General features: G+C 75.6%; 96 protein-coding genes (2 of these 96 cut by a window edge). 33 read left to right on the top strand and 63 right to left on the bottom strand.

Translation table 11 applies throughout. The annotated features are described in order from the left end of the window. On the top strand, positions 1-863 hold the 3' portion of the coding sequence (locus IE329_RS05940; protein ID WP_190209731.1) for an 8-oxoguanine deaminase. 520 nt of this gene lie to the left of the window's left edge; the window shows 863 of its 1,383 coding nt (coding positions 521-1,383); its start codon lies beyond the left edge, outside the window; the stop codon is at positions 861-863. Between the two features lie 216 nt (positions 864-1,079). Here IE329_RS05940 and IE329_RS05935 read toward each other — a convergent pair whose 3' ends face one another. The 3 genes from IE329_RS05935 to aceB all read right to left on the bottom strand — a co-directional run bounded on the left by IE329_RS05935 (position 1,080) and on the right by aceB (position 4,058). After that, a complete protein-coding gene (locus tag IE329_RS05935) occupies positions 1,080-1,583 on the bottom strand; it encodes a DUF4240 domain-containing protein (RefSeq protein WP_190209730.1) in 504 nt (167 codons plus the stop codon). 191 nt (positions 1,584-1,774) lie between these two features. Next, positions 1,775-2,161: an allophanate hydrolase-related protein gene (locus IE329_RS05930; protein WP_190209729.1), complete on the bottom strand. Its 387-nt coding sequence runs from the start codon at positions 2,159-2,161 to the stop codon at positions 1,775-1,777. Positions 2,162-2,405: 244 nt separating this feature from the next. Further along, positions 2,406-4,058 (bottom strand): malate synthase A, encoded by a 1,653-nt coding sequence (gene aceB / locus IE329_RS05925; protein ID WP_190209728.1) that lies wholly within the window; start codon positions 4,056-4,058, stop codon positions 2,406-2,408. 190 nt (positions 4,059-4,248) lie between these two features. Here aceB and IE329_RS05920 point away from each other — a divergent pair, with 190 nt between their 5' ends. Continuing rightward, positions 4,249-5,046 carry an IclR family transcriptional regulator gene (locus IE329_RS05920; protein ID WP_190209727.1) on the top strand — a complete coding sequence of 266 codons (798 nt, stop codon included), beginning with the start codon at positions 4,249-4,251 and terminating at the stop codon, positions 5,044-5,046. A 274-nt stretch (positions 5,047-5,320) separates the two neighbouring features. Then, positions 5,321-5,890 carry a hypothetical protein gene (locus IE329_RS05915; RefSeq protein ID WP_190209726.1) on the top strand — a complete coding sequence of 190 codons (570 nt, stop codon included), beginning with the start codon at positions 5,321-5,323 and terminating at the stop codon, positions 5,888-5,890. Between the two features lie 117 nt (positions 5,891-6,007). On the opposite strand, the gene IE329_RS05910 is transcribed toward IE329_RS05915, so the two are convergent. Together IE329_RS05910 and IE329_RS05905 are read right to left on the bottom strand one after the other, a co-directional pair. Next, the gene (locus IE329_RS05910) at positions 6,008-6,481 is read right to left on the bottom strand and encodes an NUDIX domain-containing protein (RefSeq protein WP_229927200.1); all 474 of its coding nucleotides are present in this window, start codon (positions 6,479-6,481) and stop codon (positions 6,008-6,010) included. Between the two features lie 46 nt (positions 6,482-6,527). Beyond that, on the bottom strand, positions 6,528-7,217 hold the full coding sequence (locus IE329_RS05905; RefSeq protein ID WP_190209725.1) for an HAD family hydrolase: 690 nt from the start codon (positions 7,215-7,217) through the stop codon (positions 6,528-6,530). A 286-nt stretch (positions 7,218-7,503) separates the two neighbouring features. Between IE329_RS05905 and IE329_RS05900 the strand changes: the two genes are divergently transcribed. The 3 genes from IE329_RS05900 to IE329_RS05890 all read left to right on the top strand — a co-directional run bounded on the left by IE329_RS05900 (position 7,504) and on the right by IE329_RS05890 (position 12,014). Continuing rightward, on the top strand, positions 7,504-7,899 hold the full coding sequence (locus IE329_RS05900; protein WP_190209724.1) for a guanyl-specific ribonuclease: 396 nt from the start codon (positions 7,504-7,506) through the stop codon (positions 7,897-7,899). A 434-nt stretch (positions 7,900-8,333) separates the two neighbouring features. Beyond that, positions 8,334-11,588, top strand: a complete 3,255-nt coding sequence (locus tag IE329_RS05895; protein WP_229927199.1) for a carbohydrate binding domain-containing protein — start codon at positions 8,334-8,336, stop codon at positions 11,586-11,588. A 93-nt stretch (positions 11,589-11,681) separates the two neighbouring features. Next, positions 11,682-12,014, top strand: a complete 333-nt coding sequence (locus IE329_RS05890) for a MoaF-related domain-containing protein (protein WP_190209723.1) — start codon at positions 11,682-11,684, stop codon at positions 12,012-12,014. 20 nt (positions 12,015-12,034) lie between these two features. Here the strand turns inward: IE329_RS05890 and IE329_RS05885 are convergent, their stop codons facing one another. Together IE329_RS05885 and IE329_RS05880 are read right to left on the bottom strand one after the other, a co-directional pair. After that, entirely contained in the window at positions 12,035-13,174 is a 1,140-nt protein-coding gene (locus tag IE329_RS05885; RefSeq protein ID WP_190209722.1) for an alpha/beta hydrolase, read from the bottom strand. A gap of 256 nt (positions 13,175-13,430) precedes the next feature. Next, complete coding sequence (locus IE329_RS05880; protein ID WP_190209721.1) at positions 13,431-14,018, bottom strand: NADPH-dependent FMN reductase; 588 nt, start codon at positions 14,016-14,018, stop codon at positions 13,431-13,433. A gap of 173 nt (positions 14,019-14,191) precedes the next feature. Between IE329_RS05880 and IE329_RS05875 the strand changes: the two genes are divergently transcribed. Together IE329_RS05875 and IE329_RS05870 are read left to right on the top strand one after the other, a co-directional pair. Then, positions 14,192-14,866, top strand: coding sequence for a TetR/AcrR family transcriptional regulator (locus IE329_RS05875; protein WP_190209720.1), 675 nt, complete (start codon positions 14,192-14,194; stop codon positions 14,864-14,866). A gap of 86 nt (positions 14,867-14,952) precedes the next feature. Beyond that, a complete protein-coding gene (locus IE329_RS05870) occupies positions 14,953-15,768 on the top strand; it encodes a nucleotidyltransferase domain-containing protein (RefSeq protein ID WP_190209719.1) in 816 nt (271 codons plus the stop codon). Between the two features lie 39 nt (positions 15,769-15,807). Here the strand turns inward: IE329_RS05870 and IE329_RS05865 are convergent, their stop codons facing one another. The 8 genes from IE329_RS05865 to IE329_RS05825 form a co-directional block, all read right to left on the bottom strand. After that, positions 15,808-16,728: a phosphotriesterase family protein gene (locus tag IE329_RS05865; protein WP_190209718.1), complete on the bottom strand. Its 921-nt coding sequence runs from the start codon at positions 16,726-16,728 to the stop codon at positions 15,808-15,810. Further along, the gene (locus tag IE329_RS05860) at positions 16,725-17,144 is read right to left on the bottom strand and encodes a carboxymuconolactone decarboxylase family protein (protein ID WP_190209717.1); all 420 of its coding nucleotides are present in this window, start codon (positions 17,142-17,144) and stop codon (positions 16,725-16,727) included. The genes IE329_RS05865 and IE329_RS05860 overlap by 4 nt, the downstream gene beginning before the upstream one ends. 14 nt (positions 17,145-17,158) lie before the next feature. Continuing rightward, positions 17,159-17,737, bottom strand: a complete 579-nt coding sequence (locus tag IE329_RS05855) for a DUF4865 family protein (protein ID WP_190209716.1) — start codon at positions 17,735-17,737, stop codon at positions 17,159-17,161. Between the two features lie 89 nt (positions 17,738-17,826). Further along, entirely contained in the window at positions 17,827-18,417 is a 591-nt protein-coding gene (locus IE329_RS05850; protein WP_190209715.1) for a TetR/AcrR family transcriptional regulator, read from the bottom strand. 227 nt (positions 18,418-18,644) lie between these two features. After that, positions 18,645-20,786 carry an MMPL family transporter gene (locus IE329_RS05845; protein WP_190209714.1) on the bottom strand — a complete coding sequence of 714 codons (2,142 nt, stop codon included), beginning with the start codon at positions 20,784-20,786 and terminating at the stop codon, positions 18,645-18,647. Between the two features lie 309 nt (positions 20,787-21,095). Continuing rightward, positions 21,096-25,049 carry a BTAD domain-containing putative transcriptional regulator gene (locus tag IE329_RS40340; RefSeq protein WP_268257257.1) on the bottom strand — a complete coding sequence of 1,318 codons (3,954 nt, stop codon included), beginning with the start codon at positions 25,047-25,049 and terminating at the stop codon, positions 21,096-21,098. 579 nt (positions 25,050-25,628) lie between these two features. Then, positions 25,629-26,666: an LLM class flavin-dependent oxidoreductase gene (locus IE329_RS05830; RefSeq protein WP_190209713.1), complete on the bottom strand. Its 1,038-nt coding sequence runs from the start codon at positions 26,664-26,666 to the stop codon at positions 25,629-25,631. Between the two features lie 540 nt (positions 26,667-27,206). Then, a complete protein-coding gene (locus IE329_RS05825; protein WP_229927198.1) occupies positions 27,207-27,737 on the bottom strand; it encodes a group III truncated hemoglobin in 531 nt (176 codons plus the stop codon). 147 nt (positions 27,738-27,884) lie between these two features. On the opposite strand from IE329_RS05825, the gene IE329_RS05820 reads away from it, so the two are divergent. Further along, complete coding sequence (locus tag IE329_RS05820; protein ID WP_190209712.1) at positions 27,885-28,874, top strand: aldo/keto reductase; 990 nt, start codon at positions 27,885-27,887, stop codon at positions 28,872-28,874. A gap of 16 nt (positions 28,875-28,890) precedes the next feature. Here IE329_RS05820 and IE329_RS05815 read toward each other — a convergent pair whose 3' ends face one another. The 7 genes from IE329_RS05815 to IE329_RS05785 all read right to left on the bottom strand — a co-directional run bounded on the left by IE329_RS05815 (position 28,891) and on the right by IE329_RS05785 (position 35,550). After that, positions 28,891-29,490 (bottom strand): hypothetical protein, encoded by a 600-nt coding sequence (locus IE329_RS05815; protein ID WP_190209711.1) that lies wholly within the window; start codon positions 29,488-29,490, stop codon positions 28,891-28,893. Positions 29,491-29,741: 251 nt separating this feature from the next. Next, positions 29,742-30,818 carry an LLM class flavin-dependent oxidoreductase gene (locus IE329_RS05810; RefSeq protein ID WP_190209710.1) on the bottom strand — a complete coding sequence of 359 codons (1,077 nt, stop codon included), beginning with the start codon at positions 30,816-30,818 and terminating at the stop codon, positions 29,742-29,744. 3 nt (positions 30,819-30,821) lie between these two features. Beyond that, a complete protein-coding gene (locus IE329_RS05805; RefSeq protein ID WP_190209709.1) occupies positions 30,822-31,727 on the bottom strand; it encodes an ABC transporter substrate-binding protein in 906 nt (301 codons plus the stop codon). A 111-nt stretch (positions 31,728-31,838) separates the two neighbouring features. Then, positions 31,839-32,597: an ABC transporter ATP-binding protein gene (locus IE329_RS05800; protein WP_190209708.1), complete on the bottom strand. Its 759-nt coding sequence runs from the start codon at positions 32,595-32,597 to the stop codon at positions 31,839-31,841. After that, a complete protein-coding gene (locus IE329_RS05795; RefSeq protein ID WP_190209867.1) occupies positions 32,594-33,451 on the bottom strand; it encodes an ABC transporter permease in 858 nt (285 codons plus the stop codon). The genes IE329_RS05800 and IE329_RS05795 overlap by 4 nt, the downstream gene beginning before the upstream one ends. 44 nt (positions 33,452-33,495) lie before the next feature. After that, positions 33,496-34,518, bottom strand: a complete 1,023-nt coding sequence (locus IE329_RS05790) for an NrtA/SsuA/CpmA family ABC transporter substrate-binding protein (RefSeq protein WP_190209707.1) — start codon at positions 34,516-34,518, stop codon at positions 33,496-33,498. Between the two features lie 24 nt (positions 34,519-34,542). Next, positions 34,543-35,550 carry an ABC transporter substrate-binding protein gene (locus IE329_RS05785; RefSeq protein WP_190209706.1) on the bottom strand — a complete coding sequence of 336 codons (1,008 nt, stop codon included), beginning with the start codon at positions 35,548-35,550 and terminating at the stop codon, positions 34,543-34,545. A 466-nt stretch (positions 35,551-36,016) separates the two neighbouring features. Between IE329_RS05785 and IE329_RS05780 the strand changes: the two genes are divergently transcribed. After that, the gene (locus tag IE329_RS05780) at positions 36,017-36,799 is read left to right on the top strand and encodes an IclR family transcriptional regulator (RefSeq protein WP_190209705.1); all 783 of its coding nucleotides are present in this window, start codon (positions 36,017-36,019) and stop codon (positions 36,797-36,799) included. Between the two features lie 47 nt (positions 36,800-36,846). Here IE329_RS05780 and IE329_RS05775 read toward each other — a convergent pair whose 3' ends face one another. The 7 genes from IE329_RS05775 to IE329_RS05750 form a co-directional block, all read right to left on the bottom strand. Continuing rightward, positions 36,847-37,542 carry a winged helix-turn-helix domain-containing protein gene (locus tag IE329_RS05775; RefSeq protein ID WP_190209704.1) on the bottom strand — a complete coding sequence of 232 codons (696 nt, stop codon included), beginning with the start codon at positions 37,540-37,542 and terminating at the stop codon, positions 36,847-36,849. 81 nt (positions 37,543-37,623) lie between these two features. Next, the gene (locus IE329_RS41415) at positions 37,624-37,752 is read right to left on the bottom strand and encodes a hypothetical protein (RefSeq protein ID WP_268257254.1); all 129 of its coding nucleotides are present in this window, start codon (positions 37,750-37,752) and stop codon (positions 37,624-37,626) included. Positions 37,753-37,853: 101 nt separating this feature from the next. After that, positions 37,854-38,867, bottom strand: a complete 1,014-nt coding sequence (locus IE329_RS05770) for an ABC transporter substrate-binding protein (protein ID WP_229927197.1) — start codon at positions 38,865-38,867, stop codon at positions 37,854-37,856. A gap of 503 nt (positions 38,868-39,370) precedes the next feature. Further along, positions 39,371-39,988: a GTP-binding protein gene (locus IE329_RS05765; RefSeq protein ID WP_190209703.1), complete on the bottom strand. Its 618-nt coding sequence runs from the start codon at positions 39,986-39,988 to the stop codon at positions 39,371-39,373. Beyond that, positions 39,969-40,409: a DUF742 domain-containing protein gene (locus IE329_RS05760; RefSeq protein WP_190209865.1), complete on the bottom strand. Its 441-nt coding sequence runs from the start codon at positions 40,407-40,409 to the stop codon at positions 39,969-39,971. The genes IE329_RS05765 and IE329_RS05760 overlap by 20 nt, the downstream gene beginning before the upstream one ends. A gap of 8 nt (positions 40,410-40,417) precedes the next feature. Beyond that, positions 40,418-40,831, bottom strand: coding sequence for a roadblock/LC7 domain-containing protein (locus IE329_RS05755; RefSeq protein ID WP_073922637.1), 414 nt, complete (start codon positions 40,829-40,831; stop codon positions 40,418-40,420). After that, entirely contained in the window at positions 40,828-43,668 is a 2,841-nt protein-coding gene (locus tag IE329_RS05750; RefSeq protein WP_190209702.1) for a sensor histidine kinase, read from the bottom strand. The genes IE329_RS05755 and IE329_RS05750 overlap by 4 nt, the downstream gene beginning before the upstream one ends. Before the next feature lie 368 nt (positions 43,669-44,036). Here IE329_RS05750 and IE329_RS05745 point away from each other — a divergent pair, with 368 nt between their 5' ends. Further along, positions 44,037-45,863 carry an AMP-dependent synthetase/ligase gene (locus IE329_RS05745; RefSeq protein WP_190209701.1) on the top strand — a complete coding sequence of 609 codons (1,827 nt, stop codon included), beginning with the start codon at positions 44,037-44,039 and terminating at the stop codon, positions 45,861-45,863. A gap of 265 nt (positions 45,864-46,128) precedes the next feature. Continuing rightward, positions 46,129-46,500 (top strand): hypothetical protein, encoded by a 372-nt coding sequence (locus tag IE329_RS05740; protein WP_190209700.1) that lies wholly within the window; start codon positions 46,129-46,131, stop codon positions 46,498-46,500. A gap of 90 nt (positions 46,501-46,590) precedes the next feature. Here the strand turns inward: IE329_RS05740 and IE329_RS05735 are convergent, their stop codons facing one another. Beyond that, positions 46,591-47,367: a hypothetical protein gene (locus IE329_RS05735; protein WP_190209699.1), complete on the bottom strand. Its 777-nt coding sequence runs from the start codon at positions 47,365-47,367 to the stop codon at positions 46,591-46,593. 310 nt (positions 47,368-47,677) lie between these two features. Between IE329_RS05735 and IE329_RS05730 the strand changes: the two genes are divergently transcribed. Continuing rightward, positions 47,678-48,799 (top strand): polysaccharide deacetylase family protein, encoded by a 1,122-nt coding sequence (locus IE329_RS05730; RefSeq protein WP_190209698.1) that lies wholly within the window; start codon positions 47,678-47,680, stop codon positions 48,797-48,799. 184 nt (positions 48,800-48,983) lie between these two features. Here IE329_RS05730 and IE329_RS05725 read toward each other — a convergent pair whose 3' ends face one another. The 3 genes from IE329_RS05725 to IE329_RS05715 form a co-directional block, all read right to left on the bottom strand. Further along, the gene (locus tag IE329_RS05725) at positions 48,984-49,781 is read right to left on the bottom strand and encodes an SGNH/GDSL hydrolase family protein (RefSeq protein WP_190209697.1); all 798 of its coding nucleotides are present in this window, start codon (positions 49,779-49,781) and stop codon (positions 48,984-48,986) included. A gap of 464 nt (positions 49,782-50,245) precedes the next feature. After that, a complete protein-coding gene (locus tag IE329_RS05720; RefSeq protein ID WP_190209696.1) occupies positions 50,246-50,854 on the bottom strand; it encodes an NUDIX domain-containing protein in 609 nt (202 codons plus the stop codon). A gap of 363 nt (positions 50,855-51,217) precedes the next feature. Continuing rightward, positions 51,218-52,126, bottom strand: a complete 909-nt coding sequence (locus IE329_RS05715; protein WP_190209695.1) for a hypothetical protein — start codon at positions 52,124-52,126, stop codon at positions 51,218-51,220. A gap of 669 nt (positions 52,127-52,795) precedes the next feature. On the opposite strand from IE329_RS05715, the gene IE329_RS05710 reads away from it, so the two are divergent. Both IE329_RS05710 and IE329_RS05705 read left to right on the top strand, forming a co-directional pair. Further along, a complete protein-coding gene (locus IE329_RS05710; protein WP_190209694.1) occupies positions 52,796-53,962 on the top strand; it encodes an exonuclease SbcCD subunit D in 1,167 nt (388 codons plus the stop codon). A 67-nt stretch (positions 53,963-54,029) separates the two neighbouring features. Continuing rightward, entirely contained in the window at positions 54,030-57,188 is a 3,159-nt protein-coding gene (locus IE329_RS05705) for an AAA family ATPase (RefSeq protein ID WP_190209693.1), read from the top strand. A 76-nt stretch (positions 57,189-57,264) separates the two neighbouring features. On the opposite strand, the gene IE329_RS05700 is transcribed toward IE329_RS05705, so the two are convergent. The 5 genes from IE329_RS05700 to IE329_RS05680 form a co-directional block, all read right to left on the bottom strand. Next, complete coding sequence (locus IE329_RS05700) at positions 57,265-57,912, bottom strand: response regulator (RefSeq protein ID WP_190209692.1); 648 nt, start codon at positions 57,910-57,912, stop codon at positions 57,265-57,267. After that, positions 57,905-59,227: a sensor histidine kinase gene (locus IE329_RS05695; protein WP_190209691.1), complete on the bottom strand. Its 1,323-nt coding sequence runs from the start codon at positions 59,225-59,227 to the stop codon at positions 57,905-57,907. The genes IE329_RS05700 and IE329_RS05695 overlap by 8 nt, the downstream gene beginning before the upstream one ends. Before the next feature lie 20 nt (positions 59,228-59,247). Further along, positions 59,248-60,063, bottom strand: coding sequence for an ABC transporter permease (locus tag IE329_RS05690; protein ID WP_190209690.1), 816 nt, complete (start codon positions 60,061-60,063; stop codon positions 59,248-59,250). Between the two features lies 1 nt (position 60,064). Next, positions 60,065-60,967: an ABC transporter ATP-binding protein gene (locus IE329_RS05685; protein WP_190209689.1), complete on the bottom strand. Its 903-nt coding sequence runs from the start codon at positions 60,965-60,967 to the stop codon at positions 60,065-60,067. A gap of 105 nt (positions 60,968-61,072) precedes the next feature. After that, positions 61,073-61,276, bottom strand: a complete 204-nt coding sequence (locus IE329_RS05680; protein ID WP_073922650.1) for a hypothetical protein — start codon at positions 61,274-61,276, stop codon at positions 61,073-61,075. 150 nt (positions 61,277-61,426) lie between these two features. Here IE329_RS05680 and IE329_RS05675 point away from each other — a divergent pair, with 150 nt between their 5' ends. Beyond that, positions 61,427-62,146, top strand: a complete 720-nt coding sequence (locus tag IE329_RS05675; RefSeq protein WP_190209688.1) for a DUF1990 family protein — start codon at positions 61,427-61,429, stop codon at positions 62,144-62,146. On the opposite strand, the gene IE329_RS05670 is transcribed toward IE329_RS05675, so the two are convergent. Beyond that, positions 62,134-62,556 (bottom strand): YjbQ family protein, encoded by a 423-nt coding sequence (locus tag IE329_RS05670; protein ID WP_190209687.1) that lies wholly within the window; start codon positions 62,554-62,556, stop codon positions 62,134-62,136. The two genes, IE329_RS05675 and IE329_RS05670, sit on opposite strands and share 13 nt — an antisense overlap. Positions 62,557-62,811: 255 nt before the next feature. Then, positions 62,812-63,078 carry a hypothetical protein gene (locus IE329_RS05665; protein WP_073922653.1) on the bottom strand — a complete coding sequence of 89 codons (267 nt, stop codon included), beginning with the start codon at positions 63,076-63,078 and terminating at the stop codon, positions 62,812-62,814. An 860-nt stretch (positions 63,079-63,938) separates the two neighbouring features. On the opposite strand from IE329_RS05665, the gene IE329_RS05660 reads away from it, so the two are divergent. Next, a complete protein-coding gene (locus tag IE329_RS05660) occupies positions 63,939-66,134 on the top strand; it encodes a bifunctional glycosyltransferase/CDP-glycerol:glycerophosphate glycerophosphotransferase (protein WP_190209686.1) in 2,196 nt (731 codons plus the stop codon). Between the two features lie 120 nt (positions 66,135-66,254). On the opposite strand, the gene IE329_RS05655 is transcribed toward IE329_RS05660, so the two are convergent. Beyond that, positions 66,255-66,467, bottom strand: a complete 213-nt coding sequence (locus IE329_RS05655; protein ID WP_190209685.1) for an EF-hand domain-containing protein — start codon at positions 66,465-66,467, stop codon at positions 66,255-66,257. Positions 66,468-66,809: 342 nt separating this feature from the next. On the opposite strand from IE329_RS05655, the gene IE329_RS05650 reads away from it, so the two are divergent. After that, on the top strand, positions 66,810-67,478 hold the full coding sequence (locus IE329_RS05650; RefSeq protein ID WP_073922656.1) for a lysophospholipid acyltransferase family protein: 669 nt from the start codon (positions 66,810-66,812) through the stop codon (positions 67,476-67,478). A gap of 42 nt (positions 67,479-67,520) precedes the next feature. On the opposite strand, the gene IE329_RS05645 is transcribed toward IE329_RS05650, so the two are convergent. From IE329_RS05645 to IE329_RS05625, 5 genes are all read right to left on the bottom strand, one after another. After that, positions 67,521-69,347 (bottom strand): ABC transporter ATP-binding protein, encoded by a 1,827-nt coding sequence (locus tag IE329_RS05645; protein ID WP_190209684.1) that lies wholly within the window; start codon positions 69,345-69,347, stop codon positions 67,521-67,523. Between the two features lie 242 nt (positions 69,348-69,589). Beyond that, the gene (locus IE329_RS05640; RefSeq protein ID WP_190209683.1) at positions 69,590-70,363 is read right to left on the bottom strand and encodes an SDR family NAD(P)-dependent oxidoreductase; all 774 of its coding nucleotides are present in this window, start codon (positions 70,361-70,363) and stop codon (positions 69,590-69,592) included. A 304-nt stretch (positions 70,364-70,667) separates the two neighbouring features. After that, on the bottom strand, positions 70,668-71,576 hold the full coding sequence (locus IE329_RS05635; protein WP_190209682.1) for an SDR family oxidoreductase: 909 nt from the start codon (positions 71,574-71,576) through the stop codon (positions 70,668-70,670). Beyond that, positions 71,573-72,508 carry an alpha/beta fold hydrolase gene (locus IE329_RS05630; RefSeq protein ID WP_190209681.1) on the bottom strand — a complete coding sequence of 312 codons (936 nt, stop codon included), beginning with the start codon at positions 72,506-72,508 and terminating at the stop codon, positions 71,573-71,575. Before IE329_RS05630 ends, IE329_RS05635 begins: the two co-directional genes overlap by 4 nt. Continuing rightward, a complete protein-coding gene (locus IE329_RS05625) occupies positions 72,505-74,046 on the bottom strand; it encodes a flavin-containing monooxygenase (RefSeq protein ID WP_190209680.1) in 1,542 nt (513 codons plus the stop codon). The genes IE329_RS05630 and IE329_RS05625 overlap by 4 nt, the downstream gene beginning before the upstream one ends. Positions 74,047-74,190: 144 nt before the next feature. Here IE329_RS05625 and IE329_RS05620 point away from each other — a divergent pair, with 144 nt between their 5' ends. The 3 genes from IE329_RS05620 to IE329_RS05610 all read left to right on the top strand — a co-directional run bounded on the left by IE329_RS05620 (position 74,191) and on the right by IE329_RS05610 (position 77,730). Next, positions 74,191-74,997, top strand: a complete 807-nt coding sequence (locus tag IE329_RS05620; protein WP_190209679.1) for a MerR family transcriptional regulator — start codon at positions 74,191-74,193, stop codon at positions 74,995-74,997. Positions 74,998-75,187: 190 nt separating this feature from the next. Next, a complete protein-coding gene (locus IE329_RS05615) occupies positions 75,188-76,171 on the top strand; it encodes an ABC transporter substrate-binding protein (protein ID WP_190209678.1) in 984 nt (327 codons plus the stop codon). A gap of 311 nt (positions 76,172-76,482) precedes the next feature. Then, complete coding sequence (locus tag IE329_RS05610) at positions 76,483-77,730, top strand: MFS transporter (protein ID WP_190209677.1); 1,248 nt, start codon at positions 76,483-76,485, stop codon at positions 77,728-77,730. A 31-nt stretch (positions 77,731-77,761) separates the two neighbouring features. Here the strand turns inward: IE329_RS05610 and IE329_RS05605 are convergent, their stop codons facing one another. After that, on the bottom strand, positions 77,762-78,607 hold the full coding sequence (locus tag IE329_RS05605; protein WP_190209676.1) for a (2Fe-2S)-binding protein: 846 nt from the start codon (positions 78,605-78,607) through the stop codon (positions 77,762-77,764). Positions 78,608-78,919: 312 nt separating this feature from the next. Between IE329_RS05605 and IE329_RS05600 the strand changes: the two genes are divergently transcribed. The 5 genes from IE329_RS05600 to IE329_RS05580 all read left to right on the top strand — a co-directional run bounded on the left by IE329_RS05600 (position 78,920) and on the right by IE329_RS05580 (position 86,226). Continuing rightward, positions 78,920-80,125: an ATP-grasp domain-containing protein gene (locus IE329_RS05600; RefSeq protein WP_190209675.1), complete on the top strand. Its 1,206-nt coding sequence runs from the start codon at positions 78,920-78,922 to the stop codon at positions 80,123-80,125. Further along, a complete protein-coding gene (locus tag IE329_RS05595) occupies positions 80,122-81,849 on the top strand; it encodes an IucA/IucC family protein (RefSeq protein ID WP_229927195.1) in 1,728 nt (575 codons plus the stop codon). The genes IE329_RS05600 and IE329_RS05595 overlap by 4 nt, the downstream gene beginning before the upstream one ends. Positions 81,850-82,030: 181 nt before the next feature. Continuing rightward, a complete protein-coding gene (locus IE329_RS05590) occupies positions 82,031-83,980 on the top strand; it encodes an IucA/IucC family protein (RefSeq protein ID WP_190209673.1) in 1,950 nt (649 codons plus the stop codon). Continuing rightward, positions 83,977-85,194 carry a type III PLP-dependent enzyme gene (locus IE329_RS05585; protein WP_190209672.1) on the top strand — a complete coding sequence of 406 codons (1,218 nt, stop codon included), beginning with the start codon at positions 83,977-83,979 and terminating at the stop codon, positions 85,192-85,194. Before IE329_RS05590 ends, IE329_RS05585 begins: the two co-directional genes overlap by 4 nt. Positions 85,195-85,422: 228 nt before the next feature. Then, a complete protein-coding gene (locus tag IE329_RS05580) occupies positions 85,423-86,226 on the top strand; it encodes an inositol monophosphatase family protein (protein ID WP_190209864.1) in 804 nt (267 codons plus the stop codon). Between the two features lie 208 nt (positions 86,227-86,434). Here IE329_RS05580 and IE329_RS05575 read toward each other — a convergent pair whose 3' ends face one another. From IE329_RS05575 to IE329_RS05560, 4 genes are all read right to left on the bottom strand, one after another. Next, positions 86,435-87,637: a cytochrome P450 gene (locus tag IE329_RS05575; RefSeq protein WP_190209671.1), complete on the bottom strand. Its 1,203-nt coding sequence runs from the start codon at positions 87,635-87,637 to the stop codon at positions 86,435-86,437. A 107-nt stretch (positions 87,638-87,744) separates the two neighbouring features. Continuing rightward, on the bottom strand, positions 87,745-88,473 hold the full coding sequence (locus IE329_RS05570; RefSeq protein WP_229927194.1) for a tRNA-dependent cyclodipeptide synthase: 729 nt from the start codon (positions 88,471-88,473) through the stop codon (positions 87,745-87,747). A gap of 687 nt (positions 88,474-89,160) precedes the next feature. Beyond that, a complete protein-coding gene (locus IE329_RS05565) occupies positions 89,161-90,792 on the bottom strand; it encodes a pyridoxal phosphate-dependent decarboxylase family protein (RefSeq protein WP_229927193.1) in 1,632 nt (543 codons plus the stop codon). Beyond that, positions 90,789-92,198 (bottom strand): diaminobutyrate--2-oxoglutarate transaminase family protein, encoded by a 1,410-nt coding sequence (locus IE329_RS05560; RefSeq protein WP_373311092.1) that lies wholly within the window; start codon positions 92,196-92,198, stop codon positions 90,789-90,791. The genes IE329_RS05565 and IE329_RS05560 overlap by 4 nt, the downstream gene beginning before the upstream one ends. A 229-nt stretch (positions 92,199-92,427) precedes the next feature. Here IE329_RS05560 and IE329_RS05555 point away from each other — a divergent pair, with 229 nt between their 5' ends. Continuing rightward, positions 92,428-93,105: a class I SAM-dependent methyltransferase gene (locus IE329_RS05555; protein ID WP_190209669.1), complete on the top strand. Its 678-nt coding sequence runs from the start codon at positions 92,428-92,430 to the stop codon at positions 93,103-93,105. Positions 93,106-93,193: 88 nt separating this feature from the next. Here IE329_RS05555 and IE329_RS05550 read toward each other — a convergent pair whose 3' ends face one another. After that, complete coding sequence (locus IE329_RS05550; protein WP_190209668.1) at positions 93,194-93,916, bottom strand: response regulator; 723 nt, start codon at positions 93,914-93,916, stop codon at positions 93,194-93,196. Further along, a complete protein-coding gene (locus IE329_RS05545; RefSeq protein WP_190209667.1) occupies positions 93,913-95,535 on the bottom strand; it encodes a sensor histidine kinase in 1,623 nt (540 codons plus the stop codon). Before IE329_RS05545 ends, IE329_RS05550 begins: the two co-directional genes overlap by 4 nt. Before the next feature lie 162 nt (positions 95,536-95,697). On the opposite strand from IE329_RS05545, the gene IE329_RS05540 reads away from it, so the two are divergent. Then, entirely contained in the window at positions 95,698-97,077 is a 1,380-nt protein-coding gene (locus IE329_RS05540) for a cation:dicarboxylate symporter family transporter (protein WP_190209666.1), read from the top strand. Positions 97,078-97,254: 177 nt separating this feature from the next. Here IE329_RS05540 and IE329_RS05535 read toward each other — a convergent pair whose 3' ends face one another. The 8 genes from IE329_RS05535 to IE329_RS05500 form a co-directional block, all read right to left on the bottom strand. Continuing rightward, the gene (locus IE329_RS05535; protein WP_190209665.1) at positions 97,255-98,211 is read right to left on the bottom strand and encodes a hypothetical protein; all 957 of its coding nucleotides are present in this window, start codon (positions 98,209-98,211) and stop codon (positions 97,255-97,257) included. Positions 98,212-98,322: 111 nt separating this feature from the next. Then, positions 98,323-98,946 (bottom strand): GTP-binding protein, encoded by a 624-nt coding sequence (locus IE329_RS05530; protein WP_190209664.1) that lies wholly within the window; start codon positions 98,944-98,946, stop codon positions 98,323-98,325. Continuing rightward, positions 98,927-99,271 (bottom strand): DUF742 domain-containing protein, encoded by a 345-nt coding sequence (locus IE329_RS05525; RefSeq protein WP_190209861.1) that lies wholly within the window; start codon positions 99,269-99,271, stop codon positions 98,927-98,929. The genes IE329_RS05530 and IE329_RS05525 overlap by 20 nt, the downstream gene beginning before the upstream one ends. A 122-nt stretch (positions 99,272-99,393) precedes the next feature. After that, a complete protein-coding gene (locus tag IE329_RS05520) occupies positions 99,394-99,804 on the bottom strand; it encodes a roadblock/LC7 domain-containing protein (protein ID WP_190209663.1) in 411 nt (136 codons plus the stop codon). Next, positions 99,801-102,668, bottom strand: a complete 2,868-nt coding sequence (locus IE329_RS05515; RefSeq protein ID WP_190209662.1) for a sensor histidine kinase — start codon at positions 102,666-102,668, stop codon at positions 99,801-99,803. The genes IE329_RS05520 and IE329_RS05515 overlap by 4 nt, the downstream gene beginning before the upstream one ends. Positions 102,669-102,797: 129 nt before the next feature. Then, entirely contained in the window at positions 102,798-103,601 is an 804-nt protein-coding gene (locus tag IE329_RS05510) for an MHYT domain-containing protein (RefSeq protein ID WP_190209661.1), read from the bottom strand. A gap of 361 nt (positions 103,602-103,962) precedes the next feature. Continuing rightward, the gene (locus tag IE329_RS05505; protein WP_190209660.1) at positions 103,963-104,901 is read right to left on the bottom strand and encodes an ABC transporter substrate-binding protein; all 939 of its coding nucleotides are present in this window, start codon (positions 104,899-104,901) and stop codon (positions 103,963-103,965) included. Positions 104,902-105,282: 381 nt separating this feature from the next. Beyond that, positions 105,283-106,350 (bottom strand): RNA ligase (ATP), encoded by a 1,068-nt coding sequence (locus tag IE329_RS05500; RefSeq protein ID WP_190209659.1) that lies wholly within the window; start codon positions 106,348-106,350, stop codon positions 105,283-105,285. Between the two features lie 406 nt (positions 106,351-106,756). On the opposite strand from IE329_RS05500, the gene modA reads away from it, so the two are divergent. The 3 genes from modA to IE329_RS05485 all read left to right on the top strand — a co-directional run bounded on the left by modA (position 106,757) and on the right by IE329_RS05485 (position 109,816). Next, positions 106,757-107,584: a molybdate ABC transporter substrate-binding protein gene (gene modA / locus IE329_RS05495; RefSeq protein WP_190209658.1), complete on the top strand. Its 828-nt coding sequence runs from the start codon at positions 106,757-106,759 to the stop codon at positions 107,582-107,584. Further along, complete coding sequence (locus IE329_RS05490) at positions 107,581-108,441, top strand: ABC transporter permease (RefSeq protein WP_190209657.1); 861 nt, start codon at positions 107,581-107,583, stop codon at positions 108,439-108,441. Before modA ends, IE329_RS05490 begins: the two co-directional genes overlap by 4 nt. A gap of 169 nt (positions 108,442-108,610) precedes the next feature. Beyond that, positions 108,611-109,816: an ABC transporter ATP-binding protein gene (locus tag IE329_RS05485; protein ID WP_190209656.1), complete on the top strand. Its 1,206-nt coding sequence runs from the start codon at positions 108,611-108,613 to the stop codon at positions 109,814-109,816. A gap of 46 nt (positions 109,817-109,862) precedes the next feature. Here IE329_RS05485 and IE329_RS05480 read toward each other — a convergent pair whose 3' ends face one another. Together IE329_RS05480 and IE329_RS05475 are read right to left on the bottom strand one after the other, a co-directional pair. Further along, on the bottom strand, positions 109,863-110,516 hold the full coding sequence (locus IE329_RS05480; protein WP_373311091.1) for a response regulator transcription factor: 654 nt from the start codon (positions 110,514-110,516) through the stop codon (positions 109,863-109,865). Continuing rightward, a complete protein-coding gene (locus IE329_RS05475; RefSeq protein ID WP_229927192.1) occupies positions 110,516-111,721 on the bottom strand; it encodes a sensor histidine kinase in 1,206 nt (401 codons plus the stop codon). The genes IE329_RS05480 and IE329_RS05475 overlap by 1 nt, the downstream gene beginning before the upstream one ends. Positions 111,722-111,857: 136 nt before the next feature. Here IE329_RS05475 and IE329_RS05470 point away from each other — a divergent pair, with 136 nt between their 5' ends. Both IE329_RS05470 and IE329_RS05465 read left to right on the top strand, forming a co-directional pair. Beyond that, positions 111,858-112,772 carry an ABC transporter ATP-binding protein gene (locus IE329_RS05470; protein ID WP_190209654.1) on the top strand — a complete coding sequence of 305 codons (915 nt, stop codon included), beginning with the start codon at positions 111,858-111,860 and terminating at the stop codon, positions 112,770-112,772. Beyond that, on the top strand, positions 112,769-113,433 hold the 5' portion of the coding sequence (locus IE329_RS05465; RefSeq protein WP_190209653.1) for an ABC transporter permease. The gene runs 118 nt beyond the window's last position; the window shows 665 of its 783 coding nt (coding positions 1-665); the start codon lies at positions 112,769-112,771; the stop codon falls past the right edge of the window. Before IE329_RS05470 ends, IE329_RS05465 begins: the two co-directional genes overlap by 4 nt.

Raw genomic sequence — 113,433 nt, 5'->3', positions numbered from 1 at the left:
GCCTGCCGCCGGACCACGCGGTCGAGAAGACCGAGGACATCCTGATCGCCTCCGAAGCCGCCGTGGACCGCTACCACGACGCCTCCTTCGACTCGATGCTGCAGATCGCCATCGCGCCCTGTTCGCCGTTCTCGGTCTCCACCGAGCTGATGCGCGAGGCCGCGGTGCTGGCCCGCCGCAAGGGCGTCCGCCTGCACACCCACGGCTCGGAGACCGCCGAGGAGGAGCAGTTCTGCAAGGAGCTGTTCGGCATGGGCCCGACCGACTACTTCGAGTCGACGGGCTGGCTGGGCGAGGACGTCTGGATGGCGCACTGCGTCCACATGAACGACTCGGACATCGCCAAGTTCGCCGAGACCGGCACCGGCGTGGCGCACTGCCCGTCCTCCAACGCCCGCCTCGCGGCCGGCATCGCCCGCGTCCCGGACATGCTGAAGGCCGGCGTTCCGGTCGGCCTCGGCGTCGACGGCACCGCCTCCAACGAGTCCGGCGAGCTCGGCACCGAGCTGCGCAACGCCCTGCTGATCAACCGTCTGCACGGCCGCCCGGACGCGCTGACCGCCCGCAGCTCGCTGCGCCTGGGCACCATGGGCGGCGCCCGGGTGCTCGGCCGGCACAACGAGATCGGCTCGATCGAGGTCGGCAAGCTCGCCGACCTGGCGCTCTGGAAGATCGACGGCATCATGCACTCCTCGATCGCCGACCCGGTCGCCGCCCTCGCCCTGGGCGCCCTGCCGCCGCTGGCGCTGCTGCTGGTCAACGGCAACCCGGTGGTCGAGAAGGGCATCCTGACCACCGTCAACGAGGACCGGATCGCCCAGGCCTGCGCCCGCGCGGCCAAGGACCTCGCCGCCCGCGGCTGAACCTCCCTCCCCTCGCGGCCGCCGCCCGGCGGCGCCCGCGACCCCGCAACTCCGGGTCCGCCCAGGGACGGTGCGTGACCCGGACTCCGTGAGCCCCCCGGGGCGAACGGAACGCAGCCCCGGACCCACGGCGAGGGTCCGGGGCTGCGGCGTGCCCGGGAGCGGGCGGGTGCCGCCGGACCGGGTGGCCGGGCAGCAGCTCGGCCCGGCGGCCGGTCAGCCGAAGCGGGCCGAGAGCTTCGGCAGCAGGTCCGCGAGATCCTCCTCCTCCCACGGCTCACCGGCCGGAGCGGTGCGCGCGGCGCCGGCGGCGACCTCCGGGTAGGGCAGTTCGGCGCCGGTGACCCGCTCGTACGCGTGGTACGCCGCGTACCCGACCGACTCGGCCTCGGCGAGTTCGCCATCGGCCCAGAACATGTCCGCCAGCCCGTCCGGGTCCGCCAGCGCCTGCTCGTAGCAGGCCCGGCCGCGGGCGATCAGCCAGTCGCGGAAGTAGTCGAACCCGTCGTCGCTGCAGCCGCCGTTGATGACGTACCCGGCCGCCCAGAGCCTCCAGGTGTACGCGCGGTCGTGGTGCCCGGAGTAGAGCCGCTCGAAGGCGATGATCTCCTCGGGCGCAAGCGCGGCCAGGAGGCCGGTGAGGTTCTCGGCCTGCTGCTCCTCGTCGTACGCCTGGGCCCGGGCATCGGCGAGGAGCCGCCAGAAGGTGTCGGTGTCCATGCCCGGCATCCTGCCCGGGGGGACCGACAACGGGCGTGGCCGATCGACGGGCGTGGCCGACCAACGGGCGTGGCCGACCAACGGGCGTGGCCGCGGCGGCCGGGGGCCGGTCAGGCCCTGGCGGTGGCCACATCGCCACGCCGCTCCCGGCCGCCCGCGGCCGCCGCCCGGACGCCCCCACGGGCGGGGTCTCAGGCGGTGCGGCCCAGCGTGGCCAGGTAGGCGCGCCACCCGCCGTACTCGGTGATCTCCTTGTGGACGCCCTTCTCCTGCTCGCCGCGGGCCAGCAGCATCGACAGGCAGGCGCTGCCGTCGGCCAGCTCGATGACGCCCAGCTCCAGCTCGCGCGGCTCGCCGGGCAGGATCACGTCCCGCAGGTGCTCCAGGGTGATGTCGTACAGCTCGCCCTCGATCGCGGTGCCGGTGCCCGGGGCCGGGAGCAGGCCGGGGCAGACGTCGCCGATCGAGAAGAACCGGTAGCCGGGCGCGGTGCGGACCGGGCCGATCAGGCCGTCCGCCACCGAGGCGTGGAACGGGCCGCCGGCCATCGCCTGGCCGTTGAAGAAGATACGGGCCATCAGGGCCTCCTCCTGGCACCGCCGCGGTGGCGGGGCCGGACATGCCGGACGGCCCGGCCGGGGGTCGGACCACGGAGGTCCCCCCGGCCGGGCCGCCGGCAACGGACGCGCCGGCACCCCCTCGGGGGAGGTGCCGGACGCGGTGGCGCGAAGGATCCGCGCGCCGTACGGAACGGAGCAATGTCCGTGACCAGTGCTACAGCTTGGAAGGCGGCAGTCCGGTCACGGCTGGATAGATTGGGGCTCAGCCCAGCAGGGGCAGCGCGGGCAGGGTGAGGAAGTCCGCGAAGTCCTCCGCGAGGGAGACCTGCTCGAAGAGCCTGGCGGCCTCGTTCCAGCGCCCACCGGCGTAGGCCTCGTCGCCCAGCTCGGCACGGAGCTCCGCGAGCTCCGTGGCCACCAGCCGGCGGACCAGCTCGGCGGTGGCCTTCTCGCCGGTGTCCGCGAGCACCACGCCGTTGTGGATCCACTGCCAGATCTGCGAGCGCGAGATCTCGGCGGTGGCGGCGTCCTCCATCATGTTGAAGATCGCGACCGCGCCGAGGCCGCGCAGCCAGGCCTCGATGTAGCGCACCCCGACCTGGACGGCGTTGTGCAGGCCGGCCTGGGTGCAGGTGCCGCCGGCGCCGGCGATGTCGAGCAGCTCGGCGGGGGTGACGGCCTCGGGGGACCCGGGGTTCTCCTTCTGGTTGGGGCGCTCGCCGAGCACCGCGTCGAAGGAGGCGCGGGCGACCGGGACGAGGTCCGGGTGGGCCACCCAGGAGCCGTCGAAGCCGTTGCCGGCCTCGCGGTCCTTGTCGGCCTTGACCTTCTCCAGGGCGGCGGCGTTGACCGCGGGGTCGCGGCGGGACGGGATGAAGGCGGCCATGCCGCCGATGGCGTGGGCCCCGCGCCTGTGGCAGGTCTGCACCAGCAGGCGGGTGTAGGCGGCCATGAAGGGCGAGGTCATCCCGACGCTGTTGCGGTCCGGCAGGATGTAGTGCTCACCGGCGTCGCGGAAGTTCTTGACGATCGAGAACAGGTAGTCCCAGCGGCCGGCGTTGAGGCCGGCGGCGTGGTCGCGCAGTTCGTAGAGGATCTCGTCCATCTCGAAGGCGGCGGTGATGGTCTCGATCAGCACCGTGGCGCGGACGGTGCCGTGCGGGATGCCGAGGGCGGCCTGCGCGTGGGTGAAGACGTCGTTCCAGAGCCGGGCCTCGAGGTGGCTCTCGGTCTTCGGCAGGTAGAAGTACGGGCCGGAGTTCGGGTCCTCCGCGCCGCGGGCCAGCAGCCGGGCGGCGTTGTGGAAGAAGTACAGGCCGAAGTCGAGGAAGGCGCCGGCGACCGGGTTCCCGTCGACCAGCAGGTGGTTCTCGTCGAGGTGCCAGCCGCGGGGGCGGACCACGACGGTGGCCAGCTCGGCGGCCGGCTTCAGGGTGTACGACTTGCCGGCCTCGGTGCTGAAGTCGATCCGGCCCTCGAAGGCGTCGATCAGGTTGACCTGGCCGCTGACCACGTTCTCCCAGGTCGGGGAGGTGGCGTCCTCGAAGTCGGCGAGCCAGATCCGGGCGCCCGAGTTGAGGGCGTTGATGACCATCTTGCGGTCGGTGGGGCCGGTGATCTCGACCCGGCGGTCCTGCAGCGCGCGGGGCGCCTCGGCGACCTTCCAGTCGCCGGCCCGGATCCCGGCCGTCCCGGGCAGGAAGTCGAGCGTGCCCGCCTTCGCGATCTCGGCCCGGCGGCTCTTTCGTCGGGTCAGGAGCTCCTGCCGGCGACCTTCGAAGGCGCGGTGGAGGCCGACCACGAAGGCGACCGCCTCCGGGGTGAGCACCTCCTCGGCGCGGGGGACGCGCGGACCGGCGACAGTGACGACCGGAGCGGCGGTGGAAACGCCGGCGGGTCCCTGATCTGTAGCCATGGGCAGGACACTCCTTGGACGGTTGAGCCTGGCGAAGGGAGCTCCGGTGGGAACTTCCTTGATCTGAACCCGCGTGGTAGCGGGTTTGATTCTGTAAGGTGGAGACTAGTTTCCGCGATACAGAATTTCAACGGTTTGTTGAGGTGATCGCTGGGACTCTACTCCTCCCCCGACAGCGAAGGGAACGCCGGTGGTTGCGACCCCCGACACAGCATCGACGACAGGCACCGACCGCGCGAGCGGCGGCGTGCAGTCCGTCGAACGCGCCTTTCAGCTGCTGGAGGCGCTGGCGGACGCGGGCGGAGTGGCGACGCTCAGCGAACTCTCGGCCTCCTCGGGCCTGCCCATGCCCACCATCCACCGCCTGGTTCGTACCCTCGTCCAACAGGGATATGTCCGCCAGGACACCGCGCGCCGGTACACCCTCGGCCCGCGGCTGATCCGGCTGGGCGAGACGGCCGGCCGGCTGCTCGGCAGCTGGGCCCGCCCGTACCTGGCCGAGCTGATGGAGGCCACCGGCGAGACCGCCAACCTGGCCGTCCTGGAGGGCGGCGAGGTGGTCTACGTCGGGCAGGTCCAGTCCCGCCGCTCGATGCGGATGTTCACCGAGGTCGGACGGCGGGTCCAGCCGCACTGCACCGGCGTCGGCAAGGCGCTGCTGGCCCAGCTGCCGGAGGACGAGGCCCGCGCCGTGCTCGGCCCGGGCCCGCTCCCCGCGCACACCTCGTACACCCTGACCGACCCGCGGCTGCTCCTCGCCCACCTGGCCGAGGCGCGCGAGCGCGGCTACGTGGTGGACGACCAGGAGCAGGAGATTGGCGTCCGCTGCATCGCGGTGGCCGTCCCCGGCGCGCCGACCCCCACCGCCCTGTCGGTGTCCGGGCCGGAGGCACGCATCCGGGCGCTGGAGGAGCAGGCCGGCAGCGCCTCGCTGGTACCGGTGATGCGGCACATCGCGGCGCGGCTCGGCCAGGTCCTGGCCCCCTGACCGGCCCTGACGCCCCGCCGTCGTCGACGCCCGGCCACCGGGACGACAGGGACGGCCTGCCACGGCCTGCGACGGCCTGGACGGCGCGAACGACCGCCCGACGGTGCCGACGGCGCGGCGTGCGGCAGTCGCCGGACACCGGCGTTCACTCGTTCGAGCAGCGCCGGAGTGTTTCCCGGCCTGCCGCCGCCCGGCGGTTCACTCTTGTGCCGAGGCGGCGCGCGCGGTGACGGGCCGGTGAGGCATTGGGCGGGTGAGGACGTTGTCCCGAGGCTTGGTACGCAGACTCCTGGTGGCGGTCTGCGCCGTGCTGGCGCTCGGCGCGGGCACCGGAGCGCCGTCGGCGGCGGGACTCGCGGACACCGGTGCCGGCGGTACGGCCGACGCGGCCGGCCCGAGCGGGCGGGCCGCGGGCGGACCCGCGCCGGACGGCGGCGGGCCGCAGGGCCGCGCGGTGTCCGACCTCCACGTGGGGCGGAGCGACCCGGAGGCCGTCCACCCCGGGGGCAGCACCACCGTGCACGCCTTCGTGACCAACGGCGGTCCGGACCGGACGGCCGCCGGCTTCACCGTGCTGGTCGTGCTGCCGGCCGGCACCCGGGCCGAGGGGCCGTTCTTCCCCGAGACGTGCCAGGTCTCCGAGGACGGCCGCCGGGTGCGCTGCTCGTTCCCGCCCGGGCTGTCCTCGCTGCGCAGTGCCACCGCGCTGGTGCCGCTCCGGGTCGGGGCGGACACCCCGGCCCCCAGCACGCTGACCGGGGGCCGGGTCGTGGTGGTCGGCCCGGACGACCCGGACACGTCCGACAACCGGCAGCCGTTCGAGGTCGCCGTCGTCCCGGAGTGACCCCCCGGGGGTGCACCGGCCTGACGCCCGGGCCCCGCGCACCGGACCGACGCACCGGCCGACGGCACCGGATGAGAGCCGCGACCGGCACCCGCCGGGCACCGGCGGGAGCGGCGGTCAGGCCCGGCCGGACCGGTACAGCGCGAGCGTCGGGGCGAGCTGCGAGTGCTGCGGCGAGGGCAGCGCGTCCGGCGTGAACCAGCCCAGTTCGTCGAACTTGTGCGGCTCGCCGATCGCCACCCGGGCCGGGTCCACCTCGACCGCGAAGACCACCGCCACCCAGTGCGAGGCCGGCTCGGCCCGCAGGACGTTGCGCACCCCGATCGTCTCGACCGCCAGGGCCGGGGCGGTGTACTCCTCCTGGACCTCGCGGGCCACCGCGGCCTCGAAGGTCTCGCCGAACTCCAGCGCCCCCGCGCCGGTGTCCCAGGTGCCCGGCTCGTCCCGGGCGCCGGCGCCGCGCCGGGCCAGCAGCACCCGGCCGGCGCCGTCGTGGCAGACGAAGACGCAGGAGACGGTGGGCACGGGGGCGGGGACGCGGGCGGTGGCGGCCACCGGGCCGGGCGTGCGGGCGGTCATCGGGTCGGTCATCGGGTCGGGCCTTCCGTGGGCGGGTGTCCGGGGCCGCGCACCGGGCTCAGAAGTGGTCCAGGAGTTCGGTGATGCCGCGCAGGCGCAGCACACCGGGGTCGTCCGGGTCCAGCTCGGTGTGCTCCAGCACCCAGGTGTTGTCGTTGGGGATGAAGACGGCGTTCAGGCCGGCCCGGCGGGCGGGCAGGATGTCCGACTTCGGGGAGTTGCCGATCATCCAGCCGTCGGCGGGCACGATCCCGTGCGCGGCGACGAAGCGCCGGTAGGTGGCCTCGTCCTTCTCCGGGACGATCTCCAGCGCGCGGAAGTACCGCGCCAGCCCGGAGGAGTCGATCTTCCGCTGCTGCTCCTCGGTGTCACCCTTGGTGAGCAGCAGCAGGGTGTGGCGCTCGCCGAGGCGGGCCAGCGTCTCGGCCGCCCCGGGGACCGGCTCGACCTGGTGGCTGATCAGCACCGCGGCCAGGGCGTCGATCTCGGCGCTCTCCACCGCCGTGGCGGGCCGGCCGCGCAGCCGCGCGACGCAGTCCCGGAGACTGCGGACCAGCATCCGGCTGCCGTAGCCGTGGGTGACCGCGTTGGCCGACTGGACCTCGTCCAGGACGGCCCGCAGCTCGGCCCGGCCGAGGGACGGATGGGCCAGCCAGTCCAGGAAGTCCGCGATGACCCGCTCGAAGACCACGTTGTTCTCCCACAACGTGTCGTCGGCGTCGAACACCAGCACCTGATCGGACCTCAACTCCGGACCCCGCTCTCTCCGCCCCGGCCCCCGGACGGGGACGGCCTCACGCTAACCCGGGGCGGGCCGGCGCGCAGGTGGTTATCCGGCGGGCTGCGGGCGGCCCCGCACTCCGGGCGGCCGGTGCTCACGGGGTGCCCGCCGGGTGTGCGCGCGGTGCGGGTCCGGCGGATCGGCGGACGGTTGAAGTCGCCCGGGTTCCACGGCAGTTACGCGTACATGAAGAGTATCCGCAGGGCCGCCGGATGCCTTCCGCGGGCGCTCGGGCGAGCCTCAGACTGCTGCCATGCGAAACACTCTACGCGCGTTGCAGACCCGCGCCGCCTCCGTCGTGGCCGTCGGCCTGCTCACCCTGGCCCCGACCGCCGTGTTCGCCGCCGACGCCCATGCCACCGTCAGCGGCACCGTCTGTCTCACCGCCCTGCCCAGCCAGGCGAGGGACACCCTGAACCTGATCGCCACGAACGGGCCGTTCCCGTACTCGCAGGACGGGATCGTGTTCCAGAACCGGGAGGGCGTACTGCCCTCGCAGAGCACCGGCTACTACCACGAGTACACCGTCAAGACGCCCGGCTCCTCGACCAGAGGCGCGCGCCGGATGGTGACCGGCAAGGTGTACCACGAGGACTACTACACGGCCGATCACTACGCGACCTTCCGCAAGGTCAACTTCGGCTGCTGACCCGGCCGTACCGCCCGCCCGGCGACCCGGCGCACCGCCGCCGCCCGCACCCCGCACCGGGGTGCGGGCGGCTTCGTCGTTCCCGGGGCGTTCCCGGCGACGGCGGACCCGGCGGCGCTCACACCGGCCCGGCGGCACTCGCACCGGCCCGGCGGCGCTCGCACCGGCCCGGGGACGCGGCCGGCGGAGCCGGTGGCTCCGAACCTCTTTACGTCGGATTTACGGACGAGTACGCTCCTGAAACATCTTGCAGAGCTTTGCGCAAGACAGGATCGCGGCACCGCAAGCCCTCCCCACCCCCAGGGCAGCGGTGAAGAGCCCCAACGGCGCAGCGCCTGCAAGATCTTGCGGTGCTCGACGCTGCCTCCGGCCGCGCGCTCCTCCCCCACCCGACCGGCCGCCCCACCCGGCGGCCCGCCCCGAGGAGTCCCGTCGTGGACCTCATTCGCCATGCGCCCCGGCGCAGCGGACCCCACCGGCACCGCAGACCACTGGCCGCCGTGGTGGCCGTGCTCGCCGGCCTGCTCGCCACTCTGATCCCCGCCCTCAGCGCCCACGCGGCCACCACCGCCACGGTCTACTACAAGCCGACGTCCGGCTGGTCCACCGTCGACCTCCACTACGCCCCCACCGGCGGCAGTTGGACCACCTCGCCCGGCGTCCCGATGGACGCGGCCTGCGACGGCTGGTTCAAGAAGACCGTCGACCTGGGCACCGCCACCGGCCTGGCCGCCACCTTCAACAACGGCGCCGGCAGCTGGGACAACCACAACGGCGCCAACTACGCCCTGGGCAGCGGCGTCAGCGCGGTGACCGGCGGCGCGGTGAGCACCACCGACCCGTGCGCCGCCGCCACCCCCACCTCGGCCACCGTCTTCTACTCCACCACGACCACCGGCTCCGGCACCTGGGACAGCAACGGCGGCGCCAACTACCAGCTGGGCACCGGCTCGATCACGGTCAAGGCCGGCGCGGTCGCGCACAGCGACCCGTGCGGCAGCACCGACCCGACCCCCTCGCCGTCCCCCTCCGCGAGCGCCTCCGCCTCGCCGTCCGCGACGGCCACGGCCACCCCGACGGCCACCGCCGGCCCCAGCGCGACGGCGACCGCGACCACACCGCCGACCGGCACCGCGGCCACCGTCTGGTACTCCACCACCAGCGTCGGCTGGAGCACCGTCAACCTGCACTGGGCGCCCACCGGCGGCACCTGGACCACCGCCCCCGGCGTCGGCATGGACACCGCCTGCACCGGCTGGGTCAAGAAGACCGTCAGCCTGGGCACCGCCACCACCTGGCAGGCGACCTTCAACAACGGCAACGGCGTCTGGGACAACAACAACGGCGTCAACTACCCGCTCGGCAGCGGGAACAGCATCGTCAAGGACCGCACGGTGACGAGCGCCGCCACCGACCCCTGCGCCGCCGTGGTGCCGGACACCACGCCCCCGGACGTACCGGCCGCGGTCACCGCGAGCGCCACCGCCACGTCCGTGGTGCTGACCTGGAACGCCTCCAAGGACAACGTGGCCGTCACCGGCTACCAGATCACCCGCACCGGCGGCACCAAGGGCACCTCGGTGGTCAACACCGGCTCCACGGTGTACTCCGAGGCCGGCCTGGAGGCGACCACCTACTACTGCTACACCGTGAAGGCACTGGACGCCGCGGGCAACCTGTCCGCCGCGAGCGCCCCGGGCTGCGCCACCACCGGCGCCACGCCGCCGCCCGCGGCCGGCGGCACCCCGCTCGGCACGGACCCGCGCAAGGACCCGATCTACTTCCTGCTCACCGCCCGCTTCTACGACGGTGACACCAGCAACGACCGGGGCGGCAGCCAGGACGTCAAGTCGGGCAACGCGGCCAACAACGACCCGATGTTCCGCGGCGACTTCAAGGGCGTCGTCCAGAAGCTGGACTACATCAAGGCGCTCGGCTTCTCCGCCATGTGGATCACGCCGGTGGTGCTGAACCGCTCGGACTACGACTACCACGGCTACCACGGCTACGACTTCTACAAGGTCGACCCGCGGCTGGAGTCGGCCGGCGCCTCGTACCAGGACCTGATCAACGCCGCGCACGCCAAGGGCATCAAGGTCTACCAGGACGTGGTCTACAACCACAGCTCCCGCTGGGGTGCCAAGGGCCTGTTCACGCCCACCGTCTACGGCGTCCGCGACGCGCAGTGGAGCTGGTACTACGACGCCCCGAACGCGGGCTTCGAGTACGACGGCCTGACCGTCGACCCGGTGTCGGGCAAGTCCTACTACAACGGCGACATGTGGTCGACCACGGCGCCGGCCGGCAACACCTGCGTCAACTGGGGCGTGCCGACCGGGGGCCGCAGCGCCGAGGGCTACACGGTCTACAACTGCCAGTGGCCCAACCCCACGTCGGGGATGTTCCCGAAGGCGCTGTACCACCAGTGCTGGATCGGCAACTGGGAGGGCGAGGACTCGCGCTCCTGCTGGCTGCACGAGGACCTGGCCGACTTCAACACCGAGAACCCGGTCGTCCAGCAGTACCTGATCGGCGCCTACAACAAGTACATCGACATGGGCGTGGACGGGTTCCGGATCGACACCGCCGTGCACATCCCGCGGGTGACCTGGAACCGCCGCTTCCTGCCGGCGATCTACAGCGAGGTCACCCAGAAGTTCGGGGCGGCGAAGGCGGCGAACTTCTTCGTCTTCGGCGAGGTCGGCGCCTTCGTCAACGACAAGTGGAACCGCGGCTCGGTGAACCACTCGGCGCAGTTCTTCACCTGGAAGGAGCGCAAGGAGTACACCTCCGACGACGTGCAGGCGGCGCTCGACCAGTTCACCTACGAGAACACCATGGGCACCGCCAACCAGCCCACGTCCAGCAACGCCTTCCTCAACGGGAACAGCTACCACACGCCGGACAAGAGCCAGTTCAGCGGCATGAACATCATCGACATGCGCATGCACATGAACTTCGGTGACGCCTCCAACGCCTTCAACAACGGCAAGGACTCGGACGACTCCACCAACGACGCCACGTACAACGTGGTCTACGTCGACAGCCACGACTTCGGGCCGAACAAGTCGAGCACCCGGTACGCGGGCGGCACCGACGCGTGGGCCGAGAACATGGCGCTGATGTGGACCTTCCGCGGCATCCCGACGCTGTACTACGGCTCGGAGATCGAGTTCCAGGCCGGGAAGCAGATCGACTGCGGCCCGACCTGCCCGCTGGCCACCACCGGGCGCGCCTACTACGGCGACAAGATCGCCGGTGAGGTGACCGCCTCGGACTTCTCGGTGGTCTCCGGCGCCTCCGGCGCGGTCGCGAGCACGCTCTCGCAGCCGCTGGTCAAGCAGGTGCAGCGGCTCAACCAGATCCGCCGTGCGGTGCCGGCCCTGCAGATGGGGCAGTACTCGACCGCCGGCGTGTCGGGCGACATGGCCTTCAAGCGCCGCTACACCGACGCGGCGAGCGGCACCGACTCGTTCGCGCTGGTCGCGGTGACCAACGCGGCGACGTACACCGGGATCCCGAACGGCACCTACAAGGACGCCGTCAGCGGGGACGTCCGCACCGTCACCAACGGCACCCTCTCGGTCGGCGCGCCCGGCAAGGGCAACCTGCGGGTGTACGTGCTGGACCTGGGCGGCGCCAACGCCGCCCCGGGCAAGGTCGGCACGGACGGCCCGTACCTGAAGTAGGGCGAAAGCCCGACACCGTCGGATAGGTTGGTGGGGCGCGCCCGGGCGACCGGTCGTGCCCCACCGACACGAGACGACGAGGACAGCCCAGCCATGACCGCGCCACTGCCCGCCTTCGCCGGCCGTACCTACCTCTTCCAGGTCGACAACGGCGCCGAGTTCCGCAACGCCTACTCGGCCGACGGGAAGCGTCTGCGCTGGGAGGGCCTCGGCGAGTCGGCCGGCCAGTGGGAGGACGTCGCCCTGCACGTCGCACAGGTCGGCCCCGAGCAGTACTTCGTCAGCTGGACCGAGCAGAGCGGCATCACCGTCAGCCATGTGATGGACCTCGCCGAGCTGACCGTCCGGGCCTTCTGGACGTACGAGGGCGAGGGCGGCCGGGTCGGCGAGCTGCACACCGGCACCCTGGCACCGGTCGCGCCGTAGCGGGACCGGCCCGGCCGGGGTCAGGCCCCGGCCGGGACCTTCAGCTGCTGGGAGAGCCACTCCAGCGAGGAGGGCAACAGCCGCTCCCAGGTCTGGAAGTTGTGCCCGCCGCTCCTCAGCATGCTGAACGACACCTTCATCGGTGCCCGGACGGCGGCCACGAACTCCTCCGTCTGCCGCAGGTAGTCACCGTCCCCCTCGCGGGTTCCGGCCAGCAGCACGGCGACCCTGGGGTGCGGCGCGCGGTCCAGCCGGCGGATCAGGTCGGCGTCGTCCCGGCGCTGCGGGCTGCCGCGGAACAGGTCGCCGGTGGTCGCGTCCTCGGCGGCGCGGTAGTAACCGGAGAGCGAGACCGCGGTGGGGAACACCTCGGGGTGGCGCATGGCCAGCTTGAGGGAGCAGTAACCGCCGGTGGAGTTGCCCATCAGCCCCCAGGCCTGCGGGTCCGCGGAGACCCGGTAGCTCGCGCGGACGGCCCGGGGGACGTCCTCGGTGAAGTACCGGTCGGACTGCGGGCCCCCCGGGACGTCCTCGCACTCGGTGTCCGCCGGCATCGCCGGCGACGGGCGCATCATCACCAGCACGGTCGGCTGCATCCGGCCGCTCTGCAGCAGCCGGAGCGCGGCCCCGGGGTAGTTGAGCCTGGTCACCAGGTTCCTGGCGTCGCCGGGGAAGCCGGTGGTGACGATCACCACCGGGAAGGTCCGGTGCGCGTACTCCGGCCGGAAGTACTGCGGCGGCAGGTAGACGTAGCCCTCGGTGCTGAGCCCGGTGGTGGCGCCGGGGATCCGCACCTGCTGGATCTCCCCGGCCTGCCCGGGCTCACGGCCGACCGCCCCGCCGCCCTTGACCGGGACCCGCCCGAGCGGCTCCACCCGGCCGTCGTGCCGGGCGTCCGGCTTCGTCCGGATCTCGACCGGGCCGTCGTCCCCCGGGCCCAGCAGGTCGTCCCAGCTGCTGTAGAAGGCGAAGTAGTTGTTGGCGAGCAGGCCGATCACCGCCAGCAGGGCGAGCTGGGTCGCCATGAGGGTTCCGAGCCGGCCGAGCACGGCCGTCCAGGTGGGCCGGGCGAGCCGCGGCCAGATCCGGACCGTCCCGGCCGTCACCAGGACGGCGAACAGCACCGCCAGTGCCAGTACCTTGTGGCTCGTCAGGCCCATTCCTACGTGCTCCCCGGTCGAACGCGCACCCCCGCCCCCACGGACGCCGGGGCAGCCCTGCTCCACCGGGCGGGCCGGTCCGGCCGGCGCCGCGTCGGGCAAGATGATCAAGCTTAACCGCCGGCCGGGGAGAGAACCGCAGGTGACGCACTGTGCCGTCCGGCCGATGACGGCGGCCGGACGGCACAGGGGGGATCGGGTCGCACGAGCGGGCCGGGTGTAGGAGCAGGCCGGGCGGGCGGCGCGGGCGGTGGGGTCAGACCGCCAGGCGGCGGGCCCGGTCCGCGTCGATCTTGCCCTGCAGGGCCGTCAGCACGTCCTGGAGGAGCGAGACGGAGAGCTCGTCCGTGAGGTTGCCCTCCTCGTCGAAGCGCTCGTGCGAGCGGAAGACCAGCACCTCGGGCTTGACCACGACGTCGGTGTCCGTCCCGGCGAAGACCTGGCGCAGGGCCAGCTGGGCGCGGACCGAGCCGAAGTTGGCCGGCGCGGCGCCGACGATGGCGGCCGGCTTGCGGAACAGCGGGCGGCCCTCGGTGCCGCTCCAGTCGGTGCTGAGCCAGTCGATCGCGTTCTTCAGCACACCCGGGACGGAGTAGTTGTACTCGGGGGTGGCGATCAGCAGGCCGTCGGCCTCGTGCACCCGGCGGCGCAGCTCGTTGACCACGGCCGGGCGGGCCTCGGGGGTGTCGAGGTCGCGGTCGTACGGGGGGATCTCGCGCAGGCCGTCGTAGATCTCGATCTCCATGTCGCCCGGGGTGAACTTCTGGGCGGCGCGCAGCAGGTGGGTGTTGTGCGAGCCCGCGCGGAGCGAACCGGAGATGGCGAAGACCTTGGAGACGCTCATGGTGATGCTCCTTCAGAAAGCCCTGGGCGGCCGGTCCGTGGGCGGACCGGCCTCGACACGGAGAAAACTAAACCACTCGGTTCAGTGCAGTCAACCGTACGGTTCAGTATGGTCGGCAGGACGATTCGTGTAGTCTGTCCCTCCCCCACCTGCGGAACAGAGGAAGTACCACCATGGGAGTCGAGGCCGCGGGCCCGCTGGACGAGTACGGGATCCCCGTCATCCCGGCCCCCGTCGACGTGTCGCAGCGCAAGCGGCAGGCGATCATCGACGCCGCCCTGGTCGAGTTCCTCCGCGAGGGCTACTCGGCCGCCTCGATGGACGCCATCACCAACCGCTCCGGGGTCTCCAAGGCCACCATCTACAAGCACTTCGGCAACAAGGAACGGCTCTTCCTCGCCGTCGTCGGCGGGATACTGCCGCAGACCTACGCCCGCCTGGAGTGCGGCGCGGCCGGCGTCGCCGACGCCCCCGACCTGCGCACCGCGCTGGTGGACCTCGCCGTCGACTGGGCGCACATCCTGCTCCGGCCCGACATCATGTCGCTGCGCCGGCTGGTGATCGGCGAGATCGACCGGTTCCCGCAGCTCGGCCAGCTCTGGTACCGGGTCACCTTCGACATGTACAACGCGCCGCTGATCACCGCGTTCGGCACGCTGAACGAGCGCGGCGAACTGGCCACGCCCGACCCGGCGCTCGCCGTCCAGCAGTTCGTGGCCGCCACCGTCGGCGTGCCGCAGCTCGTGCACACCTTCCGGGCCGACGCCGAGACGACCGAGGACGAACTCCGGCGGATCATCGGCTCCGGCGTGGACCTGGTGCTGGCCCGCTACGCGGCCAAGGCCTGACCCGCGCCCGGCCCGGTACCGGCCCCGGGCCGGCGGACCGGAAACCCGTTGGCGCCGGGCCGCCGGGGCCCGGCAGGGTGAGGGGCATGACTGCTCCAGGACTCGACCCGGACGGCTGCATCGCCCGCGAGGGCGCCCTCGACCGGGTGCCGCCCGCCTTCGCCCCGGTGGTGGCCGACGCGCGGGCCCGGGTCGCGGCGCTGTTCGGCCCGGAGCGGCTGCACAGCGCCTACCTCTACGGCAGCATCCCGCGCGGCACCGCCACCCCCGGGGTCTCCGACCTCGACCTGCTGCTCGCCCTGCGCCGGCCCCCCACCGCCGCCGACCGGGCCGACGCCGCGGCCCTGGAGGCCGGACTGGACGCCGCCCACCCCGCGATCGACGGCGCCGGGATCCTGCTCTCCGACCTGGACACCCTGCTCGGCGAGCTCGAACGCCACGACCTCGGCTGGTTCGTCGCCTGCCTCTGCACCCCGCTGCTGGGCGAGGACCTCGCCGCCCGGCTGCCGCGCTACCGCCCGACCTCGCTGCTCGCCCGGGAGACCAACGGTGATCTCGGCCTGCTGCTGCCCCGCTGGCGCGAGCGGCTGGCCTCGGCCCGCACCGAGGCCGAGCTGAGGACGCTCGCCCGGGCGGTGGGCCGCCGCACGGTACGGACCGGCCTCACCCTGGTGATGCCGCGCTGGGGCGGCTGGACCAGCGACCTTGAGCTGTCCGCCGAAGTGTTCGGCCGCTACTACCCCGGGCGCGCCGGCCAGCTGCGGCTGGCCGCCGGCCTCGGCCGCCGCCCCTCGGCCGACCGGGCCGCGCTCACCCTGCTGATCGAGGACCTCGGGCCCTGGCTGGCCGCCGAGTACCGGGCCGTCCACGGCGAGAAGGCCCCCAGGCCGGCCGGCCCCTGAGCGCGGCGCCGGCCACCGGGGCCCCGGCCACCGGGCCGCTCAGGCCCAGTCGGCCGCGAAGGCCCGGGCCGGGTTGGCCACCAGCAGCCGCTCGGTCAGCTCGGCCCCGAACTCCCGGGTGATCCGGGCCGCGAGGCCGCCGACCAGGAAGGGCAGGCCCGGCGCGCCCCGGGCCGCCCGGGTGGTGGTGTCGCCGCCGAGCAGCAGCCGGCCGGCGTGGCCCGCCTCGACCAGGGCGGCCAGCGTGTCGAAGAGGTGGTGGTCGGTGGCGTGGTTGGCCCGGGACGGACCGTCGAGCGCGAGGAAGGCGCCGGACTCCGCCACCTGCCGGTGCAGCCGCAGGTCCGGGAACCGGTTGAGGTGGCCGAGGAGCACCCGCTCCGCGGGTACGCCGAGGGTGCCGCAGAGCAGGTCCAGCACGTCCGGGGCCCCGGTGCCCAGCTCGTGGTGCACGGCGATCGGGGCCCCGGTGGCGTGGTGCGCCTCGGCGGCGGCCACCATCACGTCGCGGGCGTGCCCGTCCAGGCCGTGGAAGCCGCCGGCCACCTTGATCAGGCCCGCCCGCACTCCGGCCGGCTCGCCGCCCTCCTCGCGCAGACCGATGGTCAGCTCCTCGGTGAACAGCCGGGCCAGGACGCCGGCCCCGGACAGGCCCCGCAGCACGGCCGGGTCGTAGTGCACGTCCTGGTGCAGCCCGGTGGCCGCGACCAGGTGGACGCCGGTGGTGCGGGAGAGCCCGGCCAGCCGGGCCCCGCCGCGGCCCATCCCGTACGGGGTCCACTGCACCAGGGCGCGGCCGCCGGCGGCGGCGAAGGCCCGTAGCTCGGCCTCGGCGGCCACCGGGTCGTCCAGCTCCTGGCCGGGCAGCCGCGGCGAGGCGAGGAAGAGGTGGTCGTGGGAGTCGCAGACGCCGAGCCGGGCCGGGTCGACGTCCCCCAGCACGGTGCGGACGGTGCTCACGCGCCGGCTCCCGTGCCCGGGGCCTCCCCGGCGAGGGTGGCGGCGACCACCCGCAGGCCGGCCAGCGCCTTGGGCACCCCGACGTACGGCGCCAGGTGGACCATCACCTCGGTGATCTGCTCCCGGGTCAGCCCGGCCCGCAGGCTGTTGCGGACGTGGTCGGCGAGCTGCGGCTCCACGCCGCCGAGGGCCGCCAGCGCGGCGAGGTTGACCAGCTGGCGGTCCCGCAGCTCCAGGCCTGGGCGCTGGTAGGTGCCGCCGAAGAGGCTGGTGACGATCCAGTCGGGAAAGCCCGGCGCCAGCTCGTCCAGGCCGCGCAGGGTCTTGTCCTGGACCTCCTGGCCGGCCAGTTCGTCCAGCAGGCGGTAGCCGGCCGCGCGGTCCAGCGGGGCGGGGGTGAGGTCGGGCAGTGCCATCGGGTCAGGTCCTTTCACCAGTGCCGGCCGGCCGGCAAGTCGTGGAGTCCCGGACGGGACAGGTGCAGCAGTTGGTACCGGGTGCCGTACCGCTCCGGCGCGCTCCCCCGCCACAGCGCGGTGCGCAGCAGTTCCCATCGGCCGGGGTCGACGGCGACGGCCGCGCTGTGCAGCGTCCCGTCCCCCGGCAGTTCGGCGAGCGCCCGTTCCACCGCCTCGGCGGGGTCGGTGCCCTCGGGGATGCGTTCGGTGCGGCGGGTGGCGGAGAGCGGCACGTCCTCCACCGCCGGGCCGGGACGGAACCCGGCACCCAGCCAGTGCCGGACCACCGGGCGGCCGAAGTCGGTGACGATGCCGCGGAAGCCCGGCCCCCAGAGGAAGCCGTTCATCCCCTCGGCGGTGTTCCAGAGGTAGAACGGCGCGTACTGGTTCACCGGCGAGCCGCTCCCGTCGCCGCGTTCGCGGATCAGATAGGCCTTGAGGCCGAGCCCGGGATGGGCGTCCATCAGGTGCCCCCTGGTGGCGACCCGCTGGCGGATGATCTCCATGTCGTAGTCGGCGGGCAGGGTGATCTCGTACTGCATCGCGTGCACGGTGGTCCTCTCCGGTCGGGCGGGTGCCGGACGGCGGGGTACAGAGGGCCGGCGGGCCAGGGCCGGCCGGGGTGCGACGGGCCGGCGGCTCAGGCGCCGGCCGGGGCGTTCAGGCCGGCCAGCAGGCCGAGGGCGCCGCGTACGGCCTGCCGGAACGGCTCGACACTGTCGGCGGCCCGGGCCAGCACGTAGCCGCCCTGGACGACGGCGACCACGGCGGCCGCGGTGTCCGCGGGGTCGGCGCCGGGGACGAACTCTCCGGCCGCCCGGCCCTCGGCGATCACCTCGGCGATCCGGCCGCGCAGCCAGTCGAAGGTCTCCTCGACGGGGGCCCGCAGCCGCGGGTCGGCGACCACCTCGGGGTCCTGCGCCATCCGGCCGATCCGGCAGCCGCGCAGCACCTCGCGCTCGCGCAGCAGGTACGCCTCGATCCGCTGGTAGGCGGTGCCCGGCCCGGCCAGCCGCTCCTCGGCGACGGCGCGCATCTCCTCGGCGCTGCGCCGCAGGGCGGCGGCCGCGAGGTCGGGCTTGCCGTCGAAGTGGTGGTACATGCTGCCCTGCCCGACGCCGGCCCGCTGCTGGATCGCCTTGGGGCTGGTGCCGACGTAGCCGCGCTCCCAGAGGAGCTCCTGGGTGCTCTCGATCAGCCGGTCCTGGGTTGCCATGACGCCACTGTACATACCAGTAGGTACAGAATCCACCCCCGGCCCCGGAAGCACCGGAAGGGGGCCGCCGGCCATGAGCCGGCGACCCCCTCGGGCGGAGCGGGCGGAGCGGTCGGAGCAGCCGGTCGGGGAGGACCGGTCGACCGGGGAGGAGCGGTCAGTCCGGCGGGAGCGGTCAGTCCGGCGGGAGCGGCCGGACGGTACCGGACGTCATGCCGTCGGACGGCACGGACGGGTGGGGCTCAGACGCCGACCCGCTCGCGCTCCCTGGCGGCGGGCGCCGGACCGTCCCCGTGCTCGATCCGCAGCTCGGGCAGCAGGCGGTCCAGCCAGGCCGGCAGCCACCAGTTCGCGCGGCCGAGCAGGGTCATCGTGGCCGGGACGAGGACCAGCCGGACGATCGTCGCGTCGACCAGGACGGCGGCCGCCATGCCGACCCCCATCATCTTGACGGTCACGTCCGGGTCGATCGCGAAGCCGATGAAGACCGCCACCATGATGGCCGCCGCGCTGCTGATCACCCGGCCGGTCGCGGAGAGCCCGCGCACCACGCTGCCACGGGCGTCCCCGGTGGCCAGCCAGTCCTCGCGGACCCGGGAGAGCAGGAAGACCTCGTAGTCCATCGAGAGGCCGAACAGCACCGTGAACATCAGGATCGGCACCCAGGAGGACACCGGCACCGAGTGCGGCAGGCCGAGCAGCCCCGCCCCCGCGTCGGTCTGGAAGACCGCCGTCATCACGCCGTACGCGGCCGCCACCGAGAGCAGGTTCATCGCCGCCGCCTTCAGCGCGATCACCGGCGCCCGGAAGAGCAGGGTCAGCAGGATCAGGGACAGCGCCACCACGAACGGGACCACCACCCAGAGCCGGGAGGACAGCCGGTCCGAGATGTCGGCGAAGACCGCCACCACACCGGTCACCTCGGCGCCCGGCGGCAGCAGGCCGGCACGCATCCGGTCCAGCAGGTGCCGGGTCTCGGTGTCCTGAGGGCCGGTCCGCGGCTGGACGGAGACCACGGCCGCGTCCCCCGCACCGTTCAGCAGCGCCGGGGCCACCGCGGCGACACCCGGGTCGGCCTGCAACCGGGCCGCGATCGCCGGGAGTTCGGCGGCAGCCACCTTGCGCAGGTCGACCGTCACCAGCAGCGGCCCGTTCGCCCCCGGCCCGTACCCGGCGGTCACCAGGTCGTACGCCTTGCGGGTGGTGTTGGACTCCGCCTGGATGCCCGCGTCCTGCGGCCAGGTGCGCATCGCCAGCATCGGCGCGGCCAGGGCCAGCATCACCACCAGCGAGGCCAGCGCCGCGGCCACCGGCCGGCGGCCGATCAGCCGGGCCCAGCGCTCGGTGCGGGTCGGGCCGGCCGGCGCCGCGGCGGGCTTCCCGATCGTGCGCCGCTCGGCCCGGCGCAGCAGCCGCGGCCCGGCCAGCGAGCAGAGCGCCGGGACGAGGGTGAGCGAGGCCAGCATCACCGCGCCGACCACCGCGAAGGTCGCGTAGCCGAAGGAGGAGTAGGTGGCCAGCCCGGCCAGCTTCAGGCCGAGCAGCGAGACCAGGACGGTGGAGCCGGCCACCACCACCGAGGAGCCGGCCGTGGCGGTCGCCTCGGCGGCGGCCCGCTGCGGGGTCAGCCCCTTGCGCAGGCCTTCGACATGGCGGCTGACCAGCAGCAACGCGTAGTCGATGCCGACCCCGAGGCCGACCATGGTGGCGACGGTGGGCGCGGTGGCACTGATGTCGGTCACCGCGGCGAGCAGGTAGACCACCGCACTGCCCAGGCCCAGCCCGGCGAGCGCGACGATCAGCGGCAGCCCGGCCGAGACCACGGTACCGAGCGCGAGCACCAGGATGACCAGGGCCGCGACGATGCCGATCGCCTCGGCGGTGCCCGAGGGCGCCGAGAAGTTCTCCGGCAGCTGGCCGCCGAACTCGACCTGGAGGCCGCCGCGTTCGACCGGTTCGGCGGCCGCGCGGAGCGCGTCCAGGCCTTCCGCTCCCTCGAAGGAGGTGACGGGTATCCGGTAGTTCAGGGTGATCAGCGCGGTGTCGCCGGACGGCGAGAACACGGGCGGCGCCACGATCGGGGTGCCGCGCAGGCCGGCCAGCCGGCCGCTCAGCTCCTCCAGCACGGCGTCCGGCACCCGGGCGCCGGCCCGGTCGTGCACCACGACCCGGGCCCCGGCGCCGGACATCTCGGGGAAGCGTTCGGCCAGCAGGTCGCTCCCGGCCTGCGAGGGGGTGCCGGGCACCCGGTAGGAGTCGCGCGGTGTGCCGCCGACGGTGAACGCGAGGGCGAAGGCGGCGGCGAGGAGCAGCAGCCAGGCGACCAGCGTGCGCCACGGTCTGGCCGCCGCGGCGCCGCCGAGGCGGCCGAGGAGGGAGGACATCAGGAGCCTTCCGGCAGGTTCGGGTTCGGGACGGTGCCGCGACCGGCAGTACTGCGGGCGCACCGTGCGGAGTCCCGCCGATCGTGGCAGGGGCGGCTTGGAGTCGGCTTGGGGTCCGGCTCCAAGCGGCCGCCGGTGCGCTTGGAACGGCCCGCGACGGTACGGCGGGGACGGTGCGGCGGGAACGGATGCCGTGGGGGACGGGTCCGGCGGGGCGAGCGTGCCGGAACGGTGCGCAGCGGCCCGGCGGCCCGGCGGCGACGGCAGCGGCAACGGCAACGGCAGGGATCGGCCGGCCGGGGCCGGGGATCAGTACCGCGGGCCGAGGTCCGCGAGCGCGCGTTCGGCCTCCGCCGTCCAGGCCGCGGACTCCCAGCGGCGGGCGACCGCGGCGGCCTGCCGGAAGTGCCCGGCGGCCTCCTCGGGCCGGCCCAGCAGCAGGGTCAGCTCGCCGAGCGACTGGGCGACCGGCCGCAGCGCGATGGAGGTGCTGGCGCTGCCCGCCACCAGGTCGCGCAGCGGGAGCAGCTCCTCGACCAGCCCGGCCGCCTCCGTGTGCTCGTCCAGCGCGACCACGGCCATCGCCCGCACCGTGAGGAAGAGCGACCGGTAGTAGTCCGGCGGCAGGGCGGTCGGCTCGGCGCGGGCCGCCCGGGCCTCGGCCGGCCGGCCGAGGTCGACCAGGGCGAGCGCGTGGATGTCGGCGGCCAGCGACCCGTAGACGGTGCGCATCCGCTCGATCAGCGGCAGCTGGGCGGCCAGCCGTCCCTCCTGGAGGGCCATCACCACGGTGGCCAGGGCGGCGAACCCCTCGGCGTGCACCGAGCCGCGGGCCCGCAGTCCGGCGACGGTCAGCGCGTACAGCCGCTGGGCCTCCTCGGTGCGGCCGGCGGCGGAGGCCAGCATGCCCAGCTGCCCGTTGCCGACGTCGAGGAGTTCGGCCAGCCCGTACGTCTCGGCGATCTCCCGGGCGGCCTCGACGTGGGCCCGCAGCGCGGGCAGGTCGCCCGAGGTCGCGGCCACCGAGGAGGCGAGGTACTCGGCGTGCCAGCGGTAGGCGGGCAGGTCGTGCTCGGTGGCCACCCGGGCGAGTTCGGCGGCCGTCGCCCCGCGCAGTTCGGAGGCGAGTTCGTAGTCGTGCACCCGGGCCTGCGCGGCCAGCGCCATCGCGAGCAGGCGCGGATCGCCCTCGGCGCGGGCGATCGCCAGTGCCTCGGCGGCCGCCTCCCAGCCCTCCGGGCGGCCGGAGCAGTCGAGTTCGTAGGTGAGCGCGTCGAGCAGCCGGCAGCGGACGGCGGCGGGCATGCCCGGGCGGTCCAGCAGCGCGGTGATCGAGTCGACGGCCGCCTGGTCGAAGCTGCCGTACGGGTGGGTGACCCAGGGGGTGGGCTCGGTCCAGGCCGTCCAGGCCTCGATCAGCAGGTCGTGGCGGCCGGCCTCGCGGGCCAGGCGCAGCGCGGTCGCCTTGGTCTCGGTCGCGGCGGCCACCGCGCCCATCCGCACCTGGGCGCGGAGCAGGCCGGCGAGCAGCGCGTTGCGCCGGGCCTCGCGGTCACCGCCGTCCGGGGGGAGCCGGTCGAAGCTGTCCAGGGCCTGGCGGAGCAGGGCGGCGGAGGTCTCGTGGGCGTAGCGGCGCTCGGCCGCCTCGGCCGCGCGCACGCAGTAGTCGACGGCCAGGCCGGCCGTGGCACTGGTGGCGGCCTGGGTGTAGTGGTGCGCGAGGGCCTGGATCTGGTCCGGGCGCAGCTCGCGGAGCGCCTCGGCGACCCTGCCGTGCAGCCGGGCCCGGCGCAGCCCGCTGAGGTCGGCGTACAGGGTGTCGCGGACCAGGGCGTGGTTGAACCGGACGGTGCCGGGCCGGGGTTCGGTCAGCAGGCCGCCCTCGACGGCGGCCTCCAGCGCTTCGAGCAGCTCGTCCTCGTCGGCGTCCGAGGCGCGCAGCAGCACCTCGGCGTCCGCCTCGCGGCCGGCCACGGCGGCGAGGCGCAGGGCGGCCACCGCGTTCGGCGGCAGCCGGTCGAAGCGGCGGCGCAGCACGTCCCGGACGCCCTGCGGCACCTCGTGGACGGCGACCAGGGCCCCTTCACGGGCCAGCAGCCGGGCGCTCTCCAGCAGGTAGAACGGGTTGCCTCCGGTGCGGTCGGCCAGCGCGTGGACGGTCCGCCGGTCGACGGCGGCCGCGCAGACCGAGCCGATCAGGCGGCCCGCGTCGGCCTCCCCGAGCCCGGCCAGCGGGACCCGGTGCGGCGAGCGGCGGGCCAGGACGGCCAGCGCGTCGGTGAGATCGCCCTCGCCGGGGCGGTGTGCCAGCACCAGGAGCAGCCCGGGGGTGGGCGGGCCGCCGGCCAGGTCGGCCAGCAGGTCGCGGGTCTCCCGGTCGGCGGCGTGCAGGTCGTCCAGCACGATCGCCACCGGCCGGTCGGCGGCGGCCCGGCGCAGCCAGTCGCCGACGGCCCGGTGCAGCCGGAACCGTCCGACCAGGGCGTCGGAGCGGCTCCACGGGGTGCGGGCGTCCTGCGTACGGGCCTCCGCCGGGCGGGAGTTGACCGGCCGGATGCCGGGCGTACGGGTGTCGAGGGTGCGGGCCTCGGGCGTACGGGCCTCGGGCGTCCACAGGCCGGGCGTACGGGCGTCGGGCGTACGGGTGTCGAGGGTGCCGGCGTCCGGGGTGCGGGCGTCCGGCAACCGGGTGTCCGGCGTGCGCGGGCCGAAGGTGCGCGGGCCGGGGGTGCGGGCGGCGTCCGGACCCCGGCGGTCCGGGCCCGGCTCCCCGGGGCGGGCGGCGAACAGGCCGCCCGGCGGACGGAGGGCCACCACCGGCCCGCCCGGCGTCCGCGGGCCGTCGGCCCGGCCGTCACCCCGCCCGGTGGCCCCGGTGACGGCTTCGGCGGCGCCGCCCGTACCGGTCGCGGTCAGCGTCGCCAACGCGAAGGCGTGGACGGTGCCGGAGGGGCGGTCCGGGCCCGGGCCCAGGTCCAGGTCCTGGTCCAGGACGGGCGCCAGGGCCACGGCCAGGTCGCCGTCCGGGGGTGCCTGGCGGGCCAGGTCGCGCAGCGCCTCGGTCCAGGCCCAGGCGGGCGGGGCGCCCTCGCTCTCCGGGCAGCGGCCGCTCGCCGTCCGCCAGCCGGCGGCGGCCAGTTCGGCGTGCAGACGGGCCAGCAGGGTGGACTTCCCGGCCCCGGCCTCGCCGGTGACGATGGCGACGGACGGGCCGCCGGCGGCCGCCTCGGCGGCGGCCCGGCGCAGGGTCAGCAGTTCGGCCTCCCGGCCGACGAAGAGCTGGCCGGCCGGCGGCTGCGCGGGCGGGCCCGGCTGCCCGGGCCGCTCGCCGGGAGCCCAGCGGTCCGGCATCCACTGGACGACCGTCCCCCCGAGGGCGGGCCCCGCGACGGCACTCCGGTCCACCGGGGGGCCGCCGGCGGCCGGACGGTCGGCGACGGGACGGCCGACGACGGCCACCGGCCGGCGGTCCGCCGGCTCCAGGGCCGGAGCGGGCGGGGCGGCGCCGAGCAGCTCGGTGCGCTGCTGGAGGATCGCGGACTCCAGGCCGGCCAGCGCCGGGCCCGGATCCAGGCCCAGCTCCTCGGCCAGGACGGCCCGGGCCCGGCGCAGCACGTCCAGCGCCTCGGCCTGGCGGCCGGTGTTCCAGAGGGCGAGTGCGAGCAGGCGCCAGCCCTCCTCGCGCAGCGGGTGCTCGTCGGCGAGCGCCCGGGCCTCGACGGCGGCCTCGTCGGGCCGCCCGAGCCGGACGGCGAGGGCGGCGCGCTGCTCGCGGGCGGCGAGCCGCAGCTCGGTCAGCCGGGCACTCTCGGCGACGGCCCACGGCTCGTCGGCGAACTCGGCGTAGGCGGCGCCCCGCCAGAGCGCCAGGGCCTCGTCCAGCAGGCCGAGCGCGGCGGCGGAGCCGGGCTCCGCGCGGGCCTCGTCCAGCAGCTGCCCGAACCGCCAGGCGTCCACCGAACCGGCCGGCAGCCGCAGGGCGTAGCCGGGCGGTTCGCTGACCAGCAGCCGGGCGGGCTCGCGCGGGCCGCGCCGGGGTTCGAGCAGGCGGCGCAGGTTGGAGACGTACGCCTGGACGGAGGCGGCGGCCTTGGCGGGCGGCCGGCCCTGCCAGAGGTCCTCGATGATCCGGTCGACCGGGACGACCTCGCCCCGGGCGGCGAGGAGTTGTGCGAGCACACCGCGCTGGCGCGGACCACCGAGACCGACCCGGTCGCCGCCGGCCTCCGCAGCCAGGGACCCCAGCACCTTTATCCGCACCATCGTGGGAAGCAGCCTATGCGACGGCGCGCGGGAGGCTCCCGGCGGATTCCGGAGCCGGGCCCGCCCCTCCGGGCGGCGCGGCCGGCTCCCGCGGCGGCCGCCGGAACGGCCCGCCGGACCACCCGGCAGGCGGCCGGCCGGCCTGCTCGCGGATCACCGGGTGTACGGACGGGCCGCGACCCGTCCGGGCGGTCACCCGTGGGGCCGTGCGCCGCCCCCCGGCGGCCACGGCCCGGGGCCGGCCGCGCGTCGACAGCGGAACGGCCCCCTCCGGGATGCTTTGCCCACAAACACCGTCCGTCACTCCCGCCCCGGCGCACCCCGGATGAGGCGTACGTCACGTTTCTGGCGTGCCGTCAGCCCCGAGGACGGCGGTCACGGCGCTCGGCCCGGACACCGGAGACCGACGACCCGACCGGGCCCGACCGGGCCCGCCCGGGCCGACCGCCCTGGCCGCCCGCCCTGGCCGCCCGCCCGCCCGAACCGAACGCCCGACCCACCCGGTCGCAGCAAGGGCGCGGTCGCGGTCACGGCGGGAGCCCCGGCACCCTCGGTCGACCCGGTCGCCGGAGCGCGGCCTCACGCGGCCGGCGGCGGGTCCGGGATCTCCTTCCGGATCACCGGGGCGACCTCGGCGGCGAACAGTTCCAGCTGCTCGTGCTGGAGGTCCTCGGTGAGGGCGTCGACGCCGATGCCGACCACCTCGTTGCCGAAGGCCCGGTGGTAGCGGTGGATCTTCTCGATCACCTGCTGCGGGCTGCCGACCAGGGCGGAGCCGTGCTCCAGGGCGTCCTCCAGGGTGGCGAACGGCGAGTTGTTGTGCCGGCCGGCGTCCGAGTTGTACATGGCCTCCCAGTACGGCCGGTAGCCCTCGACGGCGTCCTGCGAACGCCGGGCGACGAACAGCCCGCCGAACCCGGTGCCGACCCTGGCGTCCTTCGGGTCGCGGCCGTAGTGCTCCCAGCGCTCGCGGTAGTGGTCCACCAGCGCCTTGTACTTGGCCATCGGGTGGAAGGAGTTGGCCGAGAAGAGCGGGTCGCCGTGGCGGGCCGCGAGGTCGGTGGACTGCCGGCTGGTGGCACTGCCGTGCCAGACCGGGATCGGGCTCTGCAGCGGCCGCGGCGCGGTGGTCACCTCGGTCAGCGGCGGCCGGGTGCTGCCCTGCCAGCTGACCTTCTCCTCCCGCCAGAGCCGGCGCAGCAGGCCGTAGTTCTCGGCGAGGGCGTCCCACTGGCGCTCCTCCGGGAGGCCGAAGAGGCCGAAGTGACGAGGATCGTTCCCCTTGCCGATGATCAGCTCCAGGCGTCCGCCGGAGAGCTGGTCGAGCATCGCGTAGTCCTCGGCGACCCGGACGGGGTCGAGGATGCTCAGCACCGTGACGGTGGTGAACAGACGGATCGTCGAGGTGCGTGCGGCGATCGCGCCGAGCAGCACCGGCGGGGCCGGCGAGAGGAACGGCGCGCCGTGCCGCTCCCCCACCCCGTAGCCCTCGTAGCCGAGTTGCTCCGCCGTGACGGCCTGGTCGATGACGTTGTGGAGCTTCTCGTGCGGGGTGCGCCGCACTCCGCCGACGGGGTCGGGGCCGTTGGCGACGAGGGACGAGACGGTGAACCGCATGGCGGTCTCCTTCAGGGGCGTTCGAACGGGTGCGGACGGCCGCCGCCGCGTACGGGCGCCCCGGGCACGGCTGCGCACGCGCGCGAGCAGCACCGGGGAGGGATCGCGCGTCGGGCGGTCGTACGGGCCGGCGTCAGCGCGTGGTGCTGCGGGGGCGACAACAGCGCAGGGGCAGGGCGCGCTCGTTCACGACGGCTCCCCCTTCGACTCGTCCGGCCGGCGCGTCGCCGCGGCGGGCCGGACCGCACACGATCCACCGTGAGCATAGGCAGCCCTCCGGCGGCCGGGCAAGGGCCCGCCGGCGGCCGTCACTCGCGGGCCGTCCCTCGTGGGCTGTCACCCGCGGGCCGGGCCCGTCGGGCGGCGGCCGGGTGCCGGACGGCGGTGGCGGTGGCGGGTGCCCTGGGCAGGTGACGGGGGCAGGTGACGGGGCCCGGCTGCGGTACCGGCCGGGAGGGCCCAGCGTACGGGGACGCCGGGTGCGGAAGCCCCTGACAGGTGCCGACCGGGGGTGCCGAACGCGGGTGCCGACCGCGGACGTCAGCTGCGCAGCAGCACCGCCGACAGCGGGACGAACCCGCCGCCGGCGCCGTCCGGGGCGTCGGTCGACCCGCCGGAGGTGCGGCGCAGCAGATTCACGGCGATCCGCTCGCCCTGGGCCTTGGCCCGCTCGGCCACCGGGCCGGCGTGCAGCCCGTCCACGGCGGCCGTCCACAGCTGCACCCAGCGCCCGAAGTGCTCGGCGGTCATCGGCCGGCGCTCGTGCAGCGCGACGTGCGGGGTGAAGGCGTTGCGGCGGTAGGAGGCGGTGCGCAGCAACGCGCTCTCCCAGAAGTCCGTGATGTGCGGCAGGTGCGCCTCCAGGTCCAGCCCGGCGATCTCGGTGAAGTACGGGCCGATCAGCGGATCGGCGAAGGCGGCCCGGTAGAAGCGGCGCAGCAGCGTTTCGAGGTCGGCGCGGCCGGCGATGTCCGGGAGCGGCCGGGCGCCGAGCGCGGCACCGAAGGCCCCGGGGCCGCGACCGGGTGCGCCGGCGTCGCCGGATCGGTCGGCGGGTCGCTGCGGCGTCATGGCGGCTCCTGTCGGCGGACTGTCCACCACGGTACGGGGCCGGCGGTGACGGCGGCAGGGCCGATGGTCCCCCGCCGGGGCGTCCGGCCTGCGGGACGGCTCCCGGCGTGCGTCCACTTCGGGCCCGCGAGCTGGCAGGATGGCGTCATGACCTACCTCGCCGCGGACGACCGCTACACCTCCATGACCTACCGCCGTGCCGGGCACAGCGGCGTGCAGCTGCCCGCCGTCTCGCTGGGGCTGTGGCACAACTTCGGTGACACCCAGCCGCTGGAGGTGCAGCGCGCGGTGCTGCGCCGGGCCTTCGACCGGGGCATCACGCACTTCGACCTGGCCAACAACTACGGCCCGCCGTACGGCAGCGCCGAGCGCAACTTCGGCTACCTCTTCGCCCAGGACTTCCGTCCGTACCGGGACGAGCTGTTCATCGCCTCCAAGGCGGGCTACGACATGTGGCCGGGCCCGTACGGTGACGGCGGCTCGCGCAAGTACCTGCTGGCCAGCCTCGACCAGTCGCTCGACCGGATGGGCCTCGACTACGTCGACGTCTTCTACTCCCACCGCTTCGACCCGGACACCCCGCTGGAAGAGACCATGGGGGCGCTGGACACCGCCGTGCGCTCGGGCCGGGCCCTGTACGCGGGCATCTCCAACTACCCGGCGCAGCAGCACCGGGAAGCGGTGGCGATCCTGCGCGGGCTGGGCACGCCGGTCCTGCTCAACCAGGCCAGCTACTCCATCCTGAACCGGGCGCCGGAGGACGGCGTGCTGGACGCCGTCGGCGACACGCAGACCAGCCTGATCGCCTACTCCCCGCTCGCCCAGGGGCTGCTGACCGACCGCTACCTCGGCGGCGAGGTGCCGGCCGGCTCCCGGATGTCGGTCGGCCACTTCCTCAAGGAGGAGGCGCTGACGGGCTCCAAGCTGGAGCAGCTGCGGGCGCTGAACAAGGTGGCCGAGGGCCGTGGGCAGAGCCTGGCGCAGCTGGCGCTCTCCTGGGTGCTGCGCGACCCGCGGGTGGTCTCGGTGATCATCGGCGCCAGCAGCGTCCGCCAGCTGGACCAGAACATCGACGCCCTCCAGGGCGGCCCGCTGTCGGCCGAGGACCTGGCCGAGATCGACCGCCTGAGCCGCTGACCGCGGCCCGCCGCCGTCATTCCTGGACGGACGCCCCGGTGTCGTAGTCGCTGATCCCGGTGATCCGGCACGACACCGGGCCGTCCGGCACGGAGACCACGGACGGCGAGGGATTCGTGTCGACCACCTCGTTCTTCCCGGTCTGGAGCGGCTTCACCTCGTCGACGTAGATCGTGTCGGCGGCCAGCCGGTCGGAGTCGGGCCCGAAGACCACGGTGGTGGTGCAGCTGTGCGCCGTGTTGGGGTCCTTGTTCTTCACGTACACCGTGGCGTGCAGCACGGGGACGCCGTCCGCCCGGCTCAGCCGGCAGTCGGAGACGCTCCAGGCGGCGTGCTCCACCGCGACGAGCGGGCTCGCCGCCGTCCCGCCGGAGGACGCCTCGGCCGTGCCGGCGGTGGAGGGCTCGGGCGAACGGGGCGGCCCCGAGGAGGCGGCCGCCGTCGTGGACGGAGCGGCAGGGCCAGGGGTGGCGGTGCCCGGGGCCGAGGTCGCACCGCCGCCGCCCTGGCTGCAGGAGTGCGCCATGACCGCGATCAGTGCGGCTATGCCCAGCAGCAGCACGCCGGCGACCACCTGCGCGGAGACGTTGTGGAGGAAGTCGTTCCGCGATGACATCCGGCCTCCTCGGCAGACATCCCTCGGGATGGCGTCGGACCATTCGCACACGTCCGACACCACCAGACTGCACCGGCCGCCGGGTGCCCGCAGTCCGGATCGCGCGTGCGCGGGGCGCACGCCCGGCGTGAACTGGGCGCCCGCCGCCGGCCGAACCTCTGCCCCGCCGGCCCGGCCGGCGGCCCGGCGGCAGGCCGGGCCCGCGGGAGCGGCTCAGGGCCGGCGTACGGCCGGGCCGGCGGTGAGCCGGCTCACCGCCGGTTGATCCCGAGCGCGGGCAGGACGGTCTCGGCGACCCGGTGGGCCTCCTCCAGCAGCGGGTTGCCGGAGAGGATGAAGGTGTCGACGCCGAGCGACTCGAACTCCTGGAGGCGCTCCACCACCTGCGCGGTGCTGCCGACCACGGCCGTGCCGGGGCCCGGACGGAACAGGCTCATGCCCGGCCAGAGGTTGGGGTGGGTCTCCAGCTCCCTCGCCCGCGCCGGGACCTTGCCGCCGTGCTGGCGGAACTGGCGCTGCCAGCCCACGCCGTCCTCGCCGTCCCGGTTGCCGAGCTGCCGGGCGTAGGTGGCCTGGCTGGTCACGTCGAGCAGCCGGTCGGCGGCCGCCCAGGCCTGGTCCTCGGTGTCCCGGACGATCAGGTGCAGGCGCAGGCCGATCCGCAGGGTCCGGCCGTGCGCGGCGGCGCGCTCGCGGACCTTCTCCAGCTTCTCCTTGAGCAGGTGCGGCGGTTCGCCCCAGGTGAGGTACACGTCCACGTGCTCGGCGGCCATCTCGATGCCGGCCGGCGAGCTGCCGCCGAACCAGAGCGGGATGCCGCCGGGCTGGACGGGGGCGAGTTCGCGCAGGCTCGCGCCGGCGTTCTTCAGGTCGTAGAACTCGCCCTTGTGGTCGAAGACCTCGCCGGCGGTGAGGCGCTTGACGATCGACCAGTACTCGGCGCTGAGCCGGTAGCGGTCGTCGTGCTCGACGTGCAGGCCGTACTCGCGCAGCTGCTCGGTGGAGCCGTTCACCACGTTGAACCGCAGCCGGCCGCCGTGCAGGTGGTCGAAGCTCAGCGCCATCTTCGCCAGCAGGGTGGGCGCGACCAGGCCCGGGTGGACGGCGAGCAGCGGCTTGAAACCGGTGCTGGTCGCGGCGGCCAGCGCGCTGCCGAGCGTCCAGACGTCGTACAGGTCGGTGGCGAGCAGGGCGCCGGTGTACCCCAGCCGGTCGACGGTGCCGGCGAGCTGCTGGAGGTAGCCGAGGTCGACCGGGCGGCGGCCGGCCGGCTCCCAGGGGTAGTGGCCCTCGCGCGGGATGATGTACCAGAGGACTTCGGAGGCCATCGGTCAGACCGCCTTCGCCAGTGCGGCGGCCACGGGGGCCTCCAGGGCCGGGAGATGGGCGTCCGCGACGGTGATCGTCCGGTCGATGAAGCCGACGCCGTGGAAGATGTCGGCGGCCTCCTGCTGCTCGGCGACGAACGCGGCGGTGGCCGGCTCCAGGCGCCACGGCAGTGCGGTCAGGGCGGTCCGCCAGTCCTCGGTGCTGCCCCCGAGGTCGGCGGCGGCGATCGCGGCCGCCTCGGCGGGGTTGGCCGCCACCCAGGCGTCGGCGCGGGCCAGCGCGGCGGTGATCGCGGCGACCACCTCGGGCCGGCCCTCGGCGAAGTCGCGGCGGGCGAAGAACACCGAGCGGTCGGTGATCACGTCGCCGGTGCGGACCAGGACGCGGAACTCGCCGGTCCGCAGCGCGGCGGCCAGCTCGGCGCCCTGGGCGATCCAGCCGGCGATCTCGCCGGCCCGCAGCTGCGCGGCCGGGTCGGAGCCGGGGGCCGGGCGGACCGGCCGGACGTCCTCGGCGTAGGACAGGCCTTCGGCGTGCAGCGCCTTCGCGAGCAGGTGGGTCTGCCAGGAGCCGATGCCGAGGACGACGGTGCCGCCCTTGAGCCCGGTGATGCCGGTGACCGGGCCGTCGGCCAGGACGAGCAGCGCGCCGTGGTCGGGGCGCGGCGCCGAGACCGCCGTGTAGACCAGGTCGTGGCCGGCCGCCTGGGCGGTGACCGGCGGGGTGGAGCCGGTGCCGCCGAGGTCGATGGTGCCGTCGGCGAGCAGGGCGCCGGTCCGGGTGCCGTCCGTGTAGTGGTGGAACTCACCGCTCTCGCCGAGCGGGGCCAGCTCCTCGGCGAGGAAGTCCAGGCGGGCGAGGTAGTAGAGGGACGGGTTGCTGCTGTGGACACCGATGGTGACGGTCATGGGGATCACTCCGGGTTCGGTACGGGGGCGGGGTACGGACGGCGACGGCGGGGGCTCGACGACGACGGGGTACGGACGGGAGCGGGAACGGGGCTCGGACGGTGGCCGGGCTCAGACGCCCGCGGGCTCGGGCAGCGTCACACCGAGGTCCGCGAGGAGGCGGCGGCGCAGGGCGGCGAAGGCCGGGTCCGCGGAGTCGCGCGGCCGGGCCACCTCGACGGTCTCGTCGGTGACGAGCGCGCCGTCGCGGAGCACCGCGACCCGGTCGGCGAGCCGGATCGCCTCCTCCACGTCGTGGGTGACCAGCAGCACCGCCGGGCGGTGCTTGCGGACCAGCTCCCCGACCAGGTCCTGCATCCGCAGCCGGGTCAGCGCGTCCAGGGCGGCGAACGGTTCGTCCAGCAGCAGCAGCTGCGGCTCGCGGACGAGCGCCCGGGCCAGCGCGACCCGCTGGGCCTCGCCGCCGGAGAGGGTGGCCGGCCAGGCGTCGGCGTGCCGGTCCAGCCCGACCTCGGCCAGCGCCCGCACCCCGGTCTCCCGGGAGGCGGCGCCGCGCGGCAGGCCGAGGGTGACGTTGGCGAGCACCCGCTGCGAGGGCACCAGGCGCGGCTCCTGGAAGACCACGGTGCGGACCGGCGGGACGAGCACGGTGCCGGCGTCGGCACGGTCCAGCCCGCCGAGGATCCGCAGCAGCGTGGTCTTGCCGGTGCCGCTGGCGCCGAGCAGCGCGACGAACTCGCCGCGGGCGATGTCCAGGTCGACGCCGTCCAGCACGTGCCGGGTGCCGAAGGTGCGGCGCAGGCCGCGCAGGTGGACGGCGGGGGTGGCGCCGGGGCCGGCGCCGGGGCCGGGGGTGGTCGGACGGCTCATCGGGTCGCTCCTTGCGCCCGCCAGGGCATCAGCACCCGCTCCAGCACCCGCACGACACCGTCGGCCAGCAGGCCGAGCACGCCGTAGATCAGGATGCAGACCGCGAGGATGTCGGTACGGGAGAAGTTCTGGGCCTGCGCCATCAGGTAGCCGATGCCCTCGGTGGAGTTGATCTCCTCGGCGGCGATCAGCGCGATCACGCTGAGCGTCATGGACAGCCGCAGGCCGGACAGCAGGGCGGGCAGCGCGCCCGGGAGCACCACCGTCCGCACGATCGCCCAGCGGCCGAGGCCGAAGCTGCGGACCGCCTCGATCAGCTTGCGGTCGGTGTTCCGGACGCCGCCGGAGGTGGACACGTACATCGGGAAGCTGGTGGCGACCGCGATCAGGGCGACCTTCGCGGTCTCGGTGATGCCGAACCAGACCATGAACAGCGGGACCAGGGCCAGGAAGGGCACCGTCCGCAGCACCTGGACGGCCGAGTCGAGCAGCTCCTCGCCGAGCCGGAAGAAGCCGGTGACGACCCCCAGCACCAGGCCGGCGCCGGCGCCGAACAGCAGGCCGAGGCCGGCCCGGGTCAGCGAGACGCCGAGCGCGTCGGTGAGCTGGCCGTTGCGCCAGATCTCGTCCAGCGCCCCGACCACCTGGCCGGGCGAGGCCAGTACGTCCTGGGTGAGGGCGCCGGTGGCGGAGGCGAGGGCCCAGGTGCCCAGCAGGGCGAGCGGGCCGAGGGTGCGCAGGACCAGGGCGAGGTGGCGGGGGCGGGGCGCGGGCAGCCTGGTCCGCGGGGCGACCAGGCCGGCGGCCAGCGCGGCGGCGGTGTCGGGGGCGGTGTCGGTGTCGGGGGCGGTCACGGTGGTCCGCGCGGGTGCGGGGGCGACGGGGGCGGCGGGGGCGGTCACTTGCCGCCGCCGGGGAGCTTGCCGACGTCGAGCACGTACGGCTTCACGTCGATCAGCGACTTGGTGACCTTCTGGTCGGCGAAGAACTGTGCGACGGTGCCGAACCGGACGAGGTCCGCGTCGCTGATCACGTCGGCGGTCGCCCCCGCCCTGGTCACGTTGATCGCGACCTCCCGCTCGGCCGGGGTGACGGCGGTCGGGCCGGAGTCGGTGACCACGTTGAGGTACGCGGCCGGGTCGGCCTTCTCCTTCAGGCCGTTCTCGTGCAGGTAGCCGTAGAAGGCGCCGACGACGGCGGGGTACTTGTCGGCGAAGCCGTTGCGGACCGCCCAGACCGCGTAGTTGTCCGAGCCGACCTCCTGGCCGTTGACCAGGAAGTGGGCGCCGGCGTTGGCGATCTCGGGGGTGGAGAAGGTGTTCCAGGTCGCCCAGGCGTCCACCTGGCCGGAGTTGAACACCCCGGCGGTCTGGTCGGCGCGCAGGTAGACCCGCTCCACCTTGTCCGCCGGGATGCCGTTCTTCTCCAGGGCCTTCAGCAGCAGGTACTCGCTGGTGCCGCCCTGCGAGACGGCGACCTTCTTGCCGGCCAGGTCCTGCACGCTCTTGATCGGCGAGCCGTTCTTCACCAGGATCCCCTCGCCGACGGCGTCGGGGGCGGTCTGGGCGAACAGCTTGAACCCGGGCTTCTGGCCGAGCGCGGCCACCGCGGAGGTGATCGAGCCCTGGGCGATGTCGAGCTGGTCGGCGGAGAGCGCCTGGGCGGCGGGCGCGAACGGGCCCGCGCTGCCGGTCCAGGCGACCTTGGCATGGACGGCGGCCAGGGCTCTGTCCAGCGAGCCGTCCTTCTTGCCGAGGGCCAGGAAGCCGGAGTTGCCCGGGTCGGGCAGCCGCAGCACCACGTCGGCCGGGGCGTTGCCGTCGGCCGAGGCCTTGGCGCTCCCGGCGGAGGAGCCGCAGGCGGCGAGCGGGGCGACGGCCAGCAGGACGGTGGCGGCGAGGACGGTACGGGGGGTCTTCATGGTGCGGTTTCTCCTGATCGGGCGTCAGCGGGAGGTGGAGCGGCGGCGGTCGCGCAGGGCGCGGGCCGCGCGGAGGGGTTCCGGGTCGGTCCAGGCCCGGATGTCGACCGGGGCGTCCAGGAAGCCCTGGCCGTGCAGGAAGCGCTCCTGCTGGGCGAGCAGGCCGAGCCGCTCCTCGGAGAGGTCGAGGTGCAGGGTGCGGTGGCCGCCCTCGGCGTACGCGCCGGCCACGCCCTCGGCCCCGGCGCCGGTCTCGGCCTGGAGGATCCGGGCCACCTCGGCGGGGCTCTCCGCGGCCCAGTCGGCGGCTTCGAGCAGCACCGCGAGGAAGCGCACGACCAGGTCGGGGTGTTCGTCGAGCAGCCGCTGGTGGACGGTGACGGGGCGCGGGGTGCCGTTGTTCACCCGGGCCCGCCGGTCGGGCGCGGCGTCCAGCTCGACCGCCACCTCGGCGCCGATCAGCCGGGCCGCCTCCACCGCGAGGGCGCCCTTGACGTACACCGCGTCCACCGTCCCGTCCCGCAGCGCGGCGAGTTCGGCGGACCACTGCCCGCCGGCCTCGCCGGCCGGGACCTCCACCAGCGTGGCGTCGGCCAGGGTGAGGCCGGCGAGTGAGAGGGCGCCGGCGAAGCCGGCCAGGGCCATCGCGCGCCAGAAGTCGATGCCTATCCCATGGTGTGGGACGGCAAGCCGCAGTCCGCGCAGGGCGGACGGGCCGCTGACGCCGCTGCCGGCCCTGACCAGCACGACCTGGCGCTCCTCGATCCAGGTGAGGCCGATCAGCCGGGTCCGCTCGCCACGCGAACGGGCCCACAGGGCGGGGACGTTGCCGCCCTCGCGGAACAGCCCGGTGAGTGCGTGGGTGAAGTGGTGGTCGGCGGCGACCTCGGGCGGGGCGTCCTGCAGCGAGCGGACCGCGATGCCGTCGGCGGCGAACTCCTCGGCCAGCCGGCCCCGGTCGGCGGCGATGCCGGTGGCGGTGGGGACGGGGCAGCGGGTGAACCAGAGGGTGTCCGGGGCGGGGCTGGGCACGGTGGTGCCTTTCCTGGGCTGGAGGGGGTGCGCGGACGCGGCGGCGCGGCACGCGGCTGCGAGCGGTACGGGGGGTGCCGATGCGGCGGGCAGGGCGGACAAGTGCCCTGCGGTGAAAGACGGTTGTCAGAGACAACAGGTACGGCGGACGCGGATCGCGGGGAGGGCGCTGCACCGGCGGGTCGTCACGGCACTGCTCCTTCCTGCTGGGGCGTCGGGGTCGCGGCGGCGGGGCCGGCGCGGTGCCGCTGCGGTGCGTCCGCCGCGGTGTGCCCTGAGCGTTCCACGCCGGACGAGCGGGAAGCAAGCTTTTCCACATCGTGGGATCACTTGTTCATGAAAGCCATGTCATTGCAATGCCGGCGACACAATTCCGCAGGGCGGCCTGTCATAGTCTGGGAGCGTCAGCCCATCCGGCATCAACTCCGGTCTCCCGAAAGGGGTCCGGCACAGAACGCGAGGTGTCATGGCCGAGGCGGCCGGCGTCCAGAGTCCCCCCACGGGCGCGCAGGCCGTGCAGCGCGCCCTCGGACTGCTGCACTGTTTCCACGACAACGGCCCCGACCTCAGCGCCTCCGACCTGGCCCGCCGCACCGGCCTCTCGGTCTCCACCGCGCACCGCCTGGCCCGCACCCTGGTCGGCGCCGGGTTCCTCGACCAGGACGAGCAGACCGCCCGCTACCGACTCGGCCCCGCAGTCGCCGAACTGGGCCAACTCAGCTTCCACCAGCGGGGCCTGCACCTGGCCGGCCCGGAGCTGGACCTGCTCGCCCGGCGCACCGGCGCCACCGCCGACCTGGCGATCCGCAGCGGCCCGCACGCGGTGATCCTGGTCGGCGCCTCCGTCCGGCCGGACACCGGCCTCGGACTGCGCCGCCCGCTGCACTCCACGGCGCTCGGCAAGGTCCTGCTGGCCTGGCCGCGCCCGGGCGAGGCGGACGCCGGCCTGCCGGGCCCGCTGGAGCCGTTCACCGACCGGACCATCACCGAACCGGAGCTGCTGCTGCGGGAGTTGGACCTGGTCCGGGAGAGCGGGCACGCCCTCAACGACGGCGAGTCCGCGGCCGGGGTCCGGACGGTCGCCGTGCCGGTGCTGGACCGCTCCGGCCACGCCCGGTTCGCGCTGGCCGTCCGCTCCACCCCCGAGCGGCTCACCGACGAGCGGCTGCCCTGGTTCCTCGGCCACGCCAGGACCTGCGCGAGCGCGCTCTCCGTCCTCCTGCTGCCGCCGGACCAGCGAGCGGGTTGACCCCCGCCCCCGAGGGGGAGGGGGTCAACCCGCTCGCTGTCGTGGAACTACGCCGCCGGCGTGTACTTGTAGCCCACCCGACGGACCGTCACGATGCTGTCGCGGTAGGCGGGTCCGAGCTTGCGACGCAGCCGGGCGACGTGCACGTCCACCGTCCGGCCGTCGCCGACGTGGCCGTAGCCCCAGACGGCGGAGACCAGGTGGTCGCGGGTGTGCACCCGCTGGGGGTGGTCGGTGAGGTGCGCCAGCAGCTCGAACTCCAGGTAGGTGAGGTCGAGCAACTTGCCGTCCACGTAGGCGTTGCGGCGCTCGATGTCGACGGTGATGCCCTGTCCGGCCGGCTTGGCCGGACGCTGCGCCGGGTCCGGCACGGGAGCGGGCGCGGCCGCCGGAGCACCGGCCGGGAGCCCGAGGCCGGGAGCGGCCTGCGCCGCCTCGGCCGGGACGAGCACCAGGTAGCCGACCATCGGGTGGCTGCCGGCCGCACCGAACTGGACGCCGTACTGGGCCAGCAGGCCCTGCGGCAACGCGGACTGCGGAACGGTCGCGACGACCGTGGCGCCCTCGGGCAGGGCGGTGAGCAGGCCCTGCGGCGGCAGCTGCGGCACCGCGTGCTGCGGACCGTTCTGCTGGGCCGCGCCGGGGTGCCACCGTTCGGCGGCCGGGGGCTGGACGGCGCGGACCGCGCGCAGGTGCGGGGTCGCGGAGGGGACGGAGAGGGTGGCCGTGGAGGAAGAAGACATGGTGCCGCTACTTTCGCGCGAGACTGACGGTGGGTGTCGTCTGCGCGTCGACCGGGGTGTGCTGCCGGGCTGGACCTGAGGTCAGCGGGCGGAGGGCCGGGACGCGCTGGGCGAGCCCGGACACGTCTGGTCGAACAGGTGCGGCTGCCGGGACGGCCAGAACGGCTCAAGGTCGAAGCGACCTCGGCTGCTGTCCACGACGTAGTTCATGCCCCTATTCAACCAGATGAACGGACGATTGCGTCGCACCGGGACGGACGGACCCTCCGGCCCGGCCCCGGGGCCGCCGCCCCGGCCGCCCGCCGGGGCCGTCACCGGGCGCTCCCCGCAAGGCTGTTCACGTCCAGCAGATGGGAGCGGACGTCCACCACCGAGGGGGTGACGTGCTGGGCGGCGAAGAGCTGCGCGACCTTCTCCAGCCGGACGGCGTCCGCCTCCTGGATGGGCCCGACCGGGGCGGCGGCCCGGCCGACGTCGACCCGGACGTCCTTCGCCCGCCCGGACACCGCCTCCGGGCCGCTGCTGGTGAAGACGTTCAGGTAGGCGGCCGGGTCCCGCTGCGCCCTGCCGTCCGCCTCGTGCAGGTAGTCGTAGAGCGCCCGCACCACCTCGGGGTGCTGCCGGGCCAGCTCGCTGCGGACCGCCCACACCCGGTAGTTGTCGGAGCCGGCACCGAAGCCGCTGGTCACCAGGTAGGCGCTGGCATGGGCGAGTTCGGTGACCACCGGCTCGCCGCTGGCGGCCCAGGCGTCCACCTCGCCGATCGAGAACTGGCTGCGGGCCTGCTCCGGGCTCAGCCGCACCCGCTGCACCTGCTCGGCCGGCACCTTGTACTTGGCCAGCGCCTGGAGCAGCAGGTACTCCCCCGCGCCGCCGGCGTCGACCGCGACCTTGCGGCCGGCCAGGTCCTTGACGGACTTGATGCCGGAGTTGTTCTTGACCAGGATGCCCTCGCCGATCGGGTCGGGCTGCGCGGCGCCGAAGAGCGCGAACCCGGGCTTCCCGGCGAGCGGGAGCAGGCCGGTGCTGATGCTGCCCTGCGCGGCGTCGAGCCGCCCGGAGTTGAGCGCGTCGGCGGCCTCGGCGAAGCCGGCCGGCGCGCTGGTCCAGGTGACCTTGGCGTGCACGGCGGCCAGCGCCCGGTCGAGCGAGCCGTCCTTCTTGGCGACGGCCAGCACCCCGGAGTTCCCGGGCTCCGGCAGGCGCAGTTCGACGGCGGCGGCGGCGCCGGCCGGGGCGGACGCGGGGCCCGCCTCGGCATTGCCTCCGCAGGCGGTGGCGGCCAGCAGGGCGGTGGCGGCCAGGACGGGACGGGCGAACTTCACAGGGGTCTCCGCGGGAACCGGGGGCGACGGCGGGCAGGCCGGGGCGGCGGCCCGCGCAGGCGGGGCCGCTCGTCGGCCCGGGCCGTACCGGCACGGGCATGGAAGGATGCTGACTGATCGTCAGGGATCGGCACGCGCCGGAAGGCGGGCGCGACCGGGCGCCGGAGCCCCGGCGGCGAGGGCCGCCCGGGTCCGCTCCGGGCGGGCGGGACGAGAGGGGGTTACAGACAGCAGGCGCTGCAGATCAGCGCCAGGTCGATGTAACGGCGGACGGTCAGCGCGGGGGTGACCGGGAGGGACACGGCCGGACGGGTCCGCTGGACGGTCATCGCGCTGTCCTCCCCCGGGTCGCGGGCCGGGCGCCGTCGCGGCGCCGGGCGGGCCCCGCCGCACGCGCCGCGGGCGGAACCTTCCGTACAGAGCCTTCCACGCGGGGGCCCGGCAGGGCAACCCGCCGGGCCCCGGGGTCCGTCATCCGGACGGGCGGACCGCCCCCGGGTCCGTCACGCGGACGGGACGACCGCCCCGGCCCGCCGGTCGGCGGCGTGCTCGACCAGGGCGATCAGCAGGTTCTTGCCGTCCTCGCGGCTGCGCGCGTCGCAGAGCAGCACCGGTACGCCCGGGTCCAGGTCGAGCGCCGACCGGACGTCCTCGGGCGCGAAGACCTCGGTGCCCTCGAAGCAGTTGACGGCGACCAGGAAGGGGATGCCGCGCTGCTCGAAGAAGTCCACCGAGGGGAAGCAGTCGGCCAGCCGGCGGGTGTCGGCGAGCACCACCGCGCCGAGCGCGCCCTGGGCCAGCTCGTCCCAGACGAACCAGAACCGGTCCTGGCCGGGCGTGCCGAACAGGTAGAGCGCCAGGCCCTCGCGCAGGTCGATCCGGCCGAAGTCCATCGCGACCGTGGTGGTCCGCTTCGCCTCGACTCCCGAGGTGTCGTCGATGGGCCGGCTGAGTTCGCTGATCTGCTCCTCGGTGCGCAGCGGGCGGATCTCGCTGACCGCCCCGACCAGGGTGGTCTTGCCCGCGCCGAAGCCCCCCGCGACCAGGATCTTGAGGGCGACGGCCGGGCCGCCGGGCCACTGCCCTCGGGAGGTGGCGGGGTCAGAGCGCACGGAGTCCATTGATCACATCTCGGAGCAGGCGCTCGTCCGGCAGTTGGGCGAGCGGGACGGGACGGGTGACGGTGATCAGCTCGGCGTCGTACAGGTCGCCGAGCAGCACCCGCACCACGCTGACCGGCAGGTCGGTGTACGAGCCCAGTTCGGCGACGGTGAGCGGCTCGCGCCGGCACCAGGTGAGAATGCTGTGGTGCTCCAGGTCGAGGGCGGCCTCGCCCTCGCCGTCCGCGTCCTCGGCCCGGTCGGTGGCGGCGATCATCGAGATCAGGTCGAAGAGACCCTCCTCGGTGGGCCTGGCCCGTCCCTTGGTCATCGAGAACAGCCGGACCATCGGTCCGGCGTCGTCGTCGTACCACTGCACGTCCGCGGCCGGGCGCGGCGCGGACGCGCCCTCCTCGGGCTCCTGGCCCGTCCCCTCGGTCATCGCTTCGGTCATCTCCCGGGCGGCGCGGTACGGGGCTCGGCGGCCAGGTGCTCGCCGACCCGCTTGACCAGCAGGGCCATCTCGTAGGCGATCAGGCCGATGTCGGCCTCGGCCTCGCTGAGCACGGCGAGACAGCTGCCGTCGCCGGCGGCGGTGATGAAAAGGAAGGCCTCGTCGAGCTCGACCATGGTCTGGCGGACCCCGCCGACCTGGAAGTGCCGGCCGGCGCCCTTCGCCAGGCTGTGGAAGCCCGCGGCGACGGCGGCCAGGTGCTCGGCGTCCTCGCGGCCGAGGCCGCTGGACGCTCCGGTGGCCAGGCCGTCGCTGGAGAGGATCACGCCGTGCCGCAGGGCCGCGACCCGTCCCACGAGGTCGTCCAGGAGCCAGTTGAGGTCCCCGGACGGCTGCGTCGTACTGGTCATGAATCAGTTCCTTCCGCTGGAGCGGGTGGTGCGGATGATGCGGATGGTGATGGTGAGGGTGAAACGGGTGGTGCAGAAGCCACGGGTGGGACGGGCGAAGCGGGGGCTGCCGGGCGGCGGCCGGTGAGGGCCGCCGGGCCGGCCGGGGCCGCGGGCAGCGCCGCCGCCGGACGGGGCCCCGGGGTGAGGGCCCGGCGGTTCGGTCCGGCCCAGGGGTCGAAGAAGGCGGGGCTCCCCGGCGAGGGCGCCACCGGGGCCGGCGGCACGGCGGGGGACGGCACGGCGGTCAGCGATCCGGGCCTGACCCGGTCGCCCCGGCCACGGGTGAACCCGCGCTGGAACGAGCTGAAGGTGGCCCGGGCCTCCTCGGGCGAACGCTCACGGGCCGGCTCGCCCGGCACGGCACCGGGCGCGGCCGCGGCCCGGGCCTGGGCGGCCTCCTTCAGCTGCGGGGCCAGGTTCGCCTGCCGGACCCGCCGGGGCAGCAGCCCGCCGCCCGGCAGCGCGCTCCCCTGCTGCGCGGCACCCGGCAACCCGCCGCCCGGCACCCCACCGCCCGGCAGCCCCGCCGCGGGCGTCCCGGCCGGGTCGCCGTCCGGGGCCGGGTCCTGCGGACCCTCGTCGCGCCGGTGCCGGCCGCGGCCCGAGCCGTCGGAGGCGGGCGCGGGCACCAGGACGGGACCGCCGGCGCGGCGGCGCGGCAGGCCGCCCGGCTCGCGGGCGGGCTCGGCCACCGACGGGCGGGGGCCGCCCCGGCGGCCGGCGAGCTGGTCGGCCTCCTCCGCGGCGGAGTCCGGGCCGGCATGCCGCCCGTGCGGGCCGGTCTCGGCCAGGGCGGGCACCGCGACCAGTTCGCGCTGGCCGCGCCGGGCACCCGCGGCGGGCGCCGTCCTGGCCTGGACGGGCGCGGGGGCAGCCGGCTGCTCCGCCATCACGTCCGGCGCCTCGGCGAGCAGTTCGCGCGGGATCAGCACCACGGCCGTGGTGCCGCCGTACGGCGAGGGCCGCAGGTGCACCCGGATGCCGTGCCGGCGGGCCAGCCGGCTGACCACGAAGAGGCCCAGCCGGTCGGTGTCCGCGAGGTCGAACTCCTGCTCCACCGAGAGCCGCTGGTTGATCCCGTCGAGGGCCTGGCCGCTGAGCCCGAGGCCGCGGTCGTCGATCTCCAGCGCGAAGCCGTGGGCGACCACCTCGCCCTGCACGGTGACCTGGGTCTGCGGCGGCGAGAAGACGGCCGCGTTCTCGACCAGCTCGGCGATCAGGTGGGTGACGTCGGCGACCGCGCTGCCGAGCAGCCCGGTGCCAGGGAACGGCCGGACGATCACCCGGGCGTAGTCCTCGACCTCGCCGACCGCGGCGCGGACCACGTCGACCATCCGCACCGGCTTGCGCCAGGCGCGGCCCGGCGAGCCGCCGGAGAGGATGATCAGGCCCTCGGCGTGCCGGCGCATCCGGGTGGTGAGGTGGTCCAGACGGAAGAGGTCCTCCAGCTCGGCCGGGTCCTCGGTGCGGCGCTCCATGGTGTCCAGCAGGGTGAGCTGGCGGTGCAGCAGCACCTGGCTGCGGCGGGCCAGGTTCACGAAGACCGCGGAGACGCCGCGCCGCAGCTCGGCCTGCTCGACGGCGGCTTCGACCGCGGCCCGCTGCACGGCGTTGATCGCCCGGCCGACCTGGCCGGCCTCGGCCGGGCCGAACTGCAGCTCGGGGGTCTCGGCGGCGATGTCGACGGGCTCGCCGCGGCGCAGCCGGAGCATCACCGAGGGCAGCCGGTTGGCGGCCAGCTCCTGGGCGGCGTTGCGCAGCCCGATCATCTCCCGGGCCATGCCGCGGCCGATCCGGTAGGAGATCACGATGGAGAGCACGATGGCGGCCAGGCCGATCGCGCCGGCGATGCCGCCGCGCCAGAGCAGCCCCATGGCGTAGGAGTCGGCGCGGGCGTCGATGCCGCCCGCCAGCCGGGCGTTGATCGCGTCGAGGTCGGCCAGGGCGCGGTCGGCGACGGCGTGCCAGTCGTCCCCGTTGATCGCTTCGGCGACCCGCTCGTAGCCGGCGGCGTTGGTGAAGTCCCGTTCGGCGCGCTCCAGCGCGGACCAGTTCTCGCCGGTGCGCAGGCCGAGGTAGTCGGTGCGGTCCGCGGGTTCGAGTTCGGCGATGTAGACGGTGAACAGGGCCCGCTGGTTGTGCAGGGCGTCCAGCGCGGCCTGGTACTGCTGCGGGCTGATCTTGGCGGTGGAGGCGCTCAGGCCGCCCATCGCCGCGTCCTCCTGCGCCAGGTACTCGCGGGCCCGGACCAGCTCGATCAGGATGGTGCCCTGGCGCGGCAGCTGGCCGCTCTGCCGGCTGACGAAGGCCGAACGGAACGCGAAGGTGGGTTTGATCAGGTCGCTGTACTGGTCGAGAATGTACGTCCAGCTCACCATCGAGCGCTCGATGTGGTCGCGGACCGCGACCACCTGGTCGTAGCTGGCCAGGACTTCGCGGAAGCGGGCCTGCTGGGTCGCGTCGAGCTTGCGGGCCTCGGCGGTGCCGACCTTGGCGCGCAGCGCCTGGGCCTCCCGGTCGGTGACGGCGCGGGCCTTGTCGAAGGCCTCGGCGGCCGGTTGCGAGCGCGGGTCGGCGAGCTTCTGGACGGCGGCGCGGCGCTCGTTCTGCAGGTCGTGCGCGTACTGGTCCACCGTGGTGCCGAAGCTCCGGTAGCTGCTGCTGACCTCGAACTGGGTCCACACGTCACTGGTGGTCACCAGCGTCGCGTAGACCCACAGGGCGGTGAGCGCGACGATGGGCACCATGAGCAGCGCGATGACCTTCGCGCGGATCGAGCTGCTGCGCAGACGCATGGGGTCCTCGGTCGGGAAATGCCAGGCGCGGACAAGGATCGGTTTCGGGCAGGCAGGGCCGCCGGAGGACCCGGCCGCGGGATTTGCGAGAGCCTACTACGCCCTGACCATTCGTTCGAGGGTCGAACCGGTCGTTGACAGGCGGTTGTCCGTATGATCCGCTAAGTCCGATTGGCGCCCCCGGTCGCCGCCCGTACAGGCACTTTCCTCACCGGTAGGTGCCGATCTCGTCCCATGACCGCTACAGCCCTGGGCAGTGACACGGCAATCCGATACCTTCGCTCCCACCTGCCCGTCCCACAGCGCCGCCGCACCGGACGCCCGCTCGGGCCCCGGCAGGCGAAGCCGTCACGGAAATCGGGGGGAACGTGCGCGAGTCCACCAGCACCGCCGCGCCCGCCACCGCCTCCGGCGGACTCGCCGACTCGCTCTACGACACCGCCGAACGCACCCCCGGACTGGTCCAGCTGGCCCGCCGCGCGGCCGGCTCCGAGCAGTGGCGGGAAGTGACCGCGGCCGGCTTCCGGGACGAGGTGCTCGCCCTCGCCAAGGGCCTGCTCACCCGCGGCGTGCGGTACGGCGACCGGGTCGCCCTGATGTCCCGCACCCGCTACGAGTGGACCCTCTTCGACTACGCGCTCTGGTCCATCGGCGCGATCTCCGTCCCGGTCTACCCCACCTCGGCCGCCGAGCAGGTCCGCTGGATCCTCGCCGAGACGCAGGCGGTCGCCTGCGTGGTGGAGGACGAGGACCACGCGATGACCGTCGGCGCGGTCTGCGACGCGCTGCCCGACCTGAACGGGATCTGGCAGCTCGACCAGGACTGCGTCCGGGCCATCACCGAGGACGGCCGGGGCGTTCCCGACTCCCTGGTGCACCGCCAGCGCCTCGGCGTCACCCCCGACACCGTCGCCACCGTCATCTACACCTCGGGCACCACCGGCCGGCCCAAGGGCTGCCTGCTCTCCCACGGCAACCTGGCCGTCGAGGCCGACACCCTGCTCGACGGCTGGCACGAGGTCTTCCAGGACTCCGGCTCCGAACCGCCCTCCACCCTGCTCTTCCTGCCGATGGCCCACGTGTACGGGCGGGTCGCCCAGATCGCGGCCGTCCGCGGCGGCATCCGGCTCGGGCACCTGGCGGAGATCAGCACCGACAGCCTGCTGCCCGCACTGGCCGCCTACCGGCCCAGCGTGCTGATCGCCGTGCCGTACCTGCTGGAGAAGATCTACCAGCAGGCCCGGCGGGCGGCCGAGGAGGCCGGGCGGGCCGAACTCTTCGAGCAGGCCGCCCGGGTGGCCGTCGAATGGGCCGCCGCCCGCGAGCAGAAGGCGCTCGGGCACGGGCCCGGCCCCGGCCCCCGGCTGCGGCTGCGGCACGCCGCCTACGACCGGACGGTCTACCAGCGGCTCCGGGCGGTGCTCGGCGGCCGGGTCCGCAACCTGATGTCCGGCGGGTCCACCCTCGGCCGGGACCTCGGGCTGTTCTTCGCCGGCGCCGGGATGACCCTCTACGAGGGCTACGGCCTGACCGAGACCTCGGCGGCGGTCACCGCCAACCCGCCCGGCCGGGCCAAGTTCGGCACCGTCGGGCTCCCGCTGCCCGGCGCCGCGGTGTCGATCGCCGACGACGGCGAGGTGTGGGTGCGCGGCCCGATGGTCTTCGGCGGCTACCTCAACCACCCGCGATGTACCGCCGAGGCGCTCTACGACGGCTGGCTCGCCACCGGCGACCTCGGCCACCTCGACGAGGACGGCTACCTCAGCATCGTCGGCCGCAAGAAGGACCTGATCGTCACCAGCAGCGGCAAGAACCTCGCGCCGAGCAGCCTGGAGGAGCGGGTGCAGGCCCACCCGCTGGTCTCCCAGTGCCTGGTGGTCGGCGACGACCGCCCGTACGTCGCGGCGCTGATCACCCTGGACGGCCCGGCGCTGGCGCACTGGCTGAAGACGCACGGCCGCGAGCAGCTTGACGAGTGGGGGGTGCTCGCCGACGAGGAGCTGCACGCCGAGATCCAGCGGGCCGTGGCCGCCGCCAACACCGCCGTCTCCCGGGCCGAGTCGATCCGCGCCTTCCGGCTGCTCCCCCGGGAGTTCACCCTGGAGCTGGGCCTGATGACCCCGTCGCTGAAGCTGCGCCGGGCGGCGATCACCGAGCGGTACGCGGAGGACATCGAGGAGTTGTACTCGCCCTAGGCCGTGTCTGACAATTCCCGCCGGGCACGCGACGCCGGGCATCCCGCCTGGACGCACGCCCGAATCGCCCGAGTACGGCCAAGTACGAGGACGATGCGGGCGCACGCCCAGCCGGGCGCCCAACGACGCGCGCTGATCCGCCGCGAATTGTCAGACACGGCCTAGAGCCGGTCCGGCGGGCCGGTTGCGGGGGCGGTTCCGGACGGAGCCGCCGGTCCCGGAATTCCCTGTCCGCGGGCGCCCGGCCGGCCCTACGGTGCCGGGCATGAGAAGACCCTGGACATTCGCCCCGGCCGCAGTCGGAGCCGTCGTCCTGGCCGGCGACGGCCGCGCGGTGGGTGCGCGCAGCACCGGTTCCGACGGACCGTCCTGCGCGGAGGCGAGCCGGGTGGCGAACGGCTCCGTCGACGAGCGGCTGAAGCCGGGCCAGGCCGGTGCCCGGCGACAGCTCCAGGCGCGAGCGGCGGCCGACGTCATCACGCGGCACCACGACTGCTTCTCCCCCAGCTCGAAGGTCCAGGCGCAGGCGGCGGCGGAGCAGTCGAGCCGGAGCGGCAGCTCGGTCGAGACGCAGCTCGCCGCGGGGACGGCCGTCTGCGAGGCCACCGGGAGGCAACCGTTCTCCTGCCAACCCTGAGCCGGCCGGATCCGCGGCGGCGCGCGAGGTCAGTGCCGGCGGGGGCCCGGCAGAAGGGTGGCCCGGCCGAAGGGTGGCCCGGCGGGCCGGTCAGTCCGGCCGGCCGGTGGCGCCCGGACGGGTGCGGCGGCCGCGCGGGGGGCGGCGGCGGTGCTCCCCGCGCAGGACCAGGGCCGGCCCGTCCTCGCCGTACGCGCCGCAGGCCGTGGCGGACCACGGCGACCACTGCTGCGGGACGGCGTAGTAGGGCACCAGCACGCCCGGTGAGCGGCGCCCGGTGGCGCCGGCCGGGAGCAGCGCGGGCAGGACGTCCGGGGGCTGCCCGGCGATGATCGCCCGGCGGCAGGCGGCGCAGGCGGGCCTGCGGTCGGCGGCCGCCTCCCGGGCGCCCAGCCGGGGGCGCCGGCGGGCCTTGTTGGACTGCTTGGGCGGGGCGGCCGGCACGGCGCCGTGCAGCGGGTTGTAGAAGCAGCGCAGCACCGGCGGGCCCGGCCGGCGGCCGGCGTGCGCGGCATGGGCCGCCGCGAGCCGCTCAACGGCCCGCTCGGCCAGCACCACCGCCGCCGTCAGGTCGGGGAGGTCCGCCGCCTCGTCCAGCAGCTTCCCGGCGGCCTGGTAGGCGTCCAGCGCCCAGAGGTACTCCCGCCGGGCCGCGCCCTCCTCCGGCGGCAGGTCCAGCTCGGCGGCCCGGAAGACCTCGCCCGCCGTCGCGACCCGCTCGGCGGCGAACCGCGTCAGCCGGTCACGGAGCACCTCCCACTCGCGGAGCACCAGCTCCTGCCGCTCCTTGGGGACGCGCCCGCCGCGGGCCGGACGCCCCTCCGCCAGGCCGGGCAGCAGGCCGATGAACCACCAGCGGCGGAACACCCTGACCTCCTACGGGACGACGACCCCTCATTCTCCGCCTCCGGAGCGGCCGGCGGAAGCACCGGAGGCCGGTTGATCCGGACCGGCCGGCGGAAGCACCCGACGTCCGTCGGTCCGGTGCCGCCGGAGGGGGCGACGCTCCCCGCCGGGCCCGCTGTCACGCCGCGCGTCCGGCTCTTGACGGACCGTCTGGTCCAGTCCATTGTTTGGCACGGCCTGAGTGCGGCACGCCACGGCTCCCGTCCCTCGGGGAGCGTCCCCCTGTTACGCGCGCCCCTTCCCGGCGCATCCCCCACACAGGAGAACTCCGGTGTCCAGACCCCTGCGTCGTCTCGCGGCGTGCGCCGCGAGCGCGGCCTTCGCCGCCCTCGGACTCGCGGTACCCACCGCCCAGGCCTCGGCCGAGCCCGTCCCCACCGTCAACCTGGCCACCAACCCGGGATTCGAGATCCCGGCCCTCCCGCTCGCCGACTGGGGCGCGATCCCGGGCTGGAGCTGCGGCGCCGGCGAGGCCGTCGCCGGCACCGGGCAGGCGCACACCGGCGACTCCGCCCTGTCCGTCACCCCGGCCACCGGCGACTCCACCGGTGAGTGCGCCCAGACCGTCTCGGTGCTCCCCGCCACCACGTACACGGTCTCCGCCTGGGTCCGCGGCGCGTACGTGTTCCTCGGCGCGACCGGCACCGGTCACGACGTGGCGCCGTCCTGGGTGGAGAACACCGGTGGCCAGTGGCAGCGGCTGACCACCAGCTTCACCACCGGCGCCGGCGTCTCCTCCGTCCGGCTCTACCTGCACGGCTGGTACGGCCAGGGGCCGTTCGCGGCGGACGACGTGCGCGTCGACGGCCCGGCCCCCGCGCCGGCCCGGGCCACCTGGAACGTCCCGACCACCGACAACGTGGTCTTCTTCACCGTCGACGACGGCTGGCAGCGCACCCCGGAGGCGGAGCAGGTCATCGCCGCCGAGAAGCTGCCGATCACGGCCTTCCCGCTGCCGATGCCCTCCGGCTTCGAACCGGACTTCTTCAAGCGGGTGACCGCCGTACCGGGCTCCTCGGTGCAGAACCACAGCGTCTCGCACCGGGACCTCAGCACGCTCCCGCTCGCCGAGCAGCAGGCCGAGATCTGCGACGCCCGGGACGCGGCCGCCCGCGTCTACGGGACGCCCACCACGGTGTTCCGCCCGCCGTACCTCGCCTTCAACGCCGACACCCTGCAGGCCGCGGCCAACTGCGGCATCCGCACGGTCGTGACGGCGACGGCGGACTTCAGCTGGGGCGCCTCCAACGTCTGGCACGGCGGACCGCTGCAGGCCGGTGACGTGGTGCTGATGCACTTCACCGACACCCTCGCGGCCGACCTCCAGCGGGCCCTGGCGGCGGCCCGGGCCGCCGGCCTGCGGCCGGCCGGACTCACCGAGTACCTGCACTGACGGCGGGGCGGCGGCCCGCACCGGGCCGCCGCCCACCTCGTGCCCCGGCCCCCGCCGGCGGGCTCCTCCAGGGAGGGCCGGCCGGCGGGGGCCGGGGCGTCCGGTCGGTTCCGGCCGGACGAGCGGTGCAAATGTCGGACGATCAGATGAGCCGCGTGCAGCTGCTTCTGGTCATCCGTTCCGGTCAGGCCGCCGCGGAGAACACCGGGAGGTAGCCCCCGGACTGGCCGGCCGCCTTCGGGTGGTAGCTCTCGTCGACCGGGAGCACCGTGCTGTTCAGCCACACCGTGCCGCTCGCGCAGATCTCGTGGCCGGTGAACGCGCTCCGCACGTCGGCGTAGCTGAAGCCGGCGTTCGCCGCCCGCTTGGCGGTCACGTCGGCCAGGGTGTCGGCCGCGCTGTTGATGGCGGCCCGCTTGGTGTCCCCGATCCCGAAGATGCAGCTGCCGCCGATCTTGTAGAGGTGCGGGTAACCGAGCACGACCACGTGCGCGTTGGGCGCCTTGGCGTGGATCTTGGCGTAGACGTTGTCGAGCTGGGCCGGCAGCGTGTTGGTCGCGTAGCTCTTCGCGGTGGCCACCGCGTTCAGGCAGGCCGTCTCGGAGTCGAGCACGCAGGTCTGCATGGTGCTCGCGAAGCCCGCGTCGTTGCCGCCGACGCTGATGCTGACCAGCGTGGTGCTCGCGTCCAGCACGGACAGCTGGTTGTTCAGCACATCACCGGTTCTCGCCCCCGAACAGGCGACGAAGGCGAAGGCCGAGGGCGCGTGGGCGTTCTTCCAGAGGTAGGGGTACGAGTTGGTGCTGCGCTTGCAGCTGCCGCTCTCGCTCGTGTAGCTGCCGGCCCCCACGCCGGCGGAGTAGGAGTCACCGAGGGCGGCGTACCGCACCCCGGCCGCACTGGCGGGCGACGCGACGAAAAGGCTGGCCAGGGTGAGGAGAACCGCCAGTGTGGCGACGGACATTGCACGAGCGGGGCGCATGGCACCTCCACATGAGTGACAAGGGTCACAGTTGTGATACCAGGCGGTAGCGTGTAGAGGAAGCGCTCATGCCAAAGATATTGACGGACCGTCTCACGACGCACCGGTGAACTGGGCCACTCCGCAAGGGAACTGCGCTGCTCAGGGCCGCCGGCAGCGGCACGGACCCCCACGGCGCGTCGCACCGGTCCCACCCCCGCGCACCGCCCCGGGAGGCGAACTCCCGTCCGTCGCCCGGACGGACGAGCGGACGGACGAGCAGACGGACGGACGAGCGGCCGCCTGACGGACAGCCGGACGGACAACCGGAAGAGCAGATGTACGGACGAGCCGAACCGGCAGCCGGAAGGTGCCGACGGGCGGGCCCAGGGCCGGGCCGACGGGCGCGACGAACCGGCGACCGGACGGGCAGACAGGCCGGACGCGGCGGGCCGGCCGGCCGGACGGACCGGACGGGCCCGGACTCAGCCCCCGAAGGGGAAGACCGGGCCGCCGAGGACCGGCAGCTCCTCGATGGCCTCGTTGGCGGCCGCGGGCACGCCGAGGTGCTCGACGGCCACGGCCACCGCCGTGCGGGCCTGCCGCAGGCCGGCCGGGCCCCAGCCGAGCAGCTCCACCGCGAGGCCCGGCGCGACCAGCAGCCGCCGGTAGTGCCGGCCCGAGGCCGGGTCCGGGACGGTCGGCCCGACGGCCCGCAGCGCCGCCGCCATCCGGACCCGCGCGCACTCGTGCCCGCCGTTCGCGGACCCGACCCGGTCGTAGAGGTAGCCGAGGTAGTGCGGCCGCCCGATCACGGCCTGCGCCTCCTCGCCCGCCTCACGGGCCAGCGCCGCCCCCGGGTCGCCCTCGTCCTCGGGCTCCAGCGAGCCGCCGGGCAGGCTGACGATGCCGTCCCGGGGGTTCACCAGGGTCAGCACCCGGCCGTCCGGCGCGAACAGCCAGCCCCAGGACTGCTTGACGGTCAGCCCCGGCGGGACCGGCTCACCCGGCCGCCAGGGCCAGCCGGCGGGGGGCCGGCGCCGTACGCGGCCGAGCAGGTCGGCGATCTCCACGCTGTACTCGATGCGGCCCATTCGTCCCCCCTCCGGTGCCGGGGCCCGCCGGGTCCGCGGCCGTCCGCGTCCCGGTGCACTGCATGGGCCTGCGGAGCGGGCGGGGTGGGGCCGCCGCGCGCTCCGACTGTTGATCTTCCACGAATCTTCCCCGAACAGGCGGTCGATGAACAGCCCCCGGGCTCCCGCGTGGCGTACACGCCACTCCACTGCCGGGCCACCGCCGGGCCACCGCCGGGCCACCGCCGGGCCGCCCGGGTGCCCCGTCCAGGGCACCCGGGCGGCGGCACCTGCCGGACGGCGCCCCGCCCCGGCCCGGCAGGGCCGCCCCGCCGGACTCGGCCGGCCACCCGGCGGGGCCCCGGTTCAGCCCCCGCCCTCGGGTCAGACCTCGGCCCCACCCGCCTCTCCGGGCTCAGCCGCACCCGACGCACCCGTACCCGGCCGGCCCGGCCCGCCACCGGCCGGCCGACGGGGCCCACATTCGGCGGGCCGGCCGGGCAGCGGGAAGCCCGGGCGGGCGGCCACGCCGTCCGGCAACCCGACGCCCCGCACCTCGTCCTCCGCCAACGCGGCGAACACCTCGGGCACCGTCATCGGCCCGAGCCGACCGGCCAGCAGCCGCCAGCCGCGGACCAGGGGCGGCCGGCCCGCCGCCGGGACGCTGTGCAGCAGCAGCTCCCCCGCGCCGTCGGCCGCGATGCCGGCCGCCAGCGTCACGCAGAACGCCTCGGCCTCGCGCCCGCCGACGAAGAGCCGCCCGTCCTCGGCGCAGACCTCGGCCGCCGCCGTCAGCTCCTCGCCGTCCTCCGGCCCGTAGGTGCGCAAGGTCAGCAGGTGACAGCCCTCACCGGCGCCCGCGGCCAGCGCCAGGTACAGCTCCGAGACGTGGCCGAGCACCGCCGTGAGCCTCGGCTCCGGCCGCTCGTCCCCCTCCAGCGCGGCGAGCAGCGCCGAGCAGGCGATCGAGATCCGGACCCGGGCCCGGTGGTCCTCGACCAGCGCCGGCAGCAGCTCGCCGAGGCGCTCGCCCCCGTACACGAAGGGCTCCCCCGCCAGCTCCGGGTCGGCGGCGTACGCGACCCGGGCCGCCGGATCCTCGGGGCCGAGGCCGAACTCCTCGCAGAAGTCCTCGAAGTCGGCCGGCTCCAGGACCCTCAGGTGCACCTCCAGCCCCTGGCCGCGGAGCGCCCGCAGCTGGCTCTCCGTCCGCCGCAGGTAGGCCTCGTAGGTCGCCGGGCCGAACATCCCGTACCGGCTGAGGCAGGCGAAGTCGGCGGCGTCGGCGGCCACCGCCAGCGCGACCGGCTGCGGCGGCGGGCCCCCGCGCGGCCCGCCCCGGCCGCGCGGGCGGGGGCCGGGGCCGCCCCCGCGGCCGGAGCCGGGACCGGCCGGCCCGAGACCGGTCCCGCCGGGGCCGGCCACGGCGTACGTACCCGGCCCGCCGCCCTTCGGGTACCCGGGCTGTCCGCCGCGGTCGGCGGGCCGGCCGGGGCCCCGGTCGGCCAGGCCCGGCCCGTGTCGTCGGTCACGGCGCTCCCGGCCATCCCGCCGGGCCCGCCCGCCACGGGGCGCGGCCGGCGCACGGCGGGCCTCGCCGGGCCGCCGCCCCTGCCCGGGCTGCCCCTTCCTCTCGGGCTGCCGCCGGCGATCGGGATGCTGCTGGTCCTCGGGTTGCTGCTGGTGGTCGGGTTGACGGCGGTACTGGACGGGCTTGGACATGGCCCTCCCTCTGTCCTCGGGTCCACCCGGGCCGCACGCCCGGGCCGTGCCGCCGGAACGGGCGCGGCACGGTCGCCGGACGGCCCGGAAGGCCCGGGTGTCCGGCAGTCGAGAACATACACAGCGTCACTGACAATCCACGCAGAGCAACGGATCACGGGGGCTCGGCGGGGCCGGCGGGACGGACGCCCCGCCCGTTCCGCCCCGAGTTGTCGGTGGCTGCGGTTAAGGTCGTGGACCATGCGACTGCTGCATACCTCCGACTGGCACCTCGGGCGCTCCTTCCACCGGGAGAGCCTGCACGACGCCCAGCGCGCCTTCCTGGACCACCTGGTGGACGTGGTCCGGGAGGAGCGCGTCCAGGCCGTGCTGGTGGCCGGCGACGTGTACGACCGGGCGTTGCCCGGGCTGGAGGCGGTCGCCCTCTTCGACCGGGCCCTGCACCGGCTCGCCGGGCTCGGCGTCCCCACCGTCTTCATCAGCGGCAACCACGACTCGGCCCGGCGCCTGGGGGTCGGCGCCGGCCTGATCGACCGGGCCGGCATCCACCTGCGGACGGACCCGGCCGGCTGCGCCACGCCGGTCCTGCTCGCCGACGAGCACGGCCCGGTGGCCGTGTACGGGCTGCCGTACCTCGAACCGGCGCTGGTCCGCGAGAGCTTCGGCCTGGAGCGGGGCGGCCACGCGGCCGTCCTCGGCGCCGCGACGGAGCGGGTCCGGGCGGACCTGGCGGGCCGGCCCGCGGGCACCCGCGCGGTGGTGCTGGCGCACGCCTTCGTGACCGGCGGGGCGCCCAGCGACAGCGAACGCGACATCGCCGTCGGCGGGGTCGCGAACGTGCCGGTCGCGGTCTTCGACGGCGTGCACTACGCCGCCCTGGGCCACCTGCACGGCTGCCAGACCCTGGCCCCGCACGTGCGCTACAGCGGCTCCCCGCTCGCCTACTCCTTCTCCGAGGTGGACCACCGCAAGTCGATGTGGCTGGTGGACCTGGCGGCGGACGGTTCGGTGACCGCCGAGCGCGCGTACACGCCCGTCCCCCGGGAGCTGGCCTGCCTGCGCGGGCGGCTGGAGGAGCTGCTCGCCGACCCGCGCCACGCCCGGCACGAGGAGTCCTGGGTGCAGGTCACCCTGACCGACCCGGGCCGCCCGGCCGAGCCGATGGAGCGGCTGCGCCGGCGCTTCCCGCACACCCTCCAGCTGCTCTTCGACCCGGACGAGACCGAGTCCGGCCCGGCCCGGTCCTACGCGTCGAGGGTGCGCGGGCGGACCGACCTGGAGATCGCCGAGGGCTTCGTGCGGCACGTCCGGCCCGGTACCGAGCCCGACGACGCCGAGCTGCGCTGGCTGCGCGAGGGCTTCGAGAGCACCCGCGAGAGCGCCGACCGGCGGGCGGACCAGCCATGACCGCACCCGCCGGCCGTCCCGCGGCGCACCGGCCGCCCGCACCCCACCGCCGGCAGGAGCCGCCCCGATGAGACTGCACCAGCTGACGGTCACCGCCTTCGGCCCGTTCGCCGGCACCGAGACGGTCGACTTCGACGCGCTCTCGTCCGGCGGCCTGTTCCTGCTGCGCGGCGCCACCGGCGCGGGCAAGAGCAGCGTGCTGGACGCCGTCTGCTTCGCGCTCTACGGCGAGGTGCCGGGGGCCCGGACCGCCAACCGCCTGCGCAGCGACCACGCGGACCCGAACCGGCTGACCGAGGTCCGGCTGGAGCTGACCCTCGGCGGCCGCCGGCTGGAGATCATCCGGCAGCCCGAGCAGCTGCGCCCGAAGAAGACCAAGGCCGGCGGACTGACCAAGGAGCGGGCCCAGACCCTGCTGCGGGAGTGGGTGGCCGACACCGGTGACGGCAGCCCCGGCTGGCGGGCCGGCAGCAGGTCGCACCAGGAGACCGGGGAGGAGATCCACCGCCTGGTCGGGATGAGCCGCGAGCAGTTCTGCCAGGTGGTCCTGCTGCCGCAGGGCGACTTCGCCCGCTTCCTGCGGGCGGACGCCGCGCAGCGCGCCGAACTGCTCGGCCGGCTGTTCGACACCCGGCGGTTCGGACAGGTCGAGGGCTGGCTGGCCGACCGGCGGCGGGCCCAGGAGGCCGCCGTGCAGGCCGGCCGGCGCGGGCTGCGCGACCTGGCCAGCAAGGCCGAGCAGGCGGCCGGCCCGGCCGCCGAGCCCGCCGCCGGCTGGGTGCCCGCCGAGGACGACGCACCGGGCGCCCCGGCGGATCTCACGGCCGGCGTGCTGGCCTGGGCGGCGATCCTGCGCAGCGGGGCCGCCGAGCAGCTCGCCGTCGCGGAGAGCGCGCTGGCCGGCGCCCGGGAGCGGCACCAGGAGGCGCAGCACCGGCAGGCCGCGGCGGGCGAGCTGGCGGAGCACCAGCGGCGCCACCGCGAGGCGGTGCTGCAGGCGGCCCGGCTGACCGGGCAGGATTCCGCGCTGGCGGGCGAACGCGAGCGGCTGGCGGCGGCGCAGGCCGCCGCCGGGCTGGAGGCCGTGCTCCGGCTGCGGGACGCGGCGGCCCGGGCGTACGAGGACGCCCGGCGTGAGGAGCACCGGCACCGCGAGGAGCTGGGCCGGTTCCCGGCCGGGAACGGCCCGGCGCGCCCCGACGGCACCGGCGGACCGGACGGACCGGACGGACCGGACGGACCGGACGGACCGGACGGACCGGACGGACCGGACGGGGTGCCCGACTCCGGCCCGCTGCTGGCCCGGGCCGAGACCGAGGAGCTGGCGCAGGCCGAGCTGCGGCTGCGCGCCGAGGTGGTGCGGCTGGAGGCGGCCGCCGTCCAGGAGCGGCGCTGCGCCGGGCTGGCCCGGGAGGAGGCGGCGCTGGAGGACGAGCGGCGCCGCGCCGAGGAGCTGGCCGAGGACGCGGCCGAGTGGCTGGCCGGGTTCGACGCCAGGTTCGCCGCCCTCCAGGAGGAGCAGTCCGCCGCCCGGGCCGCCGCGGCCAGGGTCGAGCAGGTGGACGCCCGCCGGGCCGAGGTCACCGGCCGGCTCGCGGCCGCCCGCCGCCGGGACGGGCTGCGCGAGGAGATCGGCCGGGCCGAGGAGCAGCGGCTGGGTCTGCACGGCCGTTTCCTGGACGCCCGCGAGCACAGCCAGGACGTCCGCGAGCGCCGGCTGGCCGGCATGGCGGCCGAGCTGGCCGCCCAGCTGCGGGCCGGCGAGGCCTGCCGGGTCTGCGGCTCGCCCGGGCACCCGGCGCCGGCCCGGCCGGCCGGCGGCCAGGTCCGCCCCGAGGACGAGGACCGGGCCAGGGCCGCGCAGGCCGAGGCCGAGCAGCGGCTGGCCGTCGCCGACCAGTCCCTGACCGCCCTGCGGGTGCAGGAGGCGGCCGCGGCGGGCGCCGCCGGCGAGGAGGGCGCGGAGGAGCTGGCCGGCGTGCTGGCGGCGCTGGCCGAGGAGCACCGCACCGCCCTGCGCGCGGCCGACGCGCTCGGCGCGGTGAACGGACGGATCGAGGGGCTCACCCGGCAGCAGGCGGAGCAGTTGTCCCGGCTGCGCGAGGCCGGCGAGCGGAGCGCCGTCCGGACGGCCCGGCTGGAGTCCGTACGCACCGAGCGGCAGGAGCTGGCGCGGCAGGTGGCGGCCGCCCGCGGCGAGGCCGGGTCGGTGGCCGAGCGGGCCGCCGCGCTGGCCGGCCTGGCCCGCTCGGTGACCGGGCTGCTGGCCGCCGCCCGCACCGGGGCGCAGACCGCGGCCCGGCTGAAGGAGGCGGAGCAGGAGCTGGCCGGCGCCGCCGTCGCGGCCGGCTTCCCCAGCGCGCGGGAGGCGGCCGCGGTGCTGCTGCCGCCCGCCGAGCGCGCCGCGCTGCAGCAGCGGCTGGAGCGGCACCGGAGCGAACTGTCGGCCGCCCAGCGGCTGCTCGCCGCCCCGGAGCTGGTGGCGGCCGCCGCCCGCCCGCCGGCCGATCCGGCGGGCGCCCGGGCGGCGGCGCAGGCCGCGACCGACCGGTTGGCGCGGGCCACCGCGGCGCAGCACGCGGCCCGCGAGCGCTGCGCCGACCTGGCCCGGATCGGCTCGCGGCTGGCCGCGCTGGCCGCCTCGCTGGCCCCGGTGCTGGACGGCTACGCCCGGATCAGCCGGCTCGCCTCGCTGGCCGCCGGCACGTCCACCGAGAACCGGCTGCGGATGCGGCTGGAGTCGTACGTCCTGGCGGCCCGGCTGGAGCAGGTGGCGGCGGCGGCCAGCGACCGGCTGGTGCGGATGTCGGGCGGGCGGTACACCCTGGTGCACAGCGACGACCGGACGTCCGGCGGCAAGCGCTCGGGGCTGTCGCTGCGGGTGGTGGACGCCTGGACGGGCACCGAGCGGGACACCGCGACGCTCTCCGGCGGCGAGAGCTTCTTCGCCTCGCTCGCGCTCGCGCTCGGCCTCGCCGACGTGGTGACGGACGAGGCCGGCGGCATGCCGCTGGACACCCTCTTCATCGACGAGGGCTTCGGCACGCTGGACGAACAGGCCCTGGAGGAGGTGATGGACGTGCTGGACGGCCTGCGCGAGCGCGACCGCGCGGTCGGGATCGTCAGCCATGTCGCCGACCTGCGCGCCCGGATCCCCGCCCAGTTGCTGGTCAAGAAGAACCGGCACGGCTCGACCCTGTCCCTGGTGGGCCGGGAGGACGCCTGACGCCTGACGCCTGACGCCCGACGTCCGACCCCCGACGTCCGACCCGTGACGTCCTGGACCCCGGACCGGCCGGGGCTCAGCCGGCCGGGGCTCGGCCGAGGATGCCCCGGTCGTACCCGACGGCGACCGCCGCCGCCCGGTCACTGACGCCCAACTTGCCGTAGATGTGGGTCAGGTGGGTCTTGACGGTGGCCTCGCTGATGAACAGCACCCCGGCGATCGCACGGTTCGAGGTGCCCTTGGCCACCAGCCGCAGCACCTCGCGCTCGCGGCCGCTCAGGGCGTCGTTGCCCGGTGACCTGACCCGCGAGACCAGCCGCGAGGCGACGGCGGGCGACAGCACCGTCCGCCCCTCGGCCGCCGCCCGGACGGCGCCGAACAGTTCGTCCCGCGGCGCGTCCTTGAGCAGGTAGCCGGTGGCGCCGGCCTCGATCGCCTGAAGGGTGTCGGCGTCGGTGTCGTAGGTGGTCAGCACCAGCACCCTGGCGCGCGCCGCACGGCGGGTCAGTTCGGCGATGGCGTCGACGCCGGAGCCGCCGGGCATCCGGAGGTCCATCAGGATCACGTCGGGGTCCAGCTCTGCGGCCAGCAGCACCGCGGCGACGCCGTCGGCGGCCTCGCCCAGCACCCGGAAGCCGGCGGCGGAGGCGAACATGCCGCGCAGCCCGTCCCGGACCACCGGATGGTCGTCGACGATCAGCAGGGTGACGGTGCGTTCAGCCATGGCGCACCAAGGGTACGCGGGCGCAGACCGCCGTCCCGCCGCCGGGCTCCGACTCGATGTCGACGGTACCGGCGATCCGTTCGGCCCGGCTCCGCATGCCAACCAGCCCGAAGCCGCCGGCCCGGGCCGCGCCGGCCGGCCCCCGCCCGGACCGGGCGAGCGGGTCGAAGCCGCAGCCGTCGTCCCGTACGTCGAGCGTCACCTCGTCGCCCATGTAGGAGAGGGTGACGCCGACCCGGCCGGCCCGGGCGTGCCGGCCGGCGTTCGCCAGCGCCTCCTGGGCGATCCGCAGCAGGGTGGCCTCGACCTCGCGGTGCAGCGGCTCGGGCCGGCCGGTGACGGTGAAGGTGGCGGCCACCGCCGTGGTGCCGGCCCAGGCCTCGGTGATCCCGGCCAGCACCTGTGGCAGGGTGCCGAGTTCCAGCGGACCCGGCGCGAGGTCGTGCACCGAGCGGCGGGCCTCCCCGAGGCTCTCCCGGGCGAGCCGGGCGGCCCGCTCGGTATGGGCCCGGGCGGCCTCCGGTCCGGCGCTGTCGGCGGCCGCCTGGAGCTGGGTGATGATGCCGGCCAGGCCCTGCGCGATGGTGTCGTGGATCTCGGCGGCCAGCCGCCGGCGCTCGTCGGCGACGCCCGCCTCCCTGGCCTGGAGCAGGAGTTGGGCGTGCAGACCGGCGTTCTCGGCGAGCGCCTGCTCCAGCCGGGCGTTGGCCAGCTCCAGCGCCGTGATGGCCGCCGCCTGGGCCCTGGCGCTGTCCTTCTCCCGGGCGGCGAGCCGGCCGAAGACCAGCACCAGCGAGGAGTTGAGCGCGAACAGCGCGCCGAAGGCGATCCAGTTCTCCGCCGTGGCGGGCGGCAGGCCGCCGGACTGCGAGCCGGCCATGGTCACGGCGGTGGCGATCTCGCCGAGCCGGGCGGCCCGGCGGGGCAGCAGCCGGGCCGCGTCGAAGTAGCCGAGCACGGCGTAGACGGCGAAGAACGGGTTCAGCCAGGTGAGGGCGAAGGCGAGCAGCAGGCGGACGACGTAGTGGAGCCGGCCGGCCGGGTCGTGTCCGGGACGGCCGGCGCCGGTGCGGCCCCACCACACCTCCAGCGCCAGCGCGGCCGCGACCAGCACTCCGGCGGCGGCCCCTTCGTCACGGGTCATCAGCACCGGCCCGGTGGCGACGGCCAGCAGGACCGCCGTGCCCAGCAGGGCGTACGGCCCCCGCCGGAAGAACCGGTCCCACCCCTGCTCCGCCGCCGTCGTCCCGGCGTCCCCGTCCCCGGCCCCGACCCCGGCACCCGACCCGGCACCGGGTCTCACCCCCGCAGTCATCCGCCCGTCCCTCCCCCGTGCTACGCCCACCGGAACCAGCGGGACGCGGTGCCGGTCAGCACCACCGCCCAGAGTGCCATGACACCCAGGTGGGACCAGCTCGGCCAGTCCCCGGCGGCCGCCTGCCCGAGCGCCTGGGCGCCGGCCCCGAAGGGGGTGCCGGAGACGATGCTCCGCAGCAGGTCCGGCATCGCCTGGACCGGGATCCAGACCCCGGCGCCGAACATCATCGGGAAGGTCACCGCCCCGGCCGCCGCGCTCGCGATCTTGGTGGTCCGGGAGAGTGCGGCCACTCCCGCGCCGGCCCCCAGCGCGGCGAGGGCGGCGAGGAGCAGCGCCAGCAGGTACCCGGGGGCCTGCCGCGGGAGGGCCACGCCGAAGGCGAGCCGGCCCACGGTGAGCGAGAGCGCCGCCGAGCCCAGCGCGGCGGCGCCGTGCAGCAGGATCTGCGCGGCCAGCAGCGCACCCGGCCGGACGGGCGTGGTCGACATCCGGCGCAGGATGCCGCGCTCCCGGTAGCCGGCCAGCACGGGCGGCATCGCCTGCAGACCGGAGAGGATCAGGGCGAGCAGCACGGCCACCGGCACGTACAGGTCGATCACCCGGCGGCCGCCCAGCTCGGCCTGCGGCTGCCGGAAGGCCGGGACCAGGCCGAGGATCGTCACCAGCAGGGCGGGGAACAGCACGATCCAGAACAGGGCCAGCGGCTCGCGGCGGAACAGGCGGGCCTCGGCCCGCAGCACCGCCCGCCACGCGGCGGCGGGCCGGCCGACGGGCCCGGGGGCACCGCCGGGAGTGGCGGGCGAGGCAGGTGTGGTGGGAGTGGCGGCGGTCATCTCAGGCCTCCCGGGCGGTGAGGTCGAGGAAGGCGTCGTCGAGGGTGGCGTCGGTGATCCGCAGGTGCCGGGCGGTGATGCCGTGCCGGGCCAGCAGCGAGACCGTCGCATCGGCCGTCTCGTCGGTGCCGGTGACGACCACCCGGCCGTCCTGCTGCCCGACGGCGGTGAGCCCCGGCAGGCCGGCCAGCTCCCGGTCGTCGAGCGGGCGGGAGGGGACGAAGGAGATCACGGTGGCCCCCGCGCTGCGGCCGATCAGGCCCGCCGGGGTGTCCAGCGCCACCACCCGGCCGGCGCCGAGCAGGGCGACCCGGTCGCAGAGGCGCTGCGCCTCGGCCATGAAGTGGGTGACCAGCAGGACGGTCACCCCGGAGTCCCGGACGTCCTCGATCAGCTCCCAGGTGTCGCGCCGCGCGCGTGGGTCCAGCCCGGTGGTGAGTTCGTCGAGCACCACGACCCTGGGGCCGCCGATCAGGGCGAGCGCGATGAACAGCCGCTGCCGCCGGCCGCCGGAGAGCTTGCCGAAGCGGGTGTCCAGGTGGGCGGTGAGGCCGAGCCGCTCGGCCAGCGGCCGCCAGTCGGCCGGGCGCGGGTAGCAGCCGTGGTAGAGCTCCAGCGCCTCCCGGACCGTCAGCGCGGCCTGCAGCTCGCTCTCCTGCAACTGGGCGCCGAGCAGCCCGGTCACCCGCCGGTGGTCGGCGACCGGGTCCAGCCCGGCCACCCGGACGCTGCCGGCGTCGGGGGTGCGCAGCCCTTCGACGCACTCCACGGTCGTGGTCTTGCCCGCGCCGTTCGGCCCGAGGAGGCCGAAGATCTCGCCCTCCTCGACCGCGAAGGAGATCCCGTCCACCACCGGCCGGCCGCCGTAGGCCTTGCGCAGCCCGTTCACCTCGATGATTGCCATGCACCGAGAATCCCGCCGCCGGGCCGGCCCCGGCATCGCCCGTCCCGCTCGACCCGGCATCAGCCGATCGGTTGATGCCGGGCTACGACCGGACGGGCGCGGGGGTCAGCCGGAGCAGGCGATCCGCTGGGCCTCCTGCCAGGCGCAGACCGGGCACAGGGTGGTGCCGGGCTGGTCGGCGGGCAGCTCGGTGGGCTCACCGCACAGCACGCAGTCGGCCCGCGGGCCGGTCAGCGCCGGGTCGTGGGTCAGGGCCCGGACGGTGTCGACCGGCGGCACCGCGCAGATCTGCTGGGTCTCGTCACTCATGCCGCCTTCCTACTCCGGGCGGTCGGCGCAGGGCAAGGCGGCCCCGGCGTGCGTCCCGCGATCCGGACGGACGGGCGCCCGCCCCGGCCGGCCACCGGGGGGGCCGAGGGCGCCCGCCGGCCTTCGCCGGCCCGGGGTTAGCGTTGCCCCATGCCCGTCGACCTCCGCCGCCGCCTGCGGGCGGCCCGCGCCACCGCCCCCAGCTACCCGGAGGTCGGCGCGACCCGGCAGGCCGCGCTGCCGCCGGGCTACGCCCACCTGCGCCGCCGGGTGCACCTGGGCCACGGCCCCGAGGTGCTGGAGCGGGCCGGCCGGCACGTGCTCGGCTGGGGCAGCCAGCTGGGTACGGGCTTCGCGGTGTACCCGCCCGCCCCGGCCGAACCCGGGGCGACGGTGCTGATCCGGCTCGGTCTGCCGGGCCTGCGGCTGCCCCGCCCGGTGATCCCCTGCCGGGTGGTCTGGACGGTCGACGAACCGGACCGGATCGGCTTCGCCTACGGGACGCTGCCGGGCCACCCCGAGCGGGGCGAGGAGTCCTTCGTGGTGTCGCTGGACGAGCACGGCGAGGTGTGGTTCGAGGTGGCCGCCTTCTCCCGGCTGAGCGCCTGGTACGCCCGGCTGGGCCGGCCGGGGCGCTGCTGCTGCAGCACCTGGCGATCGAGCGCTACCTGGTCGCGGTGGCGGCCGCGGTACGGGCCGGGTGACCCGGCAGCGGCAGGGCGGGCCGGCGTAGTCACCCCGGCGGGCCCGTCACCGGACGCCGCCCGGCCCCGGCCACCCCGCCGGGCGCGGGCGGCCGGGCGCGGGCGGCCGGGCGCGGGCGGCCGGGCGCGGGCGGCCGGGCGCGGGCGGGGTGATCAGCCGAGGTAGGAGAGCCGGACGGTCCGCCGGGGGTTGTCGCGGTTGGTGTCGACCAGCACCACCGACTGCCAGATGCCGAGGGCGAGTTGGCCGCCGATCACGGGCAGGGTCGCGTGCGGGGCGACCAGCCCGGGCACCACGTGGTCGCGGCCGTGGCCGGAGCTGCCGTGCCGGTGGCGCCAGCGGTCGTCGGCCGGCAGCAGCTCGCGCAGGGTGGCCAGCAGGTCCTCGTCGCTGCCGGCGCCGGTCTCCAGCACGGCGATGCCCGCCGTGGCGTGCGGCACGAACACGTTCAGCAGGCCGTCCCGCCCGGCCGCGTGCTCGTTCAGGAACACCGCGCAGTGTTCGGTGATGTCGAGGGCGACCTCGCGGTTGCCGGTGGTGACCTCGAAGGTCAGGGTGTGGAAGGTGTCCGCCATGGCGCCATCCTCACCCACCGGGGGCGTGCGACCCGCCGGACGGGCAGGTGCTCCGGAAACTTTCACCTGCTCCCCGCCCGCGCGCCCGGCGGGAGCCACCCGGGTGCCCTCCGGGCCGGCCGGACGGCTCCCGGATCGGCCGGCCACGCGGCTCCCGGTCCGGCCGGCCGGACGTCTTCGGGCCGGCCTCCCGCGGGTACGCCAAAGACCCGACGGACCAGTGGGGTCCATCGGGTCGGTTCCGGTCGGCGCGGGCTAGCCGCGTCCGCCGAAGAGGCTCCGTCGCAGCCGACGCAGTGGCGCCAGCAGCGACACCCGCGCGGTGCGCCGCGGCGCGGTCGGGGTGCTGACACCGCGCGGTGTCAGCTCCCTTATCAGCCCGAGCGCCTCGGCGGCGTCTGCCACCGGGAGTGCGGGCGCGCCGAGCACGGTCAGGTGGTGGTCGATCCGACGGCCGGTCGCGCCGACACCGCACTGGATCGCCGGCACCCGGGGCCGAGTCCGCACTTGCATGTGTTCCATCAGTTTCCCACCCCTACGAGGCGCCAGGGCCGTGAGGCGAAGACTATCCGTGACAGACGGCCTTCGCGCAACCGTCCTGGTGTTCTGCCACCGTATCGTGCGACGACAACTGACGCCTCACCAGGGGCTGTCGCCCCGGTCACGACTGCGCATCGGTGGTGGTGCACGACCTGAACGCGGGCCCACCCGGCGCGAGGGCCCCGGCGCCCGGCCCGGGAGCCGCACGCCGGGCGTGCGACCCGGGGGCGAGGACCGCCCGGCGGGGATCGTCCCAGGCCGGGCGGGCCGGCGGGCGCGGGCCCGGGCCGGCGGATGCGGACCGGACGGCGGCCGGGCCGGGGTGACCGCGGGTGACCGGGCACCGACAGCCGGTCTGTGTTTCGGACTATAGCTTCGGAAAGTGAACACATCAGGGGGATTGACGTGGCCGAAACCTACAAGCAATATCTCTATCAGCAGGGACGGTGAGAGATGCGCCACCCTGACCGGTCGATTGAATTCGACAGGTGAAGGAACTTCCGACACCCGCAGTGAGTCACTGTCCGGCTGCCTCGACGCTGCGGCGGCCCGGCTCGGCGCGGTGTACGGATTGGTGGTCGGCCGCTGAGGGTCGGCCGGACCACCACCAGGCCGCTGGTGCCGCCCTCGCACGGGCGCGGCACCGGCGGCCGCTTCACACCCCGCGCCGACGCCTCCCCGGAACTCCTGGTCACCGCCCCGCACTGGGTAGAGTGTGCTCGCCGGGTGGCCGGCGACGGACCCGCCCGCACCTCCCCCCGGCCGTGTCCGACACGGCCCAGCAATCCCGGGCCCGGCCGGATCGCGCCGGGGCCCTCTCGCGGAGCGCGGAGCCAACGAGCGTGACAGTCCTCCTCAGCATCGTGCTGCCAGTCCACGGCGTGGAGCGGTTCCTCCCGCGCTGCCTGGACTCGATCCTCGGCGGGCCCGACGACGGCCGGTTCGAGCTGATCGCCGTCGACGACCTGTCCCCCGACCGCTGCGGCGGCATCCTCGACGAGTACGCGGCCCGCGACCCCCGGATGCGGGTGCTGCACCTGGCCGAGAACCAGGGGCTCGGCGGCGCGCGCGAGGCCGGCCTGGCCGAGGCGACCGGCCGCTACGTCTGGTTCGTGGACAGCGACGACTGGCTCCCCGAGGGATCGCTCGACGCGATCACCGCCGAGCTGGAGCGGGAACTGGAGCGCGAGCGCGCGGACGCCGCGCCGGCCGACATCCTGCTGACCGGCTTCACCCACGTCTACCCGGACGACTCCACCGAGCCCAACCCCTGGCGCCACCTGCTCACCGGCTCCCCGCTGGTCGCCGGCGGCACCCTGCGCGAGCACCCGGCGCTGCTGCGGGCGGTGATGTCGGTGTGGAACAAGGTCTTCCGCCGGGACTTCCTGCTCGGTCTGGGCGTCGCCTTCGGCCGCGGCTTCTACGAGGACATCTCGGTCACCTACCCGGCACTGGTCGCCGCCGGGCGGATGCGCTACCTCGACCGCTCCTGCTACTACTACCGCCGCGGCCGGCCCGGCGCGATCACCAGCACCGCCTCGCCCAAGCACGCGGACGCCTTCGCCCAGTACGACGCGATCTTCGCCTTCCTGGACCGCCACGGCATGGACGCCGCCGACCCGCTGCGCACCCTGGTCTTCGAGCGGACCCTCAAGCAGGCGCTCACCGTCTACGACTCCCCCGGGCTCGTCCCGGCCACGATGCGCAAGGAGTTCTTCCGCCGGACGTCCGAGCACTTCGCCCGCCACCGCCCGGCCGGCTACCGCTTCCCCGGCGGGGCGAGCGGACTGCAGTACCGGCTCGCCGCCCGCGGCTCCCGGCTCGCGTACGACGAGCTGCGCCGCGGCGGCCGGCTGCCGCGCGAGCTGAGGCGCGGCGCCCGGGCGGTCGCCCCGGCGGTGCGCCGCGGGGTGCGCAGCGGTGCCCGCTTCACCGCGTACAACGCCTTCCGCCGGCTGCCGCTGGACGAGCACCTGGCGGTGTACGCGGCCTACTGGCACCGCGGCTACGGCTGCAACCCGGCCGCCATCTACGAGAAGGCGAAGGAGCTGGCACCGCGGATCCGGGGCGTCTGGGTGGTGGAGAACCGGGCGCAGGCCGCCGGCCTGCCGGCCGGGGTGCCGTACGTGATCCTCAACACGCCCGCCTACCTGAAGGCGATGGCGACCGCCAAGTACTTCGTCAACAACGTCAACTTCCCGCACACGATGGTGAAGCGGCCCGGCACGGTGCACGTGCAGACCCAGCACGGCACGCCGCTGAAGATGATGGGCATGGACCTGCGGGACCACCCGGTGGCCGCCGACGGGATGGACTTCGACCGGCTGCGCGAGGCGGTCGGGCGCTGGGACTACCTGGTCTCGCCCAACCCGCACACCAGCGAGCACTTCGCCCGGGCCTTCCCCGGCCGCTACGAGATGCTCGACACCGGGTACCCGCGCAACGACCGGCTGGCCAACACCACGCCCGCCGAGGTGGCCGCGATGCGCGAGCGCTTCGGCCTGCCCGAAGGGCGTACGGCCGTCCTGTACGCGCCGACGCACCGGGAGGGCCAGGGCGCGTTCCTGCCGCTGGACGTCGAGGAGCTGGCCCGGCGGCTGGGCCCCGACTTCACGCTGCTGGTGCGGGCCCACTACTTCCTCACCGGCGGGCCGGGCGACCTGGTGACCGGGGAGGACGCGGCCGAGATCCGGGACGTCTCCAAGCACCCCATCGTGGAGGACCTCTACCTGGCGGCGGACGTGCTGGTCACCGACTACTCGTCGATGATGTTCGACTTCGCGGTGCTGGACCGGCCGCTGGTCGTCTACGCGCCGGACTGGGAGGAGTACCAGGAGGTGCGCGGGGTGTACTTCGACCTGTTCGCCGAGCGGCCGGGCGCGGTGACCACGGACCTGGAGGGGCTGACCCGGGCGCTGCTCTCGGGGGACTCGGAGCCGGACTCCCGGGCGAGGTTCCGGGAGCGCTTCTGCCCGTGGGACGACGGCGGCGCGGCCGAGCGGGTGGTGCGCCGGGTGTTCCCGGCCGACCTGGCCTGAGCCGGCCCGGCCCGTGACCCGTCCCGCCCCGTGAGCCGTCCGGTGCGGGCGCGCGGAGCGGGCGGCGGACGGCGCGAGGGCCGGTCCCGGAGACTCCGGGACCGGCCCTCGCGCGTGGGCTCAGCGCTGGCGCGAGGCCCAGAACTCCTCGAAGGAGAGCAGGCCGTCGCTGTTGCTGTCGGCCGCCTTGATCACGGACTCGGCCACCGCGACCGAGACGTGCGGGTCGCCGAGCTCCGCCATGACGCGGGAGTACTCGGCGGCCGAGATCAGGCCGTCGCCGTTGATGTCGAAACGCTCGAAGGCCTGGCGGGCCGCCTCGATGTCTGCCATGGGATGGATCCCCTCCTGTGGGTGCTGGGTGGTGCTGACTGGCGTACAGTACCGGCCCGCCCCGCCGGGGCCGCCCCGCCCCCTGGCTCCGCCCGCCGGGCCCCGGCCCGGTCCGGCGGGCGGGCGCGCGACGGGGAGGACCGCGCCCCCGCGCGGCGGCCGGCCGGCCCGCGCGGGGCCGGTGACCGGCGGCGCGGCGCGACAGGCCGGGAGGCGGCGGGAGTGGACGGGTCACGGGGTCCATGTCGTACCCTGCGATCTGATCTCGGCCCGCCGACGAGCCGGATACTCCGCACGCTCACCCCCGGGTGCACGGCCCGGTCATTCGTCCAGGGAGGGACCATGATCAACCTACTCACCAAGCTGGTGCTGAAACCCCTCGCCCGGGCGGTCTACCGGCCGGTGATCGAGGGCCTGGAGAACGTGCCGCGCAAGGGCGGGGTGATCCTGGCCAGCAACCACCTGTCCTTCATCGACAGCGTGGTCATCCCGCTGACCGCGCCGCGCCAGGTGCACTTCCTGGCCAAGGCCGAGTACTTCACCGGCACCGGCCTCAAGGGCGCGCTGTCCCGGGGCTTCTTCGAGGCGATCGGCGCGGTGGCGGTCGAGCGCGGCACCTACCGCTCGGCGCAGGCCTCGCTGCAGTCGGCGCTGGAGATCCTGGAGGCCGACAAGGCCTTCGGCATCTACCCCGAGGGCACCCGCTCGCTGGACGGCCGGCTGTACCGCGGCAAGACCGGCGTCGCCTGGCTGGCGCTGACCGCCGGGGTGCCCGTGGTGCCGGTGGCGCTGGAGGGCCCGGAGGAGATCCTGCCGGTCGGCCGGCGGATCCCCCGCGTGCGCAAGGTGACCGTCCGCTTCGGCGAGCCGCTGAGCTTCACCGAGCTGCACGGCCAGGCCCGATCGGCGCAGGCCCGCCGGCAGGTCACCGACGAGGTGATGCGGGCCATCCAGGAGCTGTCCGGCCAGGAGGTCGCGACCAGCTACAACGAGCTCCCCAAGGCCGCCTGAGCCCTCGGGCCCTCCCCCGCAGGCCCGTGCCGGGGTCCGGCCTCACCCGTGGCCGGCCCCGCTGGGCTCCGGCGCCGAGCCCTCCCGCCGCAGCAGCGCGGCGTACCGCCCGCCGGCCTCCACCAGCTGATCGTGCGTTCCCAGCTCGACGACCTCCCCCCGGTCGAGCACCACGATCTGGTCCGCCGAGCGGATCGTGGAGAGCCGGTGCGCGACGGTGATGGTCGTCCGGCCGACGGCCAGCGCGTCGATCGCCTGCTGGACGGCCAGCTCGGTCCGGTTGTCCAGGGCGCTGGTCGCCTCGTCCAGGATCAGCACCGGCGGGTTGCGCAGGATCGTCCGCGCCAGTGCCAGGCGCTGCTTCTCGCCGCCGGAGAAGCGGTAGCCGCGCTCGCCCACCATGGTGTCGTAGCCGTCCGGCAGGCCCGCGATCATGTCGTGGATCTGCGCCGCCCCGGCGGCCGCGACCAGTTCCTCGTCGGTGGCGTCCGGCTTGGCGAAGCGCAGGTTGTCGGCGACCGAGGCGTGGAAGAGGTAGGTCTCCTGGGAGACCACGCCGACCGCCCGGGAGAGCGTCTCGAAGGACAGCTCGCGCACGTCGGTGCCGTCGATGGTGACCCGGCCGCCGGTGACGTCGTAGAGCCTCGGCACCAGGTAGCTGAGCGTGGTCTTGCCCGATCCGGTCTCGCCGACGACGGCCAGCGAACCGCCGGCCGGCACCTTCAGCTCGATACCGGCCAGCGTGGGCCGCTCCTGGGCCGGGTCGTAGCGGAAGTCGACGCCCTCGAAGCGGACCTCCCCGGTGATCCGCTCCAGGTGGACGGGCCGGGCCGGCTCGGCTATCTCGACCGGCAGGTCCAGGTACTCGAAGATGCGCTGGAACAGCGCCAGCGAGGTCTGCACCTGGACACCGGTGGAGAGCAGGCTGATGGTGGGGCGGAACAGGCCCTGCTGCAGCGAGACGAAGGCGACCAGGGTGCCGACCGAGACGATCGGGGCGCCGCCCGCCTGGGCCAGCCCGGCGGCCCAGTAGATCAGGGCGGGCATCGCGGCCATCACGATCTGGATGGCGTTCATCCGCCAGCGGCCGGCCATGCTGGAGCGGACCTCCAGGTCGGCCAGCCGGTCGGACTGCTCGGTGAACTCACGGGAGAGCGAGTCGGAGCGCCCCATCGTGCGGCCGAGCAGGATCCCGCTGACCGAGAGCGACTCCTGGACCGCCGAGGACATCAGGGCCAGCTGCTTCTGCCGCTCGGTGGTGATCTTCTTGCGCTCGCCGCCGACCCGCCGGCTGATCCACACGAAGAGCGGCAGGAGCAGCAGCGACACCACGGTCAGCCGCCAGTCCAGCGCCAGCATGGCGACCACGGAGGCGACCACGGAGGTGAAGTTGGAGACCAGCGAGGTGGCGGTGGAGGTCACGGTGGACTGCATGCCGCCGATGTCGTTGGCGATCCTGGACTGCACCTCGCCCGTCCTGGTCCGGGTGAAGAAGGCCAGGGACATCCGCTGCAGGTGGGCGTAGACCGCCGTCCGCAGGTCGTGCATGACCCGCTGGCCGACGGTGGTGGACAGCAGCGTCTGCACGACGCCGAAGATGCTGTTCACCACGGCCGCCGTGATCATGCCCAGCACCAGCAGGCTCAGCAGGCCGGTGCGGCCCTGCGGGATCGCGGTGTCGAGCACGGCGCGGAGCAGGAAGGGCGAGATCACCGAGACCACGGCGGAGGCGGCGACCAGCAGGCCGACCACCCCGAGCCGGCCCCGGTACGGGCGGAACAGCGTCAGGATGCGGCGCAGCTGCCTGGGCGGTGGCGTCTCGCTCCCGGGTCGCTCGGGCGGGGTCCAGCCGGTGCCGTCGGGCCTCAAGCGTCGACCTCCAAAGATTTCGGACGGGGTGGTGGGGCGGGCGGTAGGCCAGCGTACAGAGAACAGCTCATAGTTAGCAAAGCTAATAATGAGGCTTGATCTATTCCTCCCGCTGCGGCCGCCGCTCCCGCCCGCCACCGGCCCGGCCCCGACGACCCCGCCCACCGCGGAACCCGCTCCCACCGGACCCCGTCCCGCCCCGGCGCCCGCCCCCGGACGCGAGGCGCGGCCCGTGCCGGCCGTCACTCCTTGCCGTACGTCCGCGCCGCCTTCGAGGACACCCCGCCGAGCGCGCCGGACGGCAGCAGCCGGGCCACCGCCACCGCCGCCTTGTACCGCTTGCCGGGGACGGACAGCGACCGGCCGCGGGCGAAGTCGCGCATCGCCTCGTTCACCACCCGCTCGGCGGACAGCCAGCCCCAGGACGGGATGTCCGAGGTGCCCATGCCGGCCCGCTGGTGGAACTCGGTCCGGGTGAAGCCCGGGCAGAGCGCCATCATCCGCACGCCCGAGTCGCCGAGGTCACGGGCCACGCCCTGGGTGAAGCTCACCACCCAGGCCTTGCTCGCCCCGTACGTGCCGCGCGGCAGGAAGGCCGCCACCGAGGCCACGTTGACCACTCCGCCGAGCCGGCGCTCGCGCATCCCCGGCAGGGCGGCGGCGGTCAGCCGCAGCACGGCCTCGATGTGCACCTTCTGCATGTCCAGCTCGGCCTGGAGCGGCACGGCGAGGAAGGCGCCCTTGTTGCCGAAGCCGGCGTTGTTGATCAGCAGGTCCACCGGCCGGGCCGGGTCCGCGAGGCGCTCCTCGACGGCGGCGATGCCGGCGTCCGTGGCCAGGTCCGCGGTCAGTGCCTCGGTCTCGACGCCGTACTCGGCGGACAGCTTCTCGGCGTACTCGGACAGCCGCTCGGTGTCCCGGGCGACCAGGACGACGTTGTGGCCGGCGCGGGCGAGCTTGACGGCGAACGCGGCGCCGATGCCGGCGGTGGCGCCGGTGATGAGGGCAGTGGTCATGGGCCCGACGGTACCGATTCCGCCGCCCGAAAACACCGACATCCGGGCCGCTTCCCAGCTCGTGGGCATGACCCGGCGACGGCGGGCCCCGCACCCGGACGGCCCGCCGGGCGGCCGGAACGGACGGACCGTCACCCCGACGGGGGTCTCCGCCGGCACCGGCGGCGGACGGTCCGTCACCCGGACGGTCCGCCGCCACCGACCCGGCCCCGGGCGGTCGCGCACCCGGCCCCCGGCCCGCCGGACGGACGACGGTCCCGGACGGGCGCTCTCCGTCGTCCGTCCGGGACCGTTCCCGTCCCCCCTACTCCGTGCCGCCCGCCGCCCCGGCCGAACGGGCCGCCGAGTCGGCCTCCCCGCCGGCCCCGACCGGGCGCAGCCGGGTGCTCGCGGTCGCCCTCAGCTGCGGGGCCAGCTTGGCGATGTCACGGGCCCCGACGGTCGCGATCAGCCCCGGCAGCAGCGAGCGGACCGGCTGCATGGCGCGCAGCCAGGCCTGGGCGTAGACGTGCGCCGAGCGGCGGGCGATGCCGGCCACCAGGCGGTCGACCGCCGGGTCGAGCGGGTAGGTCTTGTTGGCCGGCCAGGGCAGCCGGGAGCGCATCTGCCGCAGCACGACGTCCTGGTCGGCGCCGCGCACCATGTCGGTGTCCGTCCAGCTCAAGTACCCGACGCCGACCTTGACGCCCTGGTGGGCGACCTCGGCGCGGAGGGCGTGGGCGAAGGCCTCCACCCCCGACTTGCTGGCGCAGTAGGCGCTCATCAGCGGCGCCGGGGTCAGCGCCGCCAGCGAGGCGATCTGCAGCAGGTAGCCGCGGCTCTCGGCGAGCGCGGGCAGGAAGGCCCGCGCGGTGGCGACGCTGCCCAGCAGGTTGACCTCGATCACCCGGCTGAACGCCCGGTGGTCGCTGTCCAGCAGCGGGCCGCCGATGGCGATGCCGGCGTTGGCCACCACCGCGTCGATGCGGCCGTAGCGGTCCTGGATCGCCCGGGCGGTCGCGGTCAGCGCCTCGATGTCGGTGACGTCGGCCTCCCAGGAGGAGGCGTCCGGCCCGCAGCGCGCGGCGGCCTCCTTCAGCTCGGCGGGCTCCAGGCCGACCAGGGCGACCTTGGCCCCCCGCGCGGCGAGTTTGCGGGCCAGCGTCGCGCCGACCCCGCGGGCGGCTCCGGTGACGACGACGACCTGGCCGGACAGCGGCGGGACGGCGCTCATGCGGCGGTGCTCCTCTCGGCGGGGGCGCCCAGGTGGGCGACGGCAAGGCGGCGGATCTCGGCGGCGACCTCGGCCGGCCGTTCGACCGGCGCCATGTGGCCGGCGCCGGGCAGCAGCAGGAGGCCCTGCGGGTCGCGGAGCCCGGCGACGATCCGGTGCGCGAGCACCGGCGGGGTCAGCCGGTCGTCGGTGCCGACGATCACGGCGGTCGGCGCGGCCAGCGCGGCGAGTCCGTCGCGGACGTCCAACTCGCCCAGCACCCCGGCCCAGTGGGCGCGGACGGGGGTCGGGCAGGCGTGCACGATCCGGGCGGTCGCCTCGACCCGGCCGGCCGGTGCGGACGGGCCCATGGTGGCGTACTTGAGCACCGCCCGGCTCACGCCGGTGACCGGCCCGAGCGGCAGCCGGGACTTCAGGATCCGCTGGTGCAGGAAGCGCCGCAGGCCGGGGCTGCGCAGGGCGTCCGGCGCGACCCGCAGCTCGGCGACCAGGTCGGCCGCGCCGGTGCTGACCAGCAGGGCGGCGGCCGTACGGCTCGCCACCCCGGCCCGGTCGCCGGCGGCCATGACGGTCATACCGCCCATGCTGTGGCCGGCGAGCAGGGCCCGCCCGCCCGCCGGGACCACCCGGGTGAGCACCGCCTCCAGGTCGTCGGCGAGCGCCCGGGTGCTGTACCCGGCCCGGCCCGACGGGGCGTCGCTGCGGCCGTGGCCGCGCTGGTCGTACGCCACCAGGCGGAACTCACCGGCGAGTTGGCGGATGACCGGGGCCCAGAAGGCGATCGAGCAGGTCCAGCCGTGGGCGAGCAGGACGGTCGGCGCGGCCGGGTCGCCGTGGACCTCGGCGTGCAGGGCGGTGCCGTCCGCCGAGGTGATCCGCAACTCCTCGACGGGGGTGGGCGGGAGGCAGTCGGCGGGGATCGCGGGGCTCATGCGAGGACCTCCTGGGCGCGCGGGGCCGGTTCGGGGGCGGTGCGCTTGATCAGCTCGTACTCGGCCAGGTCGACCCGGCGGGTGGCCCGCCGGAAGCCGGTGGTGGAGCCGGGCCACAGCACGGTGTTCTTGCCGCCCGCGTCCTGGTACCAGCTGTTGCAGCCGCCGGTGGACCAGACCGTGCGCGACATCCGGTGCTGGAGGGTGAGGTTCCACTGCCGCTGGGCCCGGGCGGTGGGCTGCATCGCGGTGGCGCCGACCGCCTCCAGCGTGCCGAGCGCGTCGATCAGGTAGTTCAGCTGGGACTCGATCATCAGGATCATCGAGCTGTTGCCGAGGCCGGTGTTCGGTCCGATCACGAAGAACAGGTTGGGGAAGCCCCGGACGGTGGAGCCGCGCAGCGCCTCCATGCCCTCCTTCCACTCCTCGGCGAGACTGCGGCCGTCCGCGCCGAACACCCGGGCGCCGATGGGCATGTCGGTGACGTGGAAGCCGGTGCCGAAGACGATGGCGTCCACCTCGTGCTCGCTGCCGTCGGCGGCGACCAGGGTGGAGCCGCGCACCTCGGACAGGCCGGTGGCGACCACCTCGGTGTTGGCGGCGGCCAGCGCCGGGTAGTAGGTGTTGCTCAGCAGGATCCGCTTGCAGCCGATCCGGTAGTCGGGGGTCAGCCTGGCCCGCAGCGCAGGGTCGGCGACGCCGGCCGCGATGTGCCGCTCCGCGATCCGCTGCACCAGGCGCAGCGCGCCGGGGCGCCGGACGAAGGCGTCCACCTGCAGCTCGCGCAGGGCGAACAGGGCGCCGCGGCGGAGCTGGGCGGTGACCGGGAGCCGGTCGTGCAGCCACTTCTCGGCGGCGCTGATCTCGCGGTCGCGGCGCGGCAGCACCCAGGCGGGGGTGCGCTGGAAGACCGTCAGCCGGCCGACCCTGGGCTGGATGTTGGGGATGATCTGGGCGGCCGAGGCGCCGGTGCCGATCATCGCGACGCGCTTGCCGTCGAGGTCGTAGTCGTGGTCCCAGCGGGAGGAGTGGAACACCTTGCCGGGGAAGCCGTCCAGGCCCGGCAGGTCGGGGATCTGCGGGTCGGCGAGCGGCCCGGCGGCGGAGACGATCGCGTCGGCGGTCCACCGGCCGGCGGTGGTGGTGATCCGCCAGTGGGTCCGCCCGGTGTCCCAGCGGGCCTCGGTCACCTCGGCGTTGAAGCGCAGGTGCGGGCGCAGGCCGAAGACGTCGGTGACCTTCTCCAGGTAGGCGCGGATGTCCGGCTGGCCGGAGAAGCTGCGCGGCCACTCGGGGTTGGGCGCGAAGGAGAAGGAGTAGAGGTGCGAGGGCACGTCGCAGGCGCAGCCCGGGTAGCTGTTGTCCCGCCAGGTGCCGCCGACCGAGCCGGCGCGCTCCAGGATGACGAAGTCGGTGATCCCGGCCCGGCGGAGCCGGACGCCGGCGCCGAGGCCGCCGAAGCCGGACCCGATCACGGCGACCCGCACATGGGGCGTGGCGGGCGCCGTCGGCTCGGCGCGCTTGGGGGTGGGTGCCATGCGGCGTCCCTCCTGAGGATGGGGGTGAAGGTGCGCACGTCCATTACATCCGCGCCAGTAATCACTGGCACGATTGGCAGGGTAGCTCTTGTTGACAGTTGATGGAAGAAGCCCGGCAGCGTCGGTCGCCCGCCCGCCGCGCCTATGCTGAGCGCCGTGGAGAAGACCCGGTCAGCACCAGCGGCGACAGCGCAGCGCGAGTACCGGGTGGAGGAGCTGGCCGAGGCGGCCGGCATCACCACCCGCACCCTGCGCTTCTACCGCGAACGCAAGCTGCTCCAGCCGCCGCGCAAGGAGGGCCGGATCGCCTGGTACGGCGAGGCCCACCTGGCCAGGCTGCGGGTGATCGCCGAACTGCTGGAGCGCGGACACACCCTCGGCGGCATCGCCGAACTGATCGGCGCCGGCGAGAGCGGGCGCGACGTCGCCGAGCTGATCGGCCTGGAGGCCGCGATCATCGCGCCGTGGTCCGACGAGACCCCGGTCGACCTGGACTGGGACGAGCTCAAGACGGCCTTCGGCGACCAGCTGACCGAAACCAACACCGCCGAGTCGGTCGCCCAGGGCTGGATCACCGTCCGGGCGGACGGCATCACCCACATCAGCCGCCGGCTGATGGACGCCACCACCGCCCTGGTCGCCGAGGGCGTCCCGCTCTCCGTGGTGCTGGAGGCCAGCCGGCGCACCCAGGAACACGTGGACGCGATCGCCGAGCTGTTCGTCGGCCTGGTCCGCGAGCACCTGCTCGGCGCCCTCGCCGACGACCGGCCGCTGCCCCCCGGCGAGGCCGCCCACCTGACCGAGCAGATCCTGCGGGTCCGCCCGCTGGCCCGCACGGTCGTGGACGCCCAGTTCGCGCTGGCGCTGGACCGCCGGGTGCACGCGGAGTACGACGAGGTGCTGCGCCGGCGGCGCCAGGACGGCGGCGAGGCCGGCACGGGCGAGGCCTGACGGCGGTTGCCAGGGACCGCCGGGACGGCCGGCGGGGACGCGCACGACCGGACGGCGACGGACGGACCGGCGGCGGCACAGGCGGCGCGGGGGCCCGGGCGGCAGCGGGGGCAGCGCCCGGGCGTAGCGATCGGCGCGGGTGGGCAGGCATCCTCCGCCGCCGAGCGCCCCCGAGCCCTGGAGCCGCGCGATGTCCCGTACGCCCCGCCGGTCCGCAGCCGCCGTCACCCTCGCCCTCGCGGGCGCCCTGACTCTCGGCGGCTGCGGGGCGACCGCGCCGACCGGCACCGCCGGCGGGGAGGCGGCCACCGGCGGGGGCGCCCACGTCGTCCGGCACGCCCGCGGCGAGAGCACCGTCCCCGCCCGCCCGGCGCGGGTGGTGGTGCTCGACACCGACTCGCTGGACTCCGCGATCACCCTCGGCGTCACCCCCGTGGGCGCCACCACCACGGCGGCCGGCGCGCCCTTCCCCGGCTACCTGCCGGCGGAGCGCCTCAAGGACGTCAAGCCGGTCGGCACCATCGGGTCGCCCAACCTGGAGGCGATCGCGGCCCTGCGGCCCGACCTGATCCTCAGCAGCCAGGCCCGGGACGACAAGCGGTACGAGGACCTGGCGAAGATCGCGCCGACCGTCCTGACGAAGACCACCGGCCCGGCCTGGCAGGAGAACTTCCGGCTGCACGCCGAGGCGCTGGGGCGGCAGAACGAGGCCAGGAGCGCCGAGGCGGGGTACCGGGCGAAGGCCGAGGCGCTGGTCTCCGCCCTCGGCGGCCCGGAGAAGGCGAAGGGCCTCAAGGTCGAGATGGCCCGCTTCCTGGCCGGCTCCCCCACCCGCCTGTACCTCAACGACACCTTCATCGGCTCGATCCTGCACGACCTGGGCCTCGGCCGGCCCGCCAACCAGGACCGGACCGGCTTCTCGCTGGAGATCAGCCCGGAGCAGGTCGACCAGGCCGCCGCCGACGTGATCTTCTGGTCGACGTACGGCGACGCCGCCCGGTCCGACCAGGCGAAGATCACCGGCGGGGCGCTCTGGAAGAACCTCGACGCGGTCCGGAACAACCGGACCTTCCAGGTGGACGACAACCTCTGGATGCTGGGCATCGGCTACACCGGTGCGGGCCTGATCCTCGACCAGATCCAGCGGGACCTGACCGCGACGCCCTCCCCCTGAGGCCCGCGCCCGGCGCACTGCACCGTCGCCCTCGCGCCGCGCCCGCCACGCGGCACCCCGTACGGCGCCGGCCGTTCACCCCGGATTCCCCCCGGATCACCCGGCCGGACGGCCCGGTGCCCGGACGCGCCACCGGCTTGGCCGGTCCTCCAAGCACACCGTCCGTGAGCTGCCGAGCGCACTGGGTGATCCCACGGTTCCCGGGCCGTGGCACCGGCCCGTACGGTCGGGGTTCACCCGCAGGTCCGTACCTGGTAGGGCCGGCGAACGGGGAGGCGGGCGCCCCGGGCCGGCCCGGGTGAGGGTGATCGATGGCCGTGGTGGAGAAGTTCAGGTCGGCCGTGGGGCTGACGGGACGCCGGGTCCTGCTCTGGTCGCTGCTCGGACGGCTGCCGAACGCGATGTGCCCGATCGGCACCCTGCTGCTGGTCACCGGCAACACCGGCAGCGTCTGGCGCGGCTCGGCGGCGACCGGGGCGCTGGCGATCGGCCAGGGCCTCGGCGGCCCGCTGGTCGGCCGGCTCGCCGACCGCCGCGGCCAGCGGCCGGTGGGGCTGACCGCCGCCGTGGTGAACACCGTGGCGATCCTGGCCCTGGTACTGGCCTCCGAACGGGACGCGCCGCTCGGCTGGCAGATCGCCCCGGCCGCGCTGGTCGGCCTGTCGATGCCGCTGGTGGGCCCGCTCTCGCGCAGCCGGTGGGTGCGACTGGCCGGCGGCAAGCAGGACCTGACCTCCTCGATGATGTCGCTGGACGGGATCGTCGACGAGGTCAGCTTCACCACCGGACCGGCCCTGGTCGGCCTGCTGGCCACGCTCGCCGACCCGGCGGCCGGCCTGCTGCTCGCCGCCGCGCTGGTCGGCGTCTGCGCCACCCTGTTCGCCCTGCACCCGAGCGCCTCCCCCGGCGCCGACGTCCGCCGGGTGCGGTCCGCGGAGAAGCTGCTGACCACCCCGTACGTCCTGCTGCTGGCCGGGATGGCCCTGCTCGGGGCCTGCTTCGGCTCGCTGCAGGTCGGCGTCACGGCGAGCACCGAGGCCCTCGGGCAGCCGGGGGCCGCCGGGCTGCTCTACGCCTTCCTCGGGTTCACCAGCGCCTTCTCCGGGGTGGCCACCGCCGCCCTGCCCTCCCGGCTGGGCCTGCCGCTGCGGCTGCGGGCCGGTACCGCGCTGCTGTTCGCCGGGTCGTTGCTGCTGCTGGTCGCGGGCGGGACGGCGGCCGCCCTGACGGCGGCGATCGGGTGCGTCGGGGTGGCCGTGGCACCGCAGATGATCACGATGTTCGGGCTGGTCGAGCGGACCGTCCCGGCCGGGCGCCTCGGCGAGGCGATGGCCGCGCTGGTCAGCAGCATCACCCTGGCGCAGTCCGCGGGGACGCTGGCCGGCGGGTGGGCCGCCGAGCGGTACGGGCCGGGCGCCCCGTTCCGGGTCACCGTGCTCGCGGCCGGGGCGGCCCTGCTGCTGGCCGGGCTGACCGCCACCGAGGGCCGCTACCGGCGACGCCCCGGGCCGGTCGCACCGGCGGGGCCGGCCGTCGACCGGGAGCCGGCCACCGCCTGAGCGGCGCGGCGCCGGCCGGGCCGGCGGCGCCTCAGGGAACGGGCAGTTCCAGCCGCCGCACCCGCTCGGCGTCCCCGGTGCGCGGGCAGGTCAGGCAGGACTCGGCGGGCCGGACGGCGTAGTAGAGGCAGCAGCCGAGCCGGGTGCGGGTCAGGTGCTGCCGCCCCTCGGTGCCCGGCAGCGTGCGGAAGGCGGCGGCGCCGGGGAAGGGCGGGGTGTCACCGGGGAGCAGCGCGGTGGCGGCCGCGACGGCGGCCTCCTCCTCCCCGAGCATCCGGCCGAGGTACCAGATGCCGGAGACCAGGTCGTCGGTGACCATGCCCCACAGTGCGCGCGGGCCCCGCTTCAGCGGGCCCTGGAAGGCGGCGAGCACGGGGGTGACGTGGTCGGCGACGGCCGCCCGCAGCTCGGCCCGCAGCTCGTCCTCGCCGGCCAGCACCCGGGCGCCCGGCAGTCCGGCCGCGGGGTCGTCCGGCAGGCAGGCGAAGGCGCCGGGGCGCAGCGCCAGGCCGCCGTCGGCGGGGTCGATCCAGAGGTCCTCCGGGCGGATCCGGGGCACCCGGCGCTCCAGGTACCAGGGGCCGCTGACGAGCAGGCAGACCGTCCACAGGTAGTGGTGCAGCAGCCGGGAGGCCGCGACGTGTTCGCGCGGGGCGCGGTCGTGGCCCGCCAGGATGCGGGCCGCCTCGCCGGCGATCAGCCGGTCGCGGTGGTGCTCCAGGCCGGCCATGGCGGCCCAGTCCCGTCCGGGGGTGTCGCCCGGCCCCTGAGCCGTGGTCAGTTCGGCCCGCAGGGAGGGGCACCGGGCGGCGAGACGGCGGTACGTCCCACCCAGCAGATCGACGGCGCCGGGCCGGATCGACCGCGTGTCGGGCATGGGGGCTCCAGAAGCTTCGAGCACAGTCAACTAAGGTGAGGCTCACCTTATAGCCAGAAAGTGACTGCTCATCACCAGCCACTCCGGCGCTGCTCGGATTTGACGCACTTAGGCACACCTAACCTAGGATTCCGTCCCGTGCTGAAAGACGATCAGCCGGGGCCGGCCCGCACGCGGTGCCGAAGAACCGGCCGGCCCACGCCCCCGGACCCGGCAGGTCGGCCGGCGGACGGAACGGCGGCGGAGCCGCCCCGGTGACCTGCCCCGAACCGCCGGCGCCGGCGCCACCACCACCGGAGAGGACCGCCCCTCATGCGGCTGTACCTGCTCGCCCTCAACCCCACCGACTCCGTGACCGAGGGCTTCCTGCCGGCCGCCGCGGCGCTGGGGCTCGACGTCACCGTCCTCACCGACTCGGCCGGGGCCCACCACCTCGCCTACGCCGCCCTCCCCCGGCCGGTCGAGGTGCTGGAGTGCCAGGTCCAGGACTTCCGCGAGGTGATCGGCCTGATCTCCCGCCACCACGCACCGGACGCGGTCTTCACCAACAGCGACCACCTGCAGACCCAGGCCGCCCTGGCCGCCGGGTACTTCGGCCTGCCGGCCAAGGACTGGAAGGCCACCCTGCGGGCCAAGAACAAGGCCGAGCTGCGCCGCCACCTCACCGCCTCCGGCCTGGACGCGGTCCGGTCCACCGAACTCGCCCCCGGCCAGGACCTCGCCGAACTCGCCGCGCCGGACCTCCCGTTCCCCTGCGTCGTCAAACCCCGGGAGGGCGTGGCCAGCGAGGACGTCGTACTGGCCGGGGACCTCGACGAGCTGGTCCGGCTCGGCACGGAGATCCGGCGGCGCCGCACCGGCGCCGCCCTGGTGGTCGAGGAGTTCCTGGTCGGTGACCTCCGCACGCTGGAGACGCTCGGCGACGGGCGGACCAGGCACGTGCTCGGCGGGTTCCGCACCCAGGTCTCCCAGCCGCCCGGCTTCATCGAGGAGGCGCTGGACTTCGTGCACGCCCACCCGAAGGCCGTGGTCGACCAGGTGCTCGCCCAACTGGACGCACTCGGCGTCGGACTCGGCGCCTGCCACACCGAGTTCATCGTCCAGGCGGACGGCCGGGCCCGGATCGTCGAGGTCAACTACCGTGCCATCGGCGACCGGGCCGACCTGATGATGGCCCAGGTGCTGGGCATCCCCTACTTCGAACTCGTCCTGCGCACCCACCTCGGCGAGCGGCTGCCCGCCGACCTCGGCGCCCGGGACGACACGTACGCCCACAACCTGGCCGTCTGCGCCGACCGGGCCGGCACTCTCACCGCCGCCCCCGGGCCGGCCGAACTGGTCGAGGGCGACGTCCGCCTCTCCTACCGACCGCTGCGGGCCCTCGGCGAGCAGCACCCCCACTACCGCACCAACCGCGACTACCTCGGCCTGATCTGGGCCCTCGGCCCCGACCCGGTGGCGCTCCGGGAGGCCGCCGCCGGGTTCGCCGCCGGCCGGCGGTGGGAGATCACCCCGTGAACGCCGAACAGCAGCTGACCCTCCGGGTGCTCTCCGCCCTGCTGCGCGAGGACGTGCTCGGGCTGCGCACCCGCGGCGTGCCGACCGACCGGCCCGACGGCCGCTGGCTGCGCCTCGGCCTCGACGCCGGCACCCTGCTGCTGCCGGTGACCGAGGAGGGGTTCCAGTGCGAGTACGCCGCCCGGCTGCCGCTGCTGGAGGCCGACGGCGTCCGTCTCACCTCCCTGGCGGCCGTCCTGGCCCGGGTACGGGACCTCGCCGACCCCGAGGACCGCGCCGGCCACCTGGACTTCGCCGAGGAGTGCCGGCAGACCCTGGCCACCATGGAGCTGCACGACCGGGCCCGGCCCGGGGTGCTGGCCGCGCTCGCCGCCCGGTACGGCCCCGACCCGGCCTACTGGACGGGCCCGGCCGCCGCGCTCGCCCAGGACACCCTGGCCGCCTACCTGGACCACCCGGTGTACCCCACCGCGCGCGGCCGCGCCGGCCTGACCGAGGACGAACTCGTCGCCCACGCGCCCGAGTTCCACCCCACCTTCGAGCTGCACTGGATCGCGCTGCCGCCCGGCACGGTCGAGCCCCCCGGCCCCGGGCCGCTGCCCGGCTGGTGGCCCGCCCCCGCCGACATCGGCCTGCCCGAACTGCCCCGCGACCACCTCACCCTGCCCGTCCACCCGCTCACCGCCGGCCCGCCGCTGGCCGGGGCGCTGCGCGCCGCCGGGCTGGACGGCCTCGCCGTACCGGGCCGCACACCGTACCTGGAGGTGGTGCCCACCCTGTCGATGCGGACCGTCGCCGTGGTCCGCGACCCGCGCTGCCACCTCAAGCTGCCGCTGGCCACCGCCACCCTCGGCCGGCGCAACCGGCGCACCATCAAGGCCGGCGTGCTGCCCGACGGCGCCGCCGGGCAACGGCTGCTGGAGACCGTGGCCGGCCGGGAGCCACGGTTCGCCGGCCTCGTGCTGCACGCCGACGAACAGTCCTGGACCGAGGGCGGCCACGAGCTGCTGGCCGTCCTGCTGCGCCGCCAGCCCGCCGGCCTGGACGGGGCGGTCACCGTCCCGCTGGCCGCACTGGCGGCCACCGCGCCGGGCGGACGGCTCGTCATCGACCATCTCGCCGACCGGTTCTACGGGGGCGAACCGCTCGCCCTCTACGACGCCCTGCTCACCCTGCTGCTGGACTGGCAGACCACGCTCTTCCGCTACGGCGTGGCGCTGGAGTCGCACCAGCAGAACACCTCGCTGGTGCTCGACCGGGCCGACGGCGCCACCAGGCTGCGACTGCTCTCCAAGGACAACGACGGACTGCGGGTCAACGGACCCCGGCTGGCCGCCGCCCTCGGCGAACCCAGCCCCCCGCCGGACGAGTTCGCCGACCCCCGGACGACCGGGAGCAGCGACCGGCCGCTCACCGACCTCTTCACCACCATCACCGTCCATCTCTGCGCGGCCTCGCTCGCCTTCGCCCTGGCCGCGCACGGCCGGGCCCCGCTGGAGACCTCGCTGGGCCTGCTGCACCGGCGCCTCACCGAGGCGGTCGACCGGCTCGGCCCGGCAGGCGCCGCGCTCCGCGCCGCCCTGCTGGAGGCCGAGCGGCTCCCGGTCAAGGCCATGGTCACCGCGGGGACGCTGCTCAGCAAGCAGCGCTCCGGCGCCGCCGACATCAACAAGCACTACACCAGCGGCCCCAACTACCTTCGCCGGTACGGGACTCCGCGATGACGGCCGCCGAGGCCGGCCGGACCGGCGGGCCCGCCCCGCGCCGCCGCACCGCCCGGCCGGCCCCGCCGCGGGCCCGGCGCCGGGCGGCACCGGCCGGGGCGGACCCGGCCTCCCGGGGAGCCGCGGTGGCCGCCGGTGCGGCCGCGCCCACCCTCGTCCCCCGCACCCGTTGGAGTCGTTGATGCCGTTGCCCGTACCGCCGCCCGTCCTGGCCGCTCCCGAACTCCCCTCCGCCGAGCACGCGGTGGCGCACACCCTGCTCAACTGCCTGCTGCGGGAGGTCTCCGGGCCCGAGCAGCAGAGCGTCGTCGCGGACGGCCGGCTGCTGATCAGGCTGCCCCGGCGGGGTGTGCTGCTGCGGGTCTCCCTCCGGCGTGCCTCGCTGATCGGTGCCCACCGCTTCACCGGCCCGGTCAGCGAGGAACGGGCCGACGGCTGGGCCGAGCTGGACTGGCGCGAGCTGGCCGGCCGCATCGAGCAGGAGCTGACCCTGCGCAGCGGGACCGGCAACGAGGAGTTCGCCGAGCAGCTGGCCTCCAGCCACCAGGGCGTCAGCAACGCACTGTCCGGCCGGGGCGAGCCCGGCGGGGACCGGTACCTGGAGTCCGAGCAGGCCCTGCTGTTCGGCCACCGGTTCCACCCGGCGCCCAAATCGCGCTCGGAGGGCCCGGCCGCCTGGGCCGCGTACGCGCCGGAGGCCCGGGCCGCCTTCCCGCTGCGCCACCTGGCGGTGCGGGCCGGCCTGCTCGCCGAGGAGAGCCTGGACCCGGCGGTCACCGGACTCCTCGACGGACTGCGCGAAGTCCCGTCCGGCTACCGGCTGCTGCCCGCGCACCCCTGGCAGTACGAGCTGCTGCGCGGCAACCCCGCCCTGCGGGCCGCCCTCGCCCGCGGCGACGTGCTGGACCTGGGCACCGGCGGCGCACCGTTCACCCCGACCGCCTCGGTGCGGACCCTGCACGGCGAGGGGGCCTTCCTGAAGTTCAGCCTGAACGTCCGGATCACCAACTGCCTGCGCAAGAACGCCGCGTACGAGCTGACCGGCGCGGTCGCGCTGACCAGGCTGCTCGCCCCGGCCCTCGACGAGCTGGCCGGGCGGTTCCCGGACGCCGCGGTGCTCCGCGAGCCGGCCTTCCGCACGCTGGCGCTGCCCGGACCGGACGGCACCCCGGACGTCACCCTGTTCGAGGGCTTCGGGCTGATCGTCCGGGAGGGCCTGGCGGGTGTGCTGCGTCCCGGCGTCACCCCCCTGCTGGCGGCCGCCGTCGCCGACGAGTACCCGACCAGCTCCGCGCACGTCTCCCGGCTGCCGCCCGGCGCCGGCCCGGCGGCCGCGCTGGACTGGTGGCGGGCTTACCTGCGGCTGCTGCTGCCGCCGGTGCTGGCCGCCTACTTCGACCACGGGGTGGTGCTGGAGCCGCACCTGCAGAACGTGCTGATCGGCGTGGACGGCGACGGCCACCCGGTCCAGGTGCTCTTCCGCGACCTGGAGGGCACCAAGCTGGTCCCCGGGCAGAACGCCGCCCTGCTCGCCCGGTTGCCGCCGGAGGTGGCCGGGCCGATGGCCTACGACGCGCGGCGCGGCTGGGACCGGGTGGTCTACTGCCTGCTGGTCAACCACGTCTCCGAACTGCTGGCCGCGATCGCCGACCTGCACCCGGAGCTGGAGAGCGCCCTCTGGGGGAGCGTCCGGGCCGTCCTGCGGGCGCACGGCGACGCGTACGGCTGCCCGCCCCGGCTGAGCGCCCTGCTGGCGGGGACGCCGCTGCCGGCCAAGGCGAACCTGCTGACCCGCTGGGAGCGCAGGGCGGACCGCGAGGCGGGCTACGTCCGGCTGCCCTCCCCGCTCGGCGCGCCGACGGCGGCCGGGACCACGGCTGCCGGAACCGTGCTCACCGGGACCGGGACCGGGACCACGGCCGGGGGCACGGCCGGCGATTCCGCCGTCGTCGACTCCGCGGCGGGCCCGGCCGCCGGGCGCGGTCCCGGGCCGGGCGGGCCGGCCCGGCCCAGGGGCGAGGCCCGGCAGCCCGCGGCCCGCCGGACCGACCCGCTCCGGCCGGCGCCGGCGGCGGCCGTCCGGCCACCCGCCCACGCGCCCGCCCTCACCCACCCCCGGAGGCCCCGATGACCGCCACCCCCCTGGTCCGGCGGCACGCCGCCGCCCTGGCCCCCGACGAACTCCCGGCCTACCTGTACGACCTCCCGCTGCTGCGCGCGCACGCGGCGGCGGTCAGGGCCGCGCTGCCCGGCCGGGTGGAGCTGTACTACGCGGCCAAGGCGAACCCCGAGCCCGCCCTCCTCGCCGCGCTGCGCGGCGCGGTGGACGGCTACGAGGTCTCCAGCGGCGGCGAGTCGGCGCACGTGGCGGCGGCCGTGCCCGGCGCGGCGCTGGCCTTCGGCGGGCCGGGCAAGACACCGGCCGAGATCGCCGAGGCCGTCCGGCTCGGGGTGCACCGCTGGCACGTGGAGAGCGAGCAGGAGCTGTACCGGCTGGCCGACGCGCTGGCGCGGACGCCCGGCGCGGTGGTCGACGTCCTGCTGCGGGTGAACCTGCCGGTCGGCGCCGGCCCGCTGGACTCGGCCGCGCTGGCGATGGGCGGCCGGCCGACCCCGTTCGGGCTGGACCCGGAGCGCGCCGACGCGTGCGCGGCCCTGCTCGCCGGGCCGCTCGGGCGGCAGCTGCGGCTGCGCGGCACGCACGCCCACCTGGCGAGCGGCCTGCGGGCGCCGGCCCAGCTGGAGGTGGCCGAGCGGGTGGTCGACTGGTCGGTGCGGTTCGCCCGGCGGCACCGGCTCCCCCTGGAGGAGGTCAACGTGGGCGGCGGCATGGCCGTGGACTACGCCGACCCGGCCGACCGCTTCGACTGGACGGCCTTCGGGACCGGCCTGGAGAGACTGCTCGGCCGGCACCCCGGCCTGACCCTGCGGATCGAACCGGGTCGGGCCCTGACCGCGTACTGCGGCTGGTACGCCACCGAGGTGCTGGACGTGAAGCACAGCCACGGCGAGGACTTCGCCGTCGTCCGCGGCGGCACCCACCACCTGCGCACCCCGGCCACCCGCGGCCACGACCAGCCCTTCGAGGTGCTGCCGGTGGCCGGCTGGAAGCACCCCTGGCCGCGGCCGGCCGTCACCACCGGCCGGGCCACCCTGGCCGGCCAGCTCTGCACCCCGAAGGACGTCCTGGCGTCGCGGGCGCCGGCGGCCGGGCTGCGCGGGGGCGACCGGGTGCTGTTCGGGATGGCCGGCGCGTACGCCTGGAACATCTCGCACCACGAGTTCCTGATGCACCCTCGCCCGGGTTTCCACTTCCTGGACGGCACGGCGGGCGCCACCGGCTGAGCGGCGGACGGGGCCGGGCCCCGGGCGCACCCCGCGGCGGTACCGCTGGGTGACCGGGCGGCGACCGGGCGCCACGGGAACGCACCGGAAGGCCCCGCCGGCCCTGGGGCGCCCGGTGCCGGAGCTGCCGGAGCGGGCACCGGGACGCCCGGTGCCGAGGGGGCTGCCGCAGGTCCGCCTGGCACAGGCGTGCGAGAGTGGTGTCAGCGAAGGGAGCGGCACGTGCTGATGGAGAAGGTGGCGGAGATCCTCGCCGAGGCGTCCGCCGAGGTGGTCGTGCCGCGCTTCCGGGCGCTGACGGCCGGCGAGGTGATGGAGAAGGCCCCCGGCGAGGTGGTCACCGTCGCCGACCGGGAGGCCGAGGTGATCATCGCCCGGCGGCTGCGGGAGCTGCTGCCCGTCCCCGTGGTGGGCGAGGAGGCCGTCTCCGCCGACCCCGCGCTGGCCCACGCCCTGGAGTCCGAGCCCGCCGTCTGGCTGGTCGACCCGGTGGACGGCACCTCCAACTTCATCGCCGGCCGCCCCGACTTCGCGGTGATGGCCTCGCTGGTGCGCTCCGGAGCGACCGTCGCGGCCTGGATCTGGCAGCCGATGACCGCGACGGCCTACGCCGCCGAGCTGGGCTCCGGCGCCTGGCGCAACGGCGAGCGGCTGACCCGTACGCCCGCCTCGGCCCGCCCGGGCGACTGGCGCGGCTCGGTCAAGAGCCGGTTCGTCGACCCGGCCGAGCGCGACCGGCTGCGGTCCAACGCGGCCGCCTTCGGCGAGGTCACCCCCGGGCGGCACGCCGCCGGGGTGGAGTACCCCCAGATCGCGGACGGCGAGCAGGAGTTCATCTTCTACTGGCGCACCCTGCCGTGGGACCACGCGCCCGGCTCGCTGCTGGTCACCGAGGCCGGCGGCGTCTCCGCCCGGCTGGACGGCTCCACCTACCGGCCCGACCCGCCGGGCGGCGAGGACGGCCTGCTGGTCGCCGCCGACCCCGCCACCTGGGAGCGCACCCGCGAGATCCTGCTCGGCGTACGGGCCTGACCGCGGCCCCGGCCTGACCGGACGCCGGATCACCGCGGCCCTCGGACCAGGAGGACCGCCGGGCACCGGCCCGGAGTGAGCAGGACGGCCGGGAGCGGCCGGCAGTGGCCGGGCCCCGACGAGGCCGAGCGGCCCTCGGTCGAGGAGGACCGCCGGGCCCGGGCCGCCGCCCCGGACGGGAGCGGGCCCAGGCCGGCCCCCGCCGCGGTCACCAGATCACCGGCAGCCGCTCCGGCAGCCGCTTGATGAACCCGGGACGCCAGGCCAGCTGCTCGACCGGCAGGGCCGGCCGCAGCCCCGGCAGCCGCTCCACCAGCGCCGTCAGCGCGATCTCGGCGTGCGTACGGCCCAGCGCGGAGGCCGGGCAGAAGTGCCGGCCGGCGCCGAAGGCCAGGTGCGGGTTGGTCTCCCGGTCGAAATCGATCTTCTCCGGGTGCGGGAACACCTCCGGGTCGAAGTTGGCCCCCTCGACCAGGACGAGGACCAGCTCGCCCTCCTTCACCAGCACCTCGCCGAGCCGGACGTCCGCCAGCGCCAGCCGGGGCAGCGCGTCACCGATCGACAGGTTGACCCGCAGCAGCTCGTCGACCGCCCGGCCGATCACGGCCGGCTCCGCCCGCAGCCGGTCCGCCAGCTCCGGCTGCTGGAGCAGCGCGATGACGGCGTGCAGCAGGAAGGCCGAGGTGGAGACCGCGCCGGCGCCGAACAGCGAGAGCGCGACGGTGGCCAGCAGCTCGTCGTCGACCTGGTCCGACACCTCGGGCGAGCGGCGCAGCGCCGCGAACCGCCCGAGCAGGCCCTCGGTCGGCCCGGGGTCGGCGTTGAGCCGCTCCAGCATGTAGCCGAGGTCCTTGTACCAGTTCGGCGAGGAGCCTTCGAAGGGCGCCGGGCTGGTGATGAACGCGAGGTCGATGCCGGACATCAGCCGGCGCCAGTCGTCGGCGGGGATGCCGAGCAGCCGGCAGTGCAGGGCCGCCGAGTACGGTTCGGTGAAGCCGTCGCGCAGTTCGCCGGGCGCCCCGTGGGCGACCAGGGTGTCGATCAGCCGGTGCGCCTCGGCCTCCAGCCAGCCGTCCAACTCCTTGTCGGCGCGCGGCGAGAGGGTCTTCATCACCGCGTTGCGCAGACCGGCGCTGTTGATGTTGCCCATGTTGTCGACCACCTCCGGCGGGATGGTCAGCGCGTACTGCCGGGGAACCCCGGGGTTGGCGGTGTCCTTGAGGCTGAAGCGGTCGTCCTCCAGCACCTGCTTGGCCAGGGCGTAGCTGCTGACCAGCCAGGCCTCGTCCCCGGTCATGGTGCGGACCCTGGCCACCGGCTGCTCCTCCCGCAGCCGGGTCGCCTCGGCGGGCAGGACGTCGCCGCGCCGGGAGAGGGGGAAGATCGCTTCGCGCTGGGCACTCGTGGTCATGGAACGGAACTCCTGAGGGTGTGGTGAGGGTGGAACGCGTCGGCGGTCGGGCCGGCAGCCGGGCCGGCGACCGGTCGGACGCAGGTCAGGCGCGGGCCGGGCGCGGGTCAGGCGGCGGCGTGCGGCGGGACACCCGCCACGGCGGCCTGGCGGACCACCGCGTAGCCCTGCCCGGCGGCCGCCCGCAGTCCGGCATCCCGGCCGAAGAGGACGGGGGTGAGCGGGAGTTGGACGTGGTAGCAGCTGACCGAGGAGGGCACCTGGAGCAGCGCCGGGGTGTCCAGGAAGAAGGGCAGCTCGGCCGCGATGTACCGCAGCCCGGCCGCCAGTTGATCCTCGGTCGGCGGCAGGCCCTCGCCCAGCCTGGCGGTCAGGAAGGAGCGGGCCATGCCCTCGGCCGCCCCCTTCAGCACCGGGTCGGTGCGCAAGGCGTCCAGCACGGACCGGTGCAGGCGCTGGTAGACCGGGTCGTCGGTGAAGGAGGAGAGCGGACGGACACCCACTCCGGGCCGGCCCGACTCCTCGACGCCGCGCCGGATCCGGCGGGCGGTCGCCTTGATCTCCTTGGCGGCCCGGCGCAGTGCCTGCTCGGGCGGGTGGCCGAAGGCCTCGTACTGGACCTCGACGTGCAGGTCGGCGTAGACGATGTCGACGGCGGCGAAGAACTCCGTGGACCAGGAGACGAGTTCACTGATCCGCCGTGGTCCGAAATAGCTGTTCCCCGGGCTGACGCCGATCAGCAGGTGGTCGCCCCGGCGCCAGATCGCCTGGCAGCGGGGGGAGAAGGGCCGTGCCTCGAACATGGCCGGGGTGGTACTGAGGAGCATTTCGCTCATGCCGGGGCCTTCGCGCTCGCAGGAATGAATCACGGTGCTCGGAAAGGTGTTTCGGGGCATGGCCGGGCCATGCGGGGGCTGATGACGGGAAGTCCGCCGCGGTTCGGCGGAGTTCGCCCGGGACGGATCCGGATTCACCGGCTCGGGTGAGGGATCCGGCGCGGATGACGGCTCCCGCACGGATGATGGATCCGGCGGGTGGGACGGCATCGCGAAGCCGGCCGGGGCGCGGTGTGGCACCGGACGGACGGGCCGGGGGACGGAGGACGGCCCGGTGGGGCGGCCTGGGCGGGGTCGCACGCGAAAGCAAGGTCGCGGCGCCCGGGACAGCGCGGGCGCGGGCGGTGGATCCCCCTTGTGCCGCTAGTCCCGAGGAGCCGTGTGCTCCTGGTGTGGCGGCGACTACAAGAAGTTACCGCCGTTGTTCGGGCGGTCCGCAAGGCCTGTCCGGGGGTTGGCGGAATTCGATCGTCCGGTGACCTGAATCAGCCTGTACGACCCCGGCATTGGTATGTCTACGGAGACACTTCGCCGACCCGGCCGGGGCACTTCCGCATTCCCATCCGGCGGGCGCGGGCACCAGTGTACATTCCTCCAACTCGGCCGCCCGGAAACGGCGGTGACCGCATTTCCGTAGCCAATGCCACCGGTGCCGGAAGGCCGGCCCGGGGGCCGGGCCCGATCGGCTCAGAATCCGGTGCGCTCGACCTCCCGGCCGGCCCGGACCACCTCGTCCAGCAGAGCCGCCGTCTGCCCGGCGGTGGTGTGCGGGTTGAGCAGGGTCAGCTTGAGCCGCACCCGCCCCGGGCCGCTGCCCGGGAGTTCCGTCCGGCCGACGACGGCCCGGCCCTCGCGCAGCAGCAGCCGGCGCACCTCGGCGTTGACCCGGTCGGCCTCGGCCCCGAGCCGGTCCGGATCGGTCCGGCCGGCGGCGGCCCGGCCCTCCCCGGTCTCGGCCCCGGCGGCCTCCGCCGGGAGGTAGCGGAAGACCACCGTGCTGAGGACCGGCGTGCAGTGCAGGTCCAGGGCGGGCTCGGCGCGGACCGCCTCCGCGGTGGCCAGGGCCAGGTCGTGGCAGGCGTCCACCAGGGCGCCGAGGCCGGCCCGGCCCAGGGCGCGCAGGGTGACGGCCAGTTTGAAGGCGTCGGCCCGGCGGGTGGTGCGCAGCGACAGGCCGAGCAGGCTCGGGTAGCCGGCCTCCTCGTCGTCCGCCGGGTTGAGGTAGACGGCGCGCCGGAGCAGCGACACGTAGGTCTCGGCCCGCCGGGCCAGGAAGACCCCGGCGGCGGCCGGCTGCCAGCCCAGTTTGTGCCAGTCGAGCGAGACCGAGTCGGCCCGGGCGATCCCGTCGAGCAGGGGTGCCAGCCGGTCGGAGAGCAGGGCGCCGCCGCCGTAGGCGGCGTCCACGTGCAGCCAGGCGCCGTAGCGGGCGGCCAGGTCGGCGGCGCGGTGCAGCGGGTCGACGGCTCCGGTGTCGGTGGTGCCCGCGGTGGCGACCACGGCCAGCGGGGTCCCGCCCTCCCAGACCGCCTGGGCCATCGCCCGGGCGAGCCCGTCCGGGTCCATCCGCAGCTCGCGGTCGACCGGCACCGCCACCACCGCACGCTCCCCAAGCCCGAGCAGGGCGGCGGCCCGCTGGACGGAGAAGTGGGCGGCCTGCGAGGCGAAGACCAGCGGCCGGCCGCCGGCCGGCAGGCCGTCCACCTCCACGATGCCGTCGAGGATCTGGTCCCGGGCCAGCATCAGGCCCATCAGGTTGGACTCGGTGCCGCCGGAGGTGAGCACCCCGGTGGCCCGCCGGGGGTCGAAGCCGACCAGCCCGGCGAGTTCGGCGAGCAGGGCGGTTTCCAGGGCGGTGGCGGCGGGGGCCTGGTCCCAGGAGTCCTGGGAGGGGTTGAGGGCGCTGACGGCGAGGTCGGCGGCGACCGCCACGGCCAGCGGCGGGCAGTGCAGGTGGGCGGCGCAGGCCGGGTCGGCGGGATCGGCGCTGCCGTGGGCGAGGAGTTCGGTGAGCCGGCGCAGCGCGTCGGGGCCGGTCGCGGGCCGGGCGAACTCGGCGGTGACCTGCTCGGCGAGCGGCCCCGGTCTTCCGGCGGGCACCGGCCCGGCCCGCCGGGCGGCGCCCGCCGCCAGGGCGTCGAGCACGGTGTCCAGCAGCGGGCGCAGTGCCTGCGGCCCGTCGAGGCCGCCGGACAGGGCGGCCGGTCCGGGCCCGGCCGGCCCGCCGCCCGCCTCGGCCCCCCGGGCTCCCCCGGTACCGCCGGTGCCCGCGAGGCCGAGGCCCGGGCGCCGGCCGGCGGCGGGCCGGCCGCCGGTCACGGACGGGCCCCGGGGAGCGCGCCGGGGCCGGCGGCCGCCGCCGCGCGGACGGCGTCGGCCAGCCGGTCGAGCACCGCCTCGGTCTGCTCGTCGGTGATGGTCAGCGGCGGCAGCAGCCGCAGCACCGCGTCGTGCCGGCCGCCGAGCTCGACGATCAGGCCGCGGGCCAGGCAGGCCTCGCGGACCCGGACGGCCAGCTCCGGCGCGGCCGGCCGCGAACCGCAGGCGTCCGCCTCGGCGTCCGGGTCGACCAGTTCGACCCCGATCATCAGGCCGCGGCCCCGGACGTCGCCGATCACCGGCAGCTCCGCGGCCAGCGCCCGCAGCCGGGCGGTGATCCGGTCGCCGACCACGGCGGCCCGCTCCACCAGCCCCTGCCGGGCGACGAAGCGCATGGTGGCGGCGCCGGCGGCCATCGCCAGGGTGTTGCCGCGGAAGGTGCCGGTGTGCGCGCCGGGCCGCCAGCCGTCGTACTCCTCGTGGTAGACCACCACGGCCAGCGGCAGGCTGCCGCCGATGGCCTTGGAGAGCACCATCGCGTCCGGTGTGATGCCGCTGTGCTCGACGGCCCACATGGCGCCGGTGCGGCCGACGCCGGTCTGCACCTCGTCGACGATCAGCGGGATGCCGCGCTCGGCGGTGATCCGGCGCATCGCGCGCAGCCAGCCGTCCGGGGCGGGCACCACGCCGCCCTCGCCCTGCACGGCCTCCAGGATCATCGCGGCGGGCTTGACCACTCCGCCGGCCGGGTCGTCCAGCAGCCGCTCGGTGAAGGTCACGGCGAGTTCGGCGCCGGCCGGGCCGCCGACGCCGAACGGGCAGCGGTAGTCGTACGGGTACGGGAGCCGGGTGACCTCGCCACCGCCGGGCAGCGGGGTCTTGACCGCGACGTTGCCGGTCACCGCGAGGGCGCCGGCGGTCATGCCGTGGTAGGCGCCGGTGAAGGCGAGGGCGCCGCGCCGGCCGGTGGCGGTCTGCATCAGCTTGAGCGCGGCCTCGACGGCGTCGGTGCCGGCCGGCCCGCAGAAGTGCACCCGGGAGTTCTCGCCGAAGCCGCTGGGGAGGCCGGCGAAGAGGGCTTCGGTGAAGTCGTCCTTCTCGGCGGTGGCGAGGTCGAGCAGGTGCAGCGGGGCGCCGCTGTCGAGGGTGCGGCGGATCGCCTCCAGCACCACCGGGTGGTTGTGACCGAGCGCCAGGGTGCCGGCGCCGGAGAGGCAGTCGAGGTACCGGCGGCCGTCGGCACCCTCGACGGTCATCCCGTTCGCGCGGACCGGCACGATCGGGAAGGACCGGGCGTAGGTGCGCGCGGCCGACTCGCGGATGCGCTGGCGGCGCAGCACGGCTTCCCCCGGGGCGGGCGCGGGAGCGGCGGGCTCGGCGGGCTCGACGGTGACGGTCACAGGCAGACTCCCATAAAGTTAGGTAAGCCTAACTTTACTGGATCACGCTGCTCGGACCGGCGGCAGGGACCGGGGATCACCCGTACGAGTGACACGTGCCGCGCTGACCAACGAGCCGGCCGGCGGAAGGTCACGGCCCCGCTCGAAGTTCTCCGGAAGTCCGCTCCCCCGGCGGGCCGCACCGGGCTGGTGACCGCTGGGTACCCTGGCCCCGGGACCACCGAGGGAGCCACCGATGCCGGAGCGGGCCGACCGCAGCACGCCGACCGACGACGCCACCGATCCGGGCCCGGCCGGCCAGGACCCGGCCCGCGCCGCCCACGAGGCCGAACTCGCCCGCACCCGGGAGTTCTTCGGCTCCCGCGCGGCCGGCTGGGACGCCAAGTTCCCCGACGACGGCCCGCGCTACGCCGCCGCCGTCGCCGAACTCGGCCTGCGGCCCGGCCATCGCGTCCTGGACGCCGGCTGCGGCACCGGCCGCGCGCTGCCCGCGCTGCGGGCGGCCGTCGGGCCGGCCGGCGCGGTCACCGGCGTGGACGTCACCCCCGAGATGCTGGCCGAGGCCGGGGCCCACCGCGCGCAGGCCACCCTGCTGCTCGCCGACTGCGCGGACCTCCCGCTGCCGGACGCCGTCTTCGACGCGGTGTTCGCCGCCGGCCTGATCTCGCACCTGCCGGCCCCGGCCGTCGCCCTGCGCGAACTGGCCCGCGTCACCCGCCCCGGCGGCCTGCTCGCCCTCTTCCACCCGGTCGGCCGCGCGGCGCTGGCCGCCCGGCACGGCCGGCAGATCACCCCGGACGACCTGCGCGCCGAGCCCAACCTCCGGCCGCTGCTGGCCGCCGCGGGCTGGGAGCTGGTCTCGTACGCGGACGAGGACGACCGCTACCTCGCCCTGGGCCGCCGGAAGGGCTGAGCGTCGGGGCGGCGGCGCCGGACCGGCTGAGTGTCCGGTCCGCGCCGCCGGACCGGCTGAGTTCGGCGGCGGCGCCGCCGGAGCCCGGTCAGCCGGAGGCGCCGGCCCGCCACCGGTAGCACAGCTCGGGGCGGCCGACCTGGCCGTACTGCGGCTCGCGGTCGGCGAGGCCGGTGTCGACGAGGTGTTCCAGGTAGCGGCGGGCGGTGATCCGGGAGACCCCGGCCGCGGTGCCCGCCGCTGCGGCGGACAGGCCGGCGTCCGCCTGGCGCAGCACGCCCGCGACGGTGTCCAGGGTCGGGGCGCTGAGGCCCTTGGGGAGGGTGCTGCGCTCGGTGGTGCGCAGCACCGCGAAGGCGTGGTCGACCTCGTCCTGGCCGGTGGCGTCGCCGCTGCGGCCCAGGGTCTCGCGGTAGCGGGCGTAGCGCTCCAGGCGGTCCCGCAGGGCCGCGCCGCCGAACGGCTTGAGCAGGTACTGCACGACCCCGGCCGAGACGGCCTGCCGGACGGTCGCCAGTTCGCGGGCCGAGGTGACGGCGATGATGTCCGCCGGGTGCCCGGCCGCCCGCAGGGTGCGGCAGAGCTGCAGGCCGTGGCCGTCCGGCAGGTGGAGGTCGAGCAGCACCAGGTCGAGCGGGGTGCCGGCGGCCCGGGCCCGGTCGAGGGCGCGCAGCGCCTCCGCACAGCTGTGCGCGGTGGCGACCGTCCGGAAGCCCGGCGCGCGGTCCACGTGGAGGGCGTGCGCAGCGGCGGCCACCGGGTCGTCCTCGACCACCAGGACGCCGATCGGGCGGGCGGCGGGACGGGTCACCGGACCGTCACCCCCGTGCGCTGCAGCGGCAGCCGGACGGTGAGCACGGCGCCGCGCTCGCGCCCGACCTCGACGGTGCCGCCGTTGCGGCGGGCGGCCTGGGCGACCAGGGCCAGGCCCAGTCCGTGGCCGCTGCGCTTGGTGGTCCAGCCGCGCCGGAAGACGTCCTCGACGGCCCGCGGGTCGATGCCGGCGCCGGTGTCGGCGACCCGCAGCAGCAGCCGGTCGTCCTCCACCCGCGCGGTGACGGTGACCTCCGGTGCGTCGGCGCGGTCGGCGGCGCCCTCGACGGCGGCGTCCACGGCGTTGTCGAGCAGGTTGCCGAGCACGGTGACCAGGTCGCGGGCGGGCAGTCCGGGCGGGAGCACGCCGTCGTCGATCCGGCTGTCCTCGGTGAGGGTCAGCTCCACGCCGCGTTCGGCGGCCTGGGCGGCCTTGCCGAGCAGCAGGGCGGCCAGCACCGGCTCGCCGACGGCGGCCACCACCCGGTCGGTGAGCCGCTGGGCGAGGGCGAGTTCGGCGGTGGCGAACTCCACCGCCTGCTCGTGGCGGCCGAGTTCGATCAGCGAGACGACGGTGTGCAGCCGGTTGGCCGCCTCGTGGGCCTGCGCCCCGAGCGCCTCGGTGAACCCGCGCACCGAGTCCAGCTCGCCGGCCAGCGCCTGGAGTTCGGTGTGGTCCCGGAGGGTGATCACGCTGCCGAGGCCGGCTCCGATGGCCGAGGTGTTCACCACCACCACCCGCTCCGCGGTGAGGTGCACCTCGTCCCGGGCCGGCTCCGGGCCGAGGACGGCCGTCACCAGGGATTCCGGCAGGTCCAGGCCGGCGATCGGGCGCCCCTCCAACTCGCCTTCGAGGCCGAGCAGTTCCCGGGCCGCGTCGTTGCAGAGCACCACCCGGTGCGCGCGGTCCAGCAGCACCAGGCCCTCGCGCACCGAGTGCAGGGTGGCCTGGTGGTACTCGTACAGGTGGCTCAGCTCGGCGGCGCCCATGCCGTGGGTGTGCCGGCGCAGCCGGGCGCCGACCAGGTAGCTGCCGAGGCCGCCGAGGGCGAGGGCGGCCAGGGCCACGCCGGCCAGCGCGAGCAGCGGGGCGCGCAGCTCGTCGCTGATCGAGCGGACCAGGATGCCGACGCTGACCAGCCCGGTCACGTGCCGGTCCGCGTCCAGCACCGGGGTCACCACCCGGACGGAGGGGCCGAGGGTGCCGGCGTAGGTCTCGGTCCAGGTCTGCCCGGCGAGCGCCCGGTCGATGTGGCCGAGGAAGGGCTTGCCGATCTGGGCCGGGTCGGGGTGCGTCCAGCGCACGCCGTGGGTGTCCATCACGGTGACGAAGGAGACCCCGGTGTGCGCCACCACCTGCTGCGCGTACGGCTGGAGCACGGCCGAGGGGTCGGGGCCGGTGGCGGCCTCGCGGACGGACGGCGAGTCCGCGACCGAGCGGGCCACCGCGACGACCTGGTTGCGGGCGGCGTCCTCGGCGCGGCTCGCGGTGAACAGGTACGCCAGCACGGCGCCGCCGGCCACCACGGCCGCGACGATGACGATCTGGACGACGAAGAGCTGCCCGGCGAGGCTGCGTACCCGCCGGCGCGAGGAGGGGAGCGGGCGCGCGGACATGCCAGCCAGTGTGCACTGCCGGACGTCGGACGGGACAGGCCCGGGGTGCCGGGCCCGGCGTGAACTCTATGAACGTAAACGTGACCCCGGTCACTGCGGCGCCCATAGTCGGAGCGGCCCACCACCCGGGGCCGCCAGGACAGCAGGGCGAAGGAGCCGCAGATGACGATCGCCGGGGCAGGAAACGGGAGACGACGGGACCGCACGCACCACCTCTACCTCGCGGTGATCGCGGCGGTGGTCGCGGGCATCGCGGTCGGGCTGCTGGCGCCCGGCTTCGCGGTGGAGCTGAAGCCGGTCGGGACGGGCTTCGTCAACCTCATCAAGATGATGATCAGCCCGGTGATCTTCTGCACCATCGTGCTGGGCGTCGGGTCGGTCACCAAGGCCGCCCAGGTCGGCCGGGTCGGCGGCCTGGCCCTCGGCTACTTCCTCGCCATGTCGACCGTCGCCCTGGGCATCGGCCTGGTGGTCGGCAACCTGCTGGAGCCCGGCTCCGGGCTGCACCTCACCCAGGCCCTCACCAAGGCCGCGCACGCCCAGGCCGCCGCCGGCGAGGCCCAGAACACCACCGACTTCCTGCTCGGCATCATCCCGACCACGATGCTGTCCGCCCTCACCGAGGGCAAGGTGCTGCAGACCCTGCTGGTCGCCCTGCTGGCCGGCTTCGCCCTGCAGGCGATGGGCCCGGCCGGCGCGCCGGTGCTGCGCGGCGTCGAGCACGTCCAGCGGCTGGTCTTCCGGGTGATGTCGATGATCATGTGGGCGGCCCCGATCGGCGCCTTCGGCGCGATGGCGGCCGTGGTCGGCGCCACCGGCACGGCCGCGCTGAAGAGCCTCGCCGTGATCATGATCGGCTTCTACCTGACCTGCGCGCTGTTCGTCGTGGTCGTGCTCGGCCTGCTGCTGCGCCTGGTCGCCGGGGTGAACGTGTTCGCCCTGCTGCGCTACCTCGGCCGGGAGTTCCTGCTGATCCTCTCCACCTCCTCCTCGGAGAGCGCGCTGCCGCGGCTGATCGCCAAGATGGAGCACCTCGGGGTGAGCCGCCCGGTCGTCGGCATCACGGTGCCGACCGGCTACAGCTTCAACCTGGACGGCACCGCGATCTACCTGACGATGGCCTCGATCTTCATCTCCGAGGCGATGGACAAGCCGATGTCGATCGGCCAGCAGCTCTCGCTTCTGCTCTTCATGGTGATCGCCAGCAAGGGCGCGGCCGGCGTCACCGGCGCGGGCCTGGCCACCCTGGCCGGCGGCCTGCAGTCGCACAAGCCGGAACTGGTGGACGGGGTCGGGCTGATCGTCGGCATCGACCGCTTCATGTCCGAGGCCCGGGCGCTGACCAACTTCGCCGGGAACGCCGTCGCCACCGTGCTGATCGGCCACTGGACCAAGGAGATCGACCACGACCGGGCCCGGCAGGTGCTGGCCGGCCGGCTGCCCTTCGACGAGACGACGCTGGTCGACAGCCACGCGGCCGCCCCGGAGGCCCAGGTGCCCGTCCAGGGCGCCGCCCCCGGCCAGGAGAAGCTCAGCGCCTGACCCGCCCCCCCCCCGCTCCCCGCCCCGGCCGCCGGCTACCACCCCCGGACGGCGACCGGGCCGGGGCCCGCGGCCGCCACCCGGCAGGCTGAACCGGGCGGCGGCCGCTCACTCCATTCCCCCCGCAGCCGGCTTCCCTCCCCCCTGCCGGCTCCCCGCCGGTCGCCCGGGAGCCGCTCACTCCACGTCGTCGCCGCTGACCGCCCAGCTCAGGCCGGTCGCCGGGTCCTCCAGGGCGACGTGCAGGTAGCGCAGCTCGTCCGCCGGATCGCACCAGGTGAAACAGCGCAGCCGGGCCACCAGGGCGTTCACCTCGGCGCGGTCGGGCCGGGCCGCGCCGGTCATCGCGACCAGCGCCCGCCAGACCACCAGCCGGCCGCGGGCCACCCCGTGCGCCCGGACCCCGGCCCCGGCCTGGACCAGCACCGGGTACGCGGCGGCGAACGGCACGTAGCCGCCGGTCACCCGGCGGGCCGGGGCGTACTGCGCGGCCGCGTCCGCCGCCGTGCCGCGCACGCAGGCCACCTGGGCCCAGTCGGCGAGCGCCGCGAACTCCTTGGTGGCCCGCTGCCCCGCGACCCGCTCGCGGCGGACGGGCAGGTCGACCGGGCCGAGCCCCTCCCGGGTGGCGGGCAGCGCCAGCAGGCAGCTGCGCGAGCCGCCGGCCCGCAGGTAGTCGCGGACCCGTCCGCTGTCGCCCCAGCCGGCCACCTCCCAGGGCTCCAGCACCAACGGCACGCCGTCCGGGTCGGGCTCCGCGCCGTACGAGAGGTCCTCGCCGACCAGCACCCTGGTGTGCGCGACCAGCCGCCGCACCGGCGCCGGCCCGAGCAGCGGGGCCAGCCGCAGCCAGGAGTGCCGGGTGGCCAGCACCTCCCAGAGCGGCCCGGAGTCGTGGTCCCCGACGCCGGCCGCGGTGCCCGGCCCGCCGTCCTCGTCGAACAGCCGGACGGCCACCTCGGGCGGCGCCCCGTGCGCGATCAGATGGCCCAGCGGCGCGCTCTCGGCGGCCGCGCCGGCCTCCCCCGCCCGGGCCGAGGCCGCGGCCCTGACCTGCCGGTAGATGCCGAGCAGCTCGGGCCAGTGGCCCGCCTCGGCCAACGCGTTCAGGCTGCGGTCCTCGTACGTGATCACGTTTGGCAGCGTACGTCGCGGCGGGCCGCATCAGCTGACACGACGTCAGGCCGGTGCGTCGCAGCCGGCCCGGGTCGTGGGGCGGGCCCGGGCCCGGACCCGGACCCGGGCTCAGGCCCCCGGGGCGACGTCCGCCAGCAGCCTGGCCGCGTGCACCTTGCCGGCGTGCTCGACCAGGTCGATCAGGACGCGCTTGCCGGAGCTGCGGGTCCGCGCGTCACAGAGCACCACCGGCGTGTCCGGGTCCAGGTCCAGGGCCCGGGAGACCTCCTCCGGGGTGTGCTCCCGGGTGCCGGCGAAGCGGTTGACCGCCACCACGAACGGGATCCCGCGGTGCTCGAAGAAGTCCACCGCCGGGAAGCAGTCGGTCAGCCGCCGGGTGTCGGCCAGCACGACCGCGCCGAGCGCGCCCCGGGCCAGCTCGTCCCAGAGGAACCAGAAGCGGTCCTGCCCGGGCGTGCCGAAGAGGTAGACCGACAGTCCCTCGCGAATGGTGATCCGCCCGAAGTCCATCGCCACCGTGGTGGTGGACTTCTGCTCCACCCCGCCGGTGTCGTCGACGTCGCGCCCGGCCTCGGTGAGCCGCTCCTCGGTGCGCAGCGGGCGGATCTCGCTGACCGAGCCGACCAGGGTGGTCTTGCCGACCCCGAAGCCGCCGGCCACCAGGATCTTCAGGGCCAGCACCGGGGAGTCGGGGTGGCCGGGGCCGGCCGGTTCACAGCGCACGGAGTCCATGGACGACCTCCTGGAGGATGTGCTCGTCGGGGAGCAGGGCGGGCGGGACGGGCAGGCTGACCCGGATGAGCCCGGCGGCCAGCAGGTCGCCGAGCAGCACCCGGACGACACCGAGCGGCAGGTCGAGGTCGGCGGCGATCTCGGCCACCGGGAGGGCGTCGCCCCGGCAGAGGTCCAGGATCAGGCCCTGCTCGGGGCCGGCCGGGAGCCCCTGGCCGTCCGGACCGCCGTCGGCCCCGGCCTCGCTGACGACCAGCGCGATCAGGTCGAACTCATGGCCGCCCGGACTGGTCCGGCCCTTGGTCATCGCGTACGGGCGGACCATCGGCCCGGCGGCCTCGTCGTACCAGCGGAGGTGCTGCGCCCCGGGCGGCTCCCCGGGGCCGGCACCCGCCGGCGGGCCCCCGGGGTCCGGTTCCCGGCGGCGGTGCGGGTACGGCACCGGGCTCACTCCCGGCCCGCGCCGCGCGGCGACGCGTACAGGTGCTCGCCGACCCGGCGGACCAGCCGGGCCATCTCGTACGCGACCAGGCCGAGGTCGGCCTCGGCGGTGGAGAAGACGGCCAGGCAGCTGCTCTCGCCCGCGACCGCGACGAACAGGAAGCCGTCCTCCAGCTCGACCATGGTCTGCCGGACCTCGCCGGCCCCGAAATGGCGGCCGGCGCCCTTGGCCAGGCTGTGCAGGCCGGAGGCCACGGCGGCGAGGTGCTCGCCGTCCTCCCGGCCGAGCCCGGCCGAGGTGCCCATCGCCAGGCCGTCGCTGGACAGCATCACGGCGTACCTGACCTGCGGGACCCGCGAGACCAGCTCGTCGAGCAGCCAGTTGAGGCCGCCGGCCTGGTGGGTGGTGCCGATCATCGGATCTCTCCTCGGGGTGACGGACGGTCGGGGCCGGCCGGGCGCTGCGGGCCGCGGCCCCGGGCCCAGCCCTGCTGGAAGGCGGACATCGCGGCCCGCGCCTCCTCCGGGTCGCGGCCGGTGCTCCCCGCGGCGGCCCGGCCGGCGCGGGACCGGCCCGCGACGGCCGGGCCCGGCCGGGCGGGGGCCTCGCGCAGTTGCGGGGCGAGGCTGGCCTGCCGGACCCGGCGGGGCAGCTCGTCCGGCTCCTCCGGAGCGGGGACGGGGGCCGGCGGGACCGGGACGAAGGGCCGGACGGCCTCCCCCGCGGACGGGCGGGCGGAAGGACGGGCGGAAGGACGGGTGGAAGGACGGGTGGAAGAGCCGTCGGACGCCCCGGCGGACGGCGGCGGGCCGGGCGGCACGACGCGCGGCACGGCGCGCGGCACGGCGCGCGGCACGGCGCGCGGCACGGCGCGCGGCACGGCACCGGGTACCGCACGTGCGGGACCGGCGGGCTGCGGCGGGGCGACGGGTACTACGGGCGGGGCGGGCGGCGGCGGGACCTCCGTGCGGGCGCCGTCGGCCCGGAACGGGCTCGGGCGCAGCACGCCCGGGTCGTCGCCCCGGGCGCCGAAGGGCCGCAACGGCCCGGGCCGGGCCGGCCGCGCCCCGCCGGGGGCCCGCCCGCCCGCCGGATCTGGGGCGTGCGCGGCGGCCTCGCGCCTCGGGGCGCGGTCCCTGGCGTGGTGCGCGCCTGCCGCCGGGCGGTGGACGGGCCGGCCGGCCCGGGCGGGGAGGCCGTCCCCGGCCCGCTCCTCCAGCAGGGCGGTCGGCAGCAGGACCACGGCGGTGGTGCCCCCGTAGGCGGACGGGCGGAGCGAGACCCGGACGTTCTGCCGCCGGGCCAGCCGGCTGACCACGAAGAGCCCCAGCCGGTCGCTGTCGAAGAGGTCGGCCTGCTCGGCGGCGGCGATCCGCCGGTTGGCGTCCGCCAGCGCCTCGGCGCCCATCCCCAGGCCACGGTCCTCGATCTCCAGGGCGTACCCGTTGCCGACCCGCTCGCCCCGGATGTGCACCTTGGTGTGCGGCGGGGAGAAGCCGGTGGCGTTCTCGACGAGTTCGGCCACCAGGTGGGTGAGGTCCGCGACGGCCGGGCCGGCGAGCGCCGCGAACGGCAGCAGGTGCACCTCGACCCGGGCGTACTCCTCCACCTCGGCGACGGCCGCCCGGACGACGTCCAGCAGCGGTACGGGCCGGCGCCAGGCCCGGCCGGGGACGGCGCCGGAGAGGATGATCAGGCCCTCGGCGTGCCGGCGCATCCGGGTGGTGAGGTGGTCCAGACGGAAGAGGTCCTCCAGCTCGGCCGGGTCCTCGGTGCGGCGCTCCATCGCGTCCAGCAGGGTGAGCTGGCGGTGCACCAGCACCTGGCTGCGGCGGGCCAGGTTCACGAAGACGCCGGAGACGCCGGAGAGCACCTCGGCCCGCTCGACGGCGGCGGTGACGGCGGCCCGCCGAACGCTGCCCAGCGCCCCGTGCACCTGCCCGATCTCGTCGCTGCCGTGCGGCGGCAGCGGCGCCTCGGCCGCGATGTCGATCTCCTCGCCGGCCCGCAGCCGCCGCATGGTGGCGGGCAGCCCGCGTCCGGCCAGCTCCAGGGCGGAGTTGCGCAGCCCGACCAGCTCGGTGACCAAGCCGCGGCCGATCTGCACCGAGATCAGCAGCGAGGCGACCACCGCGACCAGCCCGAGCAGCGCCGCGAGACCGGAAGGGCCGAAGAGGCCGAGGGCGTACGGGGCGAGGCGCTCGCCGGCCGCGCGGCCGGCGTCGGCGTCGACCGTCCGCAGGGCGCGGGCCACACCGTCGGCGGCCACCGACCAGCGGTCCGGGTCGACGGCGGCGAGGGCGGCCCTGCCGTCGGACGCCGCGCGGACCTTCTCCTCGTAGCCGGTGAGGTCCTTGGACTCGGGCCCGGCGAGGACGGCCAGCAGGGCGGACCGGGCGTCCGGGCGCAGGTCGGCGGCCGGGCCGCGCTCGAACTGGCGCCGGGCGAAGACCGCGCCGGAGAACTCGCGCAGCTGGTCCTCCGTCAGCGTGCCGGAGCTCTGGCCGGCCCGCAGCAGGGCGTCCTCGCGGGCCAGCAGTTCACGTGACCGGGCCAGGTCGAGCAGCACCCGGGCGTCGGAGGCGTCCGGACCGTCCTGCTGCAGCCGGGACACCGCGCCGGCCACCTCGAAGGCCTGGTCGACGGCGGCGCCGTAGGCGGCGTACGCCTCGGGCCAGCCCACGGTGCGGGCGAGCACCCTGGTCCGCAGGTCGGTCAGGCCCGCGAGGGAGGCGCCGAGCGCGTCCAGCCGGGTGGCGGCCTCGGCGCCCAGGCCCAGGGCGTCGGCCCGGTTGTACGCGGGGCCGAAGGTGAGGCGGGCGGCCGCGGCGTCGGTGCCGGCGGCGGCCTCCCGCAGGGCGCTCTCCCGGGTGGCGTTGGGGGCCGCCAGCAGCCGGCCGGCCGCCGCCCGCTCGGCCTGGAGGCCCGCGACGGCCGCCGAGACCGGGGTGAGCAGGCCGGTCCTGACCTCCAGCAGCCTGGTCCGGTCCCAGACGCTCTGCGCGGTGGTGACGCCGGCGAAGGACCAGAGCGCCAGCACCGACACCACCGGGACCATCAGCAGGGCGAGGATCCGGGCACGGACCGTCCGGGGGCGCAGCCGGGCGAGGCCGGTGCGCGGCAGGCCCGGGGGCCGGCGGTCCGCGGGGAGGTACTCCTCGGCGGGCGGGCCGGCGTGGGCGCCGCGCCGGGTGCCGGCGGCGGGCGGCCGGGCCGGGCCGCGCGCGACGCCCGGCGCGGGCGCCGAGGCGCTGCGGGACGATCCGCGGCGTACTCGCATGGGGCGGGACCTTTCCTGGGGGCGGGCGGTACCGGGGGCAGGGGGCGGACGCAGGGAACGGTGGACGAACGGAACGCCGGGGGCGGTGCGGCGGGGGACGGAACGGCGGGGGACGGTGCGGTGCCGGGGTCAGCCGGCCGCGGTGCCGGCCGGCTCCCCCGGGTGGAACTCCTCGATCGTCAGCTCGGTGGCCTCGGCGTAGGCGGCGCGTTCCTGGACGGTCGGGGAGAGCGCGACGAAGGCGGAGGTGAGGAAGAGGAAGGAGCCGAGCCCGACGGCGAGCGGGAAGACGAACTCCATCGGGGCGGCCCCGCCGAGGGCCGTCCGGGCGGGCTCCATGTGGACGTGCACGGCGGCCATGCCGGTGTAGTGCATGCAGGTCACCGCGATGCCCATCACCAGCGAGGCGCCGCCGGCCGCGACCACGTTGCGGATGGTGACGGCGGCCCAGAGGGCGACGGTGGCGGCGCCGACCGCGATCAGCACCGAGAGGCCGACCGTGCCGGGGTCGTAGTCGATGCCGCCGTGGATCCGGACGGCGGCCATCCCGAGGTGGTGCATCGCGGCGACCCCGAGGCCGGTGACGAGGCCGCCGAGCAGGATCGAGCGGCCGCGGTGCCGGCCGTGGCCGACCACGAACACCCCGAGGCCGGTGACCAGTACGGCGACGACCAGGCTGAGGAAGGTCAGCGCCACGTTGTAGCGCAGTTCGCTGCCGTCCACGGTGAAGCCGAACATCGCGACGAAGTGCATGGTCCAGATGCCGGAGCCGATCGCGGCGGCCGCGGTGAGCAGCCAGTTGCGGCGGGAGGCGCCGGTGGCGGAGAGGGCCCGCAGGGTGCAGCGCAGGCCGAGCGCGGCGCCGACGCAGGCCATCAGGTAGGAGAGCGTGGGGGTCAGCCAGCCGAAGCTGAAGTGGTGCATGGTGCCCATGGGACCTCCGGTAGGCCGGTCGGGCCCGGGGGCGAGCACGACGCTCCCGGGCTTCCCCTCGACCGTGCGGGCTGCGGCGGATCGCCTCTGCGACGTTGCGTCACATGTCAGTTCGACATATGCCGTCCACACGTGCGCTTTCGGTCTCGGGTCCGAGGGACGCTACCGAGCGGCCGGAATTGCTCTGGCGAAGATGTGAAAAGCGGCCCGACCCGCGCGGGCCGTGTGCTCGAATGGACTCCTCCTGTGCGAGCGGCGGGCCGTACCGCGCCGCGCCCCGGGGCGCTCCGCCCGCGCCGGTCCCACCGGGACGGCGAAGGGCCGCCGGGCCGGGGTCGCCCCGCCCCGGCGGCCCCCGGGGTCAGTGCCCGCCGTTGACGATGGCGCTGGAGACCGCGCCCGGCCGGATGTTCCACTTGGTCAGGACCTTGTCGTAGGTCCCGTTCCGGATCAGCTGGTCCAGCGTCCTGGCCAGCACGTCCCGCAGCTGGGTGTTGTCCTTGCGCAGCGTGATGCCGTACGGGCCGGACTGCACGAAGTGCCCGTTGGTCAGCTGGAACCTGCCGCCGCGGTCGGGCGCCGTGGTGTTGTACACGGCCACCGGGTAGTCGTTCAGGCCCGCCACCGCCGTGCCGTTGCCGACCTCGGCCAGCGCCTGGTCGTCGTTGGTCAGCGAGTGGAGCTGCAGCGGCTTGCCCAGCTTGGCGCAGGCGACCGTCTGCCGGCCCATCATCGCCTCCTGGAGGGTGCCGCGCTGCACCGCGACGGTGTGGCCGCAGAGGCTGTCCAGCATGTTGATGCCGGCCGGGTTGCCGGTCTTCACCACGATCGAGGTGCCGCTCGTGAAGTAGTCGACGAAGTCGACGCCGGGATCGATCCGGCGGCCGTCGTCGTCGGTACCGGTCTGCCGCTGACGGGTGTCGATGACCGCCGACATGGCCAGGTCGATCTGCTTCGACTGGACGGCCGGCGTGAGCTTCTCGAAGGGCATGTCGACGAACTCGGCCCGCAGGCCGAGGTAGCCCGCCAGGGCGTCGGCGAGGTCCGGGTCGAGGCCGGCCGGGCGGCCGTCCGGGGTCTTGAAGTCGACCGGCACGTAGTTGAGGTACGAGCCGATCCTCAGGACGCCGGCCGCCCTGACCGAGGCGGGGAGCTTGCCGCGGAGGGCCGCGCCGGAGCCGTCCGCCGGGGCGGGGTCGCTGCCGCAGCCGGAGAGCAGCAGGCCGCCGGCGCCGAGCGCGGCCAGGGCCCGGGAGGGCGCCCGGAGGGATCTTGGAGGTGCGGGAGGGCATGCGGACATGAAGGTACGGGACATGCTGGTGCTTCGCTCCTGAGGGAAGGAGAGGGGAGGAGCGCCAACCGGGAAGGCTGCCGGGGTGTTCGCAGCGCGGGTCTCGTCCGGTGCCCATCCGGCCGCCACGGGGTGGGTGGGCGGCCGGTCGGTCGAGTCCCGCCGTCGGGGGCGGAAGACGATCCTCGCATCCCCCGCCGCGGCCCCCACCCCCCAGGGGGCATCCCGGCCGGCGTTCCCGCCACCGGCCGGCCCGCGGCGAGCGGGCCCGGCCTCCCCGTGCCTCCCCGGGCGGGCCACGGCTCCGCCCCGCGCACCCGGCCCCGCACACCGGCCCCACGCACACGAACGGCCCGCACCCGTCATGGGAACGGGCCGGCCGACAGCGGACTACTCGTACTCGGTGCCGCCCTTGCGGGTCAGGTAGGCACCGCTGACCACCTTCGCGATCGCCCGGCCGCCCAGCAGGGGGCTCCAGCGCTCGGTGACCGGGCGGACCACCACCCCTTCGCGCAGGTGCAGCTCCCGGCCGGAGACCGTCTCGCGGCCCTCGGCCAGCTCCAGGACGGTGGCCGCGTCGAACGGGCCGCGCCACAGCTCGGGCACCGACGGCAACTCCCCCGCCAGCACCTCGGCGGCGTCCAGCCACCGCAGCTGCCCGTCCACCAGCGCCGAGACGTCGAAGGCCGCGTAGCCGGGCAGCTCGGTCCGGCCGGACTCGCCGTAGGTCAGGTCCTGCACGCCCGCGCCGAAGACCTCGCCGAAGACGCCGACCCGCTTGGCCCCGAGCCGCTCCGCGATCCGGGCCGCGACGGCCGGGATGCCGTGGGCCCGGACCGCCCGCCAGTAGAGGTTCCGCCCGTCCTCCTTGAGGGCCAGGCCCTGCGCGCCGATCCCCTTCGAGGAGACCTGCACCTCACCCGTGGCGGCGTGGTAGGTGACCAGGCAGCAGCTGCCGTGCAGCTTCTCGGTCAGCACCACCGGCTCGCCGGGCTCGAAGACGTCCGGGAACCGCTTGAGGTTCTCGATGTCGACCCAGGGCAGCAGGTCGGGCGCGTGCTCGACCTCGCCGCTCATCGAGGTCGGGATCGGCGGCACCCACTTCACGATGCCCAGGGCCTCGGCGAAGTCCTCGCCCTGCTCGGCGGCGGCCGCCAGGTCGGCCCCGGCCAGCGCGGCGGGCCGGCAGACGATGCCCTGGGACAGCTCCCCGCGCAGGCGCACCGCCCGCACCCGGTTGGCCTGCGAGCCGGCCAGCCGGCCGGTCAGCCCCAGCTCCTCGATCAACCCGGCGGGCAGCACGGCCTGCTCGGGTATGTAGAGGGCCAGCTCGCCGGTGCGGTAGGCGCCCTTGGCGACGACCGCGCGGTAGAGGCCGACCTGCGCCAGCTCCAGGGCGTCGGCGTTCGGGTGCTCAAGGATGGTGAGCCGCTCGGCGGTCACCTTCAGCGTGGACATGGTGGGACCTCCCCCTGGGTCGGGCGTCGGGGCGCCGGACCGGCCGGCCGGGCACGCCGAGCGCCGGGCTCCGGCGACCGGGCCTGTTGATCGAACGCGACCACTCTCCCCGGTCCGCGCCGCGAGGGCGACGGGTTTTCCCCGGCCGGCGGGTTACGGGCGGGTTTGAGCCTTCGCACAGCCGGGCAGCAACCCTCCTGGTCGGCCGCCTGTGCGATGGAACAGAGGACGGGGCCCTTGCATCTGCGGCAGTATGATCGCCGTATGGACCGCACCTGCGGCAGGGCTCGCCCCCGCCGCCCGCAGGTCCCGGGGGCCGCCCCTTCCGTCTCACCGCCGCGACGGACCGGCCCGCCCACCACCAGCACCCCGCGCCCCTCCCGGCGCGCCAGGAGGGGAACACCTCATGACCACCAGCACCCGCAGACTCGTCGTCGCTGCCGCGGCGGCCCTCGCTCTCAGCCTCGGGGCCACCGCCTGCGGCAGCGACGGCGGAAAGACCGGCGCCGACGCCGCCACCACCGCGACGGGCTCCGCCCCCGCCGCCGCCCCCAAGCTCTCCGGCGAGGTCAACGTCTTCGCGGCCGCCTCCCTCACCGGCACCTTCACCGAGCTGGGCAAGAAGTTCGAGACGAACTACCCGGGCGTCAAGGTCAAGTTCAACTTCGGCGGCAGCTCCGCGCTGGCCCAGAGCATCAACTCCGGCGCCCCCGCCGACGTGTTCGCCGCCGCCAGCACCAGCACCATGAAGACCGTCAGCGACGCGGGCGGCGTCAACGGCACCGCCGCGAACTTCGTCCGCAACACGCTGACCATCGCCGTGCCCAAGGGCAACCCCAAGCACGTGGCCACGCTCAAGGACCTCACCACCCCCGGTGTGAAGGTCGCGCTCTGCGCGAAGGAGGTGCCCTGCGGCGCCGCCGCCGTGACCGCCCTCAAGGCGGCCGGTGTCGACCTCACCCCGGTCACCCTGGAGCAGGACGTCAAGGGCGCGCTCACCAAGGTCGAGCTGGGCGAGGTCGACGCCTCGCTGGTGTACAGGACCGATGTGAAGGCCGACGCCGCGAAGATCGACGGCGTGGACTTCCCCGAGGCCGAGAAGGCCGTCAACGACTACCCGATCGCCGCCCTCGCCAAGGCGCCGAACAAGGACGGCGCCGCCGCCTTCGTCGCCTACATCCAGTCGGCCGAGGCCAAGCAGGTGCTGACCGCGGCGGGCTTCCAGGCCCCGTGAGCACCCGCACCGGCGCGCGGTCGGTTCCCGCCGGCGCGGACGGCCCCTCCCCGGGCCGCCCGCGCCGGCGGCGCGCCGCCGCGCGCCTGCCCGTCACCCTGCTGCTGCCCGCCCTGCTCGGCCTCGCCTTCCTGGTGCTGCCGCTGGTCGGGCTGCTGGTGCGGGCACCGTGGAGCGCGCTGCCCGAACAGCTCACCAGCCCCGAGGTCTGGGAGGCGCTGCGCCTCTCGCTGTTCTGCGCGACGGCGGCCACCGCGGTCTCCCTGGTGCTCGGCGTCCCGCTCGCCTGGCTGCTGGCCCGCACCGACTTCCCCGGCCGACGGCTGGTCCGGGCGCTGGTGACGCTGCCGCTGGTGCTGCCGCCGGTGGTCGGCGGCGTGGCGCTGCTGCTGGTGCTCGGCCGCCGGGGCATCGTCGGCCGCTGGCTGGACTCCGCGTTCGGCATCACCCTGCCGTTCCACACGTCCGGGGTGGTGCTCGCCGAGGCCTTCGTCGCGATGCCCTTCCTGGTGATCAGCGTGGAGGGCGCGCTGCGCGCCGCCGACCCGCGCTACGAGGAGGCCGCCGCCACCCTGGGCGCCTCCCGGCTGACGGCCTTCCGGCGGGTGACCCTGCCGCTGATCGCGCCCGGCATCGGCGCGGGCGCCGTGCTGGCCTGGGCCCGGGCGCTCGGCGAGTTCGGCGCGACGATCACCTTCGCGGGGAACTTCCCCGGCAAGACCCAGACCATGCCGCTCGCGGTGTACCTGGCGATGGAACGCGACCCCGAGGCGGCGATCGCGCTGAGCCTGGTGCTGCTGCTGGTCTCGGTGGCCGTCCTGGTCGGCCTGCGGGACCGCTGGATGTCCACCCCATGACGTGCCGCCGGACGGTGCCGGGAGCGCCGGTGCGGAGGGAGGCCCGGCCGCCCCGGCCCCGTCCGGCGCGCACCGACGACCCTGCGGGCAGCGACGCCCCGGCGGTCGCGCCGGGACCGGCCCCCGCCCCCGAACCGGCCCTCCCCCACAGCCCCTGGACGCCAACGCCATGACACCCCGCGCCGAGCACGCCCCCGAGCACCCCGAGGCCCAGGGCCCGGCCGACGCCGAAGGCCCCGCCGGGCGCACCGGCACGACCGGCACGACCGGCACGACCGACACGGCCACCGGCCCGGCCGACGGCACGGCCGGCACCGCCGAAGCCGCCCTGGACGCCCGGCTGCTGGTCGAACGGGCCGGGTTCCGCCTCGACCTGACGCTCACCGCCGCCCCCGGCGAGGTGATAGCCCTGCTCGGCCCCAACGGCGCCGGCAAGTCCACCGCCCTGCGCGCGCTGGCCGGCCTGCTGCCGCTGACCGGCGGACGGCTCCGCCTGGACGGCCGGACCCTGGAGGACCCTCGGCAGCACCTGCACACCCCGGCCGAGAACCGCCCGGTCGGCGTGGTGTTCCAGGACTACCTGCTCTTCCCGCACCTGAGCGCCCTCGACAACGTCGCCTTCGGCCCGCGCTGCCAGGGCCGCCCGAAGAAGGAGGCCCGGGCCGAGGCGGCCGGCTGGCTGGAGCGGATGGGCCTGGCCGACCACGCGGGCGCCAGGCCCGGCAGCCTCTCCGGCGGCCAGGCCCAGCGGGTCGCCCTGGCCCGCGCCCTCGCCGTCCGCCCGCGCCTGCTGCTGCTGGACGAGCCGCTGGCCGCCCTGGACGCCCGGACCAGGCTCGACGTCCGCTCACAACTTCGGCGCCACCTGGCCGAGTTCGAGGCGGTGGCGGTGCTGGTGACGCACGACCCGCTGGACGCGATGGTGCTGGCCGACCGGCTGGTGGTGATCGAGGACGGCCGCCAGGTGCAGGCCGGGACGCCCACCGAGATCGCCCGCCACCCGCGCACCGACTACATCGCCCGGCTGGTCGGCCTCAACCTCTACCAGGGCACCGCCGACGGCCGCCGGGTCACCCTCGCGGACGGCCCGGTGCTCGCCACCACCGAGGAGCTGACCGGCCCGGCCTTCGTCGCCTTCCCGCCCTCCGCCGTCACCCTGCACCTGGCCCGCCCGGAGTCGAGCGCCCGCAACGTCTGGCAGTTGCGGGTGGCCGGCCTGGACCTGCACGGCGACCAGGTCCGGGTCGACCTCACCGGCGAACTCCCGCTCGCCGCCGACCTCACCCCGGCGGCCGCCGCCGAACTGGACCTCGCCCCGGGCAGCGCGGTCTGGGCCTCGGTCAAGGCCGCCCAGACCCACGCCTACCCGGCCTGAGCCGGCCTTCGGCCACCGCCCGAGGGGGCCGGACCGCCCGGCCCGGTCAGTCCCCGTCCGGCGCGACGAACCCGGACTCGTACGCGGCGATCACCGCCTGGGTGCGGTCGCGTGCGCCCAACTTGCCCAGCACACTGCTGACATGGGTCTTGACCGTCTGGACCCCGAGGAACAGCTGCTCGGCGATCTCGCCGTTGGAGAGCCCGCGCGCCACCAGCCGCAGGACCTCGGCCTCCCGCTCGGTCAGCGCGGCCCGCGACATCGCCTCCCGGGCCGGGCGGTTGCCCTGGCCGGCCGCCAGCCGCCGGATCGCGGCCGGGAACAGCAGCGACTCCCCCGCCGCCACCAGCCGTACGGCGTGCGCGATCTCGGCCGGACGGGAGCGCTTGAGCAGGAACCCGTCGGCGCCCGCCCGCAGCGCCTGGTACACGTAGTCGTCGTTCTCGAAGGTGGTGACCACCAGGATCTTCGGCGGCTCCGGGCAGCCCTCGATCAGGGTGCGGGTCGCGGTCAGCCCGTCCATGCCGGGCATCCGGACGTCCATCAGCACCACGTCGGGCCGCAAGGTCCGCACCAGGCCAAGGACCTGGCTGCCGTCACCGGCCTCGCCGACCACCGTCAGGTCGCCCTGCGCCTCCAGCACCGCCCGCAGCCCGGCCCGGACCAGTTCCTCGTCGTCGACCAGCAGGATCTTGATCATCACGCCCCCAACCTTAGGGGCAGCCGCACGGCCAGCACCCACTCGTCGTCCTGCCGGGCGGCCGTCGCCTCCCCGCCCAGCAGGGTGGCCCGCTCCCGGATGCCGCGCAGCCCCTTTCCGCCGGAGGCCCGCGAACGGCCGCCGCCGTCGGTCGCGTTGACGCAGCGCAGCTCCAACCCGCCGTCCCGGACGGCGATCCGCACCGTGATCGGCCGGCCCGGCGCGTGCCGCAGCAGATTGGTGACCGCCTCCTGGACGATCCGGTAGGTCTCGCGCGACAGCACCCCGGGCAACTGCCCCTGCGGGACGTCGATCCAGGCCTCGACCGGGCTGCCGGCCGCCCGCGCGGCGTCGAAGAGCTGCGGCAGCTGGTCGATGCCGGGCTGCTCGGTGGCGGCGCCGCCCTGGGTCTCGCGCAGCAGGACGAGCGTGCGCTCCAGGTCGTCCATCGCCCGCCGGCCGGTCTCCTCGATCACCTCCAGGGCCTTGGCCACGAACGCCGGATCGCCGACCTCGCGGGCCGCCCCGGCCTGCAGCACGGTCACCGTCAGGGCGTGGCCGATCGAGTCGTGCAGCTCCCGGGCCAGCCGGTTCCGCTCCAGCAGCCGCTCGGCCCGCAGCTCGGCCTCGGCCAGCCGCTCGGCCGGCGAGGGGCCCAGCAGCCGCACCGCCATGGCCAGTTGCAGCCGCCCGGCGAGCACCACCAGCCAGCCGGCGCCGAACAGCACCAGCGGGGCGAACAGCGGGTACCAGAGATCACCGCCGGCCGGCAGCGAATGTCCGTACAGCACGAGCGGCTCGTCCCGGCCGGGGGCGCCGGCCAGCAGGACGCTCACCGTCATCGCGTTCACGCTCAGCAGGCCGACCGCCATGCCGAGGGCGACGCGGGCGATCAGCCAGGCCGTGGTGCGGCGGCGGTCGGCCCAGGTACCGGAGCGCTCGACCCCGATGTCCTCCTCGCGGTCCGGCATCAGCAGCAGCCGGGCCTGGACGCCCTCGGCCCGCCGCATCGCCGGGACCAGCGCCGCCAGCGCCAGCAGCACGCTGTCGCAGACGGTGGCGGAGGTGACGAGTCGGAGCAGGCCGACCTCCTCGATGCCCGGGTAGACCATCAGCACCACGCCGGCGAAGACCATGCCGACCAGCAGGTGGAGCCACCGGGCGTAGGTGGAGGCGGCGAACAGCGGCGCGATGATCCTGGGCACCCGGCCATCGTGCCAGGCCACCGGCCCCGCGGGCCTCCCTCCCGGGAGGGAGGCCGGTCCACTCCCCGGCGGGATCCGCCGCCCCGGCCCCACCGGGTCGAATGGAGCCCGTCACCAACGAGCCAGGGAGGCAGCCATGATCGAGGTCCAGGGCCTCAGCAAGTCGTACGGGCAGACCCTCGCCGTCGACGACCTCAGCTTCGGCGTCCGCCCCGGAGTGGTCACCGGGTTCCTCGGGCCCAACGGGGCGGGCAAGACCACCAGCATGCGGATGATCCTCGGCCTGGACCGCCCCACCGCGGGCCGGGCGTTGATCGGCGGGCGGCCGTACGTCGAACTCGCGGACCCGCTGCGCCAGGTCGGCGCTCTGCTGGACGCCCACGCCGTGCACGGCGGCCGCACCGCCCGGGGGCACCTGCGCTGGCTGGCGCACAGCAACGGCCTGCCGGACTCCCGGGTGGACGCGGTGCTCGACCAGGTCGGGCTGGCCGAGGTGGCCCGCAAGCGGATCAAGGGCTTCTCGCTGGGGATGCGCCAGCGGCTGGGCGTGGCCGGCGCCCTCCTCGGCGACCCGCCGGTGCTGCTGCTGGACGAGCCGGTCAACGGCCTGGACCCGGAGGGCATCCGCTGGATCCGGACCCTGCTGCGCGGCCTGGCCGCCGAGGGCCGGGCGGTGCTGGTCTCCTCGCACCTGATGACGGAGATGGCCCTGACCGCGGACCACCTGGTGGTGATCGGACGCGGCCGGCTGCTCGCCGACGCGAGCACCGCGGAGTTCATCGACCGGCACGGCCGGACCAGGGTCCGGGTCCGCGCAGTCGATCCGGACAAGCTGTCCGCCCTGCTGCGCGGCCCCGGCTCGGACCTCACCGCCGAGCCCGCCGAGGGCGGCGCCTGGGAGGTCACCGGCGCCGAGCCGGAGCGGATCGCCGCACTGGCCGCCGCGAACGGCGTGGTGCTGTACGAGATCGCGGTCCAGCGGGACTCGTTGGAGGAGGCCTTCATGCGGATGACCGCGGACAGCGTCGAGTACCGGGCGGTGGCGGCATGACCACCACGACCCTCGCCGGCCCGCGGGCCACCGCCCCGGCCCGGCGCAAGGCCGCCGTCCTGCACGCGGAGTGGACCAAGCTCACCACCCTGCGCTCGCTCTGGACCACCCCGCTGATCGGCGTGCTCCTCACCGTCGGCATCGCCTACGCCGTCAACGACGCCTACGGCGCCACCGACACCTCGCTCACCGAGGACCCGAGCATCGGCATCTACTACGGGCTCAACTTCGGCCAGGTGGCGGCGGCCTGCTTCGGCATCCTGCTGATCGGCCAGGAGTACAACGCGGGCACCATCCGGACCTCGCTGACGGCGGTGCCCGCCCGCGGCCGGCTGTTCGGCGCCAAGCTCCTGCTCGGCGGCGGGATCGGCCTGCTGGCCGGGCTGCTCTCGACCGCCGGGTCCTACCTCGCCGCCGGCGCCACCGTGGACCTCGCGCTGGACTCCCCGGCGACCGTCCGCAGCATCGTCGCCGGGGTGCTCTACCACCCGCTGCTGGTGATCCTCTGCCTCGGCGCCACCACGATGCTGCGCAACCTGACGGCGGCCATGGGCCTGCTCTCCCCGATGGTCTTCCTCGGCACCACCGTGCTGGCGGCCGTCCCCGGGGTCCGGGAGGCGGCGCAGTTCCTGCCCGACCGGGCCGGCCAGTACGCGCTGCG

It is taken from the genome of Kitasatospora indigofera (assembly GCF_014655955.1).
Taxonomy (GTDB): Bacteria; Actinomycetota; Actinomycetes; order Streptomycetales; family Streptomycetaceae; genus Kitasatospora; species Kitasatospora indigofera.
This window is presented reverse-complemented; position numbering and strand designations above follow the sequence as displayed.

Bases quoted from the DNA above. Each gene is read 5' to 3' on its own strand.
- IE329_RS05775 (WP_190209704.1), bottom strand. From the start codon at position 37,542: ATGTCTTCTTCCTCCACGGCCACCCTCTCCGTCCCCTCCGCGACCCCG.
- IE329_RS05685 (WP_190209689.1), bottom strand. From the start codon at position 60,967: ATGGCAATCATCGAGGTGAACGGGCTGCGCAAGGCCTACGGCGGCCGG.
- IE329_RS05815 (WP_190209711.1), bottom strand. From the start codon at position 29,490: ATGTCATCGCGGAACGACTTCCTCCACAACGTCTCCGCGCAGGTGGTC.
- IE329_RS05515 (WP_190209662.1), bottom strand. From the start codon at position 102,668: ATGCGAGTACGCCGCGGATCGTCCCGCAGCGCCTCGGCGCCCGCGCCG.
- IE329_RS05610 (WP_190209677.1), top strand. From the start codon at position 76,483: ATGGCCGTGGTGGAGAAGTTCAGGTCGGCCGTGGGGCTGACGGGACGC.
- IE329_RS05485 (WP_190209656.1), top strand. From the start codon at position 108,611: ATGACACCCCGCGCCGAGCACGCCCCCGAGCACCCCGAGGCCCAGGGC.
- IE329_RS05830 (WP_190209713.1), bottom strand. From the start codon at position 26,666: ATGCGGTTCACCGTCTCGTCCCTCGTCGCCAACGGCCCCGACCCCGTC.
- IE329_RS05885 (WP_190209722.1), bottom strand. From the start codon at position 13,174: ATGGGCCTGACGAGCCACAAGGTACTGGCACTGGCGGTGCTGTTCGCC.
- IE329_RS05650 (WP_073922656.1), top strand. From the start codon at position 66,810: ATGATCAACCTACTCACCAAGCTGGTGCTGAAACCCCTCGCCCGGGCG.
- IE329_RS05710 (WP_190209694.1), top strand. From the start codon at position 52,796: ATGCGACTGCTGCATACCTCCGACTGGCACCTCGGGCGCTCCTTCCAC.
- IE329_RS05580 (WP_190209864.1), top strand. From the start codon at position 85,423: ATGGAGAAGGTGGCGGAGATCCTCGCCGAGGCGTCCGCCGAGGTGGTC.
- IE329_RS05470 (WP_190209654.1), top strand. From the start codon at position 111,858: ATGATCGAGGTCCAGGGCCTCAGCAAGTCGTACGGGCAGACCCTCGCC.
- IE329_RS05545 (WP_190209667.1), bottom strand. From the start codon at position 95,535: ATGTCCGCGCGCCCGCTCCCCTCCTCGCGCCGGCGGGTACGCAGCCTC.
- IE329_RS05880 (WP_190209721.1), bottom strand. From the start codon at position 14,018: ATGAGCGTCTCCAAGGTCTTCGCCATCTCCGGTTCGCTCCGCGCGGGC.
- IE329_RS05820 (WP_190209712.1), top strand. From the start codon at position 27,885: ATGACCTACCTCGCCGCGGACGACCGCTACACCTCCATGACCTACCGC.
- IE329_RS05720 (WP_190209696.1), bottom strand. From the start codon at position 50,854: ATGGGCCGCATCGAGTACAGCGTGGAGATCGCCGACCTGCTCGGCCGC.
- IE329_RS05860 (WP_190209717.1), bottom strand. From the start codon at position 17,144: ATGGCACTGCCCGACCTCACCCCCGCCCCGCTGGACCGCGCGGCCGGC.
- IE329_RS05525 (WP_190209861.1), bottom strand. From the start codon at position 99,271: ATGGTCCGCCCGTACGCGATGACCAAGGGCCGGACCAGTCCGGGCGGC.
- IE329_RS05910 (WP_229927200.1), bottom strand. From the start codon at position 6,481: ATGACCGACCCGATGACCGCCCGCACGCCCGGCCCGGTGGCCGCCACC.
- IE329_RS05505 (WP_190209660.1), bottom strand. From the start codon at position 104,901: ATGTCCGCATGCCCTCCCGCACCTCCAAGATCCCTCCGGGCGCCCTCC.
- IE329_RS05690 (WP_190209690.1), bottom strand. From the start codon at position 60,063: ATGACCGCCGCCACTCCCACCACACCTGCCTCGCCCGCCACTCCCGGC.
- IE329_RS05765 (WP_190209703.1), bottom strand. From the start codon at position 39,988: ATGGACTCCGTGCGCTCTGACCCCGCCACCTCCCGAGGGCAGTGGCCC.
- IE329_RS05520 (WP_190209663.1), bottom strand. From the start codon at position 99,804: ATGATCGGCACCACCCACCAGGCCGGCGGCCTCAACTGGCTGCTCGAC.
- IE329_RS05755 (WP_073922637.1), bottom strand. From the start codon at position 40,831: ATGACCAGTACGACGCAGCCGTCCGGGGACCTCAACTGGCTCCTGGAC.
- IE329_RS05810 (WP_190209710.1), bottom strand. From the start codon at position 30,818: ATGGCCTCCGAAGTCCTCTGGTACATCATCCCGCGCGAGGGCCACTAC.
- IE329_RS05875 (WP_190209720.1), top strand. From the start codon at position 14,192: ATGGGAGTCGAGGCCGCGGGCCCGCTGGACGAGTACGGGATCCCCGTC.
- IE329_RS05890 (WP_190209723.1), top strand. From the start codon at position 11,682: ATGACCGCGCCACTGCCCGCCTTCGCCGGCCGTACCTACCTCTTCCAG.
- IE329_RS05705 (WP_190209693.1), top strand. From the start codon at position 54,030: ATGAGACTGCACCAGCTGACGGTCACCGCCTTCGGCCCGTTCGCCGGC.
- IE329_RS05680 (WP_073922650.1), bottom strand. From the start codon at position 61,276: ATGAGTGACGAGACCCAGCAGATCTGCGCGGTGCCGCCGGTCGACACC.
- IE329_RS05695 (WP_190209691.1), bottom strand. From the start codon at position 59,227: ATGACTGCGGGGGTGAGACCCGGTGCCGGGTCGGGTGCCGGGGTCGGG.
- IE329_RS05675 (WP_190209688.1), top strand. From the start codon at position 61,427: ATGCCCGTCGACCTCCGCCGCCGCCTGCGGGCGGCCCGCGCCACCGCC.
- IE329_RS05930 (WP_190209729.1), bottom strand. From the start codon at position 2,161: ATGGCCCGTATCTTCTTCAACGGCCAGGCGATGGCCGGCGGCCCGTTC.
- IE329_RS05725 (WP_190209697.1), bottom strand. From the start codon at position 49,781: ATGCGCCCCGCTCGTGCAATGTCCGTCGCCACACTGGCGGTTCTCCTC.
- IE329_RS05575 (WP_190209671.1), bottom strand. From the start codon at position 87,637: ATGACCACGAGTGCCCAGCGCGAAGCGATCTTCCCCCTCTCCCGGCGC.
- IE329_RS05670 (WP_190209687.1), bottom strand. From the start codon at position 62,556: ATGGCGGACACCTTCCACACCCTGACCTTCGAGGTCACCACCGGCAAC.
- IE329_RS05570 (WP_229927194.1), bottom strand. From the start codon at position 88,473: ATGAGCGAAATGCTCCTCAGTACCACCCCGGCCATGTTCGAGGCACGG.
- IE329_RS05585 (WP_190209672.1), top strand. From the start codon at position 83,977: ATGACCGCCACCCCCCTGGTCCGGCGGCACGCCGCCGCCCTGGCCCCC.
- IE329_RS05825 (WP_229927198.1), bottom strand. From the start codon at position 27,737: ATGACGCCGCAGCGACCCGCCGACCGATCCGGCGACGCCGGCGCACCC.
- IE329_RS05655 (WP_190209685.1), bottom strand. From the start codon at position 66,467: ATGGCAGACATCGAGGCGGCCCGCCAGGCCTTCGAGCGTTTCGACATC.
- IE329_RS05500 (WP_190209659.1), bottom strand. From the start codon at position 106,350: ATGTCCACGCTGAAGGTGACCGCCGAGCGGCTCACCATCCTTGAGCAC.
- IE329_RS05510 (WP_190209661.1), bottom strand. From the start codon at position 103,601: ATGGGCACCATGCACCACTTCAGCTTCGGCTGGCTGACCCCCACGCTC.
- IE329_RS05850 (WP_190209715.1), bottom strand. From the start codon at position 18,417: ATGTACAGTGGCGTCATGGCAACCCAGGACCGGCTGATCGAGAGCACC.
- IE329_RS05740 (WP_190209700.1), top strand. From the start codon at position 46,129: ATGAGAAGACCCTGGACATTCGCCCCGGCCGCAGTCGGAGCCGTCGTC.
- IE329_RS05555 (WP_190209669.1), top strand. From the start codon at position 92,428: ATGCCGGAGCGGGCCGACCGCAGCACGCCGACCGACGACGCCACCGAT.
- IE329_RS05935 (WP_190209730.1), bottom strand. From the start codon at position 1,583: ATGGACACCGACACCTTCTGGCGGCTCCTCGCCGATGCCCGGGCCCAG.
- IE329_RS05640 (WP_190209683.1), bottom strand. From the start codon at position 70,363: ATGACCACTGCCCTCATCACCGGCGCCACCGCCGGCATCGGCGCCGCG.
- IE329_RS05530 (WP_190209664.1), bottom strand. From the start codon at position 98,946: ATGGACTCCGTGCGCTGTGAACCGGCCGGCCCCGGCCACCCCGACTCC.
- IE329_RS05620 (WP_190209679.1), top strand. From the start codon at position 74,191: ATGCTGAGCGCCGTGGAGAAGACCCGGTCAGCACCAGCGGCGACAGCG.
- IE329_RS40340 (WP_268257257.1), bottom strand. From the start codon at position 25,049: ATGGTGCGGATAAAGGTGCTGGGGTCCCTGGCTGCGGAGGCCGGCGGC.
- IE329_RS05480 (WP_373311091.1), bottom strand. From the start codon at position 110,516: ATGATCAAGATCCTGCTGGTCGACGACGAGGAACTGGTCCGGGCCGGG.
- IE329_RS05780 (WP_190209705.1), top strand. From the start codon at position 36,017: ATGGCCGAGGCGGCCGGCGTCCAGAGTCCCCCCACGGGCGCGCAGGCC.
- IE329_RS05900 (WP_190209724.1), top strand. From the start codon at position 7,504: ATGCGAAACACTCTACGCGCGTTGCAGACCCGCGCCGCCTCCGTCGTG.
- IE329_RS05605 (WP_190209676.1), bottom strand. From the start codon at position 78,607: ATGCCCGACACGCGGTCGATCCGGCCCGGCGCCGTCGATCTGCTGGGT.
- aceB (WP_190209728.1), bottom strand. From the start codon at position 4,058: ATGGCTACAGATCAGGGACCCGCCGGCGTTTCCACCGCCGCTCCGGTC.
- IE329_RS05630 (WP_190209681.1), bottom strand. From the start codon at position 72,508: ATGAGCCCCGCGATCCCCGCCGACTGCCTCCCGCCCACCCCCGTCGAG.
- IE329_RS05540 (WP_190209666.1), top strand. From the start codon at position 95,698: ATGACGATCGCCGGGGCAGGAAACGGGAGACGACGGGACCGCACGCAC.
- IE329_RS05625 (WP_190209680.1), bottom strand. From the start codon at position 74,046: ATGGCACCCACCCCCAAGCGCGCCGAGCCGACGGCGCCCGCCACGCCC.
- IE329_RS05845 (WP_190209714.1), bottom strand. From the start codon at position 20,786: ATGTCCTCCCTCCTCGGCCGCCTCGGCGGCGCCGCGGCGGCCAGACCG.
- IE329_RS05600 (WP_190209675.1), top strand. From the start codon at position 78,920: ATGCGGCTGTACCTGCTCGCCCTCAACCCCACCGACTCCGTGACCGAG.
- IE329_RS05790 (WP_190209707.1), bottom strand. From the start codon at position 34,518: ATGAAGACCCCCCGTACCGTCCTCGCCGCCACCGTCCTGCTGGCCGTC.
- IE329_RS05700 (WP_190209692.1), bottom strand. From the start codon at position 57,912: ATGGCTGAACGCACCGTCACCCTGCTGATCGTCGACGACCATCCGGTG.
- modA (WP_190209658.1), top strand. From the start codon at position 106,757: ATGACCACCAGCACCCGCAGACTCGTCGTCGCTGCCGCGGCGGCCCTC.
- IE329_RS05635 (WP_190209682.1), bottom strand. From the start codon at position 71,576: ATGAGCGCCGTCCCGCCGCTGTCCGGCCAGGTCGTCGTCGTCACCGGA.
- IE329_RS05615 (WP_190209678.1), top strand. From the start codon at position 75,188: ATGTCCCGTACGCCCCGCCGGTCCGCAGCCGCCGTCACCCTCGCCCTC.
- IE329_RS41415 (WP_268257254.1), bottom strand. From the start codon at position 37,752: ATGAACTACGTCGTGGACAGCAGCCGAGGTCGCTTCGACCTTGAGCCG.
- IE329_RS05665 (WP_073922653.1), bottom strand. From the start codon at position 63,078: ATGGAACACATGCAAGTGCGGACTCGGCCCCGGGTGCCGGCGATCCAG.
- IE329_RS05800 (WP_190209708.1), bottom strand. From the start codon at position 32,597: ATGAGCCGTCCGACCACCCCCGGCCCCGGCGCCGGCCCCGGCGCCACC.
- IE329_RS05590 (WP_190209673.1), top strand. From the start codon at position 82,031: ATGCCGTTGCCCGTACCGCCGCCCGTCCTGGCCGCTCCCGAACTCCCC.
- IE329_RS05870 (WP_190209719.1), top strand. From the start codon at position 14,953: ATGACTGCTCCAGGACTCGACCCGGACGGCTGCATCGCCCGCGAGGGC.
- IE329_RS05750 (WP_190209702.1), bottom strand. From the start codon at position 43,668: ATGCGTCTGCGCAGCAGCTCGATCCGCGCGAAGGTCATCGCGCTGCTC.
- IE329_RS05805 (WP_190209709.1), bottom strand. From the start codon at position 31,727: ATGACCGTCACCATCGGTGTCCACAGCAGCAACCCGTCCCTCTACTAC.
- IE329_RS05760 (WP_190209865.1), bottom strand. From the start codon at position 40,409: ATGACCGAGGGGACGGGCCAGGAGCCCGAGGAGGGCGCGTCCGCGCCG.